The organism is Hoylesella timonensis 4401737 = DSM 22865 = JCM 15640 (assembly GCF_000455445.1).
Taxonomy (GTDB): domain Bacteria; phylum Bacteroidota; class Bacteroidia; order Bacteroidales; family Bacteroidaceae; genus Prevotella; species Prevotella timonensis.
This window is the reverse complement of the sequence record NZ_HG417091.1, coordinates 90,396-187,067: the sequence shown is the minus strand read 5'-3', so window position 1 is coordinate 187,067 and position 96,672 is coordinate 90,396. Positions and strand designations below refer to the sequence as shown.

At 44.3% G+C, this 96,672-nt stretch carries 63 protein-coding genes and 1 pseudogene; 32 read left to right on the top strand and 32 right to left on the bottom strand.

What is annotated here, in order from left to right; genetic code table 11:
* A partial coding sequence (locus tag BN35_RS13910) for a hypothetical protein (protein WP_036909394.1) occupies positions 1-189 on the top strand: 189 nt, incomplete at its 5' end.
* Positions 186-752, top strand: a complete 567-nt coding sequence (locus BN35_RS02815; RefSeq protein ID WP_145992918.1) for a hypothetical protein — start codon at positions 186-188, stop codon at positions 750-752. The genes BN35_RS13910 and BN35_RS02815, both read left to right, overlap by 4 nt.
* Positions 753-970: 218 nt before the next feature.
* Here BN35_RS02815 and BN35_RS02810 read toward each other — a convergent pair whose 3' ends face one another.
* Positions 971-2,026: an IS5 family transposase gene (locus tag BN35_RS02810; RefSeq protein WP_044071162.1), complete on the bottom strand. Its 1,056-nt coding sequence runs from the start codon at positions 2,024-2,026 to the stop codon at positions 971-973.
* Positions 2,027-2,321: 295 nt separating this feature from the next.
* The gene (locus tag BN35_RS02805) at positions 2,322-3,566 is read right to left on the bottom strand and encodes a sugar MFS transporter (RefSeq protein WP_374188028.1); all 1,245 of its coding nucleotides are present in this window, start codon (positions 3,564-3,566) and stop codon (positions 2,322-2,324) included.
* 352 nt (positions 3,567-3,918) lie between these two features.
* Here BN35_RS02805 and BN35_RS02800 point away from each other — a divergent pair, with 352 nt between their 5' ends.
* The 6 genes from BN35_RS02800 to BN35_RS02775 all read left to right on the top strand — a co-directional run bounded on the left by BN35_RS02800 (position 3,919) and on the right by BN35_RS02775 (position 13,166).
* The gene (locus BN35_RS02800; RefSeq protein WP_025072382.1) at positions 3,919-6,339 is read left to right on the top strand and encodes a TonB-dependent receptor; all 2,421 of its coding nucleotides are present in this window, start codon (positions 3,919-3,921) and stop codon (positions 6,337-6,339) included.
* A 64-nt stretch (positions 6,340-6,403) separates the two neighbouring features.
* Positions 6,404-7,849 carry a hypothetical protein gene (locus BN35_RS02795; RefSeq protein WP_025072381.1) on the top strand — a complete coding sequence of 482 codons (1,446 nt, stop codon included), beginning with the start codon at positions 6,404-6,406 and terminating at the stop codon, positions 7,847-7,849.
* A gap of 166 nt (positions 7,850-8,015) precedes the next feature.
* Positions 8,016-9,473, top strand: a complete 1,458-nt coding sequence (locus BN35_RS02790; RefSeq protein WP_028901157.1) for a hypothetical protein — start codon at positions 8,016-8,018, stop codon at positions 9,471-9,473.
* A gap of 57 nt (positions 9,474-9,530) precedes the next feature.
* Positions 9,531-10,916, top strand: a complete 1,386-nt coding sequence (locus BN35_RS02785; RefSeq protein WP_028901156.1) for a hypothetical protein — start codon at positions 9,531-9,533, stop codon at positions 10,914-10,916.
* A 58-nt stretch (positions 10,917-10,974) separates the two neighbouring features.
* The gene (locus BN35_RS02780; protein WP_025072380.1) at positions 10,975-12,081 is read left to right on the top strand and encodes a DUF4876 domain-containing protein; all 1,107 of its coding nucleotides are present in this window, start codon (positions 10,975-10,977) and stop codon (positions 12,079-12,081) included.
* Positions 12,082-12,173: 92 nt separating this feature from the next.
* On the top strand, positions 12,174-13,166 hold the full coding sequence (locus BN35_RS02775; protein ID WP_025072379.1) for a leucine-rich repeat domain-containing protein: 993 nt from the start codon (positions 12,174-12,176) through the stop codon (positions 13,164-13,166).
* A 197-nt stretch (positions 13,167-13,363) separates the two neighbouring features.
* Here BN35_RS02775 and BN35_RS02770 read toward each other — a convergent pair whose 3' ends face one another.
* Positions 13,364-15,145, bottom strand: a complete 1,782-nt coding sequence (locus BN35_RS02770; protein WP_028901155.1) for a MutS-related protein — start codon at positions 15,143-15,145, stop codon at positions 13,364-13,366.
* Between the two features lie 334 nt (positions 15,146-15,479).
* Here BN35_RS02770 and BN35_RS02765 point away from each other — a divergent pair, with 334 nt between their 5' ends.
* The 8 genes from BN35_RS02765 to BN35_RS02730 all read left to right on the top strand — a co-directional run bounded on the left by BN35_RS02765 (position 15,480) and on the right by BN35_RS02730 (position 23,942).
* Positions 15,480-15,743, top strand: a complete 264-nt coding sequence (locus BN35_RS02765) for a hypothetical protein (RefSeq protein WP_025072378.1) — start codon at positions 15,480-15,482, stop codon at positions 15,741-15,743.
* A 415-nt stretch (positions 15,744-16,158) separates the two neighbouring features.
* Positions 16,159-17,094: a transposon Tn4555 protein TnpA gene (gene tnpA, locus BN35_RS02760; RefSeq protein WP_004292844.1), complete on the top strand. Its 936-nt coding sequence runs from the start codon at positions 16,159-16,161 to the stop codon at positions 17,092-17,094.
* Between the two features lie 141 nt (positions 17,095-17,235).
* Positions 17,236-18,354 (top strand): tyrosine-type recombinase/integrase, encoded by a 1,119-nt coding sequence (locus BN35_RS02755; protein WP_004338318.1) that lies wholly within the window; start codon positions 17,236-17,238, stop codon positions 18,352-18,354.
* Positions 18,355-18,601: 247 nt separating this feature from the next.
* Positions 18,602-19,459 carry a transposon Tn4555 protein TnpC gene (gene tnpC, locus BN35_RS02750; RefSeq protein ID WP_004339687.1) on the top strand — a complete coding sequence of 286 codons (858 nt, stop codon included), beginning with the start codon at positions 18,602-18,604 and terminating at the stop codon, positions 19,457-19,459.
* A 199-nt stretch (positions 19,460-19,658) separates the two neighbouring features.
* Positions 19,659-20,033, top strand: coding sequence for an excisionase family DNA-binding protein (locus BN35_RS02745; RefSeq protein WP_004338328.1), 375 nt, complete (start codon positions 19,659-19,661; stop codon positions 20,031-20,033).
* Positions 20,034-20,038: 5 nt separating this feature from the next.
* Entirely contained in the window at positions 20,039-21,136 is a 1,098-nt protein-coding gene (locus BN35_RS02740; protein ID WP_004338330.1) for an AAA family ATPase, read from the top strand.
* Between the two features lie 3 nt (positions 21,137-21,139).
* Positions 21,140-22,255, top strand: a complete 1,116-nt coding sequence (locus BN35_RS02735) for a DUF6371 domain-containing protein (protein WP_004292742.1) — start codon at positions 21,140-21,142, stop codon at positions 22,253-22,255.
* Positions 22,256-22,538: 283 nt separating this feature from the next.
* Positions 22,539-23,942 carry a hypothetical protein gene (locus BN35_RS02730; protein WP_004339684.1) on the top strand — a complete coding sequence of 468 codons (1,404 nt, stop codon included), beginning with the start codon at positions 22,539-22,541 and terminating at the stop codon, positions 23,940-23,942.
* A 92-nt stretch (positions 23,943-24,034) separates the two neighbouring features.
* Here the strand turns inward: BN35_RS02730 and BN35_RS02725 are convergent, their stop codons facing one another.
* Entirely contained in the window at positions 24,035-25,000 is a 966-nt protein-coding gene (locus tag BN35_RS02725; protein ID WP_004339683.1) for a CfxA family broad-spectrum class A beta-lactamase, read from the bottom strand.
* Positions 25,001-25,632: 632 nt separating this feature from the next.
* Between BN35_RS02725 and BN35_RS12985 the strand changes: the two genes are divergently transcribed.
* Positions 25,633-25,845 (top strand): Abi family protein, encoded by a 213-nt coding sequence (locus tag BN35_RS12985; protein ID WP_004292721.1) that lies wholly within the window; start codon positions 25,633-25,635, stop codon positions 25,843-25,845.
* A gap of 408 nt (positions 25,846-26,253) precedes the next feature.
* On the top strand, positions 26,254-26,688 hold the full coding sequence (locus tag BN35_RS02720) for a hypothetical protein (protein ID WP_025072377.1): 435 nt from the start codon (positions 26,254-26,256) through the stop codon (positions 26,686-26,688).
* Between the two features lie 326 nt (positions 26,689-27,014).
* Here the strand turns inward: BN35_RS02720 and BN35_RS02715 are convergent, their stop codons facing one another.
* The 6 genes from BN35_RS02715 to BN35_RS02690 all read right to left on the bottom strand — a co-directional run bounded on the left by BN35_RS02715 (position 27,015) and on the right by BN35_RS02690 (position 38,224).
* Entirely contained in the window at positions 27,015-28,622 is a 1,608-nt protein-coding gene (locus BN35_RS02715) for a hypothetical protein (protein WP_028901153.1), read from the bottom strand.
* A 48-nt stretch (positions 28,623-28,670) separates the two neighbouring features.
* On the bottom strand, positions 28,671-30,023 hold the full coding sequence (locus BN35_RS02710; RefSeq protein ID WP_025072374.1) for a RagB/SusD family nutrient uptake outer membrane protein: 1,353 nt from the start codon (positions 30,021-30,023) through the stop codon (positions 28,671-28,673).
* A 12-nt stretch (positions 30,024-30,035) separates the two neighbouring features.
* Positions 30,036-33,287 (bottom strand): SusC/RagA family TonB-linked outer membrane protein, encoded by a 3,252-nt coding sequence (locus tag BN35_RS02705; RefSeq protein ID WP_028901152.1) that lies wholly within the window; start codon positions 33,285-33,287, stop codon positions 30,036-30,038.
* A gap of 11 nt (positions 33,288-33,298) precedes the next feature.
* Positions 33,299-35,833, bottom strand: a complete 2,535-nt coding sequence (locus BN35_RS02700; RefSeq protein WP_044071150.1) for a zinc-dependent metalloprotease — start codon at positions 35,831-35,833, stop codon at positions 33,299-33,301.
* Positions 35,834-36,080: 247 nt separating this feature from the next.
* Positions 36,081-37,178 carry a porin gene (locus tag BN35_RS02695; protein ID WP_025072373.1) on the bottom strand — a complete coding sequence of 366 codons (1,098 nt, stop codon included), beginning with the start codon at positions 37,176-37,178 and terminating at the stop codon, positions 36,081-36,083.
* A gap of 71 nt (positions 37,179-37,249) precedes the next feature.
* Positions 37,250-38,224 (bottom strand): YitT family protein, encoded by a 975-nt coding sequence (locus tag BN35_RS02690; RefSeq protein WP_025072372.1) that lies wholly within the window; start codon positions 38,222-38,224, stop codon positions 37,250-37,252.
* Between the two features lie 256 nt (positions 38,225-38,480).
* Between BN35_RS02690 and BN35_RS13575 the strand changes: the two genes are divergently transcribed.
* The gene (locus tag BN35_RS13575) at positions 38,481-38,732 is read left to right on the top strand and encodes a hypothetical protein (protein ID WP_145992917.1); all 252 of its coding nucleotides are present in this window, start codon (positions 38,481-38,483) and stop codon (positions 38,730-38,732) included.
* A 78-nt stretch (positions 38,733-38,810) separates the two neighbouring features.
* On the opposite strand, the gene BN35_RS02680 is transcribed toward BN35_RS13575, so the two are convergent.
* Positions 38,811-40,337, bottom strand: a complete 1,527-nt coding sequence (locus BN35_RS02680) for an SLC13 family permease (RefSeq protein ID WP_044071148.1) — start codon at positions 40,335-40,337, stop codon at positions 38,811-38,813.
* Between BN35_RS02680 and BN35_RS02675 the strand changes: the two are divergent.
* Positions 40,254-40,565 (top strand): annotated as a pseudogene (locus tag BN35_RS02675) (DUF234 domain-containing protein); the annotation flags it as partial. The gene BN35_RS02680 and the pseudogene BN35_RS02675 sit on opposite strands and share 84 nt — an antisense overlap.
* 1,492 nt (positions 40,566-42,057) lie before the next feature.
* Positions 42,058-43,512, top strand: coding sequence for a hypothetical protein (locus BN35_RS02670; protein WP_025072369.1), 1,455 nt, complete (start codon positions 42,058-42,060; stop codon positions 43,510-43,512).
* 794 nt (positions 43,513-44,306) lie between these two features.
* Here BN35_RS02670 and BN35_RS02665 read toward each other — a convergent pair.
* Complete coding sequence (locus BN35_RS02665; protein WP_036893344.1) at positions 44,307-45,863, bottom strand: SLC13 family permease; 1,557 nt, start codon at positions 45,861-45,863, stop codon at positions 44,307-44,309.
* 262 nt (positions 45,864-46,125) lie between these two features.
* On the opposite strand from BN35_RS02665, the gene BN35_RS02660 reads away from it, so the two are divergent.
* A complete protein-coding gene (locus tag BN35_RS02660) occupies positions 46,126-46,413 on the top strand; it encodes a hypothetical protein (protein ID WP_025072163.1) in 288 nt (95 codons plus the stop codon).
* A 1,467-nt stretch (positions 46,414-47,880) separates the two neighbouring features.
* On the opposite strand, the gene BN35_RS02655 is transcribed toward BN35_RS02660, so the two are convergent.
* The 6 genes from BN35_RS02655 to BN35_RS02630 form a co-directional block, all read right to left on the bottom strand.
* Entirely contained in the window at positions 47,881-48,543 is a 663-nt protein-coding gene (locus BN35_RS02655; RefSeq protein ID WP_004349712.1) for an ABC transporter ATP-binding protein, read from the bottom strand.
* A 67-nt stretch (positions 48,544-48,610) separates the two neighbouring features.
* Positions 48,611-50,983, bottom strand: coding sequence for an ABC transporter permease (locus tag BN35_RS02650; protein ID WP_025072162.1), 2,373 nt, complete (start codon positions 50,981-50,983; stop codon positions 48,611-48,613).
* 41 nt (positions 50,984-51,024) lie between these two features.
* Entirely contained in the window at positions 51,025-51,732 is a 708-nt protein-coding gene (locus tag BN35_RS02645; RefSeq protein ID WP_025072161.1) for a head GIN domain-containing protein, read from the bottom strand.
* Between the two features lie 26 nt (positions 51,733-51,758).
* Complete coding sequence (locus tag BN35_RS02640) at positions 51,759-54,146, bottom strand: ABC transporter permease (protein ID WP_028901002.1); 2,388 nt, start codon at positions 54,144-54,146, stop codon at positions 51,759-51,761.
* Positions 54,147-54,216: 70 nt separating this feature from the next.
* Positions 54,217-55,470: an efflux RND transporter periplasmic adaptor subunit gene (locus tag BN35_RS02635; protein WP_028901003.1), complete on the bottom strand. Its 1,254-nt coding sequence runs from the start codon at positions 55,468-55,470 to the stop codon at positions 54,217-54,219.
* Positions 55,455-56,780 carry a TolC family protein gene (locus tag BN35_RS02630; RefSeq protein ID WP_028901004.1) on the bottom strand — a complete coding sequence of 442 codons (1,326 nt, stop codon included), beginning with the start codon at positions 56,778-56,780 and terminating at the stop codon, positions 55,455-55,457. The genes BN35_RS02635 and BN35_RS02630 overlap by 16 nt, the downstream gene beginning before the upstream one ends.
* Before the next feature lie 295 nt (positions 56,781-57,075).
* Between BN35_RS02630 and BN35_RS02625 the strand changes: the two genes are divergently transcribed.
* The gene (locus BN35_RS02625; RefSeq protein ID WP_025072160.1) at positions 57,076-58,404 is read left to right on the top strand and encodes a sigma-54-dependent transcriptional regulator; all 1,329 of its coding nucleotides are present in this window, start codon (positions 57,076-57,078) and stop codon (positions 58,402-58,404) included.
* Positions 58,405-58,407: 3 nt separating this feature from the next.
* A complete protein-coding gene (locus tag BN35_RS02620) occupies positions 58,408-59,547 on the top strand; it encodes a sensor histidine kinase (RefSeq protein WP_025072159.1) in 1,140 nt (379 codons plus the stop codon).
* A gap of 682 nt (positions 59,548-60,229) precedes the next feature.
* Here the strand turns inward: BN35_RS02620 and BN35_RS02615 are convergent.
* Positions 60,230-63,196, bottom strand: a complete 2,967-nt coding sequence (locus tag BN35_RS02615) for a PEP/pyruvate-binding domain-containing protein (protein WP_028901005.1) — start codon at positions 63,194-63,196, stop codon at positions 60,230-60,232.
* A gap of 312 nt (positions 63,197-63,508) precedes the next feature.
* Between BN35_RS02615 and gdhA the strand changes: the two genes are divergently transcribed.
* From gdhA to BN35_RS02600, 3 genes are all read left to right on the top strand, one after another.
* The gene (gdhA, locus tag BN35_RS02610; RefSeq protein WP_025072158.1) at positions 63,509-64,846 is read left to right on the top strand and encodes an NADP-specific glutamate dehydrogenase; all 1,338 of its coding nucleotides are present in this window, start codon (positions 63,509-63,511) and stop codon (positions 64,844-64,846) included.
* 76 nt (positions 64,847-64,922) lie between these two features.
* Entirely contained in the window at positions 64,923-65,447 is a 525-nt protein-coding gene (locus tag BN35_RS02605) for a septal ring lytic transglycosylase RlpA family protein (RefSeq protein WP_309546454.1), read from the top strand.
* 77 nt (positions 65,448-65,524) lie between these two features.
* Entirely contained in the window at positions 65,525-66,382 is an 858-nt protein-coding gene (locus BN35_RS02600; RefSeq protein WP_025072156.1) for an enoyl-ACP reductase FabI, read from the top strand.
* Between the two features lie 102 nt (positions 66,383-66,484).
* Here the strand turns inward: BN35_RS02600 and BN35_RS02595 are convergent, their stop codons facing one another.
* From BN35_RS02595 to dxs, 10 genes are all read right to left on the bottom strand, one after another.
* Positions 66,485-67,726 carry a serpin family protein gene (locus BN35_RS02595; protein WP_028901006.1) on the bottom strand — a complete coding sequence of 414 codons (1,242 nt, stop codon included), beginning with the start codon at positions 67,724-67,726 and terminating at the stop codon, positions 66,485-66,487.
* Between the two features lie 82 nt (positions 67,727-67,808).
* A complete protein-coding gene (locus BN35_RS02590) occupies positions 67,809-69,020 on the bottom strand; it encodes a mechanosensitive ion channel family protein (protein WP_028901007.1) in 1,212 nt (403 codons plus the stop codon).
* Between the two features lie 42 nt (positions 69,021-69,062).
* Positions 69,063-70,325, bottom strand: a complete 1,263-nt coding sequence (gene dacB / locus BN35_RS02585) for a D-alanyl-D-alanine carboxypeptidase/D-alanyl-D-alanine endopeptidase (RefSeq protein ID WP_025072153.1) — start codon at positions 70,323-70,325, stop codon at positions 69,063-69,065.
* Positions 70,322-70,765, bottom strand: coding sequence for a PH domain-containing protein (locus BN35_RS02580; RefSeq protein ID WP_025072152.1), 444 nt, complete (start codon positions 70,763-70,765; stop codon positions 70,322-70,324). The genes dacB and BN35_RS02580 overlap by 4 nt, the downstream gene beginning before the upstream one ends.
* A 618-nt stretch (positions 70,766-71,383) precedes the next feature.
* Entirely contained in the window at positions 71,384-78,970 is a 7,587-nt protein-coding gene (gene sov, locus BN35_RS02575) for a T9SS outer membrane translocon Sov/SprA (RefSeq protein ID WP_028901008.1), read from the bottom strand.
* Between the two features lie 42 nt (positions 78,971-79,012).
* Positions 79,013-79,627 (bottom strand): Holliday junction branch migration protein RuvA, encoded by a 615-nt coding sequence (gene ruvA, locus BN35_RS02570; protein WP_028901009.1) that lies wholly within the window; start codon positions 79,625-79,627, stop codon positions 79,013-79,015.
* 359 nt (positions 79,628-79,986) lie between these two features.
* Complete coding sequence (locus BN35_RS02565; protein WP_025072151.1) at positions 79,987-80,949, bottom strand: type I phosphomannose isomerase catalytic subunit; 963 nt, start codon at positions 80,947-80,949, stop codon at positions 79,987-79,989.
* Positions 80,950-80,986: 37 nt separating this feature from the next.
* Positions 80,987-82,444, bottom strand: a complete 1,458-nt coding sequence (locus tag BN35_RS02560; RefSeq protein WP_025072150.1) for a TrkH family potassium uptake protein — start codon at positions 82,442-82,444, stop codon at positions 80,987-80,989.
* Between the two features lie 19 nt (positions 82,445-82,463).
* On the bottom strand, positions 82,464-83,807 hold the full coding sequence (trkA, locus tag BN35_RS02555) for a Trk system potassium transporter TrkA (protein WP_025072149.1): 1,344 nt from the start codon (positions 83,805-83,807) through the stop codon (positions 82,464-82,466).
* A gap of 35 nt (positions 83,808-83,842) precedes the next feature.
* Positions 83,843-85,756, bottom strand: a complete 1,914-nt coding sequence (dxs, locus tag BN35_RS02550) for a 1-deoxy-D-xylulose-5-phosphate synthase (RefSeq protein ID WP_025072148.1) — start codon at positions 85,754-85,756, stop codon at positions 83,843-83,845.
* Positions 85,757-85,868: 112 nt separating this feature from the next.
* Between dxs and BN35_RS02545 the strand changes: the two genes are divergently transcribed.
* Together BN35_RS02545 and BN35_RS02540 are read left to right on the top strand one after the other, a co-directional pair.
* The gene (locus tag BN35_RS02545; RefSeq protein ID WP_025072147.1) at positions 85,869-87,275 is read left to right on the top strand and encodes a C1 family peptidase; all 1,407 of its coding nucleotides are present in this window, start codon (positions 85,869-85,871) and stop codon (positions 87,273-87,275) included.
* Between the two features lie 12 nt (positions 87,276-87,287).
* The gene (locus BN35_RS02540) at positions 87,288-89,750 is read left to right on the top strand and encodes a S9 family peptidase (protein WP_028901010.1); all 2,463 of its coding nucleotides are present in this window, start codon (positions 87,288-87,290) and stop codon (positions 89,748-89,750) included.
* 150 nt (positions 89,751-89,900) lie between these two features.
* Here BN35_RS02540 and BN35_RS02535 read toward each other — a convergent pair whose 3' ends face one another.
* From BN35_RS02535 to BN35_RS02525, 3 genes are all read right to left on the bottom strand, one after another.
* Positions 89,901-90,800 carry a diaminopimelate dehydrogenase gene (locus BN35_RS02535; protein ID WP_025072146.1) on the bottom strand — a complete coding sequence of 300 codons (900 nt, stop codon included), beginning with the start codon at positions 90,798-90,800 and terminating at the stop codon, positions 89,901-89,903.
* 384 nt (positions 90,801-91,184) lie between these two features.
* Positions 91,185-92,180 (bottom strand): DUF4435 domain-containing protein, encoded by a 996-nt coding sequence (locus tag BN35_RS02530; RefSeq protein WP_028901011.1) that lies wholly within the window; start codon positions 92,178-92,180, stop codon positions 91,185-91,187.
* A 31-nt stretch (positions 92,181-92,211) separates the two neighbouring features.
* Positions 92,212-93,033, bottom strand: a complete 822-nt coding sequence (locus tag BN35_RS02525; protein ID WP_025072144.1) for an AAA family ATPase — start codon at positions 93,031-93,033, stop codon at positions 92,212-92,214.
* 1,086 nt (positions 93,034-94,119) lie between these two features.
* Here BN35_RS02525 and BN35_RS02520 point away from each other — a divergent pair.
* The 3 genes from BN35_RS02520 to BN35_RS02510 all read left to right on the top strand — a co-directional run.
* Complete coding sequence (locus tag BN35_RS02520) at positions 94,120-94,815, top strand: response regulator transcription factor (RefSeq protein WP_028901012.1); 696 nt, start codon at positions 94,120-94,122, stop codon at positions 94,813-94,815.
* Positions 94,812-96,230, top strand: coding sequence for a sensor histidine kinase (locus tag BN35_RS02515; RefSeq protein WP_025072143.1), 1,419 nt, complete (start codon positions 94,812-94,814; stop codon positions 96,228-96,230). Before BN35_RS02520 ends, BN35_RS02515 begins: the two co-directional genes overlap by 4 nt.
* The coding region (locus BN35_RS02510; RefSeq protein ID WP_025072142.1) for a GNAT family N-acetyltransferase at positions 96,227-96,672 on the top strand (446 nt) is incomplete at its 3' end. The genes BN35_RS02515 and BN35_RS02510, both read left to right, overlap by 4 nt.

Here is a 96,672-nt window from a genome sequence, read left to right as displayed (position 1 = left end):
ACATTTAAGATCAAATTAGACTTTGAGGAGTTTATCAATAGCAATACGGAAGAAGGACAGAAAATGATAGCGAGGTCCATCATGGAAAGAGTTAGAAATTTAAAATATCCTGCAAAAATAAAGGACTTTGATAAGGAACGTTTTTTAAAAGACTTGACGTTATTCTTTGAACAACAAAGATTAATTTGAAAGCAATAGTGATGTTGAATGATGGTATCATCGTCAGACCTCTTTTCCATATTAGTGTGCAGGCGGACTCCCTACACCGTCTGAGCTGTATCGGGCAACAACAGCTAGCCTATGCTCCCAATGGCAACATCACACAGATACCAGGTGTGGGTAGTATGGCCTATGGCAACACTGCCAAGCCTTATCAGGTAACAGCACTCTCACCCACGGGAGGAGCGGTACCCATCAGAGAGCAACAGGTAAGTTACACTTCTTTTCAACGGCCTAACAGCATTACGGAGAATGAGGTAACGGTCTCGTTTGTGTATGATACCGAGGGCAACCGAGTGAAAATGAACATTGCGAAAGGTTCTACTCCTTTATTGACACGATACTATCTCGACAACTGTTATGAGATAGACGCCCAGCAGAATGTGGAACGATTGTACCTTGCTGGCGATGCTTACAGTGCACCAGCCGTGTATGTCAAAGAAAATGGTAGCGGGAAGATATATTACATCTGCGGTGTTTTTCATGGTTTTAATACAATCCAAACACCAACAAGTTTTGCACTTCGATTTTGAATCTTCAGATTTTACTTGACGGTTAAAAATCACATAAGGCGCTAACTGTCAAATAGATAACAAAACCTTTGCATTATTAGCATATTTACAACACGAGACCTCTGCAAAACCTTACCCCATTCTCTATTATTCTTGTTTTTGATCACTATTGGCTCACCTGCGGTCTATATTTTTGATTTTTAGGCTGTATATGCTCTATTTCATCTCATATTCTCCCTTTATTTGAGAGAATTAGACACAATTATCCCTGGAGTTCGATATAAATTGTAGGCAATAGCCTCCATGATGTGTTGTGCGTGAGTCTTATCTAAACCTACATATCTGGCTATGCCACCATGAAACCATCTATGAATAGATCCAAAGGTACGTTCCACTTTGTACCGTGTCTTGCTGATGGCTACATTAACACGCTGCTCTCTTTCCGTTAGCTTACGTCCCCTTACTCCTTTGTGCATGATACGACTCTTGAGCTTCATACGTTTAAGTACATCCTTGTTTGCTGTAGAATCATAACCCTTGTCGGCATAAACAGGTGTACCTTGCGGAAGATTAGCTTTTTCTAATGGCTTTTCCAAATGTTTGATGTCACTTTCCTTAGCCGGTGTGGTTTCCTCGGCTATCACCAAACCGTTCTCATCTGTAACCGAATGTCGCTTGTAACCGAAGTGTAGCTTCCCCATCTTCTTTACCCAACGTGCTTCACCATCAACATTGGGTTTGACGATCTCTTTAACCATTGCGTTTTCTGCTACATCCCTGCCTGATTCCTCATTGCGATCCTCAACTACTTCGTATTCCTTACGGCCGCGAGGTCGACGAGGACTATCCGTGATACTTGCATCAACGATAGCACCACGCTTAACCAAAACACCAGCCAACTCTAACTGGCGATTTATCTCTTGCAGCACATTATCATAAAGATCGGCTTCAACCAAAATGTTACGGAAACGGCATACAGTTGTACTATCTGGAGCGCAGTCATCCAATCCTAAACCAACAAAGCGACTGAAGGACAGACGGTCATTTACCTGATCTTCGACCTCGCCGTCACTCAAGCCATACCATGTACGAAGAAGCTCGGTCTTGAACAACACAAGGCTGTCATAGCTTGGACGACCAGTGGGACGATTGCCTTTGGTGTAAGCAATTTCAATAAGTCCACGAATGGGATTCCAGTCGATTATCTGATCAATTTGAAAGAAAAAGGTCTGTTTAACCTTACGATGACCAACTATTAGGTCAGCAAAACTCGGAGAAGAAGGACATTGTTTCATACTATAAAGGTACAAAAATATGATGAAATGAGCAAATTTTGAACAATGAGTTTTGCAGAGGTCTCAACACACGAACAAGTTGGTTGAAAAAACGCCCGGCATTTGTGTTAAAAAGACGTTGCGACAGAAGAAATTTCTCTGAAGAACATTCCGTTTGAACTAAAAAAACGAAAAGCAAGCTTGTTAATGAAAGAGCCATGTTATGTGAAGATAAAAACATTGACGCATTCAGTTTCTCGAGAAAACGACACTAAGAAACTCCACTTATTTCAAGACATACTATTCACAGATAAGGCTAATTGGGTTGTTGCTCTGTTGTGATAGAAAGGGTCTTTCTGCATACATACCAAGCAAACAGCAGTACTACCATATAACCTACCCATGGAATAAAAAAAGGTATCACCATATTTGTTGTATCTGCAACATAGCCCATCAACAGGAAGCCACAACCTCCGATAGGGGTCATCATCAATAACGACGATGCACTTTTTGTTAGATTTCCTAAATGGCTCAATGAAAGCGCAAAGATAGTGGGAAACATAATCGCCTCAAACAAATAGTTAGCAATGAGGGCTATCATCGAAACTTTTCCTATATCCATTAACACCAGTGCTACACTGCACACACTCCCCACGGCACAATACAAGAGCATTTTTTGTGGAAGAATGTGACGCATCAACCAACTTCCTAAGAATCGCCCTACCATGAAGAACGCTAAAGCAGCCGTCAAGACAATGGAAGCTTGGTTATCTGACATCCACCCTTGTCCTGTCACAAAGTTGATGAAATAACTGTTGATAGAGATTTCTGCCACTTCGTATGCCAAGAGAGCCAATAACCCGAACACAAACAGAGGATGCTTGCAAAGTTTAACAAAATGATTACCTTGGGCTTGGTCTTCTGCTGTAACCTCATGCTGAATTTCGGGCAAATCAACACGCATAAAAACAACAGCGATACCCAACACCAAAATACCTAAAATGGTATAGGGAATCACCACGTTACCTCCATTAGAAGTACCGTTAAAAAGGAATTGACCTACCGCCAAAGTTGCAAAAAGACTTCCCAATCCATTGAAACTCTGTGACAAGTTGAGCCTACTGGTCGCTGTTTGCGCTGGACCAAGCTCCGTGACGTAAGGATTGGCAGCCGTCTCCAAGAACACCAAACCGCAACCGATGACAAACAACGCACCCAAATAAGCATAAAACTGACCTATCTCTGCACTGGGAATGAACAGCAATGCCCCCACTCCAAACAACAACAATCCAAATACGACACCTCTTCTATAGCCGAACTTATTGATAAACAGACCTGCTGGAATCGCCATTAGGAAGTAGCCTAAATACGTAGTTACCTGTATCCAAGCCGATTGCGTAATGGTAATGTCGAGTGTATTTTGGAAATGCTTGTTCAGCACATCAAGGATAGCACGTGAAAATCCCCACAGAAAAAACAGTGAGGTGATGAGTACAAAGGGTATAAGATAACGCTTATTGGTGAGTTGAGGGTTGTTAGATTTCATCGTTTGTTTATTCATAAATATGCGGTTCTTTCACTTGATGACGGACACTGGGCTGTCATCAACTACATCTTATAACAAAGAGATAGTAAGGCAAAGGTAGTAAAATATGTGTACAACACCCGCATTTTCGCACAATAAAAATAAATAATGGGTACATAGACCACATTCCAAACAAGAGGAACACGACTTAGCCAACAAGCTCACCTGCATCAACTGCTTTCGCTAATATTAGTTATGCCTGCAAAATGAAGCAACAAGAAAATACCTATTTTTGGGTATGTACATTTTTTTTCTGAATCGAGAAGTTGACATATCTTTGCAACTCGAAAGAGTTATTCAGAATAATAATAATTATCAAAATAGTAAAATGTTGAAAAAAGAACAACGAACGCAAAAGATTCTATCGGCTCGAGACTCCCTTTTCAAGGGATGCTTGCTCATGCTGACGATGCTATTTCTGAGCATCTCTGCCACGAAGGCATACAACGACACGAGTGCAAGCACAGACAAAGCTGAGGAAGGTAACGTAACTCTTCAAGTTACAGATGCGCTAACGGGCGAACCCATATTAGGAGCCGTTGTGAAAGATAGCAACGGTAAGACATACGTCACCAACGAGTCGGGAACCTGCATTATGAAGTTAGGCAACACCGATAAGAAGGTGAAAATCACTGTCACATTCGTAGGTTATAAGAGTTACATTTCTTATGTATCAGCACAAACACGCAGACTGAACATCAAACTAAAGGAAGATGCACAGCAATTAAGTGGTGTAACGGTGACATCAAAAAAGAGACACACCGACATCATGCAGCAAGCCAAGACACTGGACCAAAGTATACTCGAAAAAGGCGGTGCCACCTCGTTGGCAAAAATATTGGAAACTATTCCTGGTGTGAGTTCTATCAGTGCTGGTAGTACGGTGGCTAAACCTGTTATTCAAGGTATGCACAGTAGCCGTATTCTGTTGATGAACAATGGTGTGAAATTAGAGAGCCAAAGTTGGGGTAACGATCATGCGCCAGAAATTGACTATACAGGTGCCAGCATGGTAGAGGTTGTAAAGGGTGCCGAATGTATCCGTTACGGTTTTGGTGCCATGGGTGGTGTGGTATTGCTTAACGCTGCGCCCCTACCCTATGGACATAACAAGCCCATCGTGAAAGGGGTTACCAATATTGGCTATGACACCAACGCACGAGGAATAAGCGGTTCGGGAAGCATTGAGGCTGGTTGGAAGAATTTCGGTATGCGTCTGCACGGCAACTATACACGTGGTGGTGACTACCATACGCCCGAATACATCATGAACAACACGGGCTACAACAACATCAGCATGTCTGCCATGGGTGGTTTTGAGAACAAGCGCATCACGGCAACGGTGCTTACAAGTTTGTTCTACCAACGCTCTGGTATCTATTTTGGCAGCCAAATATCCGACTTGGCACAACTACAAGAACGATTCCGCATTGGTCGTCCAACAGAGTCGTCATTGCAACCATTCAGTTATGAAATTGGTATACCCTTCCAGCAATCACAACACTTCACGCTGAAAGGCGAGGTGAAATATCGCATCAACCCAAAGCAATCGCTGGATTTGACTTTGTCGTTCCAAGAAAACTTGCGACAGGAGTATGAGAACCGTATGAAAAAGGAGTGGAGCGTCATCCCGATGCAAGACCTTATATTGAAAACATACAAGGCCGACTTGTCATATCGTGCTTCTTGGAAGCCTCACAAAATGTCTACCTTTGCAGGCTTGGCAAATACATACCAAATCAACTACAACTTCCCAGGCACCAAGAATCCTGCTTTTGTACCAAACTTTGCAGCTCTCACCATGGGTGGCTTCCTGTTGCAAAAGGCGACTTTCTTTGAAAAATTGCAATGCGAATTGGGCCTGCGTTACGACTTTAGAGTGATGAGCGTGAGCGGTTACACGACGTTGAACAAGTACGACTATTACGATGACTTCAAAGTTTACAGCAACTTCACCTCGAGCTTTGCTACTCACTATCAGTTTAACGACAATTGGGATATGCGTGCGAACATCGGTTGGTCGTGGCGTCCACCAGACATCAACGAGCTTTATGCCATTGGACTTCAAGAAGGTTCTTACTGGGTAGTGGGCAATAGAGACCTAAAGAGTGAGCGTGGATGGAAGTCCATCTTAGGGGCAAGGTATCGCAACACATGGGTATCCGTAGAGCCAAGCATGTTCTACCAACACATCAACAGTTATATATACGACCATATCGGCTATGGCGCTAATCGTTTTCATAACAGTCCAAGTGGAAAATACGCCAAGTTTATGTATGATCAGGACGATGTGAGACTGTATGGTGGCGATATAGAAGCTACAGTAAACCCCATTAAAGGACTCAGTATCGTAGCAAAGGGCGAATGGATATTTGCACACAACATTACACGAGACGACTGGTTGCCTTTCATGCCATCAGACAAGTATGGACTGTCAGCCAACTATGAGCATGTCTTCGGTGCAGAGAAAAAGATAAAGGCAACGTTCTCTCTCTCTGGCAACTATGTCACGAAACAGGAACGCTTCGACCCCAACAAGGATTTAGTGGCAGTATCGCCCGACCCTTACTTCTTACTTGGCACCACAGCAGACGTTGCCTTCAAGCTACCCAGCAACAGAGAAATAAAGGTAATGTTGGTAGGCGACAACATTCTCAACACATTATATAAGGAATATACAGACCGATTTAGATATTATGCGCACGAACGTGGCATGAACTACTCTTTGCGCACAATCATTAAATTTTAAGAAAATGAAGTTACAATATAAGACAATAATGCGTTCAACTATTTTAGCTGTAGGATGCTGCTGCATGCTTGCCGCATGTTCTACCAATGATGTTGATGATTTCTTGAAAACAATAGTAAAAGCTCCTCCTGCTTCTATCGAGTACAATGGCAAGGGACACTCACAGATATATGCAGTGAGCGCCGTACTTAGAATGGGGTTCAGGGGTGGTAACATAAAGGTTGGAAACTTTGGTGCCGACAACAGTATAGACAACACTTACGAACAAGACTCGTACAACATGATAAGCGTGAACACGGATAAACCGACAGACTATCCGCTCATGCAACAAATTGAGATAAGCAAGGACGACAATGGACAAATGCAAATTACCAGTCAGCGCGACCATTTTGATGTAGTTGCATCAGATGACGTTTATTACGGACTTGAGCTTACGTATTATGGAGCCAACCACCAACAAATAAATGGTGAGTTCATACAGTTCTATTACAAGAAAAACGGTGCCCCAGACCTCGACAACTCCACGCTGGTACAACACCAACACTTCTTTACCATTGGCAACGAAGTATTGAAACACAGTTACACCATAGACGGTAAAACCATATCCAAGAACAGTAAGCAGGGTTTTTATCCACACACACTGGATGAGAAATCCACCTATTATCCAGAGCTTACTTTTGAAATGGAGGGCGACAAGTTAAAGACCTGTGACATCACCACTACCAATGCACTGCTTGCACCTGAAAGTGGAAACAAATCAGAAATCATGCCGTATGACAGCACTCTGATAGACAAAGCGATAAATATATTCCCTACGCTGAAAAGAAATCAAGCCACATGGACCGAAAATGGCTATAAATTCTTTCAAACACTCACCATGCCACATGCGGCAGCACTTGCCAACAAGTTGTTTACATACCAATACCGAGATACCGACCCATTTGAAAAACAATTGGGATATGAATATCAAGAAGGTAGCGGTGACGGTGGCGTAGTTGACGATGGCACAAATACACTGAGACAAAGACAAGGTGATTTCGTGGAATTGCTGCATCAATGCCGAAAAATAGGTACGGGTCCAAACAATTTGGACAGAATGGGATTCAAGGGTGTGCTGCAGTTTAATCAAGCCAACACCGAGTTTGCGATGCAAATAAGCCTATGTAATATCGTATCACAAATGGATAAATCAAAGAATGCTATTTGGCCCAAATATGGAAATGATAATCCAGATGCTGACTCAAAGACTTGTTCTGAAATTCCTACACTCGGATTGGGAGGAAGTAGAGGACTTTACAATTTTAATGAGATAAAATCAGAATGGAGTAATCACGACATTGACATTCCACTTACATTCCGTGTCATTGCGGACATGAAAGATGGTGACGAGAAGTTCGCGGAAGATTTCAAAAAGTTCTATCCTCACATGGATACCAATGAAATCAAGAATTATTTCTTCAATCCTCAATATTTGCTGTCAAGGAATCGCAAAAATATATTCGTCATGTAGACTTCAGCTAAATGGAAGGCATTTGCGCATCATCATTCCTCACATGGCTGACACGTTCTCCTAACTAAGGAAAATTTACATACACGGCTAAGAGGGGTGAGAGTGTTTAGCAAAGTGCCAATTATACTGGACTTTCTAATCAAGACATTTACATAAAAATAATAAAATGAAAAAATATAGTTTTTGTTTCGTTCTTATATTGATGTTATGTACATCATGTGATGATTTCATCTTTGGTAACATGAACATCAATTACAACGAAAACCCACTTGAATACAAAGAAGTGCCACACAGCGGTGCGGATGCCATGGTTGACAGCTTGAAGAAAAAAGCTCCCTTTGGTGATGCCATGAGTAATCCCGACCAAGATGGCGCATTCAACAACTGGGCTCGTTGCTTAGTCATGTTCAAGGAAGGACACTCACACGGAGATGAAAAATTTCATGGCAATTATGTTTACCCAGCAGCGCCATGGAGACAAGAAGAATTTGTCATAGTAGAAAACAACTCACAAAAGTTTCCTACTGTAAAGGTGGAGTGGGAAAAGAGTATTCAAACTGTTTTTGAAAAGAAGTTAGGCAAACCTACTCCCCAGCAGCCTTACATTCGCCTTATAGGTGGAGATAAAAACCTTTGGGGTATCTGCTTGTACTTCTTGGATAAAGATGGGAAGTTGCTTAACGATGAGATATACAAGCACTCTGATGAGTATCAAATATTCTTTACCATCAGCGACGTGGACGATAAGGGTAACCCATACAAGATTGAAGACTGTAGAGGTACATGGGAAGTTGACAAAAATGGGAAAGATGGCAAAGTAGATGATCATCCTGTCGTATCACCTTATTTCGAAGGAGTAGACAAGGACGGAAGTTTAGGGCACGATATCTTCATGCGTAGACAAAATGCAACCAAGAATTTGTTTGAATATGCCTACCGTGACACATGGCATCAGAATGCCATGGCTGACGGTATGCGCGAGTTTTACAACATTAGGTTGCTGCCACCCCTTGATGCCACCGATGCTAATTCATGCGTTTCCTATGACAAGGACTGCGTAGGACTAAAAGGACATATCAACTTTTACTATGAGGCTAACGAGCCTTCATCTAATTTTAGACCTGAAATAGATGGACGATATGGGTCTGGAGAGAATAAAGACACATGGCCTTTCATGGTTAAAGGTTTTTCTGGTGAGTCTGTAGTATATAGCCGTCCTTCATATATATTGCCCTACTTCTATCTTTCCGTAAGAGTAATGAAATGTCAAAAGGGAAAGAAGGCATATATTCCTAAGGCCACCATTGCCAACAAGGAACTTGACTATGCTGGATATTGGGACTGGATGAAGAGCGAAAAAGCCTGCGCACCATTCTATAATCCTTTCTGGCAATCGAAGAATACAACCCTCGAGGTTCCTGAATGGAAAGAGCTTATACGCTTTAATATACCTATCAAGGTGTATTGCAATAGGTTCGATTCCGATCCGACAAACGTTTCTCCAGCAGAACCATATTATTTCTACTTAGGTAGAGAGATTGGATTAACAGGAAAACAAGCATACGAAGCAAGCCAAAATGTTAAGACGCATGGCTTTGGCGCATTTGGCAACTGGTTCCTCTAATTCATACAATTATCATCAACAACAAAAATTATCAGTACAAATAAACAAAACAAAGATATGAAAAAAATAAATTACACCTTGACATTAGCCTTCATGGCATTGTCATCTCTTTTCACAGCATGTCAGAGAAATGGAGACATGCCAGACAGAACTGATGCTAATTCAACAGTAGATCATCTCATTTTCAAAGAAGTTTTTTACATTGGTTACTGCACTTATAGGGATTTGTCTTCCATGGGCTTCAAAAGCCAATATAGCAGATACGAGGATGCCAACTATCTGGTGATATACAATCCTACCAATCAACCGATATCGCTTGCCAACATGGCACTCGCATATCATGCCGTTGACCCAAGTATCCAATTTTCGTTCCAAAAAGATGGAGCTGGAGATTTTACCAAAAGGTATTATGGTATTGGAGGTATGTCGTACTTCCCCAACGACCCTGTAACAAAAAAACCACATATTATACAGCCTGGTGATAGTGTCATCGTAGTGAAGTATGCGTGTGATCACAAGAAGAAATTCCTTGCCGAGAACGAGATCACTGAAGATGAGGCAAAGAAAGATTACTTTGGCTGGGAGGCTCTGCCCGACTATAGCAAACTTCCAAAGGACAAGACCTTTGAATTGTGCAACCAACATTCACCGAAAAACGGAATGTGCGACCCTAACGACAAATTTGACAACAAGAATATTCCAAACATGCGTGACCTTGTTTTGTGGGATGAACTTCCATTTAAGGGGCCAAGTCAGAGTATGCGTATGGCCTTGGTGAAGCTCCCTGATGGCGATGCATCTAAACCTCATACCAAAGACGAAAATGGATTTTATCCTGACGAATCGCCACGTTCACGCAACAATTGGTATCGACTATATGATTTGTACGGAACCGAGCAGGACCAAATTAATGACGAGACAGATCCGCTGAAGAAAAGAGAATTAGAAAAGAACAGAAAATACCCAACGGCATACTACCACATGATATATAACACAACTGGTATGGGAGGCATCAACGCTATTGAGCTGAATTACAATTGGGTTGTCGACTTCCTTACCATTTGTCCTTCGACAGATAAGAAAATGGACTTGCTGACAGGTCCAAGCTCTGTAACAGTATATGATGCTACAGGACACCCCGTAATGGAAGGAACAGAAGAAAAGAAAGAAAAAGTATGGTGGTACGACAGAGGAACGGCAAGTGTCTGCAAGCGGATATTTGGAATTAATGACTTTTCTAATCCCTCATTCGATCCTTCGCAATTACAAGGTGCGCTGATTCGTCGTAACAATGGAAAGGTATTTGTAGCCGAAATGAGTTCTGCACTGAACTACACGAAAGGTGTACCATCACTGTGCAGACGCGACAACAATGGAAAACCGTTAGACATGACCGCATACTGGAAGGTTAACTCCATCAATGCACGTACCAAGAAGAAGTAAGAGTTGAGACGTACAAGGATAACTAAACAACAATCATTGATATAAAGAAGACAAACAAATGAAGAAGATGATGCTATGCGCATTGGCAACAATTGCGCTTCTAGCAAACTGTACACGTGACGGACAACCAGAAGAAAAGAAAAATACCGCAGAGACAGAAAGCACGGACCTGATTATAAAAGACATTTACTATGCTGGAGACTTCGTGAAGACACCCTACGGCAATAAATCTGAAGAAACGGATGACAAGTTTATTTCCGTCTACAATCCAACCAACCATGACATAAGTCTTGAGAATATGGCCCTGGCACTATGTCAGTACAACGCCGTAGACAAAGTCAATTTTGAAAAGCCTAATTGCGATTATAGGCTGAAAGGGTTTGGGGTTTCCAATATGATTGGCTTCCCCAAAGATAAAAGTGGCATGTCATACACCGTAAAAGCAGGCAAAACTATTGTTATTGCTATGAGAGCCATCAATCATGCGGAAGGATACAAGAAGTATTTGACAGAGAATGGAGAAGATCCAACCAAATACAAAGGTATCGAAAAGCTGATCGACCTTTCCAAAGCCGACTTTGAATGGGGACAGAATGGTAACGAAAACGTTCCACACATGACGTTCCTCTATTGTAAGGAAAACGACAAAGAACAGGAAAAACGAATGAAAGAGGACAAATCGAAAGTCGGAGTATGGGATGAAGACGATGATGAGTATGTACCTTTCGGATTTGAGCGAAACTTCACCATTGCGCTGATACGTTTGGCAGAACCTATCGAGAAGATAAAAGAGAATATGAACAATGCCAAGCTAAATGAAGCGTTGCTAAAAGAAATTGAAGAGCCGACGGCAAAGTATGGACGCTATGTCATGTGGAACGAGAGTGGACATCACTCACATTCACAAATTCTCATGTTCTTACCGAACCAATGGGTCGTAGATGCTGTAAACGTAAGGTTCAAAGGAGCTACTACTGAAAAAAGTTTCCCTATATCGGGTACACTGGACAAAGGTTGGAATGGCGTTTACGAAAAGGCTGATGACAAGATAGACGTTGGTGCAGGCAAGATGATTACTCGACGTTTCAATGGAAAAAGATTATCCGATACAAACAACTCATCGGTTGACTTTGAGGTCAAGAAAGTAGTTGTACCTACGAAATAAGAAGGCATGGGCATTATAAATGCCTGCCTTCTCTTGCTAAACTTCATGAAATAGGTTTTACCTAAATATGTTTAATTTAATGTTTTTATAGTATGAGAAAAATTTACATGTTAACAATGAGCCTGTTCGTTTGCATGGGTGCATTCGCAGGCAACGTAAACGGCACTATTGGTGATAATTTGAAATGGACGTTTACTGATGATGGCACACTTACCATTAGCGGAACTGGAGAGATGGAACACGCAGATGGTAACTCAGGGTATGCGTGGGGAACAGACAACCACACATTAGACCGTACCTTAATCAAAAAGGTAGTTGTGGAAGAGGGGGTAACAAGCCTTGGCGAATACATCTTCTGGGATTGTTCAAGCCTTACGGAAGTAAAATTACCAAATTCACTGACGACACTTAGAAAAGAATGTTTCAAACATTGTACTGCTCTCAAATCCATAATATTACCTGACAACATCTCCATGATTGACGAGAGTGCTTTTGAGGAATGTAATGCTTTGGAAACTGTTACTTTCCCAAAGAGTCTGAAGGAAGTGAGTACTAAAGCATTCTACAACTGCAATCTTAAAAAGGTAGATCTTTCACAAACACAAGTAGAAACAATTGGCATGGGAGCTTTTGCTCACAATGCTCAATGTGAAGAGGTGTACTTGCCAAAGACACTCAAAACCTTCGAAGGTGAAGACGAGGGTGCATTTTCTTCCTGTGGTGTGAAGAAAGCCGTATGTAGTGCAGTAGAGCCTCCCAAGACAATAAGTGGCGTATACGATTTTATAACAGGTGAGAAGAAAACAGATCCTGTTGAATGGGTAGACATTTTCACTGGCTTTGATGAGAATTTCGTATTGGAAGTACCCGCAGGAAGCGAGGATAAATACAGAAGCGCAAACGGCTGGAAAAATGCAGCCAATAACATTGCTACTGGTATCCGTGGTGTTAAGGCGTCTCAGGGAAAGGTTGGTGTGTACGACATCACTGGCAAGAGATACATGAACCATGCTGATGCACAAACAGTCAACACATTGCAACGTGGCGTTTATATCATCAACGGGAAAAAAGTTTTAGTTAAATAACACACTCATTTATCCCCACCCATAGAATGTATTAAAGATGTACATAGGAAAACGTGCATAGAAACATCACCTTCTGTGCACCATAAAACAAAGGTTATTCAATACATACTGGTGGTGGGGATTTTTTATTTTATCAAATTTACCTTAGGTTATACCTCGTGTTACACAAAAACACAAAATAAGAGAGACACACCTCACTACACATCAATTATTGTTTCTAATATTTCCCTTAACAAGAAGGTGGCATTTTGGTTATGCGCCACGCCGGGCGTTACTTTGTACGAGTAAGACACTTTTACGCCCAATGCTATCTCGAAGCAATAATTGTGAAAACGTTCTCCCTCCATTTTCGACAATTCCAAATCGTGTGTGGCAATGACACCCGTCACGGGCAATGCTGACACCGCTTGTAAAAACAGGCGCGAACCATTGAGCTTGTCCGCCGAGTTAGTTCCTTTCAATATCTCATCCAGAATAATCAGCGTTTGCGAATTGTGCTGACACGCCGTAAGAAGTTGTTTCAGACGCAGCAATTCGGCATTGAAATAAGAGATGCCATGCGCTAAGTCGTCGGTGGTACGCATACTACTGAATAGGCTAAATGCTGACACACGCAGCGATGTGGCAAACACAGGCATGCCGTTCATTGCCAAGATGTAGTTGATACCCAACGCTCTAAGGAAAGTACTCTTACCTGCCATGTTGGCTCCCGTAATGATATAATAGTGACGATGCTGCAATGTAAAATCGTTGCGCACCGCCTTTGCGCCCAAGAAAGGGTGGTACAGCCCCACTGCCTCGTACACCATTTCCTCGCTCGCTACCACTTCTGCCCTACCCGCTTGTGGCTCGTTGTAACGAAAAGTCGCCATACTCACCAGTCCATCCATCTCGCTAATGGCATCTATCCACACAGTTACTTGACCTAAATACTGTCGTTGCCACCGCAGGAAACGACGCACCAAGAAGTAATCGCTCAAGAACAACGCATCCATCAGGAAGAGTCCAAGGATGTTGCCACGCCTGTCCAAGCCGTTCAGGATATCATTCAGCTGGTCGAACGACTGTCTTGCGCCTTGCAACACATTGACAATGGCTGCGTTTTGAGGCGTGGTAAAGGCCGTTGTCTCACTCACCTGTCGTATCAACTTTACATAGACCTGCAACTGTGCATGCAACTTGTCGACCACCTTACTAATGACTCTGCAAGCACCCGAACAAACAAAAAACACACCGAAGAAATGCAAGATACCCCACCATAAGGGCAGTTGGGCACTCACCCAGCCTGCCACGGATGCCACGACAGCTGCAAACAGTCCGACTATGAGCAGCCACACCAGTACGAAAGTCCATCGTCTCGCGGCAAAAGTGGGTATCTGCAACGATTTTATCTCTTGCAGTGCCTGCCGTATCAAGGCAGAATCAATTCTTCCGTCAGCGCCTAACGCCATGAATGTGGCTCGCCATGACTCCATGGCTGCCAACTCATCAACAGCATCGGCACGTGCAGACCGATTGGCAACCGATGACAGTTGAACCGCCAGCCAGTCACTACCGCCCGTGGTCACCGTGCGGTTGATGCGCTGAAACAACGAGTCTTTCCCAAACACATCCAGATCGAACGTAAACGGATGGCGTGCATCCACGTACCGTTCTCCTTCATCGAAGCACGAAAAGTCTCTCGAGAGATATTGTAGTTCGTGCGCATATACCTTGCGAAGTGCCTCTTGATAATGAATCGTTCGCTCGTTTTTCACATCATAATAACGCACCAGTGCATACACACCCAACGATACGAAGGACAGTATCAGCAAAACATTCCCCCAATCTATAATGGTGTACCCTACCAAAAAACCTAAGAATACGACAAAGGTAAATATTTCTCCAGCAACAAACCATTTGTTTTTCCTTTTGAGTTGTCTAATGGTAGCCGCCAGTTGTTGTTCCTTTTCGAGATAATATGATTTCAAATTATTCATCACGTGTTAAAATATTTACAGCTAAAAGTGTATTGAGTCTTCTCAACATTCAATCAATGCTGTAAGTTATCAAAAGTAAATATCTCTACAAAGGTAATGCTTTTCAGGAATTAGCAAACGCGCAAATTCGGCTATTAACAATCTTTCATTCCAAATCGGTCATTAGAAATTGACAAGAAGCTTTTCCTAATGAGCGATTTTGGATAAAAAACTACTAACCTCTAAAAAAACTCTTTTCTCAAAGTTTTTACTATCTTTGCCATAACTTATGTTAAGCAATCATATATAATGGTCGTGCATATAGAAAAATAGTAAATATAAAAATAAAGAAACTATGGATTTCATTAAAAACAACAAAGAGTTACAAGAATGGCTTGTAAATTACATCACCGACTCCATTCACGGATTTGAAGCAGAAGATTCTGCAGAGTTCAATAAGTGGGCTAAGAATTTCCAAAAAGAGGAAGCTGAGTTTGTCGTGAATATGGAATTTGTAAATGATTGGGGATATGATGAGCGCAAGGAAATTCCACTGAAAGAAGCGAAAGAGTATGCAAACGCTTTGATGAAGAAGATTTTAGAGAACTGGTATTTGTAATATTACTTAAATAGTCAATAATCTATGAAAAAGTTTTTATTCTTTTTACTTATTTTATCGTATTTATAACCATAGAACAACCAAAACTAATCAGAAATATCCGAGTGTAAATCTTTAATTACCAGCATATTCTAAAATTTAACACTTTTCGGTTGCCATTTGTCGCTTCCCAAATTTCCACATATTTTTGAGACGTATTTCTGACGTGGAGAATTTGCGGGGCTTGTTTTTTGTCACACCGTGCAGACAGTTGACAAGGGTTTACAACCGTTTACGACAAGCGACAATAACCGCCCCGATATGCGGAAACAGTCACACTGTGTAGAAAAGCGACAATGGTTGACTTCCGTTCACATCCGTTTACCATTTCAGAGATATAGGATTGAAGAAATGAACCATTAAACGATAAAACGGTATGAAAGCAACCAGAAAATGCAGTTTTTGCGGCAAGTCCTTTGTAACCCGAAGCGGTATGCAAAGATATTGCAGTGAGGCTTGTCAGGCAGAAGCCAAACGAGCCAGAGTGATGCAGAAGAACAACCTCTTCAAAGTCGCCCAACCCTTGATGGAGATACAGCATCAGGAGTATCTCACCTTTTCCAAAGCAGCCATCCTCATGGGCTGTTCCCGACAGTACATTTACAAACTTGTAGCCATCGGCAAGCTGAAAGCCTCACGCATCAGCAACCGCATGGCATTCATCCGCAGAGCCGACATCGAGCAGATGTTGGAGGGCAATCCCTATCACCGCATCCTGCCCGGCAACACCTCCACACCAAGGAAATCATCTTCATCTTCCTTACCTGCCAAAAGAGAAAAAAGGGAAAAGGAAAGCGAAGAAGTGTTGGACTTCTATTCGGGCGAGGAGGTGATGTCCCTTTTTAAGGTAAAGCAGTCATGGCTTTACACTTCCGCCAAGCGTAACCATATCCCCATCTGCCGTATCGCAGGAAAGAACTATTACAGCAAGAAGCATATTGACGAGTTTTTCGGTGTGGCAGTTGATATTAGCGAAATTACCGACTGGCTACTGACCGAGGAGGTGGAGGAACTGTTCGGCATGAAGCCGACCGCACTCCGTGCCTACACCTATCGCCATAAGATACCCACTAAAAGAGAGTACGGGCGTACCTATTACTCCAAATCACATTTGAACGAACTCCGCAGAACTGACCTTGTGAACGATGAACGCTACTATACCGTTGAGCAGGTGCAGCAAATCTATGGTCTTTCGTCAGCCAACATCTGCCATATCGTCAAGGTGAAGCACATCGAAAAGATAAAGGTGGGTGTGAAAAACCTGCTTTTGCGCTCAGATGTGGAGCGTGTCATGGCTGAAAGGAACAAATAACCGTGAAAAATCGGGATTATCGAAAATTATTTCAAAATGATGTATCGTGGAGGTATTCACGGATATTTCACGTTGTTCCTTTGCCATCGGAAACATGGATACAACTCCAAAATGTATACAACCAATTAAAACATAATTATTATGAGTAAATGCAAAACAGTTACCTTGCGTAAGCGCAAGATTAAGAACGGGACACAGTATTCACTATGCCTTGACTACTATCCCGGCTACCGTGACAATGTCACCATGAGAGTGATTACACGTGAAGCCTTAGGAATTTACATCTTCGCCAAACCTGCAAACCAGCAGGAACGGGACTTCAACGCACGCATGATGAAGAAAGCGGTCATCCTGCGCAACCAGCGCTACGAAGCCATTTTCAATGAAAACAACGGCTTTTTTGACAAGACCAAGATGAAGGGCGATTTCCTTGCCTATTTCAAAGGACTGGCTGACCGCAAGAATATCAAGTGGCAGCACGTATACAAGCATTTCCAGCGGTTCGTGAACGGCAAATGCACCTTTGAGGAGGTGGATGTGGATTTGTGCCGCAAGTTCATGGAATACCTGCTTGATGCACCCCAATCCATCCACACCAACCAAAAGCTGCACATCAACTCCGCAGCAGGCTATTGGTCAACTTTCCGTGCCGTGCTGCACACCGCCTACCGTGACAGGAAGATAAAGGAGAACCCAAACGGCTTCTTAGACCGCATCGAGTGCATTCCCACCATCAGGGAGCATTTGAGCCAAGAGGAACTGATACGGCTTGCCGAAACACCCTGTGAGGAGGAGGTCTTGAAAAAAGCTTTTCTTTTCGCCTGTCTTACGGGACTGAGAAAGAGCGACATCAGACAGCTCACGTGGCAGCAGATACAACCATACACCAACGGCAGGATGTTCGTTACCACCCGTATGCAGAAAACCAAAGAAATAGTGCATAACCCCATCAGTGATGAAGCCTATGGACTGCTGGGAGAACGGGGCGAGGGACTTATCTTTGAGGATTTCAAGGACAAGATGCTGCAAGGACCACTCCAACGGTGGCTCACGGCAGCAGGGATAACCAAGAAAATCACCTTTCACTGTACCCGCCACAGCTTCGGAAGCCTGCACGTGGAAATGGGAACGGACATGGCTGTCATCCAAGCCTATCTCGGACATAAGAACATTACCACCACACAAATCTATTCCAAGATAGCAGCGCAGCAGATGTGTCAGGTGGTGGACAAGATAACCTTGAAGCGCAAGGAGGCATAAATGTCTCACATTGACAGGTATTCAGAGGGGCGGTTATGGCTACAAGGCTATAATCGCCCCTCTATGTTTTTGGCTTGATGCCACCATTTATAAGCCCCTCAGAGTATGAAACAGAGTATGATATGATGACATTTCGTGAAATACATTGAAAAAGACCGTTCTAACCGCAAATAACGGGCAGTAATTGGGAAAAATAGCATTAACTTTGCACAAAATAATACAGGAACATTCAATCTCTCAACGAAATATGGAATCATCAATCAAGGACAAATACATCATCTTGGGCTTTGTCGGCTTCGCCATCGTCCTAATATCTTCCATTGCCACGCTGGTAATAGCGGACAGCTTCAACCAAGACAACTTTGTCAGGTGGATAGTATTCGTATGCTGTAACCTGTTGGGATGGTTGCTCTATCTCTCCTTTCAGACACTTATCTTTGATACATACGAAATCTACAAAATCAAGTTCGGCAAGAAAGAAACGATTGCCGAAGCCATAGAGGTGCAGGAAGAACTGTCACAAAATACACTTGAAGAAGCCACATCTGTGCCTGGACCTACATCAGTCCCTGAGCCTGTACCCGAATCATCCCCGACAAAAGAAGAGACACTTATCCAAACACAACCGATAGAGCTTACTATCGCCCCGGATCTTCACGAAAAGAACCGTGCCAATTACGCAAGCAGAGAGCAACGGGAAAAGGAAGAGCGCATCCGCATGGTCATGGAGTATTGCCATTATTACCTGCCTCGCATTGCCGACCAAGAAACCGTGAACCACATCTGTACTGAGGTGGACAAATGGATGAATCTTAACACTTATACCCCGAAGCCCATACAAAGACCGTTTACCAAAGACATCAACAACATTCCACTCCGTCACTTCGTATGGAATATCTCTGAGCGTTTCCTGTACAAGAGATACTACAATGGGGATAACCGTGCCAAGTTCATCAAAGCCCTTTTCCCGAAATCGTTTGCTGATACAGACTTATCAACCATCAAGAATTTCAAGGTAGAGCCGTTAAAGACGGAAATTCCCATTGATGAACCCGAAAACGGCAAACTTGATTTCCACTATCCCGAGGATTATGTGCGGAATTAGGATAATCACGACACCAACGACAACCATCCGGTAACTCATAACCGCCTGTTTTACATCGTTTCCCGAGTAATTTTACCCGTCATTTATGGCTGGGCTTAATTATTCGGGAATTATTTTGCAATGACGTGTCGTGGAGATATTCACGGATATATCATTTCAGTCCTTTGCGCCAAGTCTTACAAAAGAGACGAGTACGCGAATGGAAAAATCAATTCTTACCTTCAACGACCTCCCCGAGGTTGTCGCTCAGCTTCGAGACGAAGTGATGAGCCTGAAAAGCCTGCTCGCCGAGCAGCGCAGTGTGAACAATGCCAAAACGGTGGACACCCACGTGCCCATGTCTGTGGACGAGGCAGCAGAGTATTTAGGTATCCCTAAGGGTACGCTCTACATGAAACTGTCAGAAGGGACAATCCCTGCCACCAAGCCCGGCAAACGCTATTGCCTTTACCGTGACGAACTGGACAAGTGGCTGGAAACCGCCCGAAAGAATCCCATACCGTTGTCAGACGAGGAACTGAACAAGTCCTTATCCTCTTCCCACCGTCGCAAGCCCAACCCACGTAACTGGTGAATGATATGGAAGAGGATAAGAACTATATCAACCTGATACGTGGCGACCTCACAAAAGCATCCCAAGCGCATAACGGTATGCCCGACAGTGTAGGCATGATGAATATCAAGACGGCAAACCAAACCATTCTTGAAGCATCGTTATTGCCTACGCCCCGTGCGCTGTGGGACAGCTTTTGGTACGAGGGGGAACTCTCCTGCTTGTTTGCCGATTCCAACGTGGGCAAGTCCATCCTTGCCGTGCAGATAGCCGACCGCATCGCCCGAACCGACAATGTGCTGTATCTGGACTTTGAACTGTCCGAAAAGCAGTTCCAGCTCCGCTATACCAACGAGCATGGAGAGCTCTACACCTTTCCCGACAAAATCTATCGGGTGTCTATTGACTGCAACCAGCTTTTGGATGCCAACTTTGAGGAAGCTATCATAGGCGGCATTGAACAGATGGCTGTGCAGACCGACTGCAAGATTTTCATCATTGACAATCTTACCTACCTGTGTTGCGCCATGGAGAAAGGCGATGCCGCAGGACGGCTGATGATTCAGCTGAACAATCTCAAAAAGAGATATGCGCTCTCTATCCTTGTCCTGGCACATACGCCCAAACGCTCTTTGGATTGTCCCATCACATCCAACGACCTTGCCGGAAGCAAACGGCTCTACAATTTCTTTGACAGCGTGTTCACCATTGGAAAAAGTGCCCAAGACGGAGGGCTTCGCTATGTGAAGCAGCTTAAAGTGCGCTATGGCACGTTCTCTCATGATGCGGATAATGTAATCGTTTACGAGATTGACAAGGTGGATGCTTTCTTGCAGTTCGTGTTCAGGGGCTATTCCACGGAAAAGGAACACTTGAAAAAATTGGGCGACAATGAATCAAGCCAAAGGGATTGCCAAATTCTGCAACTCTCCCAATCGGGCAAGTCCGTCAGGGAGATAGCCTCACAGGTGAATTGTGGCAAGTCCACCGTAAACCGTATCATCCAGCGCAGCAAAGAGAGTAAAAACGCAGGTGTCCCAAGTGTCCCACTGTCCCAACCCTTAGAGTGTGGGACAATGGGACAGGATGGGACAGCCGACAATCAACCATCAAAAACGGACTAAGCTATGGGCAATTATTCATTACAGAAGTATAAAGGAACGGCAACACGGCATACCTGCCCCAAATGCGGAGACAGGCATTCTTTCGTCTATTACGTGGACGAAAATAATGTGCCGTTGCATCCATCGGTCGGCAGATGTAACCACGAAAGCGGTTGTGGGTATCACTACACTCCGAAAGAGTATTTTCAAGAGCATCCTGAACACAGAACTACCAATGATTTCTCTTTTGACAGGCAAAGAGCAGAGCAGAAGAAAGTGAAGCAGCAAAGTAAGCCGACAGCCATCGGCTATATTCCCCCTCACTATGTGGAGAAGTCGCAAAGCGAGCGTAGCAATTTCTTCCGTTTCCTCTTCACACTCCTTACTTCCTACTATGGCGACAAGGCGAAAGAGGTGTTGAAGCGGTTGTTGGAGGAATACCGTTTGGGGGCTACCCGTGACGGCTCTGTTATCTTTTGGCAGATAGACAGGACGGGCAAGGTACGCACGGGAAAGGTGATGCAGTACAATCCCGAAGACGGACACCGTATCAAGGGAGGACAGACATCGGCAGTGAACTGGATACACAGCATATTGAAAAAGCAGCGTGTGTTGGCAGAGGATTGGCAACTATCCCAATGCCTTTTCGGGGAACACTTGTTGAAAACGCATCCCGACAAGGTGGTGGTCTTGGTGGAATCCGAGAAGAGTGCCGTTATCGGTTCTGCTATCTTCCCCGATTATGTATGGCTGGCTACGGGTGGTAAGAGTCAGATGAGAGAAGAGAAACTCCGTGTACTGTCAGGGCGAACCGTGCTTCTCTTTCCCGATGCCGATGCTTATGCCGAGTGGAAACAGCGAGCCGAGAGCATGTACTTTTGTAAGGTGGTGGTTTCGGACATCATCGAAAGGAATGCCACCCCGAAACAAAAAGAAGCCCATATCGACATAGCCGATTGGATTATCTTTCAGATACGGGAGGGCAAGGTGATGAGTACAGCCAACCACTTGGTCGAGGCTGAGAGAATCCTCCAGCGGATGATAGAGAAGAATCCCGTCCTGCAAAAACTGATAGACGATTTAGACCTTGTGCTGGTCGGTGCATCTCCAATCGGCAACGATGATGAAAAACCTCCCTGACGGAGGAGAGCGGAAGCCGTAGGCTGGAGTTTGCAGACAATGGCTTGCCATTGATATAGCCCACTATAACTACACGCTCCGCTTACGTAGTTGTGGGCTCTCCCGAGGGGATTAGGGTTTTACCCTAATGACCCACTCAGGGCGTTTCTCCCCTGAGAACCCAGAGCAAAGAGTGACCCTCTCTTTGCAATCTCCGCTTATGGGTTGCACCCCTAAGAACCCCATGCGTTTACGGACAGCGGAAAAGCAAACAATAAAGTACAAACCCAAAAAACAAGTATCTATGGCAACAAAATCAAGCATACATATCAAGCCCTGCAATATCGCATCGAGTGAGGCTCACAACAGGAGGACTGCCGAATACATGCGCCACATCGGAGAGTCCAGAACCTATGTGGTTCCAGAACTCTCCACCGATAATGAGCAGTGGATAAATCCCGACTTCGGCAGTCCGGATTTGCGGATGCATTATGACAATATCAGACAGATGGTAAAGGAAAAGACCGGACGTGCCATGCAGGAAAAGGAGCGTGAACGCAAAGGCAAGAACGGTAAAATAGTCAAGATTGCGGGATGCTCCCCCATACGTGAAGGAGTGCTGCTTGTCAGGTCGGACACCACACTGGCAGACGTGCGTAAATTCGGTGAGGAGTGTCAAAGACGCTGGGGAATCACACCGCTGCAAATCTTCCTGCACAAGGATGAAGGGCATTGGCTGAACGGTCAGCCGGAAGCGGAAGACAGGGAAAGCTTCAAAGTCGGGGACAGATGGTTCAAGCCGAACTATCATGCCCATATCGTTTTCGACTGGATGAACCACGAAACAGGAAAGAGCCGAAAGCTCAATGACGATGACATGATGCAGATGCAGACCCTTGCATCCGACATCCTGCTGATGGAACGCGGGCAGTCAAAGGCTGTCACTGGTAAGGAGCATCTGGAACGGAACGACTTTATCATTGAGAAGCAGAAAGCTGAACTGCAACGCATGGATGCAGCCAAACGGCACAAAGAAGAACAGATAAATCTTGCCGAGCAGGAACTGAAACAGGTGAAATCAGAAATACGCACTGACAAGTTAAAGAAGACAGCCACCACGGCAGCGACAGCCATAACTAGTGGAGTTGCTTCTCTTTTCGGGAGTGGAAAACTGAAAGAACTGGAACGTGCCAACGAAAAACTGCAAGACGAGGTTTCAAAACGGAACACCAATATTGAAAAATTGCAGAGCCAAGTACAGCAGATGCAGAAACAGCATGATACGCAAATCCACAATCTCAGAGAAATGCACAGGCAGGAACTTGACATGAAAGAAAAAGAACTGTCACGGCTCGCCAGAATCATAGACAAGGCTTTCAGGTGGTTTCCGATGTTCAGGGAAATGCTGCGCATGGAAAAGTTTTGTGCCATGCTGGGATTCTCTAAAGAAATGACTGAAAGTCTTATAGTCAAAAAAGAAGCCCTGAAATGTAGCGGTAAAATCTATTCCGAGCAACACAGGCGGAACTTTGATATAAAGGATGATATTTTAAGGGTGGAAAATGACCCTGACGATGAAAGCAGGCTGAACCTGACAATAAACAGGAAGCCGATTGCCGACTGGTTCAGGGAGCAATGGCACAGGCTTAGATATGGAGCAAGAGTGCCGCAACAGGAAGAAAGAAAAAGTAGAGGATTCAAATTATAATAGAAGCAATTTGATTAGTAATCTAAAAGCACTCCGATAACGATTAGAGTGCTTTTAGATTGTTTATCATTAATTATCAAAGCAAGTGCAGTTTAAGATTTTACTGAAGTTTGCATTAATAAAGAATATACTACAGCTGATATATGCGCAACATATTGTGACGCTTGTGATTCATTTCCCTTGAAATCCTTAACAAATACCGCTAAGGTATAACTGATATTATTAGGCAGACATATATAGGCAACATCATTGTGAGCTGCAAGAACACCATTTTCATTAACATAACCTGAACCTGTCTTATGCGCTATAACAACCCCTTCTTTATCAAGAAGTGGAGCTGCTATCCTATCTACACCTGTTTTGCATTCTTTTAACGTATTCTTAATGAAACTTTGTTTCTCATCATCGATAAGACCTTCAGTAAACAAACGATTCATCAACATTGCAGCACCAAGAGGAGATGTATAGTTAGAGTAAGCCTTGTTATGGTCAGCCGACATTTCCTCTTCCGTATAAGCTATCTGAAAACTTGAACGAGGAATGAGTGTGGCTATAAAACTATCTGTTTGAGCGACATTAACCATATCCTTAAACATAAGGTTGCTTGCATTGTTGTCACTCTGAGTAAGAGTATAACGCAGCAAATCTCTCACTGTCAATGATATGACTGGCCCTGAATAATCTTTCAGCATAGGACTCCAAGTCTTTGGGTCAAGTTTATCCCTATTTATATTTACTAAGGTATCAAGTGAAATTCCTTTATTGTCAAAGTCATTACAAAGAGCTAATGCCTGATGAACCTTAAACACACTCATCATAGGATAAACACTCTTATTATTGACCTTAACCGTATCTCTGTTATTAACAATAACCGCCACACCAATTTCGCCAGGACAAGCTGAGACAATTTGAGAAATGCTATCAGTCAAAACATTTGTTAAAGGAGGATTTGCGCTATCTTTTGTCGCTGATTTATGGAACAATGAAAATACCAAGATGAAAATGCAAACTAAAGCTATACTCAAAACTACGATTTGTTTTTTTCTGTTTTTTTCCATGTTTATATTATTTATATTTGTTTGACGAGAATATCTTTATTTGCCGACAAAGGTACATAACTTTACGGAAAAATATGTTTCTAAAATATATAAATCAGGGCAACCGCATCAAAATGTCAATAACCTGATAATCAATACTTGTCGATTTTGTATTAATAGGGATAAGTGGGGTGGATACAAGGATGAGAAGTTTCAACAATTTACAATATCCCCCCTTAAAAATGCATAATTTTGTATTTGTCTGAATAATAGCCTGTTGTCAAAAATCATGTTTCTTAAAAAATATTACCCGCAAGGGAAATTTGAATTATATGGGGCAAAAAATCAATTTTTATGGGGTAGTAGTTTCGATTTGGACCAATGGTTTTTTTAGGAAAATGGACAATAAGGGAGAGGAGGAGGTTGAAAACTACGTTTGTTTCCTAAGCTAACGTTATTTTGATGCGGTTGCCCTGTATATAAATAGACAGCTGTGGGGAAAATGTGGGGAAAAATTAGATAATTAAAAAGGCTAAATGACTGAAAATAATCACTTAGCCTTTTAATCCGTACCCAGACCCGTACTTCGTAATTGCTGCGCCCATCATTCAAGACTGTCAAATCGGGTCTTTCCTGTCAAGCCAATGATGCCTATGCGTATGCCAAACACATGGATTACGGATTTCTCGTTCCGTGAACAAACACTTTATCCGCAACTCTGCTATGTGGTGTATTGGCTTAACTCCATTTCTATGGGCAACACTTTTGTTGCAGATTTCAAGCAGCTTTTATCGAAATACCCATCAGTAAGAACTCGTTTATTAGGCTTTCCTCATAATTGGGAACAAGAGCCTTTGTGGAGATAAAATAATTGCCCTGTTTCTTAAAAAGCACTGGGGCAAACCAGCTCCGTCTTTAATTGTTTCCAATAAATGGATTGTTTCAAGCCCCTATAGAAAGAGAACAAAAATTCCTGTGTGAAAATTAATCTACGACAAGGAGCAAGCAAGGAGCAATATCAAACAAAAATCAATACCTTTGCAGTACATATGAGATAGACCAAAACAAAAGTGGAATATCGGAAACGAATAGCAAGGAAAAGAGAAGAAACGACCCAAGTTGATGTCCTTTTTGAGTTAATAATCAATAAAAGCGTTAAATCTTCACCTTTTAGAATGTGCAATTAAAAATAACAACCATATTTCTGACTTATTATCTATAAAATATTGAGTAATAATCGGTTGTAAATACAACTATTGATTCCTTTTTTGGGAATGGCACAGACAGTAGGTAAAAAACAAGAAAGTACATCAAGCAGCCAAGGCAAGAATATATACGCTTTGCTTTCAAAGATTGATACGTTGCTAACCATAAACAATATGTTGTTAGAGCAAATAGAAATAGATTCTTCCCTAAAAGGGAGATTCAAACTCTATAAAACAGAAAACAATTTCAACTTTTTGGAGTTAGACACGAAAACAGGAAAGATAAAGCAAGTGCAATGGTCTTTGGATGAGAAGAACGAAGGCTCTTCCGTAATTAACAATGTAGATTTATCATGGGGAACGGGTTATGGTTCTGGCAGTTTTGAGTTGTATCCGACAAGTAATATCTTTCAATTCATTCTAATCGATAAAACTAATGGACGTAAATGGCATGTTCAATGGGGACTTGAAAATGCCAATCGTTGGATACGGTACATAGACTAATTTACGAAAGTCCCCTCTCTTCGTTTAATAAATTTAATAAAAACTTTGATTTACAATAACTTAAATGTCTTTTGTACTCTTAGTTTTTCTTTTCCCCTCTTCTAAAGGCGGTCATTAGAAAATGACAAAAATCTTTTTCTAATGACCGATTTGAGTTCATCGTTCTATCCATGGTAGCTACCAAAACAAAACAGGCTATTTTGTGCACCAAAACAATCTGTTTTACAGCACAAAATAGCCTGTTTTCCATTACTGCCTCATGCAATCAGTGTACATCAAAACGAGCTGTACACCAACCGCTGAAGGAGTATTCTATGAAAGTACTATCACTTCACAACCACCTTTTGAACCTGCTTACCTGTTTTCACGATGTAGACACCAGCTGGTAAGCCTTGGCATGTTCTTCCCACATATTGGCCACGAAGATTGTAGACATATGTAGACTCAGAAGAATTTGCAACTATTGACTGAACGCCAGTAACATCCTTCTTATTGTAAGCAGTAACCGTTGTTTGCTTTTCTGCTTTGGTAACAACAGAAACAACATTGTTATTTACAGCCATAGCAACAATAGAATCTGCGGCAGCAGGTTTCAATGTGCCATCTGCCTTGAACCAATAGTTGAGTTGAGCCGTCAAAGAATGCTTATCAGTCTTTTCTGCATACCCTGCCAACAATACTTCTCCATTGTTAACAAGCATATCAAAAATGCCTTGTGCATAATGGTTTACATCACCTTCGTCATAAGCATCGGCTGTCACCCAATTGACACTAAAGTCGGCAGGATGAAGAGAGGCAACGAACAAAGTGCGCGCTCCAACGGCTGGTAGGTCATTGTTGAAAGGATTGCTTCCAGCAGAAACGCCACTGACAAACAACTTGTCGCCCTCCAACGCCATGCGTCCGATTCGATAGTTATCACCCTCGTTATCGGCTTTCGTCGTGAATGCTTTTGTCACAACGTTGCTTTCGCTGATAGACGCCAATACATAAACACGAGGCATGGTACCCTCTGCTATCTCAGTTGTAAAATCCTTGCTTTCATTTGCCGTGTTGAGTGCCAACTTGCCATACCCCACGAAGGCTGCATATACGGTTCCATTGGCAGCCGTGAGACTCACATCCGTGGCATTATAAGTTCCGTCATTGGTCAACACTTCTTTTGCCCCAAAGTCGGCAATCGATGTTGCACTCATCAAGTCTTCAGCTTTCAACGACATGATGCCTACACTATGGTTGTCCACATGCATAAAGCCAAAAGCAAAATTGTAACGACCTTTCCATGCCACGTTGTCTATTATCACATCTCCATCATGACGCAAACCCACATACACCTTACCATTGGATACAGCCAAAGCGGTAGGTTGTACCTGGGCAAGGTTATCGAAATAGGTGTCTGGAGAGACAATGCTATAGTTGGTAGCCGCCTCAATGGTACGTACCACCTTGAGGTTTCCGTCCTTGTCGTATTTGGCTATAAAGGCAGCACGGCGAGTGGGTGTCAACGCACCATCAACCTTCATGCCTTGAACGCTCTGTGAATTGCCATCAACCGACTCAAACGTAACGTCTTCTGCCAAAGTTCCCAGAAGGTAAACATTGCCGTCAGCATCAGTAGCAATGTCGGTAATGAGCGAATTACCTACCAGTCCGACAGCCCACTTCTCATTGCCGTTAGCATCATATTTTGCCAAATAAGCAGGTGTCAGGCCATCAGGGTCTAATGAGGAAGCCCCAAAAGTAACGTCTTGGTTATAAGTACCAGTGACAAACACGCTCCCGTCGGCTGCAACAACGGTGTGAATGCCAGAGAGCTTGGTAGCATCGGTGACAGGAGTAATCGACTTCGACCACGTAGCGGTCGTATTAGACAACTGGGCTTGTGCTGTGAGACTTGCTACAACAGCAACAAACATGAGTAAAAACTTTTTCATACGCTTAAATATTAAAGTGTTCATAATTTATTGAAATGTGTGCGGTGCCTATTTTACAGGCCACACCTCTAATTCTGGATTGGCTGCCACTGCATCGGCAGGGAAACGAAGGGTGTAACGTGCATCATGCTCCTTCAACTGGAAAGTCTCGTCCTTGTAGGTCTTGGTCAGCATGGGTTGGGTGGTTCTACGCAGGTCGTCCCAACGAAATCCCTCAAAAGCAAGTTCCCTAAAACGTTCGTCATAGACTTCAGTAAGAAGTTGCTGCTGATTCATGGCATTCAGATCGTCCACATACTTGGCGCAAACAGCGGGTTTGTACCGCTTTTCCATCAGTGCAGAAAGATACTGGCGAGCCTCGGAAAGCTGTCCCATTTGAGCGGTAGCTTCTGCTGCAATGAGGTATGCCTCTGCCGATCGGAAGGAGCAACGATACTCATTACTACCCCCTTTGAGCAGTAGGTAAGTTTGCGAACCTTTGCGTTCCATATACCGTAACTTACGCTGGTCGCCCTTTTTATAAATACCAATGACACTTTCTGACGGTCTTCCTACCTGTTTATAGTTATTGGTCATCACCTGCTCAAGCGCTACAATCGATTCAACCGACTTGTAGTGGTTGGGCAACACGCCGCCCGAAGCATTGAGATCTTCCAACTCGCCATGCTTTGCCAGCACCTCTTGAGCCGCCTTTAACGCTCCTTGCCAGTCGCCTTTGTACAGACAAACACGCGCCTTGAGTGCTTGTGCCGAGATAACATTGAAGCGGTAGGTCTGACCTTCGTCCCATTTCTCCACGTTGAGGTGCTTGGCTGCCTCGTCAATATCGCTTAGTACCTGCTCATAAACAGCTTTCAGACTGCTACAATGTGGAATGGTTTTTACATCTGCCTGCAACTGCAACGGCACTCCTCGCGTTGTCTCAGGATTTACCTTGGTATAGGGTTGGGCGAACAGGTTAGCCAACAAGAAATGACAATAGGCACGGAGCATATAGCATTCGCCCACTAACTGTTCTATTTCTTTCTTGCTTGCGTTCGTTATCTGACCTTGGTTTTCAATGATATAATTAGCGATATAAATGACATGCCAATAGCGACGCCAGTTAGGAGTAGCTGTAGAAGTGGAAGGAGCGGCATCATTCCACCGCCATATATCAAAATACGAACTGTAATCTTCGGGCGATGTAGCGGTGGGAGACATCGTCAGCTCATCACTTCGAAGGGAGGCAAAGCCACGATCTTCGGGAAATGTGGAATACTCATAGGTAAGCATCTGTCGATATTCCTCACCTGTCTTGGCAATTACTTTACCCGTGGGTGCAATGTCAAGAAAGTTGTCACAGCCTGTCAGCACTGCCAACAAAGCCAAACACAACGTGAATGTATGTAGTTTTCTCATCTTCTTTTCAACTTAAAAATTCATATTCAAACCAAAGATAACGCTTTTTGCCATAGGCTGGGCAAATGGGTTTCCCATGGTCTCGGGGTCAAGATAGTTGGTGTAGTCGGTAGCAACGACAAAGAGGTTGCGCCCTTCTAAAGACAGCGACGCATTGGTAACGCCCACCTTGTTGAGCCATTTCGAGGGCAATTTATAGCCCAAACGAAGGCTTTGCAGACGCATATAACTGCGGTCTTTCACCCAAGTATCGAGCATACTGTAGGTATTGTATTCAGAATATTGAATATGCTCGGGCACTCGCACATCTTTCGTCATCAACTTGGGAAAAGTTGTTTGGTTGTTGTTTGGCGTCCAACGTTGCAGGATGTCACGATTGACATTTAGCCCTCTGTCGTACGTTGTGGGGTTATAAGAGGGTTGTACACGCACCTTCATGCCCAAGTTAAAAATGAAGTTAATGCCCAATTGCCAATCTTTATACTCAAAATGATTGATAAAACCACCAGACACTTTAGGGTCGGTAGTACCCATATAGGTGTATAATGCTCGCTGCTCTGACGCCGAAAGCGTGCTGGCGCCAGCATTATTCAGTTTCAACAGTTCGGCAGCGGTCACCTTATTACCCTCTTTGTTGACAAACAAGGGATATCCATCCTTATCTAAACCCGCTGTCTTGTAGGCAAACAAGGCACCCACAGGATAGCCTTCACGACTGGGATAGGTAGAGTTTTCTGCCACGCTCTCGTTCAAAATCTTATTAGTGTTGAAGCCTAAGTTCAGGTTGGTGGTCCACTTGAAATTCTTGGTGTAAACGTTTCTTGACCCCAAGGCTATCTCCCATCCGCTATTCTCCATGCTCGCCCAGTTGATAGTAGTAGCCGAGAAGCCTGTTTCTTGTGGCAACATACGCATCCCGATGAGGTCACTACTGCGGCGATAATAATAATCTGCCGACAGCGTTATGGCATTGTTCCACAAACCAAGGTCTACTCCAAAGTTCACGTTTTTCGTCTTTTCCCAACGCAAATCAGGATTGGGAGCTGTCTCTGCCTTTATCATTTGTTCACCCTTGCCAGGCAATATCGACGTTTTGTCATAAAAGCCAATGAGATAAGGCGAAGTATTTTTGTCGATGTTTCCTTGGATTCCGTAAGATGCACGCAACGACAAGTTGCTAAGCCATTTAGCCGTTTTGGCGAAACGCTCTTGGTGTACACGCCACAAGCCACTCACTGAATATAACGGAAGATAACGATATTTCTTGGCAACACCGAACACATCGGAGCCATCGAAGCGCACACTGCCTCCCAAAGTGTAACGATAGAACAGCGTGTACGAACCAGTTGCGAACCACGACACATAGGCATTCTCGGCTTGATTCTCACGATGTAGCGGACGACTCTCTGCTGTTGTCTCATTTGGAAATATCACAGGATGCGTGGTAAGCGTACGGGCATCGTAACCGTATGCTGCTGAATAAACAGAAGAAGAGTTGATGTGGCGCACCTCTGTACCAGCCAAAAGCTCAACATCGTGAACCCTATTAAAGCGGTGTGCATACTCTAAAAGAGCCTTCCATGTCCACTGCAAACTATTATAGGAGGTAGTTTTGTGCATTCCTCCTTCTGGAAGATACGAGCGTTTGCCGTCTTTATAAGCATAAGTAGCATTGAAGTGTTCCTTTCTCATCGCAAAACTGTTCTCGCCAGCGTACTTCTCCAATGAGTAGTTGTCATACTGCAAGCCAAATTGTGAGGTGAGTTTCAAGTCGGGTGTGAATTGCAATTCACCGTCAAAGATAGCCATGAGCGATCGGTCGGTACGCTTGTGCGAAGTGTTTTCTCGCTCTTCAAAGATGTTGAAGTCGAGCGATGAGTCTTCTTTTCCCTGCACATTGACATCGTAATGATACTTACCTTCGACAAAAGGCAGGAAGTATGGGTTTGCCAAACGTGAGTAATACACTGGGTTAGTAAATCCATTGGTGTCGGTGAGATAGCTGTTTTGCTTCCGTTGGTTGGCGTAAACAGACGCACCCAACTTTAACATTTTGTTGATGCGGTAATCGGCTTTCAATGTCATGTTAAAGCGTTTGTTGTCAACACCTTTAACATTGCCCTGTTCATCGTAATAACCCACCGATGTATAATAGCCCGAACGGTTGCTCCCACCTGCAATACTTGCATTGTATTCTTGGTTCATGGCATGACGGAAAAGGATGTCATTCCAATCGGTATGGATGTTGCGAAGTGCATTGATCTGCGTTTGTGCCAATGCTGAAAGCGCATTCCTGCCTTCTCTTTTATATACCTCAGTCTCGTTGAGTGTTTTCAGAATGTTCGCCACCTCACCTTTATGTTCACGATAGGTGTAGTCTGAAGCTAACAAGCCTAACTCTAAATCCACCTTTTCGTCAGCATTCAACAGGTTCAGACGGTCGATATTCAACTTCGGACTATAAGTGTATTTTGCAGAAAAGTTAATAACTGGTCTGCCTTCCTTGCCTTTCTTGGTGGTGATGACTATCACTCCATTGGCAGCACGAGCACCATAAATGGCTGTGGCGGCAGCATCTTTCAGCACCGTGATGTTCTCAATGTCTGAGGGATTGATGCCTGCAATGGACGTTTGATACATGTCATCGATGTCGTTGAGGTTCTCCATAGACGGAATATCCGTACCCTCCAAAGGAATACCATCCAATACCCACAGTGGTTCCTGCGTACCATTGATAGACGCGGTACCACGAATACGTATCTTCACTGGTGCGCCTGGAGCACCCGAACTGCTTACGGTAGACAGTCCGGCTATCTGTCCTGCCAAGGCTTGGTCAATGTTCTTCACCGCTCCCACTGCCTTATCGGAAATATCGACCGTCGTTACTGAGGCTGTCAGCTTGCGTCTATCTATGCGCTGGTAACCAGTAACAACTACTTCATTGATAGAATGTGCATCGGGCATCAGCAAGATTTTGTAATGATTAACGCCTGGCTTCAGACTAATAGTTTGCGTAGTATAACCCACATAGCTAACGGATATGGTTTTTGTATCCTTTCCAACAGACAGTTTGAACTTTCCTTCGTAGTCGGTTACCGTACCCGTTGACACCTTACCTACGCCCTTTCCCACCGTTGCACCGATGAGTGGTTCGTCCTTGAGGTCGCCATCAAGCACCACACCAGTAATCACTCGCTCCTGTGCCTGCGTCTGCAAGACACATGCCAACAAGGCGATGAGCATGTATATCGTTTTCTTTTTCATTGTTATTCTTCTTATTTCGTTAATCCCAAAGCTGTTTGTATTCGTAATATCACGTCCTCATAATGAAGACGAGTAGTAGTGTCTGAACGGTGTAACCTGCTCTTCAATAGTTTCATGACACGAATCATCTCGCCTCGTTTCAAACTCAATGCATCGCTGTTACGTGTTACCTGCGTATTCGTCATTTGTATGTTTCTTGACTTACTGCTTAAATAAGTTTCTTCCTGACAGCCCAATCGCTTGTCGGATTGGTCAAGAAAACTGTTTTCGTATAACTTCTTATTAATTTTCACACCCTCTCCTTCGGCTGCTGCAGTAATGAGAGCATCGATAAAACTCTTTTGCAAATTGCGCTCCAAGAGATTGGGCGACTTTGCTGCCAAGGTTGTCTTAAAGATATGTCGATGCAACATATCCATAAATTCTACAGGTGTGAACGCCTTTTTACCATTCTCATATTCGTTTTCATACATTCGCATCAAGCGGTCGTTATTGAGCAAATCCCACAAAATGTAATTCTGCTGGTTCTTCAACATATAGAAAGGTTGCTGCTCCTCTACACCCAACGGAGTCTTACGTTGTAAGTAAGTCAACTTCGAGAGCGGTGTGTCGAACAGCCATTTTGGTTCACTCAACACCTCATCCAACAAGAATTGCAACGCCTGGCGCTGCTTGCTTTTCTCTACAAAGTGGAACGATGTCTGTCCGTCGCCAACGGTAAGGTTCTCCAAGTACATGCCTCCCACATTTGCCATGACATGATATAGGTACAAACTCCACTGATAGATCACCGCCGAATAAAGGTTGGAAGCCTCATCGTAGTCTTGTCCTGGCTTGCCTGTAGTGGTCCAGTTGATGATATTAGGCACAATTCGCTTGAGGTTGGCAATGCCATATCGTGCCGACTTTACAGCATCGTCGCCCAAATCTTCGCTCAAAGCACGTGGGTCAATGGCAGTACGCTGCGGCTGCGCCTCACTATATTTATACAAACGTCCACGATGTTTTCCTAAAAAATCGTTCAACTTCTGCTGTTCGTCTGTGCCTTGTGGATACCAGCGATAGCCCCACTCTATTGCCATGAGGTCGTAAGGTCCGATGTTGGGCGACATCACTTTCACCCCGTCACCCGGTTGGGCAACATAATTGAAACGCGCATAATCCATAATTGACGATGAGGTGCCTCCCATTCGCTGAGTGAAACTTACAGACCGAAGCGAATCGGTGGGATAGGCATTCGAGGCTATCATGTTGTGTCGTAAACCCAAAGAATGCCCCACTTCATGACAGGCTACGAAGCGTACGGCATCGCCTATCAACTCTTCGGGCAATTGCATACGGCGCGCTTGGGGGTTCTGTGCCCCCGTTTGTACCTTGATCCACTCACTGATGAGTGATTGTACGTTATGCCACCAAACGATATCTGCTTCCAATATCTCGCCTGTACGAGGGTCAATGACCGATGGACCCATGGCATTGGCTTTGGTAGATGCGGCATAAGTCAACACCGAGTAGCCCATGTCATCACCCACTTGCGCCAAACTATCGGTATAATCGAATACCTGAATGGCATTCTTAAAACCAGCCCGCTCAAATGCCTTATTCCAATCTGTCATACCTTTTTTAATATATGGACGCAAATGTTTGGGGACGGCTTGATCGATATAAAACACGATAGGTTGAACTGGTTCTACCAATTCGCCACGCAGATAGGCGGCAGTATCCGATGGAACGAGACGCCAACGAGTGATATAGTTTTTGGGTTCTACCTTGTTTTGATAGTCGTTGTATTGGATGTTTGAGGAGGTGAAATATCCCACACGGGCATCCTCCTCGCGACCTTGCATAGGATATTTTGGCAAGAGAGAGAGCGAGGAACTCACCACTACCGTCACGTTTACCTTGCTATTCCCCTCATGAACGGTCGTTGTTAGCTCAGAAGTGGCTGTGACATTGTTCTTAAACGCCTTGATATCAATAATTCGCGACAAGTTTGCAATAGGACTTGTGCCTAAGTTAATGTTGTTGAACACATCATTTAGGAAATTCTCCTTGCCGTTGTACAGGTCATTGACCTTCACTATTACGGTAGAAGAGTCGCTCGCCATGCCTTCTATCTTCAAGTTAGCAAGTATGGGATCGATGTAATTATCCTTCACCGAACCAGCCATTGCCGCAGATGAAGGCACTTCGGGCGTGATGCGTTGTTGCCGAACAATGAGCTTTTTCTGTCGTTTGTCCCATTCAAAACGCACCGTCTGATTTTCATAATTGATACCCTTGTTCACACCCGACTCGTTGAGTTCGGATGGAACTCTTTGCAAACGGTTCACTACAAGGAACTCACGACCCATCAATTTGGTAGGAATTTCGTAATAAATCGTATCCCCTTTCTTGATAACATTGAACACACCGTGCATCTCTACCGAGTCACGTCCCGTGAGACGCTTGTAGGCAGAGATGGGCTTCTCTGTTTTTTTCTTCTTTTTGGAGAATGGCCAAATTTGACAGGCTGCACGCATTTCCATGGAAGTGGATGAAAACATGAAACCTGCACATATTATTATGAATAAGGATTTACCTTTATGACGAAAACATCTCTTTAGCATTGATCTGATTATTTTTGAACAAAATGAGTTGAGAAACAGTTATCCTATCTGCAAACTGCATATTTACAGTTTTTCGATTTATCTCATACATCCTGTTTGCAAAATTAAACTTTTTCTTCTAAAATGCCAAGATTTTAACATATAAAGAGCTATTTTCCTTATTTCTCTTGTGAAAGATTTACAGTTACTTAATCACATTCACTCGCCAAGTAATACCAAGGTCAAGAATGGAATGTTTGTCTTGGAGGTAACCAGCAGGATTGGTATTCTTACCAAAGCAGTAACTATAGTTGGCATGTAGACGCACATTCTTATTTTTTAGTGGATAGTACTCCAATCCTGCACCTACACGTGTGATTTCGGTTCCTTCATATAACACCAGATCTGCGCGAGGTTTGGATTGCTCGACTGTCTTTTGATTGGGTTCTGTCAAGGGAGTTGATGCCTCGGGATTAGTGTCTACGCCTGCATGATTCACGTCATAACTTGCCTTAGCCCAGAGGTTAACCTGTGGTGTAGGCTGGTAATCGACACGAGCGGTCATGGAGCAATCCTTGAAAAGGAACGTCTGCCCCTTGGTGGCACGGTTCATGTAATCCACTCCTATTTGCAGATTGTCAGCCACATCGAAACGATTACCAAAAGAAAGGTAGTTAATAAATTTTCCTGGCACATACTCCATCAAGTTGACAGACCAATCGGTGTGCAAGATACCATGGCTTCCATACCATATCAGGTTGTAGGCATACATCTCTGAAGATATGCCACTATTTCGCTTATATACTTTCCGGAACGGGCTTTCCACCATTTGCAAGAAGAATTGGTCTTTTTTATTCGTGGTTTGATAGCCCAACCACAGTCCCCACTCGTAGCATGGAAAGTTGTAACAGAATTCAAAGAGTTGAAAACAATCAATAGGAGCAGGGTCGAACTCCCACGGTCCACATAGCACAGCCCACTTACCACCAGAGAGTGTCCAATTTTGGTTAGCGTGATAAGTAAGGAAGAGCCAGTCGGTAGCGTCAAAGAATGTATAATCTTTGTTAATGCCATTCAGGCGTTGTCGATACTTAAAAGAAAACTTCGGTGAGATATTTCCATTGATAATAAGGTTGAAAATGTTCCCCTTAAAGCCTGTTTTATCATTGACTTTCACACCGTCAATCGATTCACGTTGGTAGTCTGCTCGTGCTTCAACAGACAGATTTACAGGCTGGGACTCTTGTGCATAGAGCCCCATGCCATAGAATGTCAGCAAAAGCAGATATATCTTTAATTTCATAGTAAGTACAAATTAGACTTCATGTTTACAGTGCAACCATCGTGCTCCGTTTCTGAAAAGGCATGACAGTATCAATAATTTCCCGTACGTAGCAGTCCTTTCTTATTCCAAAGACCATATACTTCACTCACGGTATCAGAGGTAATAAATGTTTTGAGTCTTTCCTTACTCATGAAATCAATCAAAGTAGAGAATTCTTCTTTTGTCAAAACGATTTCCAACTGTATCTGTTTCTCATTAGAATAGCCACCTATCACCTCATGTATGGTCACACCACGACGAATGGTATGAACAACAAAATCCAGAATCTTCTGGTAATCTTTGGAGATGATATACACACGAGTCTTAGAATTGATATCCGACATAAAATGATTAAGTATCAAACCATTGAGCCATGTTCCAATCAAACCAATAATCACTAAACTAACAGGATTAATTGCAAAAGCAGTACAACAGATTGCACCACCTGCTAACATTACGGCAGTACCAAGCTTAACATGGAGATACTTATTGAAAATCTTCGCAAGAATATCCAACCCACCTGTAGAAGCATTGATACTGAACAAGATACTTTGTGAAGCACTCAGGATGAGAACGAAGCAGAGAAGGTCAAACCAAGGATTCGCAATGGCTTGTCCAGCAACGTAAGTGGTGAAGAGTGATTCGTGCATAGGAACGATAGAAGCGAGGAAATCTATCATCGGTCCCAATATCAACGCTGTATAGACGGTCTTGGCACCAAACTCATTGCCGATGAGCAAGAACGAGAGGACAAGCAATATTGCATTGATAACAAATATCATCGTTCCCACAGACACAAAAGGCAGCAATTTAGCGAGCACCAAGGACAAGCCAGTAATAGAACCTATAATGAGTTTACTGGGTATCAAGAAAAAGTACACACCCATGGCTGCCACAAACATTCCCACCGTCATAATGACTAATTCCACCCAAAATTGACGGGTACAGATAATCTGTTTGATTTGATTCGGCGCGTTTTGTAACTTTTCAACGAAAGTCATTTCGCTTTCCTGCTTGTTATTCATATTATCTAAATTTTAAGGTTATCAAGTTAACTATCGAGAACTCATGGTGTTCACGCTTCTTTCTGTGTTTCTCAGCTGCCACCTCTTCGTGTTATAGGTAGCAACAATTATTAAAGCTTTGCAAATTTAATTGATTTTTATGAATACACAAGTTTTTAGATAATTTTTTTACTTGAATGCGAAAAGTTAGCACAGTCTTGTACCTTCAAAATAGAAAAATGGAACAAAACTTTGAAGAGTACACCTAATACTGCTTATGGATATAAGACATACATCTTTCATCGTTTACCTGCCTAATTTTCGCATCAAGGTTACGGTTGCCTTTAGGAATGTCACTGCCTTTGGCCAGCTTGTCCGCTTGATACGACTTAGTATTAGGTTTCTGTTCGTTAGGCCACAAGTTCGCTATTGCTTCTTCTCTCCCAAGGGTTGCCCCTTGAAACTTGCAAGTCGCTATCGGGTTCGTTGGCAACTACGCCCCGAGTGGACTTTCACCACAGATGTATGACATGCCCGTCATACACAAAAAGACCGTATCCCTGTCACATGCCAGAATACGGTCTTTTTTTCGGTGGCTATAGCCCACTTATCCCACAACCATACTCACTAAGTACAGCGCGACGGGGATGGTGACGATGGCGATGCCGATGAAGTCGATATACACACCCGACTTTATCATCTTTGTGATGGGGATGTAGCCGCTGGCATAAACGATGGCGTTGGGTGGCGTAGAGACGGGGAGCATGAAGCCCAACGAGGCAGAGAGGGCCACACCTACTGCCACCGGCACTGGGCTGAACCCTGCCGAGAGGGCTGTTCCGATGGCAAGCGGGCCAATCATGTTGGTCGCGGCGGTGTGCGAGGTTAGCTCTGACAGAAGCAGTGACATCACGCAGAATACGGCCACGAACAGCAGTTCAGACGGCTTGCCACCCATCATGGCGATAATCTGGTCGCCAATCCAGCTCGACAGTCCGGTTGAATACATCATGCCTCCCATGGCCAGTCCGCCACCGAAGAGCAGCAATGTGCCCCATTCCACGCCCGCCACAGCATCCTTCCAGTCGAGCGTCATCTTGTTCTTCTTCAGGTCCACGGGCAGGAAGAACAGCAGCAGCGCACCCACCATTGCCGCAATGGCCTCTGGGAAGAGCCTGTTGTATCTGTTCAGCACGTCACTCTGGGTGCCGAGAACGATGCTCAGCACGCCTGGCGTTATCCAGAGAATGACGGCCACGCCGAAGGCAATCATCGTGTTCTTCTGCGCACGGGTCCATTTTCCCAGTGCCTTTACCTTGCCGTTGATGAACTCGGTGGCACCCGCGATGTGCTTCACGTCACTTGGGAACATGCGGGAAAGCACGATGTAGGCAATCGCAAAATAGGCCACCATGGCCACGAATCCCCATACCATCCACTGGAAGAACGATACATGCAGGTCGCACATCTCGTTGAGAAATCCCAGCATGATGATGTTCGGCGGCGTTCCAATTGGCGTGAGCACGCCACCAATGGAGCAGGCATAGGCCGTCATGAGCATGAGCCCTGTGGCGTATTTGTACGAGCTGAGATTGATAATCTTGCCTCGTGCGGCCATCATTTCGCGGATAGCCTCGAGCAGTCCCAGCGCAATGGGGAACATCATGGCAGCTGTTGCCGTGTTGCTGATCCAGCCCGAGCAGAGCATGCACGCCAGTCCGATGGCCAGAAAGATGCGCCGCGGGTTGTCGCCCACCCATTTCATCGACATGATGCCATAGGCGATACGCTTGTCCACGCCGTTCACCATCATGGCCTTGGCTATCATGAAGCCTCCCATAAAGAGGAAGATCATTGGGTTGGCAAAGGCGGCGAAGGCCTCTTTCATCTTCACCACATCGAACACCACGCAGAGGGTGGGGCCTATAAGGGAAGTCACAGGGATGGGTACCGGCTCGGTAATCCACCACAGTGCCACCAGCGTCATGATGGCCAATAGCTTGTGGCCCTCGGGTGTGAGGCCAGAGATGGGGGTAATCCACACGAGAATGGCGCATATCGGACCGAAGATGGCAGCAATGATTACGAACAGATAGAGCTCGACCTTGTAGCTGAATCGCTCGACAAGAAGCACATCCTCGTGGCAGAATGTAAATGGCGAGAACGCGACGAGGCACAGAGCATATATGAGCAATTAACAAGCCGTGCCAGCCGCTTACCATTCGTCAAGAAGGGGCAAAAAGTACACCCGATATTGTTCCTCAAAACAAAAACCAAGGCTGATGTTCCATGCTATTATCCCAAAGACATCATAGCGTCTATGCTTCAAGAGGATGCCTCCAAAGACAAAGTCTCATATTAACATTCTTTAGTCGGTAACTTTTTGCAAGTTATGGAAAAACTATTCGCCACAAAATAGAGATGTGAGTTTCATAAAATATTGTGTACAATATCTTATAAGAGGTGTTGGGAATACTCGATAGTTGTCTGTTAAAGAAACTAAAATGAAATTTGGAACTTTCATGGATATTAGTTATCTTTGTATTGTTATTTAGAGGATTTTAGTTGTGCCGATTGAGTCTCTTTCAAAAGATCTTCATCCAGACTATTCTCCTACAATGATCTTTGATTTAATTAACGGCAGATTTCTTCTTCATGTGCTATAAAGCTAAATAGCGCTACGGGGCAAAAATGTGTTACCAACGATGCGTTTGTGTTACCAATGTGTTACCACTTGATATTTCACAAATTGACCATACTTTTTATAAAAGTTTCGTATATCACTGAAAACGAACTTGTTGTAGCGTTTTTGGTGGTGGCATATAAGGCTTAACTCCATGCAAATCGCGACCCCAAACGGATCACTTTCGCCCCCATGCGGATCACAGAGTACTAAAAAAGAGGATTTCGACTATGAAGTCCTCTTTTCCATTTATACACAAGCCACTTGTTAGCTGATGGCGCATTTAGAGGAACTAAATGTAATAAGACATTACGGGATTTAAAAAGATTCATCCGACATTTGGAGTGATAATCCTTATTTAACACGAGAAGCAAGATTATTCCTGACGAGGTCACCTCCTCTGTCCTATTGCATCAATTAAAATGGATCATTGTTCATCCATGCAGTTTTGTTCTCATCAACAGATGTCCTGGATGAATCCTGAGACAACAAATACTGATATTTTTTCTTACAATCATCTCTCTATATTTCGCGTATTTAAAAATAAGAATCCTTCGGTTTGAAATTCGAGAAATTTGAGATAATTCGTAGTGGGTTGACGTTCAGGGTTTTAACAAACATGATTTTACTATACGTTTTTTGTTGTCTACGATTAGATATCAAACGCCACTGCGATTAAACTCTAATCACGATGCGACAAAGGTTCGGTCGCGCAATCGATAAGCTCAAATCGCGGTGCCACAAGGCTGTAACCGCATCGGCCTTGTGTTTTTGATATTCTTCGGTCTTGTAATTATCCGAAAAAACATGGCGCATTTCTGCCCAGATGCGACGAAAGGAAATGACAGGAAATGGTAATAATATTTTATAAAGTGAAGAATGAAGAATGAAGAATGAAGAATGAAGGATGAAGAGGGAAGAGTGAAGAGAGAAGAATGAAGAGGGAAGAGGGAAGTGTATGCACTGCATGACTGTCGTATCACTCGATCCGATTTTTGACGATTCAAAGTTACCGATTACAAAAGTATGTTTTGAGTGTTATAAAAAATAAAAAAAGCACTATTACGTTGATACTTTTGTATTTTTGCACTCAGTTATCTTGAACAGCAGAATTTGAAACACTGAAAATCCATAATCTGTCTATATGTAAAATCTTTAAATTTGGATTATTATGAATAAGAAGTTTTGGTTAATAGCACTCATCGTAGCTTGCACTGTTGTATTTGGCAGTTGCGATAAGTCTGAGGAATTGAGTGTTGAGCAACGTAAGTTGGATATGAATCTATTCAACCAAACCTATACTGTCAATGATGAGGGGTGCTGTGTGCTAAAAGGGAGAAAGCCAATAGCAGCAGAAGAAATACAGAGTAAGGTCAAGGGCTATGGTTGGGAGAGTATTGCCACTTATGAGGTACAGGAAAACGGAAAGTTGAGCAAGGAGGAATTTTGGAAAGACAGAGTTGGTGGCAGCCCTACACACTTTTGGTTTGAGACATCACAGCAAGCTTTTAGTTATTTTTATAGTGATGACTTGCCTGCCTTTTGTTTCAGTCGTGTATCATGGAGTTATGACGTGAGTAATGGCTTCATACTGTTTGGCAACAACAATCTGACAACAGAAAACAGATACATGCAGATTCTTAAACTTGACGAGTCGAATGGCAAGACTTTAATGTATACCATGCAAAAAATAGGAACGAGAAGTGAAGGCAGCAATGGTTCCAAGTCTGTTTATGGCATGATTGTATATAAGCGCATGACAGAAACAGATTTGGAAATGATGAAGAAAAGTTACACATATGATTTGGATATAGACCGTTCTGTACCTGAAAACTGCAAGTTCAAGATTAAGGCATACTATACAGAAGACAATAAAGACAACACAGACCCTGTGTTTCAGACTTTCCGCCTTATAACATTTGAACTTACCGATGAATATGGTTTCAACTCTTCGGATAACGCCTTTTACAATTACTACGATTCAATTACTTGGACGAGTGATTGTCGTGATATGCCAGATAGCTTTGGCATCATGGAACGCAAGACAAACAGTTTGAAGACCTCCTATTGGTGGAGTACATACTTCTTCACACCTCATGACAATACTACCGTATATGCCAATGGCTATAAAGATGGTCATATTGTCTATCAAGCTCATAAGAGGCTCTATTTAGTAAATGATGGATTCTTTGGTTACGATTGGGATATTGTAAGGTATAATCCAAAGAACCCCGAGCTAACAGAATATTGCTTGCTTGACAAGAACCGTGAGTTCATCATCACTCCACCTACAGCCTACAAAGAAGACATTGCAAATCCGTATGCAGAGTTACGTATTGTACTGAAAGGAGCAAAAGACAAAAACGACAAGGAATATATGTTAGGCGTGCTTGAACGTGAAAGAGAAGGTCTGTTGAAGATTATGGACCAGTACTATGAAGCACACAGTACTATAAAAGAAACAGAAAAGGCTTCGCTGTGTAAAACGTTTAAGGCACTACCCGAAGATGCTGATATTAAGGCATATTGGCGTACAAAACATTCACGCATGGTACTGATACTTAAAACTGACGAAGAAGACCCTATAAACAGTGAATACTATGTGCATGCGGAACCAATTAAATGACAAATAAGTTTAATGTGGATAACGCAATTAAATGTAGTTTATATAAATCGGGTAGGAGGTAAATGTTATTCATAAAAGGCATTTACCTCCTACTTTCACATTTACCGACCTCCCACACCACCGTACGTGCCGTTCGGCATACGGCGGTTTCGTACTTTTACACCTCACGGTGTGTGGCAAGTTGTTTTCAGCTATCCCTTTGAGTAACGTCACTTCTATCCTATTGTCGGATTCCGTCCTATCGTCTTGGATAGAGAGCTCCTTTCGGACATCTGACGAAAAGGTTCGCAGGGTAGCATTCATTTACTATTGCACTGTACGATTCGGTCCTTCCCTGTAGGCACACGTGCCTTGGGTACTATGAACTCTGCTGACTTCTCACGGCAAGCTTTACTCCGCTTCTTTCGTAAAAACAACTATTTGAAACGTCAGTGAGACCTCCTCGGATAAGAACATTATCTTTCCATCTTATACCTACTTCATTTTTTCGCAAAGCTCAAGGAAACTCCACCAACCATTCCGAATAGCTATGGGACTTTGATTTGTCTGGCAATCTTATCCATGGTCATATGCCTTATATGAAGTTTCTGTTCGTTAGGCCAGATGTTTGCCGCCGGCTTCCTTCAGATTTCACCTCACGATGAACACCCTTGCCTTTGGCTATGTAATTCCCGCTATTAGGGCTTACTCGGGACTTCCACCCGTTAGATAATGCTCATGCCGAGCGTACCAAAAAGACCGTATCCTGTCGTGTGACTGGGATACGGTCTTTGTTTTAGGTGCCTGTAGCCCACTTATCCCACAACCATACTCACTAAGTATAGCGCGACGGGGATGGTAACGATGGCGATGCCGATGAAGTCGATATACACACCCGACTTAATCATCTTTGTGATGGGGATGTAGCCGCTGGCATAAACGATGGCATTGGGTGGCGTCGAGACGGGGAGCATGAAGCCCAACGAAGCAGAGAGGGCCACGCCTACTGCCACCGGCACTGGGCTGAACCCCGCCGAGAGGGCTGTTCCGATGGCAAGCGGGCCAATCATGTTGGTCGCGGCGGTGTGCGAGGTTAGCTCTGACAGAAGCAGTGACATCACGCAGAATACGGCCACGAACAGCAGTTCAGAAGGTTTACCGCCCATCATGGCGATAATCTGGTCGCCAATCCAGCCCGACAGTCCAGTGGAATACATCATGCCTCCCATGGCCAGTCCGCCGCCGAAGAGCAGCAACGTGCCCCATTCCACGCCTGCCACAGCATCCTTCCAGTCGAGCGTCATCTTGTTCTTCTTCAAGTCTACGGGCAGGAAGAACAGCAGCAGCGCACCCACCATTGCCGCAATGGCCTCCGGGAAGAGCCTGTTGTATTTGTTCAGCATGTCGCTCTGGGTGCCGAGAACGATGCTCAGCACGCCTGGTGTTATCCAGAGGATGACGGCCACGCCGAAAGCAATCATCGTGTTCTTCTGCGCACGGGTCCATTTTCCCAGTGCCTTTACCTTGCCGTTGATGAACTCGGTGGCACCCGCGATGTGCTTCACGTCACTTGGGAACATGCGGGAAAGCACGATGTAGGCAATCGCAAAATAGGCCACCATAGCCACGAATCCCCATACCATCCACTGGAAGAACGATACATGCAGGTTGCACATCTCGTTGAGAAATCCCAGCATGATGATGTTCGGCGGCGTTCCAATTGGCGTGAGCACGCCACCAATGGAGCAGGCGTAGGCCGTCATGAGCATGAGCCCTGTGGCGTATTTGTACGAGCTGAGATTGATAATCTTGCCTTGCGCGGCCATCATTTCGCGGATAGCCTCGAGCAGTCCCAGCGCAATGGGGAACATCATGGCAGCTGTTGCCGTGTTGCTGATCCAGCCCGAGCAGAGCATGCACGCCAGTCCGATGGCCAGAAAGATGCGCCGCGGGTTGTCGCCCACCCATTTCATCGACATAATGCCATAGGCGATACGCTTGTCCACACCGTTCACCATCATGGCCTTGGCTATCATGAAGCCTCCCATAAAGAGGAAGATCATTGGGTTGGCAAAGGCGGCGAAGGCCTCTTTCATCTTCACCACATCGAACACCACGCAGAGGGTGGGGCCTATAAGGGAAGTCACAGGGATGGGTACCGGCTCGGTAATCCACCACAGTGCCACCAGCGTCATGATGGCCAATAGCTTGTGACCCTCGGGCGTGAGGCCAGAGATGGGGGTAATCCACACGAGGATGGCGCATATCGGGCCGAAGATGGCACCGATGATCCTACGTTTGCGATCGAATGATGAGTCCTGGTTTGACTTTTCTTGTTCCAGAGGCTCTGTTTTCTTGTTCGTGTCGTTCATATCAGTAAATTAAGTGTTTAAGTTATTGGTATTAATAGTTCCAAAAATAAGAAATATATTCTAATCAATCGTCAAATTGGTGATTTTTCTTTTAATTTATCGTTTTTTTTATCAAAAAATCGTTGATATATCTTTAAAATGCTTATATTTGCGTTGTGACTTTTCTGTCAAGAAGAGTTTAAGATACTGTTCTCCCGATGTGGGATGTAAAGTTTGTAGGTAGTGCTTTTCGAGGATTATCCATCTTAAAACCTTATATTTTATGAAAATGGTGTATATTATTATCATCGCAGTGGTGGTCAGCTTGGCAATTGCCTATCTGACCTATCGTAAAAACCACAATATGGCATTTGATGAGACGCGTCTGAAGGATGCCATCAGTCGTGTTTTCAGCGAGTCTGGCGAGTCTACTATGAAGCGGTCCGATTTCCTCTTGCGCCTGAAACAGATTCTTGGCTGCACGCACAAGCAGGCGCTCTATATGTATGGAGTGGCTCGAACCAAAGGTCTTATCGTGGTCGAGAACAAGCAGGTCAGCAAGGCTCTATAGCCAGCTGTACAGAGCCGCAGTGGCTATTCCATACGATATCTTTTGAGGTGTAGGGTGTGGCAGATGCCGTTGTGGTGTTCTCCTGATGACCAGTCACCAGCCAGCCCCTAAAGAAAATATCGTTGAGGGGTGCTGCCTACACCAGCTTGGCCAGCGATGAATATTTCAGGATGGCGCTCGATTGGCTCAGCAGCCTATAGAACTCGCGGGCCGAGTTCTTGACGTGTGCCTATTTCAGCGGGTTGATGCATCCGTCCATCACGTTTCCGCCCATTTCCAGAGGGATGCCCACCAGGTTGTCCTCGTTATAGATATTGACCTTTGCCGCACCGCTACCAGGCGGCATGAGGTGTCAACCGTTGGGCTACATGACCAATTGCGTTTATTTTGTCAACGATGTGACGGAACTTATCTGAATCCATAAAAGCGACTAATTGGGAGAAAACGTATTTGAGCTTGTTCACATGCAGTCATCCATTTTGATTGCAAAGATATAAAATCAATTCGTCGCGCCCTGAAAATCTCTGTGACCAACTATATGTCAATTATTCAAAGTACACTTAGCGATTTTTAGTAGACTGCAATAATCTTCCACCCGTTAGATAATGCTCATGCCGAGCGTACATAAAAAAAGGACTACCGCTGTAGTCCAATCTTTGTTAACCTTAAATCTAATACCATGAAAAACACGATGCAAAGATAGAGGTTATCTCCTTATATTGCAAGCAACTAAGGTCGTTTGGTAAAAAACAGCATGCTTTTCTTGATGTATATCAAAGTACATACCCAAGATTTATTGCACATCGTTGCAGATAGCAAGAAGCAATTTGCCTGCCCTCATGGCTCATAAAAATACACAGCTTTCCCCTTAAAGAAAGATATTCATACAACCAAAAGCAACCAAAAAGCAACATTTGTCAAATTGTTGGTACGCTGCATGGAACGGTCATAAATGCTGAATTTTCTTTACAAAGTGCCTCTCATAACTCGCGTGTAAATCACCAACCTCAAAGTTGGTCGCAAATACGCGAGAAATGAGCGATGTTTGTAATTTATTGGCATTGAAGATGTTACGCCTTAAACAACTCTTTTCTTTCCTATCTTTACCATTTTTTTGCGATTAACCCATTGAGATGAGCCTGCTATTTGCATGCTTCAATGCTGCTGAAGCATGTGAATAACGCCCCTAATACATGTTTCCAAGTGCGTAAAGTCAATGTTTCAGCTTGAAAAGACGTTTATTTTGTGAAAATCAGCGCATTTTTGCATGTCGTTTGCCTATTGATTTTTTCTATTTTGAAGATTTTCAATGGTCGTTTTTTGGTAAAATAATAAGACAAAAACAACGGTTTCATTGACCACGGATGATATGGATGCTTGCCGAAAAAGTCATAGGGGCAAAGCGTAAGCACGTTCAGCCAAAGCAGCCCGCCGAGCCACCTGACTTGCTTACGCTTTGCTCCTGAATCAACCAACGATCTGTCCGTCGAACAGTCGCACGATGCGATGGGCAATGGAGGCGTCATGCTCGTTGTGAGTAACCATGACGATGGTGGTTCCCTCGCGATTGAGTTCGGTGAGTAGGCCCATCACCTCGGCACCGTTTTTCGAGTCGAGATTACCTGTCGGCTCATCGGCGAGAATCAGTTTCGGCCCAAACACCACGGCCCTGGCGATGGCCACACGCTGCTGCTGACCACCCGAGAGCTGGTGGGGGAAGTGCTTGGCGCGATGACTGATGCCCATGCGTTTCATGATGTCCTTCACTTTCTGCTTGCGCTCGGCCTTCGACATCCCAAGGTATGTCAGGGGCAGCTCGATGTTCTCTTCCACGTTGAGCTCGTCGATAAGGTTGAAGCTCTGGAACACGAACCCTATCTCTCCCTTGCGCACGTCGGTGCGATCTTTCTCTTTCAGCGCCGACACTTCCTTGTCGCCTAACCAGTACTTGCCGCCCGTGGGATTGTCGAGCAGCCCGAGGATGTTGAGCAAGGTTGACTTGCCGCAGCCCGAAGGCCCCATGATGGCAACAAACTCCTTGTCTTCTACTTGGAACGACACATTGTTGAGCGCAATGGTCTCCACTTCTTCCGTACGGAACGATTTGCTTAAATTTTCTACTTTGATCATTTTCTTAAAATATTATGGTTTTTATATGTTTTATGGTTTGTAATCCGGTCAATCGGATGTTCCTTTCTTACTCTTGTTTCAGATACTCCACCGGGTTGCTGTTGGCCACGCGCCAGCAGTTGATTGCCACAACGGCAACAATGATGAGCAGCACGAGGACGCTTGTCACGAGGAACGGCCACACCGTCAACGCGATGCGGTTGTCATAGAGCTGCAGCCACTGTGCGGCTACCCAGTAGGCACCGACAGCCCCAATCAGCACGGCAGGAATGGCGGTACGAAGGATGTTCAATTGGAAAATGCGCATCACATCGCCCACGCACGCCCCGTTCACCTTGCGGATGGCGATTTCCTTATGACGACGGTTCACCTCGTCGCTGACATAACCAATGAGTCCCATCAGCGCGATGAAAAGCACCACGATGCCAACCGTCATCACACCGTTGCGGAAGTTGCGGGTTGCAACATACTGCATGTTCTTGAGGTTCTCCACGCTCTCGACCATGACTGTTTTGCCCGGGAAGAACCGCTGAAGCCGCGTCTGGATGTCGGTCAGCTTCTCTGCGCTGAAATCGTCAAGCTGAATCAACAGGTAATTGTTCATCCAGTTGGCCGCACGTCCGTAGAAAATCACAGAGGGTCTGTCCCTCCCATTGTTCTCGGCACTGCCGAGATGAATGTCACGATAAACGCCAACGATGGTCAGTAAATCTTTGTTTTCGTTGCCGCTATGCTCACTGATAATCACCTTCCGACCCACCACGTCGTCCCATCCGCGCAGTTTCTTCATCATAGAGGCGAAGTCTTGACTCACCATTACTTGCTTGAGGCTGTCGCTGCCCGATGCGAAGACACGACCTGCGACAACAGGAATCTGCAGCATATCAAAGTAATGGTCGGCGACGGTGTAGAGATCGGCGATATTGAATAGCTGTGATTCTTCCCCAGGAACAGTTACGTTGTTACCACTCATACCATAGAAAGGAAACGTATTGCAGGCCGACACCTGACGCACGCCGCTCATACGGCCTACCTCGTCGTATGCCGTCTGCCGTTCATCGGGCTGCAGCGCGGTGATGTCAACAGTCGCGAGACCGGCACACTGATAGCCTAAGTCAAAGTCAACCGTATGCCTATACTGCATGCTGACAATGAAAAGCAGACCTAAAAGGAAACTCACCATGGCAAACTCAAGCCCTAAAAGCGCCACCTTCCAGCGACGTCGGGCCTCGACATAGCCATGAAATGCAATGGTCACGGGCATGCGGTTGTAAAGCCATCCGGGTACGATACCACCCACGAAGAGCACCATCAACGCAATTAAAAGCAAAATCCACGCACCACGATTGAATACCAACACAGAGAGCGGAGCCGACAACAACTGTTCGATTGTGCCATGGCAAGCCCACAACAGAGCTGCTCCTAACATGAGGGCAAGTACGAGATGCAGGCACACTTCGCTGAAGGTGATGCTGTAGACGGCTCCACGTCCGGCACCATAGCATTTTCTTACCGCCATCTCACGGGCACGGCTGACCAAATTGCCCACCACAATTAGCACGTAGTTGAGTATCGAGGCCGAAAGCAGAATGATGGCTAAGAGCGACAGAATCCAGAACATTTGGCGTATATTGTCCGCCTCCGTGTAATAGCAAGATATGGGGGTGACCTTGTAAGTGAGCCACGTGCCCGACTGTTGCAGCTCCTGGACGGGATAATGCGTCTGTATCATGCGGTGTATAAGGGGCGTCAACGAATCGGGAGAGACACCTTTCCTGAGACGTACGAAACTGATGTAACGGTCGTTACCGACCAGGTTATCCTGACCGTCGAAGCTAAAATTCTTCTGCGTCTTCATTGAACCGATCACATCATAGGTGTGGAACGTTGAATTGTGAGGATAATCCTCGTAGACGCCCACGATGGTTAGCTTCAGGCCCGGCATTTCCTTCGACTCGATGTGCCGACCCACAACGTTGCCGCCCAAGCGTTTTGCCGTCGAGCGATTCACTACGCAACAGAACGGTTCCGTGAGTGCCCGATCGGCATCACCCTCAAGGATGCGGGCCGGAAACATGCGGAAGAAGCAGCTGTCGGCAAAGTAGACATCGGCGCGGACACGTACTTTGTCATCAGTTTCCACCTCTCCATCGGTCACGATTGGATTGGTGCGCGTAGCCAGTTCCACCTGTGGAATGGTTCGTTTCATCATCGGTGCCACGCCGCCCGACGTATTAAAGCCCTCCGTGAACTCCTGTGCTTTCATCTTGAAGCCCTCGGTCACACGGCAGATACGGTCGTAATCGGGATAACTCTGGTCGAAAGTCTGTTCATAATAAATCTCGGCAATGATGACCGCACTGACACTCAATCCGAGTGCCAAACAGAGAATCTTGGCCACATTGTGCTGCCTGGGGCGGAAGAGATTGCGCCAAGCCATGCGGCAAGACTGTTGGATAAGATGTAACATAATATAGATGATTAATGTAATATGCGAATATCCGAAGACCCTGATTTATCCAATTGTCGCTGGATGGGGTTGCCCTTGATGCGGATGTCGCTTGAGCCAGAGGCTTTGGCACTGACGGAACGGGTGGCGAAGCAATAGACATCCGACGAGCCGGAGCATGTGGCCGACACGTCTTTCGCCTTGAGATCGTAGGCTCTCACATCGGAAGAACCGGAACAGGTATATACGGCTTTCGACACTTTGCCAGCCAGACGAGCATCAGAAGAACCCTGCAAGCGGACTTCCAAGCTGTTGGCCGCCAGCCGATCGACCTTGATATCACTCGAACCGCGTGCCTCCAACCGCACTGCCGTGGTATTGAGCGACCGAATGAGCACATCACATGCGCCAGAAACTTTGACCGACTGCAAGTTGGGTGACTGCACATAAACCGTGAGGTGATAATTGCCTGAATGAATGCCGGGGTTAGGTTTTTGCTTGATGGTTAGCACTTGACTGCGCACTTCCATCTGCAACTTCGGCAACATGCGGGGTGAGCCTACCGCCTTTACACGGTAGCTTTGATTGCTACTCTGCACAAACTCTACATCGATGGCTCCGGAGACTTCGATTGCCGAGAAACCTCTCAGCGGGTAAGTTCTGCTTTCGTCATTGGCTACTTCGTATGAGTTGGCTTGTACAACGATACATGATGACAGCAAGACAAGGACAGCTGTCATGCAAAAAAAGATTTTCTTTTTCATATTTATTCTTGTTTAATGTTATTTACGGGGTTTTCGTTGCTGGCCATGTAGCTCTGAATGGCCACTGCACAGAACGAGATAAGCAGCACGAGGATGCCAGCAACGATGATCCACGGCCACCACACGATACGGTAACTGTATTGGCTAATCCATTCGCTGATAGTATACCAGATGACGGGCACGCTGATAATGAAAGCGACGCCCACGTATTGTAGGAAGGTACGGATGAGGTCACGGCGGATTCGGTTGCTCGTGGAGCCGAACACCTTGCGGATGGCAATCTCCTTGCTGCGCTGCTGAATGAAGTAGGTGGACATGGCGACAAGTCCCAACAGCGAGATGACGACGGCGATGAAAGCAAAGAGGGCGATGATCTTTGAAAGTCTCAACTCCGACTCAAACACCGATTCAATGCTCTTGTCAACGAACGGATGTGCCTGGTTTAGCTCCTCATGGAACACCTCTTTATATATGCGCTGTATCTCCTTGTAGGTTTTAGCGGGATTTCCCTCAAACAGAATCGTAACGTTCCATGGATTCTCCACCTTGTCCTTGATGCAGAGCAACAGCGGATTTACTTTGGTCTCCGTGATGTTACGCAGTCGGAAATCGTTGAGAATGCCGCCAAACGCCGCATCATCTGGGAAAAGAAAGAATTTTGTTTGTTTGTAAAAATCACTCATGTGACTGTCCGTGGGCTTCATCTTCAAATCACCCACTGCCTGGTCATTGAGATAAATTACAGGCCGATGTCCCACATGGTTGGCATGTTTTAGCGACAGCCCATACACCTTCAGATAGTTGGGGTCGCCGATGAGCATTTGGAAAGAATAGACCTTGTCCTTTCCCGTCACCGTGTTGTTGTTGCCGCCGTCCTGCGGGGTACCATCAGAACAGGACACTAATTTCACTCCCGAAACCTGCTTTACCTTGTTGAGGAACACTGGGAAGTCGGTGCTGCTGAAAGCATCTCCTTGATAGAGGCAAATCAGGTTCTTCGTGTTGAAACCCAATGGCGCATTCACAAGGTGCAGCATTTGCAGCGACATGATGGTGGCACAGGCGAGCATCACGATGGTGATGATGTTCTGAACCACGATGAACACCCTGCCCAGCACCATCTTCGTGCGGTGCCGGAAGGTTCCCCTCACCACCTCGATAGGCTTGGCTTTCGACAAGACATAGGCGGGGATGATGCCCGAGATGAAGCCGACGAGCAGCGTGAAGGCAAGCAACAGGCCGATGACGGCAGGCGTTGCGAGCACGCGCATGTCCATGGTGGTGCTGAGCAAGCGACCAGTCATTGGGGCGAACGCCAGCGCAAGCGACACTGCTACCAGCAGGGAGATGAAACAGAGCGTTGAGCTTTCTATCATCAGCCGCAGGATGATGTGCTTGCGTTTTGCGCCGAAGAGACGTCGTGCCGCCATCTCCCGAGCACGATAGCCCGATTGCGCCACCGTGAGGTTGATGTAGTTCATGATGGCAAAGAGCAGCACCACCAAGCCTACAATGAAAAGCAGGTTGACCAGTCGGCTGTTTCCGGTGCGCAAGTTGTCGTTGTAGTTGTCGTAACCAGAGAAATATATTTTGTTCAGCGGCACCAAGAACGGTCTGCAATAGAAGGGCACCTTGTCGAAATCAGGCCAGAACGAGTGAATGAATTTGCCGAACTCTTTCTCTCGCCCCATCATCTTTGCACCCTTTCTCACTTGCAGGAAGATGCTTGCACCCGAAAAATTCACTGCCTTGGGGAAAGACTCGTCCATATTCGCCGTGTTGTGATACCGTTCCCAGGAGAAGTCGATGATCATTTCCACGTTCTTGTTGATGAGCGTATTGTCGAAATCCTCCACCACGCCGGTGACATGGTACCGAATGCTGTCGTTCCATGTAATCTCGCGACCGAGCACTTCCTCCGTGCCAAACCATTTGTTGGCAAACCGCTTGGTAACGACCACGTTGTTCCGGTCGTTCAGACAGGTCTGCCTGTCGCCCTGCAGCAGCTTGAAATCGAACATGGAGAAGAAGGTAGAATCGGTCTCCAACACCGTTGCCTTGTAGAACTCATCTCCCTTTTGCAGCCGCATGTCTGAGACGACAAAGCCGCAGGTGTTTTCTATTTCCGGATAATTCTTGCGAAAACGACTCAGTATGGCATGGTGGAATCCAAGTCCCTTATCATGGTCTTCATAGAAGTCGATCCCCATCGCGTAGATGCGGTCGCCCTTGCTGTGCTGACGGTCGACACTCTTCTCCTGCCATGTATAAACCCCGATGAGCAGCACGAACATGAGCGAGATGCTCAGTCCGAACACGTTGATGGCAGCGTACACCTTGTTCCTCGAGAGGAAGGTGAAATAGGATTTGAGATTGAATAGTTGCTTCATGACTTATTTGCTTGTTATTTCGATGCCAATATGAGTTGCTTATTGCTCCTGCACCAATTCATTTTACTTGTTATTCCAAAACCAAAATTTCGTTGTCTTTGTAGCTTTCGTAGCCGCTTACGATGACTCGCTCGCCGGGCTGAAGACCTTCCAGCACCTCGTAATACTGCGGATTCTGTCGTCCGATGCGGATGTTTCGACGATAGGCTTTCTTGCCATCCTTGTCGAGTACGAAGATCCATTGCCCGCCCGTCACGCTGTAGAAAGTTCCCTTGGGGATGAGCACCGCCCGCTTCGACTCGCCCAACTGCAGGTCGACATAATAGGTCTGACCCGTTCGGATGTTGGTCGGACGCTTGCCGCTGAACACGAAATCTATCTTGAACCTGCCATCTTTCACCTCGGGGTACACCTTGCGCACGGTGAGAGAATAATGCTTGCCGTTCTGTTCGAAGGTTGCCGTGAGCCCTTGGTGCACCCGATCGATGTAATGTTCGTCAACCTGCGCCTCCACTTTATAATCGCTGAGGTCGTTGATGACACCAATCTTCTGTCCCGGAGAGATGCTCTGCCCTAATTCGATGTTGAGCTGTCCCACCTCGCCGTCGATTTGCGAACGCACGTTGAGATGCTCCTTGCGCTGTCGTACCAATTCCACATTGCGCCTCATCGACGAGAGATTGTCGTTCATCTGGTTCATCTGCGCGCGACGGAGCTGCGCGTCTTTCTTGAGTCGTTGCGCAATCAGCTCATTTTTTTTCACGGCCAGCTCGTAGTCTTCCTTTGCTTTGAGATATTCCTCGCGGCTATTAAGCTGTTCCTGCTGCAATGCTGTCTGATGGTTGTAGGTTCGCTTCTTGGCCTGTACGTCCATTGACAGTTGCGCCGCTTCGTTCTGATTGTTGAGTCGGTCCTGTTCCATCGTAATCTGCGTGTTGCGAAGCATGTTCTGCTTCTCCGCCAGTTCACTCTCGGCATTGAGGATTTCAAGGTCGAGATTGCTGTTGTTCAGCTTCACAATGACATCGCCCTTCCTGACATGGGAGCCTTCCTCCGCCACTCTCTCCATGACTACGCCGCCTTCTTCCGGCGAGATCTGCACCACATGGATGGGCACCACATTGCCGTCTACGCTCACATAGTCGTCAAACTGCGCTTGCTTCACATCGCCAATGCTCAGCCCCCGACTGTCGACTTTCAGTGTCGATGAGAAATTTCCCAGAGCCAACCACAGCAGCGCAGCCACCACAATAACGCCTCCCCCTATCCAAGTCCAATACTTTCGGGGTATCCAAAACTTCTTTTGTTTTATTTCAATGTCCATGTTCGTATTCCTTTATAATAGTTGACCAATCGTTGTTTCATCTCAAGCATCAACCGCATTTGCAGCAGTTTGATGCGGCTGTCGAGCAAGGTTTGCGCCGCTGTATGCAGGTCGAAAGTCGAGAGCATGCCCTCCTCGTACTTGCGCGACGCCAGATGCCAGGCTATGGAGTCGGCCGCTGTCTTCCGTTCCATCTTCATGAGCTCGCGCGAATAGCCGTCACGATCGAGCACTGCCTGCGCAATGTCATCGTGCAGTTTGCGGCGCGCGTCTTCCAAATCGAGCTTGCTTGCCTCCCAATCGGCTCTCGCCCTGCGTGCGGCACACCAGCGCGAAGGCATGAAAAGGGGGATGGAGAGGGAAAGATAGACATATTCGCCCATGTTGTTGTTGAACTGTTTGCCGAAGTTGTCGGTCTTACTGCTGCCCTGCGAGAGATTGCGGTAATAGTTGGTGTTGATTCCTCCGCCCAATGCTAGGACGGGCAGCAGCTGTCCGCGTTGTATAAGATAATGGTAGCGGGCGTTCTTGACATTGAACGCTGCCGTCTTCACTTCCGGTGATTCAGCTTGGAAAGCGGCATAAAGGCTTCCAGCATCGTCGGCAGCAGACAGGCTCGCGGTCAACAGAGTGTCGAGGGCAAGCGAATCGCCTACGGGGAAATTCATCTCCGCTTTCAAGGCCATCAACGCCAAACTGGCCGCATTCTGCTGGTGCAGCAGGTTGTAATCGTCCTCTGCCACTTGGCTTTCCATCTGCGCCACGTCGGGTCGCGACTTCTCCCCAAGGTCGAACATCGCGCGGGTCTTGCGAAGCAAAGCCTGACTGTCGGCCAATTTGCGCCGTGCCAAGCCAATGCTCTGCTGGCTGTACACCGCCTCCACGAATTTCGCCATCACGGCTATGGCCTTGTCGTCGGCTGTCTTTTGCAGGGCCGTCATACTTTTGGCACGCGCCAGTCGAGCTTGCTGAAAGGCATTCCAGGTACGGCCACCGTCAAACAATGGCACCTCCGCCCCAATGCTGTAATAATTGTTGAAGGTGGTGATGGTGTTGTAGGTGTTGGTCTCTGGGTTGATGTTACGGCCCCAGGCATACTGCGCCGTGGTCTGTGCCGACACTGTGGGCAGAAGGTCGAGTCTCGCCGTGCGCTCGTCAACCTTGCTCTGTCGCACCTCCAATCGCTGTTTGCGCACTCCGTTGTTGTGCTCCACCGCATACTGAATGCAGCGGTTCATGGTCCATGACTCTTGCGCCAATAGCGGAAGAGCGGCCAGATCTAATAATATTATCGTAATTGCTGTTCTCATACGCTTAAACAGTTGCCAATGCCGTGCCAGAAATATAACCTCCTATCTATCTGCACGTTGCGCAAAAAGCACGTTTACAAGCCTGTCCAACAATTAGACACTGCTGCCCAATTATTTGACAGTGAGACCCACAATCCACTCGATGTCCTCTCATGCGGCGCATCGGTTTTTATGATATGTTTTTTTGACAATGGCTTGATACTAAGGAGAAAAAAGAATATCTTTGCAAAAACAACAACCTTTTCGCCACCTCCGTGAAAGGATGTGCAACTGGCAGACAGACATTAGACAATAGATGAAACAAGGTAGCATACTGATAGTTGATGACAACCGCAACATCCTCACCACAGTGAAGATGCTGATAGAAAATGTATTCGAGCATGTCGCGGCAATAGCCAAACCAGAGAATATCCCTACCCGCCTACGCGAGGACAGACCCGACGTGGTGCTGCTCGACATGAATTTCCGCAGCGGCATCAACAATGGCAACGAGGGCCTCTTCTGGCTGCGCGAGATAAAGAAACTGAGTCCACGCACGCAGGTGGTGCTGTTCACGGCATACGCCGACATTGAATTGGCGGTGACGGGCATCAAGGAGGGTGCTACCGACTTTGTGGTAAAACCTTTCGACAATGCCAAACTCATCGACACGCTCACCAATGCCTACCGGAAAACCAAGAAAAACATCCGCAACGCCACCATCCATGAGGGAGAAATGTACTGGGGCATGTCGCCTGCGATGCAAGATCTGCGCCTGATGGTAGAGAAAGTAGCAGCCACCGATGCCAACATCCTCATCACAGGCGAGAACGGAACTGGCAAGGAAGTGCTTGCCAAAGAGATTCACCGCCTGTCGAAACGACACGGACACCGGATGATGCCCATCGACATGGGAGCTATCACGGAGACGCTTTTTGAAAGCGAACTCTTCGGACACACGAAAGGTGCTTTCACGGATGCCAAAACAGACAAGCCAGGAAAGTTTGAACTGGCGGAGGGAGGCACGTTGTTTCTCGATGAGATAGGCAACCTGAGTTATGCGTTGCAGGCAAAGCTGCTCACGGCTTTGCAGCGCAGGAGCATCGTGCGTGTGGGAGGCAGCGAGCAAATTCCCATCGACGTGCGACTGATTTGCGCCACCAACCGAGACCTGTCTGCAATGGTGGCCAACGGCGAGTTTCGTGAAGACCTGCTCTACCGCGTCAACACCATTCACCTGCATCTGCCGCCTTTGCGCGAGCGCAGGGAAGACATCACGGCCTTGGCCGGCATCTTCCTCAAACGCTATGCGGCGATGTACAACAAGCCGGAGACAAAATTCTCGGCTGGCGCCATGACCAAACTCGAAGAGCAACCTTGGTACGGTAACATTCGCGAACTGCAACATGCCATGGAGAAAGCGGTTATCCTGTGCAGCGGCACTACTATTGCCGAGGACGACATAGAGAGCGGTCCCGCCCGACAGGAGAAACCCATTGAGGACGTGCGCACGCTCGACGAGATGGAACGAAGACTCATCGAGAAAACCATCTGCGAATGCGACGGCAACCTCTCACAGGTGGCGTTCAGGCTAGGCATCTCCCGACAGACTTTATACAACAAAATCAAACGTTACGGACTATAGGCTATGAACGTGATTGTCATCATACTCTGCCTGGCACTGCTTGCCGCTGTCGTTGCCTATCTGCAACTGTGGCGGAGGTATCGACGCGACCTTGGCAAGGTGACATTCATGTTCAACGCCATAGACATCGGCGACTATACTTTCCAGTTTCCTATCAACAAGAAATACGGCAGCGAGCTTTTGCTCAACGAGTCGCTCAACCGCGTGAAGGAAATCCTACAACACGCCCGGGATGAACAGATAGAACGGGAAAAATACTTCGAGCTCATACTCGATTCGGTGGATACGGGCATCTTGGTAGTCGACGTGGAGCGGGGCATCGTACTCCGCAGCAACCGGGCCGCACTCAACCTGCTGCAGGTGGAGACCATCACCCACATCAATCAGATCAAGGAGAAGATGGCGGGATTCTCTCTGCGCGAGACCCACACTACTCTCAAGAGTCGTCGGGTGCGCATCATCGGCTTCAGCGACATCAAAGGCGAGCTGGCCAACCAGGAGATAGACAGCTGGGTGAAACTCATCCGCGTGCTTACCCATGAAATCATGAACACCGTCACACCAATCATATCCCTGAGCGACACCCTACTCCAAAACTCACAGGGCGAGCAACGGCAAGGGTTAGAGGTCATCAGCAGAACCAGCAAGGAACTTATGCGCTTTGTAGAGAATTACCGCAAGTTCACGCATGTGCCTACGCCCACGCCCACCCTGTTCTATGTAAGACCGTTCCTCGAACGCATGGTGAACCTCATTCGCCCGATGTTAAAGTCTGGCGTGAACGTTAGCTACGAGGTAGAACCCGGCGACTTGCTGGTGTATGCTGACGAGAGCCTCGTCAGCAGGGTGGTCAATAACCTACTGAAAAACGCTTCCGAGGCAATTGGAGAAGAGGGGCAAATCACACTGCGCGCATACGCCAACGCGCAGGAATCCGTCATCATCGACATCACCGACAACGGAGCGATGATTCCCGATGACGTGGCAAGCCACATCTTCGTACCCTTCTTCACCACCAAGCCGCAGGGAAGCGGCATTGGCCTGTCCATTTCCCGACAGGTCATGCAGGCCTGCAATGGCTCCATCGACCTCATCACCGACAAGACCGACGGGCTGACTACCTTCCGACTGACATTTTATTAACCCAACTCAAGTCTCGTATTTAGATATTAGGCAGTCATGTCGTAGGTTCCAAATGCTGCCAACCTTTTACCGGTCTCATTCATCCGTATGACCAAATCTTCAGATTCCGCACTGAATTTTCTTTACAAAGTGCCTCTCAAAACTCGCATGTAAATCACCAACGTCAAAGTTGGTTGCAAATATGCGAGAAATGAGCAATGTTTGTAATTTATTGGTGTTAAAGATGTTACGTTCGAGACAACTCTTTATACTTCTATTTTTACCAATATTTGGCGACTAACCCATTGAGATAAGCCTGCAATTTGCATGCTTTAATGCTGCTGAAGCATGTGAATAACACCTCTAATACATGTTTACAAGACCGTTAAATCAATGTTTTAGCTTGAAAAGGCATTTATTTTGTTAAAATCAGCCCATTTTTGCAGTTCGTTTGCCTATTGATTTTTTCTATTTTGAAGATTTTAGATGACCGTTTTTTGGTAAAATAACAAGACAAAAGCAACGTATACCGTGACCAAAAATGACATGGCTTAAAAGACGTAGCTCTGTCATTGAAGAGGGATTGTTGTACAATAAATGATGCAAAAGATCAAAAATTATTTTTGCAACAAAACACCTTTCTTCAATGAAAGAGCTGTGATGAACATAGGGATTCATTCCCCACAAGCCGCCAAGCTGTTCTCTATGTTTCAGAAAGCAGTACCAATCCCTCTTGCTTCTGACCGTCCATCAAAATGCGCAATGGGGCATCAAACCGAACATGGCGAACATAAGTAGTTTCTTCGACAGCTGGCATGGCATCCAAAACATCTTGCCTGAACAAGCCACTGCCACCCACCTCATCAATCGTAAAATAGCCCACACCGAAACTGGTGAGGTTTTGAAAGAAGTGCGTCCCTTGACTCGGGTCGATACGGTAGTTGTTTAATGTCGTCTCAACAATGACCTTTGCACCGCTAATTTGTGGCCACTTTACTGGAATGCCCAACCAAGGATCGCTCGAACCCCAGCGTCCCGGACCTATCAACACATAACCTTGACCACGAGACAAGAACTGCTCATTGAGCTTTTCTATCTCCCCTACAATCGCAGGATTATTCTTCGCTGTGAAAGAAGCGTTGGTTTTTACATAAACAACATCACAAACATCGTCCATGATGCCATGCCCTAACGAGTTGTGCGAACGCAACAGACACCGTTCATCGGCGATAGCGACAATATCCTCATCGAGCATTTGCTTGGAATCGACAATGGGACGAATTTGCAATAAGTAAAACTCCCCTGTCCTATCGGCATTGATATCACAGGCGAACTCTATCTCTACGGGGCACCGCATGCTTTCCGCACCATAGTTCATCGCCATTTGCATGATGGGTGCCAAAGGGAACACATCGTGTTGCAGCACATTGCAGAAAGATATCACTTTGCGCCCTCCGTCGTACAGTCCATCTCTCATTATCTGATTGTGTGGGTCGTAAGTAGACGCGATGTATTGCAGTGAGCCATCTGTCTCGGCAGACTTGACACCCAACTTGAGGATGTTGAAACCGTCGTCTACCTGGAAATCCTGTCCCACGTGAGCCGTATCGAGGGCATAGAATTGCGTTTGTGTCTCGCGCAACGCCTTGTCCAGTTCACTGGTCTGCAAGACATGACGAGGATGATAAGGGGACACACGCAAAGTTTGACCGCCATCTACGATGTATTTACCCAACCCCAATGCCAACGAGGCAATGCCTTCTTCCGCCTTTTCGTTGCCAATGGGATAATAATTCAGCGAGCGCAGCACCCCACTAATCTTGGGATAATTGTGCGTACCATACTGCTTACCCACCACTTCTTGCAAGATAACCGCCATTTTTTCTTGATCGATAAGGTTGCGGGTAGCCGTCATGTAAGCCTTGGAATCATGATAGAACACCGATGCATACACGCCCTTGATGGCACAGGCCAACATTTGGAGCATCACTTGCTTGTCATCAATCGAGGGAATCATGTAAGTAGAATAGATTCCGGCAAAGGGTTGATAATGCGAGTCTTCTAACAACGAGCTGGAACGAATGGCTATCGGACTCTTGGTGGCATCGAAAAACGTGATAAAGTCGTCGCGCAGACGCTCTGGCAACTTGGCTTTCAAGAAGCTGTGCAGTATCTCTTCGTCTGTGGCATCGCTCAAGGCAACGTCATAAAGATTGTTCTCGTCCATGAATTGGTCGAACAAATCCGTACAAAGCACCAGCGTTTTCGGGATTTGTACCTTCACTCCCTCGTACTGATTAAAGTCGGGGTGCATCTTGATGATATGGTCTAAGAAAGCAAGTCCGCGCCCTTTTCCGCCTAACGAACCTTCGCCAATACGCGCAAAGTGGGCATATTGGTCGAATTTCAATCGGTCGAACACCGCTACCACGCCTATGTTTTTCATCTTGCGATATTGCACAATGGCATCGAAGATAATTTGCCGATGCGCTTGCAAGTCTTGCAACTTGTCCCAAGTGATGTTTTTAAGAAACTCGGAGATGGGAAATATTGAGCGTGCGCTAAGCCAACGACTCATGTGATTGCGCGAGACATGGAAGCGAAACGAATCATCTGGTATCTTGAAAATATTGTCTTGCAGCTCCTTGAGCGAATGCACACGCATGATTTCTTGACGGGTATGAGGGTCTCTAAAGATGAAATCGCCAAAGCCCATGTGCTCTTCGAAGATATGACGGAGGTCTATTCCCATCATCTTCGAGTTCTTGTCGACAAAGCGGAAGCCCTCTCTTTCGGTCTTTTCCCGATTGCTTGACTCCGAACTTTCCACCACTAAAGGCAGATAAGGGTTGCGCTTGCGAATCTCACGCAACAGTTTTAAGCCCGCTTCAGGGTCTTTCACTCCGCCTTTAGGATAACGGGCATCGCTAATAACGCCTAATATATTGTCCGCAAAACGATTGTAATAATCCATCGCCTCTTCATAAGTTCGCGCCAAAACTACCTTTGGACGACCACGCATGCGCAACGTAGCAGCATGTCGATTCAATGCCTCAAAGGACAAATGCTTGTTCTGCACCAATATGTAACTGTACAGATTCGGCAATATAGAACTGTAAAAACGAATGCTGTCCTCCACCAACAATATCATTTGCACGCCCCCTTCGGTGATATCGTGTTCCAAGTTCATCTTGTCTTCCATCAGCTTGATGATGGACATAATGAGATTTGTGTTGCCCAACCAACAAAAGACATAATCGAAAATGCTCAGGTCTTCGTTCTCCATCCTACGGGTAATGCCGTGCGAAAAAGGCGTGAGAACAATGCAATGAATATCAGGAAAGGCGTCTTTAATGTTGTGCGCCACGGTAAAAGCGTCATTGTCAGCGGTTCCTGGCATACATATCACCAAGTCTATCGGTGTGGACTGAAGTATGCGGGTAGCCTCTTCCGTGGTGCTTACCTGTGTAAAGGTGGGCGGATAGCGTAAACCCAACTCCATATACTCGTTGAAAATTTTCTCCTCTACTCTGCCGTCATCTTCCAACATGAAAGCATCATAGGGGTTGGCAACGATTAAGACATTATAAATACGTCTCATCATGAGGTTGACAAAAGTCACATCCTTCAATAAAAAATTACGCCATTGAGAAGGCACAGAATCGTTCATAAATGTTTTTTCAAGAAGTAAGAACTAACCAAATAAAAGAGGTTTCCAAAATAAAGGTCCGTCTTTGATTGGTGGATATCGACACGACAAATGTAGAAAAAACAAAGTATATTCACAAATATCCAACGAACTTTCATCTTTCCCTCATAATGATATATAATAAGGTGTAAGTTCATGAGTTTTCACATTTATAAACATTGAAATTAGAATTTATCCTTTTATATTTGGTGGTTATTTATAAAAAAACTATATTTGCCACGTCTTGGATAATATCCGTGACAAGTATAACCAACTAATTAAATAAATTCTACTATGGAAATTGACAAAATCATGCAAGACCTGGAGAAAAAACATCCAGGCGAATCCGAGTATTTACAAGCTGTCAAAGAGGTGCTTATATCCGTAAAGGACGTGTACAACGAGCATCCTGAATTTGAAAAAGCAAAAATTATAGAGCGCATTGTTGAGCCAGAGCGCATCATTATGTTCCGTGTGCCATGGGTAGACGACCAAGGAGAAGTACATGTTAACATTGGTTACCGCGTACAATTCAACGGCGCCATTGGCCCGTACAAAGGCGGATTGCGTTTCCACCCATCTGTGAACTTATCTATTATGAAGTTCTTGGGCTTTGAACAAACCTTCAAAAACGCATTGACTACATTGCCTATGGGTGGTGCCAAAGGTGGTTCCGACTTCTCTATTCGTGGAAGAAGCGATGCAGAAGTAATGAGATTCTGCCAATCTTTCATGTCTGAACTTTACAAATATATCGGCCCGAGCACTGACGTTCCTGCTGGTGATATTGGTGTTGGCGGACGTGAAATTGGTTATTTGTTTGGCCAGTACAAGAAGTTAGTAGGTCGCTGGGAAGGCGTTCTTACAGGTAAAGGCTTACAATATGGTGGTTCACGCATTCGTCCAGAGGCAACAGGATTTGGCGCATTGTACTTTGTGAACCAAATGTTGCAGACACGCAATATTGACATCAAGGGCAAGACAGTAGCTATCAGTGGCTTCGGAAATGTTGCATGGGGTGCTGCTCTCAAAGCTACAGAATTGGGCGGAAAGGTGATTACCATTAGTGGTCCTGACGGTTATATCTACGATCCAAATGGTATCAGTGGCGAAAAGATTGCCTATATGCTCGAATTACGTGCCAGCGGCAATGACATTTGCAAACCTTATGCAGATAAATTCAAAGGCTCTGAATTCCATGAAGGCAAGAAACCTTGGGAGCAGAAAGCCGATATTTACTTGACCTGTGCTACTCAAAACGAACTGAACGGTGAAGATGCAGATAAGATCTTAGCTCACAAACCTCTCTGTGTAGCAGAAGTAAGTAACATGGGATGTACCGCTGAGGCTGTTGACAAGTTCGTTGCAGCACAACAACTCTTTGCTCCGGGTAAAGCTGTCAATGCTGGTGGTGTTGCTACCTCTGGTTTGGAGATGACTCAAAACTCTATCCGACTCACTTGGAGCGAGGCAGAAGTAGACGAGAAGTTGCACTACATCATGCACTCTATCCACGAACAGTGCGTGAAGTATGGCACAGAGTCTAATGGATATATCAATTATGTCAAGGGAGCTAACGTTGCTGGATTCATGAAAGTGGCACAAGCAATGTTGGAACAAGGCGTAGTATAAACTAAAATACATCATAGTGATATTTCACAAAAAAAGTATTTTATTGTTAAACATAATGGTAAGCTTTACCTTTCTGATGGCTCAAACCCAGAAAGGTAAAGCTACTTTTTATTCTAAGCGATCCACAGGAGCACGTACAGCCAGCGGGGAAAGAGTTCACCATGATAGCATGACGTGCGCCCATCGCACCTATCCGTTTGGAACATTATTAAGAGTTACAAATCCACGTAACAAGAAAGACGTCATCGTCAAAGTAACGGATCGTGGTCCGTTCGTAAGAGGAAGAATCATTGATTTATCGTACGGAGCAGCAAAAGAACTTGATATTATAGGACAAGGTGTTGCGATGGTTACTGTACAACGTATAGATTCAGCAGATATCATCAGAGTTCCTTACCGTTCCAAAGATACAAGAGAACTCCCAGAATTGGAGTTTGGCATCTCCAGTGATAAGGATAGCTTTATTGATGCATGGACCCGACAACAGTCTATCAATGCAAGTAAAACAAAATTACAGCTGACAAAACAGCGAAAGCAATCTGCCATAGAAGACAAAAAGAAGCAGAAGCAACCGTCTAACACGAAGACAAAAAAGAAATAATGACCAGCTTTCACGGCAATAGAACATCTTTTTCAATTATTTTCTGTACCTTTGTCGCATTCTTTTAATTAGAAAATATGAGCAACAACTTATTATCAGGAAAGAGAGGTATCGTATTTGGTGCCCTCAACGAACAGTCAATTGCGTGGAAAGTGGCTGAGAGAGCCGTGGAAGAAGGTGCGAAGATTACGCTTTCAAACACGCCTGTGGCAGTTAGAATGGGTACGGTAAGTGCGTTATCTGAAAAACTTCATTGCGAAGTGATACCCGCAGATGCCACCAATGTAGAAGACTTGGAGAATGTGTTCAAGCAGTCCGTGGAGATTTTAGGAGGTAAAATAGATTTTGTATTGCACTCTATTGGTATGTCACCCAACGTTCGTAAGCATCGTACTTATGATGATTTGGATTATAAGATGCTGGATACGACATTAGATGTATCAGCCGTTTCATTCCATAAAATGATACAGTGCGCCAAGAAACTTGATGCCATTAATGAATATGGGTCTATTGTTGCGCTCAGTTATGTAGCCGCACAACGTACTTTCTATGGCTACAATGACATGGCAGATGCCAAGGCTTTGTTGGAAAGTATCGCACGTAGCTTTGGCTATATCTACGGACGAGAGAAACATGTACGCATCAACACCATCTCACAATCGCCTACCCTCACCACTGCTGGACAGGGCATAAAAGGCATGGATAAGCTCTTCGACTTTGCTAACCGCATGTCTCCGCTGGGCAATGCCTCTGCCGATGAATGCGCCAACTATTGCATCGTGATGTTCTCTGACCTCACTAAGAAGGTCACCATGCAGAACCTTTATCACGATGGTGGTTTCTCTAACGTGGGTATGAGTCTGCGCGCCATGGCCACTTACGAGAAAGGATTGGATGAATATAAAGACGAACATGGAAAAATTATCTACGGATAAACACATGATAACCATCAACAGCAAGGGCGACGCTACCAATGTAACGTCGCCCCTTTTTATTTCTTTCACTAAAAAAGCAATCTACCAACTGTCCAAAACCGTTTACTTGCCTTGATAAGTACCCATAAAGAAGATGGTACCCGTACTATGTTCAACAATGGCATACATGAAAGGACGGTTGGCATGGAATAGAATGGGTTTAGAAGGTGCTACAGCTGTAGGCGCTGTCTCTATCACCGTGACGGCTGCTGCCTTTGAGCCTTCCTCATCAACCTCAATCTTTGCCTTCTGCAAAACCATGGAAACAAAAGAACTTACGGCTGACATCTTGGTGAGATTGGCTTTTGATGGGTCAAACATTGCGTTCATCCCTAACAGCTTCAACACATCATTCAGTTCACGTGTGTATGCAGATGTAAAGCGTGGAAGCTTCAAATCAACCTCACTGCTATACGTGTTTTTCAAATTATCCTTCCACTTTTTGGCATCCATGGTCTGCAACAAGCTCGACAAATCCTTTCCCTCACGAGGTAAAAGCACCACCATTTCGTACGATCCATTGCCGTAAGGAAGCACCACGGTCTGATAGTTGTCGTTCTCAGCAGCCAAGAATCGCTCCTTCTGATGCATCATCTTCACCGACAACTTTTTACCATCCGCCTGCGTAAACGATTCTTGCTGTGTACGTTTTTTATCAAACTGCCTATACCAAATACCTTTGAAGTAAAGAGCGTTGAGCAGATAAGAGACTCCATCTGGATTTATCCGTTCGAGTATCTTAGGCACCATACCCTGCGTATGATCACTCGCCCACTGGTTAATAAACGATAATGTGGCAGGCGAACTGAAATCTTGATTGGTTACAAGCGCTTGATATTGTTTTTCAACCACATTTTTGAAGTCTGGCTGCAGCGGCTTGTTTTTATTCGCAACCACTGCATTAGCCATCGAAACCTTGGTAGACTTGTCCAATTTTGGCGATTCTATCATGAGCTGATGGCAAAGAGAATTGATGTCATCCACCTTGCCTGAACGGAACTCAAGACCCTCCAAGATTTCTTTCTGCGTATCTCCTACCGCTCCATTAGCCAGCATGCCGAGCGCATAGGTCACGCTCAGCGGCGAGACAAACACGTCTTCCTGCTCGCCTTTCGACACCTCTTTAAAAAACTTCCAAGCAAACTCATTGCTGTTTTCTACTTGCGCTTGCTGCGCTGCTGTTAGTTTCACCGTTCCCGGATTATACTTAATGTTTGGTGCAACAGGTTCATCTTCACTACACGATGTCAGCATGCCAATTGACAAACAACATACACCGATTAAAGGAAAAAAATGTTTCATCATATCTATTTTGTTTTAGTTATCTACTGATAGAATGTCGAAAACATTGAAATCTTGCACCGATTTGCCATTTATTTTTATTTTTTTATCCCAACAGCTGCTTGACTTGAGGCATTACAGAAGAACGTTCGTAGATGTGCAAGCCAAACTCTGATGCCATGGTGTACGCCCATTCCATGATCTCTGCCAAGTTATGTTCATAGACAATCCATTCCTTGTTGCTGAGGAAGAAATAAAACTCGATGGGCAAACCTGTGTTCGTAGCCTCTAATTGGCGTACCATGCAAGTGAGTTCCTTGTTCACTTCGGGCGACTTTCTGAGCCAATTATCCATGTATTTGCGATACAAGCCCAAGTTTGTAAGGTCACCTTTCATTTCCTGCGTCGTCAGAAATCCCTTCTCCTGACACATATCCTTCAGCTCCTGCGATGCTGGTTTGATGGACAGGAAGTCGAAATAAACCAGTCGCTTCACACGTCTTCCACCACTTTCCTGCATACCTTTCCAGTTTTGGAACGACCCATCAACCAACGTCTTTGGCGACACCGTCACAATGGTATTATCAAAATTCTGCACCTTTACTGTGGTGAGCGTCATCTCCATCACCTCACCATCCACGGTTGTCGACGGCACTGTAATCCAGTCTCCACGCCGAATCATGTCGTTACTGGTAAGACGGATGCCTGCCACCAACCCCTCGATGGTGTCCTTGAACACCAACATCAGCACGGCAGAGGTAGCTCCCAGTCCGGCAAACAGCTTCATAGGACTCTTGTCTATCACCAAGGCAACCACCACGATGACGCCGATGAAGATAGCAACAATCTTCAGTACGCCACAAAACGACTGCAAATATTGCTGTCTACTCGAACTTTCGGCTGTCTCAAGATGACGAAAAGAATTGATAATGGCAATCGCCAATTGCACCGAAGCTACAGTGATATAGATGCTGGTAAGCCGGTTGAGCATCTCTTGAACAAACGGTGCCTCATAGAACACCAACGGCAAGAGTTTGTAAATGACTATCGCAGGAACGATAGCGCAAACCTTGAGCAGCACATCGCGGTTGAGCAGCACGTCATCCCATGTGGCTTTAGTCCGAGCCGTAAGCCTGTTGATGATTGGAATCAACAGTTTCTTGGCAACAATATAACTGAGCCAAGAAAAGAAAATGGCTGCCAACGACATCGATACATACCGCACTACGGGCACTGCCACACCTGTAATTCCACACATCTGAATCAATTTCTCAACGACAATGCGTACTTGCTCCATTGTTTCTGTTATATCCCACATGATTTTATTGTTTATTCATTAATAATTATTGTTAGTTCTCTCTTAAGGCAAACACAAGGCTTGACACACTTTGTCCTGAAACCTACGGGCATTCTTTCCGTGCATCACCCCCTGATTGATAATGGCAAAGCACAACAAATGCCCATTCGGAGCCTGACAATAACCTGCCAAACTACTCACTCCTGTCACCGTTCCTGTCTTTGCCCACACCTTGCCACGGGTATCCGCATCCCTCATTCGGTCGCTCAACGTCCCATCTACTCCTGCCACAGGAAGTGTTGGTAGTAAGTGATTATAAATACGAGGCTGGCGATGCGCATATTTCAAGAACTCTATTAACAATTCTGCGCTCAGGTAATTGTATAACGAAAGTCCGCTACCATCGGCAATTTTGTAAGTCGAAGGATTTAAGCCCACCTTTTTTATCAACCGTTTGACGACATTGCTTGCATCTTTCGCTGTCCTTCTTTGTTGGCGTTCTCCCCCTGGCAACTGATAGAACAAAGCCTCCGCACATAGGTTGTCGCTCTTTTTCACCATAGGCAGTAACACCTGATCGATGGTATGTGTTCGCAAGCAAAGACGTTGCGCATTCGCAGGACATGCGCCTGTAGTACTAAAAGCTTCCACTTGTATGCCTGACTCTCGCAACCTACGTTCAAGCTCTGCCATGAAATGGTCTTTACGGCGATACAGTAGGGGCGACAACACGGGGTTGTCATCATCCCAACACCATCCCTCGCCCAACAAGTTAAGGTCCTTCATGCCCTTGTCTGCATACAGTGTACCCCGAATAGTGTCAATACCAAGTTCCTGCACGCAGGTTGCAAAGGCTTGCATATCCTCTTTATCGAACAAAGGGTCAAAGCCTCCAACACAATAGATATCACCTTTCAGCGTTCGATTTTCAATGTTTCCTGTATAATAAAGCTCGGTTTTAAGCTCATAATCACCCCCCAACTGGTCCAACGCTGCAATGGCTGTTATCAGTTTCATGGTACTGGCAGGTCGCAAATGTTGCCGCTCGTGGTACTTGTAAAGCACACTGTCGGCTGTTAGGTCATATACCGCTAAACCTAATTGCGAGGTCTCAAGCAACTTGCTCTGCAGCAATTGCTCCAACCTTGTCTGCACTTTCTGCTGCCAAGCAATGGTTGGCGCAACAATAGATGCCGTATCCGCTGGCACTGACATTAGTGTCAACGAATCTGGGGCTGATATCTGATGTGTTATTTCTGTTTGTGCTGGAGCAGGCTGCCATAAGCCCAAGACTGCCAAACACAGTAAATTCTTAATTATCTTCATGAATGTTTATGTGCAAAAGACGCATCTTCTGCTTGCTGTCGCTTCATCAATTCTTCCATAAAAGCCTGCTCTTGTTGTGGCTGAACGGCAATCAACCTATCTGCACCATACTTAATGAGCAGGTAATGCGAAAGTCCGAAATTGTTTCGCATAGGTACACATTTCACAACATCGCATAAAGCAATTTGTTGTTTTGTCGAAAAGCGGCCTCTATTGATGAGCAAAAATTCCATTTCTTCATCCCTATCAAAGGGTTTGATACGTATAAAGGTGTAGGTGGTATGTAATATACGCTCTATCATTCCAACAATAACAATGACGACAAAGAGTCCCAATAAGGCCTGCTTTATCCAAAACAAATAAATGACCAACAGGGAAAACAGCACTAATCCACACAGGGAACCCAAAGTTAATCGATGATGAAATGTGCGTTGCGACATATCTTGTTACAGTTTTATAATTCTCATCTTGCTACTACCTGCTGTGCTCAATAGCTATGATACAAGGTTGAATCAACGAAGCCAAGCAGAATAAATGGAGAGTTATTTGTTGCAAATTTACAAAATTATTTATGGTTGAGTGCTTCTTGCCGGTACTTTATGATACTTTCACAAACATAGATTTTTATTCATGGTACGGATTTTTAATCAAATCATGAAGAAAAACGCCATTGAACGACAACGATAATTGTCAAAAAAAATGGCTGTTTTTTAACACTTCTGAATTCCTCATTCCAGCAAAAAATAGACGTTTGTAAACTCGAAAAACAACGATAATTGGTGTGTGAAACATGGGTTTTAGTGAAAACTCAATGGGTTAAGCCCGCTATCTACAACGAATAAGCGGCTTATTTGCACGCTTTAAGGGTGCAATCTCCATGGGTTAACAGCCAAAATAATGCGAAAGAAGGGCATTAAAACGAGGGGAAATTCACAAAACAAACTGATTTACAGAAAATTACCAACATTCGTCATTTCTCGCGTATTTACGCACGAACACACTTGTCCTCGTAAATAAGCGAGCTATGGAAGAGTGTTTGTCAAGAAAATTCACATTTTTTATCGGGTCAGGCTGAACTTCAAACTGATGCCAAAATCGTGCGTCGTGGTGGGATAACTATTGCTCGAAAGCAGCGGATTGTTGACTTGCTGATCATAATACATCGTCATCGTCATGAGCTTAGACAAATTATAATCGGCAGAGAACTGGAACTTAAAAGCTGTATTTCCGCCCGTTGCCATACTTGTCATGGTGGCAATATCACGACTAATACTTGCCTGTCGGCGATAACTACAATCCAATCGAAGGTTCAGTCCTCGGTTCGAAGTTGTGTTGTTACTTGTAGACGTAGTGGTTTGTGCCTGCTGTTGCTTGTTTCGGTTGCGGCTCATCCTGCGATTTCTGCCACTATCAAAAAGATGAAGGTCATTGATTCGATAAGCCAATCCCAAGACCCAGTCACGACTGATGGCTTCGTTAATTTGCACACTGGTTGTACTCAGACTTAACACTCTCGTAGAACGATATTCCAACTTGGCGGTAAGGTTATTGTGAAGTGTTACGTCCACACCGAGTAATGGAGAGAAAGCTTCGTTGATACTCACCATCGAAATGTTGTATATGCTGCTGGGAATAGGAACTGCTGTTGTGGGGTCAGTGATAAATCCCAATCCATTCATGTATTCTTGGAAGGTACTAAAACTACTAAAAGAGCCAATGGCGAAGACGCTTTTATAAGCATGATTCAACGTAACACTTTTGAACACATCTTGAAACCATGGCAACTTGCCCAGTCCACTATAGCGGATGGTCCAGTTAGGGAGCAACCGTGTAATCGCTGGGAAAAGGTCTAAAGAATGTCCACCCATACTGGTGTAGGTATTTAAGAAAGCAGGAACCATCACATCAGAGCCATACTTGTTCACCCCACCATTAGCAGCATTGTATGTTTCTCCAGCCAAGGAAGTTCCACGAGGATAGGTAGCGCCCTGATATTGTGCCTCCACACGATGACGGAAGCCCTCTAACGACTGGCAGAAATCAACAAACGATTGGCTAAAGAAACCGTTATTTGCGTTGCCCATTCCTTCGAATGCGCTGCGAAGTGAGATGGTGGTCATGGTAAAGTTGCCACTGAGAACGGTAGGATTTCCTTCGTACATGTATTGTACACTCTTTCCCATGGTCTTGGTTCTGCTGGCATGAAGGTCTATTTTGAAGTTGCGCACTGGCTCTAACGTCATTCGTAATTGCAAATCTTCAGTACGATTAGAAGTGGCGGGTGTCGCTATCGAGTCGGACATCAGCAGCCAATGGTAGTCTCGAGCTCGCTCTATATACCCATCGTCTACGAAACCAAAGGCAAAATCAAGACCGGGTGAAAGCGCACCGGGGGTACGGTTTTGTCCAAAGGCATCGCCAACAATGGGCATAAAGCCAGGTAACGCCAACGCATAGTCGTTGCGATAACTCAACCCCACGCTACGCACCATCATCATCAGGCGTGCCACCGATTGAGCCGCCTTATACCAACCTTTATTTTCAAGTGGCTCTTTTGCTGCCACAGTTATCTTTAGATGAAGTGCAGAGTCTACCTTATTCTTGATACGAATTGTATTATTGTCGATTTTTTGATAACGAAGAGGGTAAGATTTTCCATTTTCCGCCTTTGCCGACACTATCAGGCGTTTGGTTTGCTTACCATGTTTCACGGTAATAAAGGTATCGGGCAACAGCACGATTTCTTGTTGAAAGCCTTTTTGGTTCTTTGGCAAGGCACGCTTCTGGGCTTCAGCTTGGGCATCTTGTACAGTAGCTTTCTGTGTGGTAGATTGTTTTTTATCTTGCTTCACCATTCGCGAGTTCCTTCCTCTTGTCTGACGACGCTGCGGCTCTTTATTAAATCTATCATTCGTTTTCTTAAGGAATGGAATATGATTATACAACCGCTGAAGGTCGAAATTACCATTCAGGTTCATGTTCCGATTGGTGGTCACCGTGTTTCCTAACGATGTGCCATCTTCCAACATTGTGCCTCGCACCCATGTATAGTTAGCGGCATAGTTGGCATCTGCTCGCACCCAATCGAAAATAGGGATGAGATTGAGTGGCAACTGATAAGACAAAGAGAATCGTTGCTGATAGTCTAAGGGAGTCCCAAGATTGCGAATGCTGGTGCGAACCGAATCTTTCCATGCCGAATATCTATCTGGAAAGAGGTCTTTGTTCACAGGAGTATAGGGCTCTTCTATCTCTGCATGCGTTGCACTCTGAAAGTTCATGTGTATATTCTTCGTAAGATCCCAACGTAGCGTAAAGTCTCTGTTCCACATAAACTGCTGATTAAAGGTCAATGGGAGTTGTGAACCGCCCAAATCTTGCATGTCACGTTCTTGCAATTCATAATAGTTACGAGACATATCTGTGTTGAATGCTACACTTTGTGGTAGCCAATTCAATCCGAAACGCTTCAAGATATCGTACCATTTGCTACGACTTTTAATAAATTTGAATGGCTCTAAAGGTTTGTACACAGGAGACCAATTATAAGAAAGGCTACCCATCCAGTTGTCTTCTTTCTCGTAAACGGTAGTCTTCCCCGTACTATATCGGTGAGCATGACTATACGAGAACGAGAAATTGGCAGGGTCATAGGGCATCGGGTGACGCTTGGTTTGGATGCCAACTCGCACATTTGACAGTGAAAAGTTGGTGTTGGTGGTTTTCGTCACAGCAATGCTTTGTATAGAATCGCGTTCCTGCTGACTTCCCATGGCATCTAAAGCGTCTTGCAAGCGCATGTCCGTATCGAGTGGATTATACTTTGGACTTACCTGTTCTTCCTGTCTACTATAATACAAAGGCGCACTCACCTTTGCCTTGTCAGGAAAGAACTTGCCCAATTCAAGGTTGGCTGTGACGCTGTAGTTTTGGTAATCGTCCTTAGAACGTTGGTCAACTCCCTCTTCCAAACCGCCAAATCCTTCACTCATATAACGTCCCTGCACATTGAAAGTACCAAAGTCAGACAACTGCACATTTAAGTTTCCTTGCGCCGCCCAGCCTCCTTCGTTGTTGTATTCCAATAGGCGGAGTTCGTTCACCCATACCTCACCCGACTTTACCTCGCCCGACTTGTTGCGTACACCAATCATCATCGTCTTTACTTCACCAAGTGTTGGATTACCCATTACGCTAACCTTGTTATTCGGACGCTCTGCATCATAAGAGGTAAATACTCGATTGTATGATGCTTGTCCTTGCGACTTCGCCTTGTTTCTTTCTTTCTTTACTTCCGTAAATACCGTAAGTGGAATATCTAACATATTTTCCTCGGGCCAAACTTTTCGCACCGAAGCAAGCGAATAACGGTCGTACACACCAGGTTCTGTTAATCGCAACGGGATTTCATACTCATAGTAATTGCTTTTGTAATCGTTCCCCAATCGCACGAAGACAGCCAACTGATTGTCTTGCAGATTGGTGGTGTTTTGCTCCATGGCATTGGCATGCACAAACATTTGCATACGCTTGTACTGCCGCAAATCGACAGACGTGTTTTTATAGACCGCCTTCGACTCGCCAGTTGCCAAGTGATGAACGACCAAGTCTAATGCCTGCTCGTTCGCTTCTACTAACTGCCGCTGGGTTGGATCTTGTGCGCGAACGATGCCTGGAGGCAACACGTAGTTGACAGGTGATTTGTCATTGTTCTCCTCTATGTTGACCGAGCTCACCGACATCGTACCCGTTTGGGCAGAAGAGGGGTCGAGTTGCTGCTGATAGATACGCCAATCGCCACGCACAAGGTCAAGACTACCAAAGCGAAGTACGATGGGCTTTTCAAATCCTGTTAAGAACATACGCATGAAGCGGATGCTGGTAAAGTCGGAGATGGAGCCAAATCGGCGTTCAAAGTCACGAATGGGAATGCGAAATTGATACCAAGTCACCTTTTCATTCTTCTTGTTACGCAAAGGCGCTGCTGCTTCTCGTTTGTCTACTATGTGATTTTGTCCCACCACCAAGTCCTCTGGACGAATAGAAATGTGGTACTGAAAGTACTTCTCATATTCGTTCAAAGTATAATCTTGGTTGATGTCTTCCACATCAGGCATACTTTTATAAGAGGTGTCGTAACGCTCACTGCGATTTTCTGTATCGGGCGAATTGCCTTGCGGATTGTTGATATATTTGTAACGACGCAGAATAGAGGCTTGCATCTCATCATAATCACGCCCACGGAAATAATGATAATCATCATTTGCCACATCTTTCAAAATGGCTTCAAACACAGCAGGGTTTACTTTTCCTTGTATTTGACGTAAGAAATCTTGATAAGCGGCAAAGTTTTTCTCTTCCTCATTGGTCAGTCCATTGAAACCTAAATCCTGCAAAGCCCTTGCTCCTTTGCTCGTTGCAAAGGCATAAGTAACGCTGGGTTGTGTGGGTACTTTACCCCATTGCGTTGTCGTAAAGGCTTGACTTCCGTCGACGGGGAGTCCGCTCTCATAAAACTTCTTGCCATCGTGCAATATATCTTCGCTCACCTCTCCGAGATTGATATAAAAGTCTCCACCATACTGATGAGCCGTTCCGTCTCTTCTGGTATAGATAAAGGGGTCGAGCATCCAAAATTCTATGTACTCAATGTTGGACGCTTCGAAGTCGCTATAATCTAATTTACGCATCATTCCTCCCCATTTCTCTTGCGGATGGTTCAAGAAGCCATCGGCAGTAAGATCTGGATTGAAATTATAGGGTCCTCGTTCGGCAGGATAATACGCCAAGTTCAGGATAGGGATTGTTGCGGTAGCGCCACTATAACTGCTTTGATCTCGATTGGGATACAACTCACGCACATACACCTCGCGCACATAATGGTTTGACAACTGTTCCAAATCACTTTTGATATGACTGGGCGTCAGTGAACTGCTACGACGCGTAAACAGAGGGTCTATGGTGTACCATGCCAGCAACGAACGGTTGAATCCGCTACGCAAAGTGGTCTTGTCGCTATGCTCTGGGAACATGGAAGGCACGCTCGACATGACCCACGAGGTTGGTGTAGAAACATCTATCTTTGTAGTTGTATTCTCAAAATCGTCCGAGTATGAGGCATTGTCTTGTGTACCATGGCTCTGCCCTGCGATGAGTTGTGCAAATTCGGCATTGAATGAAATGTGCGAAGGTTGCGTAAGATGCAAGAAGGGTATTTTATCTAACAGACTTGTGAGCCACTGACTTTCTTTTTTCCAATTGAGGTTAACCCCCCAAAGAGTATTGTTGAGCGGTTCTGCTCCCATATTTACCTTGTTCGTCAGTGCTTGTTCAGACAAATGTTGTACAGTACCACTCAACTGAAAGTCTTTGCTAAAATCGTATTCCCAGTTAAGTCCGAACATCGTTTTGCGTTCCTGTGCAAAGTCTGTATTACTCTCTAAAGAAACATTGACATTTGTCCCCGCATCCAAAATACTTTTGTTCAAGATGGTGACCTCACCTGCTGCGTAGTCTACAGAATAGTCAGCATTCTCTGTAAGTCGCACTCCTCCTGCCGTTACCACGACCGAACCTTGAGGAACATTGTATGCCCCTAAAGAGATAACATTAGCGGCTGAACCTCGATACTGCCCCATGAGTACGTATTTATTCTTCTCGGCAATTTGTTTGGCTACTGTCTTTGTCGAATCATACAGTTCGGTAAAAGCATATTTCTCTGGATGCTGAACGCCCTTGTCTCTAAGATAATTGAGGATAAAACTCCCAAAAGGTTCCACCTTTGGAAAGAACACACGCCCATCACTCACGGTATATCCTTCTACATAGTCAAAATAACCGTTGCTGTGCACCTTGTTGTTATTGTCCAAACGGTCAGCACCTAACAGTCTTATGATAGGCTGATTTTTCACTTGTGCTTCTGGGATGTATGTAAGATAAACGCCTGCCGTATCGCTTTGATACTTCACGTCTAATCTAAATTTCTCACGTTCGATAGAATTACCTAATTCATAGACGTTTTTCATCATCAAGTCCCAGTTGCCCTGCTGTGGGTTATTGCTGGTATTTTTTAATGACTTTACGAACAATGCGGCATTGACATCGGTCACATCACTGGCAAATTCGCCCACCTGAAACGTTGTTCCTCCATACGTATATTCGTACGCCACTGCTAATACCTGATCGGTTTGCAGACCAGTTTTCAACGACACATAGCCCAAGGCTGTATTCACTTTGTATTCCGAAGGATTGAGTAAACGAGCCCGTTCCAGCTTTTCATAGTCCACGCCTCCTACCAATCCAGCAGATGTTAATACCGAGTTAGCTTGGTCGATGTTACGCACAATGCCATAAGTGTTTACAATGGTAGAATATACGCTGTTTGCCTGATTAGATGGAACCTTCTGCATGGTGGTATTCCATAAAGGATTTGACACCTTTTCATTCTCACCCAAATCAGTGAAGGCTATAATATTACGAGTGTTCGTCGTCACCCCCGAGTTGTTGGTTACCCATATCTCCATGCGGTTAATCTTTACCCCAGAGGTGATGTTGGGTAACGATTTCATATTTTCATCATACTGCTTGCGGAAATATTGTGACAAAAAGAAATGCCTGTTCTCTTCATAATTCGCCACATTGATTTCGAAAGGCGTAAACTGTTTGCCGCCTTTTGAAGATACAGTCTTGTCAGATGATTTCTTTTGTGATGCCACCATCTGCAACTTTAGCTTACCAAATTGCATATCGGTACGAAGTCCGAACAATGAACTGGCACCCTTAATGAGCGACGAGTTAGAGGGAAACGACACGTTACCTGCTTCTACCAGTTTGATGATTTCATCCTCCTTGCCGTCGTACTTCAACTTCATGTTCTGCGCATCAAAGTCGAATGTAGCGTCAGTGTTGTAGTTCAAGTTCATATTCACCTTATCTCCAACCCTACCGTTGACGTTCAGATTGATTTTTTCATCAAAGTTCATCGTGGTCATCTTTCGGTTTCGGATAGGCAAAGAGGGGTTGTCAATCTTTTTTATCGTTCCACCAAACTTTAGCTCTGCCGTACCTTGTGTCTTGATACGCACTCCTCCAGGTCCAAAAATCTTCTCGGCTGGTCCTAAATCAAAGTGCATATCGGTGAAGTCGAACTTCTCTTTTCCTTTTTTCTCGAAAACTTCTGCGTTCTTTGTCCTAAAGTACTGCTTAAAGAGTTGTTGCTCACTCCACTTGCGATATTCTTGAGGTGTCATCATAATAGGAGCATTCACCCAAGAGTTACCTATCTTAGATCCAAAGATATACCTATTCAGCGTGTCATTATAAACCACATCTTCGTTCAGATTTCTGGGACGCTTTAAGTCTAAAGGACTTTCCTCTAAGTCGTCGAATATGACAGGAGTGGTGCGCTGTATTTTCCATCTTGGATGTAAAAGAGAGTCGGGTATATGGGTTTCATCCTCGATTTCGGGCTGCACCTTTACCTGAACGGTATCCTTCTTGTTACGTTTTTGGGGCTTTTGAGGAGACTGTTGTTGCATACGCTGTACACCTCTACCTTGCCAATAAGGTAAAGTAAAGGCATATCCCGCCATACTCATGACGAGTAACACCAGCAGCAAACTATAAATACGTCTTCTCAACTCCATGCTTCCGCTGCGTCCTCAGCTTGACGATTTGCCGAACTTGTTTTATTTAATGCGACTCAGTGCCAATTTTACAACTTGTTCTACAGGCATCGAATCACTCTCCTTTAGAATAGATTCTACTACCTTCGCACTCGGTGCGGGCGAGAAGCCTAACATTGTGAGCGCACTTACAGCCTCATCACGAATACCACTATGCACCATATTCTGCGGCTGATCGCTCACGTGTAGCTCGGTAGCGATGCCACTACTTACAATCTTATCCTTCAAATCTACAATGATGCGTTGTGCTGTCTTTAATCCTATACCCTTGACAGACTTCAACATTCGCTCATCTCCATTGGCTATCACGTTGCACAATTCGGCAGGAGAAATGGCGGAGAGTATCATCCGAGCCGTGTTAGCCCCTACACCCGAAACGGTTATCAACATGCGATACAAATCACGTTCTTGCTTGGAATAAAAGCCATAGAATGTAAAATTGTCATCTCTTCCACCTGTTACGAGTGATTCATGGACATACAACTTCACTTCTTTCTTGCCTTGAATGGCACTGTAAGTGTTCAATGAAATATTTAAGCTATAACCAATGCCAGCCGCCTCGAGTACAGCTTGGGCAGGAGTTAATTCTGTTAATTCACCCCGAATATATTCTATCATACCTTATTTATTTGTGTATATACATGAAAGATAACGCTATCCATGGCAAGATATTGCTCCTATGGGCAGAAAGTACAAAAGGAAAAGGTGAAAATACGTTGCGCAAAAATTCAATGATTTCAGCGTTTTTTATTAGTATCGCAACATCTTATCATACAATATATTAACAGCTACCCTCAAAAACAGTCGACAAACTTAAAGCTCATAATCTATGTTTTAAGCATCTATTCTATACTCCAATCATCCACAGTAGGTACATAAAGAAAGGCAGTTACGCCTCCAACCCAAAAAAAGACCTATATCCTTGGTAAATATAGGATGTAGGTCTTGTACATTATCGTTATAAGAATGTCTGAAAATTATACGTAAGTTTCCAAAAATTTCACCGTTCCATTTACTTTTAATTCATTGGTAGTAGCTGGAATCAGAATCGTTTCACCAGCCCGTAATGATGTTTCATTACCTTCATTGTCGACAATGGTGCCTTCTCCTTTTACGCCTATAAGGATTACAAAACTATCCAATTCGCTATAATCCAGTGTCATGGGCTCGTCTAAGTCGTACACTGCGGTATGAAAGTAAGGACAGTGGACAAGGCTCACACCTTGATTTTTTTGTGATGTATAGACTGTTCGATAGTCGTTTAACACCTCGTAATTTATGCATTCAGCAGCCAAGTCTGTGTGCAACTCTCGATAGTTCCCGTTCTTGTCTTTGCGCTTAAAGTCGTAAATACGATAGGTTACATCTGAGGTTTGCTGAATCTCTGCCAAGAAGCATCCCTTGCCAATGCTGTGAATCCGTCCTGCTGGCAAAAAGAAGCAATCGCCTTCTTTTACCGAGTAGTCGGCTATTGCATCAAGGATGGTATCATTTTCTACCATTTCTTTATACTCGGCAGGTGTTATCTTCTTTTTTAAGCCACTGCGCAAATGTGCATATTTGTCTGAATCCATGATATACCACATTTCTGTCTTACCACGTGATTTACCTTGTTTCTTTGCAATTTCATCAGTAGGGTGAACTTGTATGGACAAATCCTGACGAGCATCAATAAACTTAATGAGGAGTGGAAATTCATTGCCAAATTGCTCATAGTTAGATTCTCCTATGAGTTTGCCTTTCAATTCTTCTACAACTTCATTTAAGGCACGCCCTGCATATTCTCCTTCACTAACGATGGTTTGGTGATCTTTAACGCCAGAAATTTCCCAACTCTCACCCACATTTTCTAATTGACTATCTAAATGCTTAAACGGAATAATCTTGTTACCGCCCCATATTGTTTGTTTAAGGAACGCATTGAATTTTAATGGTTTCATAAGTTAGATGTTTTACTAAATCTATTGTAATGATATGTTAATTCTTTTTCCAAAATGCAGGTGTTAAAATCACTAACACACTAAAAATTTCCAAACGTCCGACGAGCATCATGAGGGCACAAATCCATTTGATATAATTTGGAAGAATGTTCCAACTCATGGTTGGTCCTATTTCCAGTCCCAAGGTAGGACCTACGTTACCTAAGCAACTCAGGATGATAGTGATAGAATTGGTACTGTCGATATGGGCTACCATCAGTGCGAATGATGCCAATACGCAAAGTATGAGGTACATCGTAACGAAAGCTAAGAGTGTTCCCCGTTTTTGATAGGGAATATTTGTTTTGTCAATCTTGAGTGGTAAAACCGCATTGGGATGAAGTATTTGTCTAAATTCGTTGCGAATAGTTTTCATCAACATCACACCCCTAATACATTTAACACCTCCACTGGTAGACCCCGAGCAAGCACCCATAAACATGCAGATTGCAAGGATAACCCAAGTAACATGTGGCCATTGCCCCGCATCGTCATTGAATAATCCTGTGGTAGTGATAAAAGAAATGACTTGAAAGATGCCCGATCGGAATGCAGGCTCAACGTCGTAACCACGCCTAAAGATGAGCTCAAGCATGATGAAAAGGCTAAAGATACTAATCAGAGAAATGTAAAACTTGAATTCTGAGTTTCTAAACAGATCTCTTATCCTTAATTTAGCAACAGATACATATAAGAGTGTGAAGTTGACACCCGACAAGAAACAAAAGAGTGTACACATATATTCTATTGCTGGCGAGTGAAAGAACTCGGTACTACTGTTGTGAGTTGAAAAACCACCTGTCGCTGTCGAGGTCATAGAGTAATTAAGGGCATCGAACCAGTTCATGCCAAAAAACATGTAACTGCCCATACAGGCTACTGTTAAGACAAGGTAGACGGACAATATCCACTTGGCACTGGTGGAGAGTTTTGGGGCTAACTTTGACTTTATTGGTCCCGTTGCTTCGGCAGCAAACACCTTGACAGAGCCTCCCACCATGGATGGTAACAAGGCTACAGTAAAGAATACAATGCCCAATCCACCAATCCATTGAGTGATAGAACGCCAAAAAAGGAGGGCATGTGGTAGAGCCTCTACATTATCAAGAATGGTTGCACCCGTTGTAGTGAAACCAGACATATTTTCAAAATACGCATCTGTAAAATTCGGTATATAGCCACTGAAGGTAAATGGAAGTGTACCGAAGAGGCTAAAAACAATCCATGACAAGGTTACCACAAGATAGGCGTCACGCCGAGACAATGAGTTGTTGGATGCACGACCTAAGTATTTCAGTATGAAGGCAACGAAAAGCGTAATAATGACAGAGATGATAAAAGCCATAGCATCATCTTCTCCATAACTAAATGCCATAACGAAACAGACAAATAGGATAAAGGCTTCTATGAAAAGAAGCGAGCCTATGACCTTGTAAACAGAACGAAGATTGATCATTTTCTATGACTTTGAAATGCTATATAAAAAACTTTTCAATGGTTTTCATATTTACATTGTGACAAAACATTACGACAATATCACCTGCTAAAATTTGGGTGTGACCCGAAACCAGCATACCTTCATCGTTTCTCACCAAACCTCCAATCGTTGTACCCTTGGGTAATCCTAAATCTTTGACTGGCTTTTTAGTCACTCTTGACTTCTCTTTAGCCACAAACTCGGCTACATCGGCGTTCGCAGTGGTCAGAAATCTCATATTCATCACATTGTCATCGAGCATAATTTGATAGATGTGACTTGCCGCAATTGCCTTTTTGTTAATGATCGTACCAATATCTAAGCTCTCTGCCATGTTGACATAGTCTACGTTTTCCACCATAGCAACCGTTTTTCTCACACCCAGTCGCTTAGCTGTAAGACAAGCCAAGATGTTGGTTTCGGCATTGTCTGTCAACGCCACAAAAGCTTGTGTGTTCGTAATCCCCTCTTCTTGTAATAGCTGAATGTCTCTTCCGTCACCGTTAATGATTAGCGCTTTATCATTATCCATGAGGTTATTGAGTTGTTCACAACGTTCTTCACTGATTTCCAATACCTTGGTATCCATATATTCTGGCATCGTATTCACTGCACGAACGGCTGTCGAACCTCCTCCCATCATCATGACGTTTTTCACATCTGCATATAGTTCTTTCCCTACAATCTTACGAATATAAGGAATATATTGTGGTGTGGTCATGAAATATACAAGGTCGTAAAGCTTCAGCTCGTCATTACCTCCAGGAATGATAGTATCATTTAACCGTTTAATGGCTACCACGTGGTAGGGATCATCAGGTCCGCAGAGATTCTTGAGAGGGTTGTTTAATATCTCGCAGGTCTCTCTTAATTTAATGGCAAGCATCACCAACGCACCATGATGTACATCCCATCGCTGACGTACCCATGACATCTTAAGCCCATTGATGATGTCAATGGCTGCCAATTTCTCTGGATAAATAAGGGAACTTACTCCCAAATCTGCAAAAAAAGCTTGTAGCTCTGGATCCGTATACTCACTATTATTGATCATCGCTACTGTCTTTTTCGCACCTAACGCCTTGGCTAAGACACAAGAGGTGATATTGAGACTCTGATCGGGAGTCACAGAAATAAATAAATCAGCGTGATCTGCTCCAGCCGCACGCAAAGCTTTAATACTGCTGGGCGATGCTTGCATGGCGAGCAAGTCAAAGTCGGACCCTATTTGCGCCAACCTATCTTCAGCCTCATCAAGCAAGGTAATATCCTCATGATTGCGAGATAGCATTTTTGCAAGATGGGTGCCGATAGCGTATGCACCACTGATAATGATTTTCATATTGATAAACTCCTTAAGAAATAAATTATAAAAGCCTAAGAAGGCATTGTCTCTGCCGATAGTAGATCTTGAATGGTGTGTTGGATATGCGCTGTATCAATGCCCGTCAGTGTTTTGAGTTCATCTACGCTTCCATGTTCAACAAACTGGTCAGGGATGCCCATTCGCTTTACCTGAATATCATATCCGTGGTCATTGAACCATTCCAATACCGCTGAACCGAAGCCACCCATGCGGATTCCGTCTTCTATCGTGATGATTTTTTGGAAGTGTTTGCCCACCTCCTCTAATAAAGTTTCGTCTAAAGGTTTTACAAACCGCATGTCATAGTGGGCGATAGAATAAAGCGAACCAAGAGACTCGAGTACTTTTTCCACATCGTTTCCCACCGGCCCTATCGATAGAATCGCCAAATCTTTTCCGCTCCTCAATCTTCTGCCAGTACCTACTTTGATTTCTTCTAATGGACATTTCCAATCGGTATGTACACCTCTTCCACGAGGATAGCGTATCACAAACGTTCCTTTGTTGGGCAGTTGGGCAGTATACATCAGCCGTCTCAGCTCTCTCTCATCCATAGGTGCAGCAATCGTTAGGTGAGGAATGGGTCGCAATGCCGCCATATCAAACACGCCATGATGCGTTGCACCATCTTCACCTACAAGTCCTGCGCGATCTAAACATAGCACAACAGGTAAGTTTAAGATTGCCAAATCGTGTATGATGTTATCGTAGGCACGCTGTGAAAACGAACTGTAGATATTGCAAAATGGCATCATCCCCTCTTTAGCTAATCCTCCCGAAAAGGTTACGGCATGACCTTCGGCTATTCCAACATCGAAGGCACGGTCGGGCATCACGTCAATCAGTTTGTTCATAGAACATCCTGTGGGCATCGCTGGCGTAATACCAACAATCTTTGGGTTCAGCTTTGCCAATTCTACTAACGTGTCTCCAAAGACGTCTTGATATTTAGGAGCTTGGTTATCGTTATCTTGTTGTATCCTTTGCCCTGTTTCAATGTTGAACTTTCCGGGCGCATGAAATTCTATTTGCGACAGCTCTGCAGGCTTATATCCTTTCCCTTTTGTGGTATGAAGGTGTAATAATTTAGGACCCTTCATTTCTTTTAACTGTTGAAGGATACGTACAATCTCTTTGATGTTGTGTCCGTCAAAAGGACCAAAGTAGCGTATGTTCATGCCTTCAAACACGTTCTGTTGGTGGCTGATGGCAGATTTAATAGCATTGTTGAGCCTTAAGATTCCTTTTTTACGTTTGTCATCAAGGTATCCTCGTTGGTGTAACCATTGCGAAGCCTTAAACCTAAGCTTGTTATAGGTTGCATTTGTGTCGAGTGTGAGCAAGTATTTTTCCATGCCACCCACTGCGTGATCAATGCTCATATCGTTGTCATTGAGCACAATCAGTAAATCATTGGGGGTGGACGAAACATTGTTAAGTCCTTCAAATGCGAGTCCTCCACTCATTGCACCATCGCCAATAATGGCTACAATCTTTTTATTGTCCTCATGGTTTTGTTTGGCTGCCACAGCCATTCCTAAGGCAGCAGATATGGAGTTGGATGCATGACCACAGGTAAAGGTGTCATATTCGCTTTCAAGGGGCGTAGGAAAAGGCCGCAAACCACGCAACTTCCGATTGGTGTTGAAAGCCTTTCTTCGGCCTGTTAATATCTTATGGCCATAGGCTTGGTGACCTACGTCCCAAACAAGTTTATCCTTTGGAGTGTCAAAGACATAATGCAAAGCTACCGTTAGCTCCACTGCTCCTAAAGAAGAAGCAAAATGTCCAGGGTTGACAGATACCTCTTGAATGATGTCTTGACGTAGTTCGTCACAGATTTGGGGAAGCTGGTCAATACTAAGTTTGCGTAAGTCTTCTGGATAATCAATCTGATTTAGAAGTCCAAATTTATCTTTGTTCATCAATAAGTTCTCAACAATATCCATGCAAAGATAATAAATTTCTATGAACCACGTGGACTTTCATTTGTTTTTTGTATCTTTGAATCCCGAAACCGAAAACATGAAACCTGTTATGAATCAAAAAAAAATCTTATTGGCTACTGCTCTTTTGTGTTCGAGCATAGCTATGTATGCCCAAAGGGCAGGTGGTATCTCGGCTGATATGTTACAAAAAATAGAGCGTATGCAGCCTTCAACGCAGTCTTCCAAAGGCATCTTCAATGCTTTGGCGTCTAACAACATCGATAATCTGGCACAGAATTATGCCAATAGTGGAGCTATAGACGACTATTTTAGTATAGAAACGCCAAAGCAAAGCATTCATGATCAAAAGAGTAGCGGACGCTGTTGGATGTTTTCTGGCTTTAATGTGTTGCGAGCTAACTTTGCCAAACAGCACAATGATACAATAACTGTAGAATTTTCTCACGCTTATTTATTCTTCTATGACCAGTTGGAAAAGGCAAATCTTATGCTCCAAGGAGTGATTGACAATGCCTCTAAGCCCTTGGAGGACACTCGGATGCAGTTCTTTTTCAAGAATCCTATCAATGACGGAGGCACCTTTTGTGGAGTGGCTGACTTAGCCGAAAAGTATGGACTGGTGCCAATGAGCGTGATGCCTGAGACATATTCGAGCAACAACACTCGACTCATGGCACGTATGGTAGCATCGAAATTGCGTGAATATGGATTGGAGTTGCGAAGCATGGTGCATGCTGGAAAGAACAAACGCACGATAGAAGCTCGTAAAACAGAAATGCTTTCCACCATTTATAACATTTTGTCAATGACGATAGGCAAACCTGTTGAGCAGTTTACTTATGCCTTTAAGAACAAAGAAGGGAAGACTGTAACTCCACTAAAAACTTATACTCCTCGTGAATTTTATAACGCTACGGTAGGTCATCCACTGAATGGAACCTTCATCATGCTGATGAACGATCCTCGTAGACCTTATCATCAAACCTACGAAGTAGAGTATGATCGACACACCTACGATGGACATAACTGGAAATATCTAAATCTCCCCATGAACGAGATTGCAGAGTTGGCAATCGCCAGCTTAAAAGATGGACATAAAATGTATAGCTCTTACGACGTTGGGAAACAGTTCGATCGCAAGCGAGGTTATCTTGACGTAGACAATTATGACTATAGCAGTTTGTTTGGAACCACGTTTAACATGTCAAAGGCTGACCGCATTGCCACCTTTGAAAGTGGCTCTACCCACGCCATGACACTAACGGCAGTAGACCTTGACGCAAAGGGTATGCCCCTAAAGTGGAAAGTAGAGAATAGCTGGGGTGCCAGTGCAGGACACCAAGGTTGTCTAATTATGACGAACAAATGGTTCAACGAATACATGTTTAGATTGGTAGTACACAAAAAATATGTACCTGCTAAACTGTTAAAGGAATATGAGCAAAAGCCCATCATGGTGATGCCAGAAGATCCTTTGTTTGAAGTTGATCAATAAATTACACGAAAAATGAAAAATATAGGTATCAAATTTTTCCTCTTCTTATCAGCTGTCTTATGGACAGCTGATTTTTCTTTCGGTGCTGATGTGCCCATCCAAAAAGTTCGGTATGCTGGTCCATTTGTTGTTCAAGCACCTTATAGATTGGACAGTGTCGATGTTTGCCAGCACCCTTACGATACGTTATCAATTTTAGAAACCCCAGTTAATCTCCATCAAGTGTTTCGAGGGCGGTTCTTATCGTCTCCTCTCTTGCCAAAAACCGACGCTGCTTGTGCTCTTCATCTATTGGGCTTTCAAATTCAATCCGACGGATTTGCGCATGCGACGCTCCATGTAGGTGGACTTACACATTATCAATTATATGTAGACGGGCAATTGAACAAGGATGGCAAACTGACACTTGAACCCAAAACTCACGATGTTGTTATTAAATACCTCTCAACCAAGGGACAATTGGACACGCTTCAACTTCAAATAGATTCACCGCAGAGCGAATTACTGCACATTGATCCAACTCATCAACTCTTCACGTTAAGTCATCTTACCGACCGCAAGTTTGTCACTGGCGTAGAACTTTCGGCTACGGGAGAATATTTAATTACTGCTTATCGTGATGTCGTGAAAGGCGGAAAAACAACTTATACTTGGAAAGTTACAAATCTCAAGTCAGGTGCAGTTGTTGCATCTACCCATCATGCTATCCACTGGATGCCGCGTTCTATGCAGTATTATTGGACACGTGAAGGCAGCCAAGGTCGCGAATTGGTCGTTACCGATGTCAATGGAGGTCAAGAAAATGTCTTAGCAACAAATCTTCCAACGGGCAATTTTGTCATGTCCCCCACAGAAGATTATCTTATATTGCTGAAACAAAACAAAGGACCAAAGGAAGATAAAGCTATTTATGAGATTCTTGAACCCGAGGATCGACAGCCAGGTTGGCGTGACAGGGTAAGCTTGTTGAAATATGATTTTGCAACAGGTCTTTGCCAACCGCTCACTTTTGGATATCGCAACGTTAGCTTGTTGGACATCTCTGCCGAAGGAACTCACTTGCTGTTCATGACCAACCGTACTCGTCTCACCCAGCGACCCACAACCTTGTACAACATTTACAGTATGGACTTGCGTACTTTGAGTGTAGAGCAATTGGTGAAGGATGACGGCTTCGTAGCGGATGCTGCTTACGCTCCGTCTGGAAAAGAAATCGTAGTAATGGCATCGCCCGAAGCATTTCACGGTATTGGGGCGAATGTTCCTCAAGGGAAAATACCCAGTATGTACGATTATCAACTATATCTTTTGAATATTGCAAATAGAAAAGTGACGCCATTAACCAAGGATTTTAAGCCTGGTGTAAGTAAGTTTAGATGGAATAAATACGATGGTCAGTTATATTTTACTGCCATGGATCGTGACTATGTTCACTTGTTTCGGTGCGATATGCGTACCCATAAAATTCAAAAGATGGCTCAACCCGAAGAGGTTGTCAAACAAATTGCTTTTGCAAGTCAAGCGCCAACCATGGTTTATAGCGGTGAGAGTGCCTCGAATGCCGACCGAGTTTATACGATAAATCTACGTCGCATTCAACCAAAACTTGTGGAAGACACCAATAAAGAAACATTGGCAAACGTTCAATTAGGTGCTTGCAAGACTTGGAATTTTGTTAATTCGCGTGGAGATACAATTTGTGGAAGGTATTATTTGCCGCCAAATTTTGATGCTACTCAGCAATATCCGCTCATCGTCAACTACTATGGAGGGTGCTCGCCCACCAGTCGTAACTTTGAAACACGCTACCCACAACATGCCTATGCCGCACTGGGCTATGTGGTATATGTATTGCAGCCCAGTGGTGCAGTAGGGTTTGGGCAGGAGTTCTCGTCACGACATGTCAATACAGCTGGCAAAGGTGTGGCAGAAGATATTATCGAAGGAACGAAGAAATTTGTAGCAGAACATGCTTTTATCAATGCAAAGAAAATAGGATGCATTGGTGCTTCGTATGGAGGATTCATGACTCAATACCTGCAAACTCAAACCGATATTTTTGCTGCTGCCATTTCACATGCTGGCATTAGCGACCATACCAGCTATTGGGGTGAAGGATATTGGGGATATAGTTATAGCGAAGTGTCCATGGCCAACAGCTATCCATGGAGCAATCCCGAATTGTACGTGAACCAAAGCCCGCTATTCCATGCGGATAAAATCCACACACCATTATTGTTTTTGCATGGCAGTGCCGACACCAACGTACCCATTGGCGAAAGCATACAGATGTTTACAGCCTTGAAACTCTTGGGTAGACCAACAGCTTTTGTGGTAGTTGACGGTGAGAACCACCATATACTCGACTATCATAAGCGACAAAAATGGCAAAACACTATTTTTGCTTGGTTTGCCAAGTGGCTTAAAAACGACAGTACATGGTGGGATGCACTGTATCCTAAGAAAGCACTTTAAGCGACAAAGGGAAACAAGTAAAAATTGTTTTGCATAGAAACAAGGTCATGGTATCGGGCTGTCAACAGCATTGCCCTTCTACCATGACCTTGTTGATGAGTGAACTTTTCGTTCACAAAGTTGTCCAAAATTGGATTGCCTAAATAGTACTTAGACCAGTGCCTTTATTAAATCTTCTCGTTCACCTGCCAACAAATCTATTACAGGTATCTCTACCATGGTATAACAACCGGGTTGTTGGTGCATGCTGGCACGTGCCACATTAACCAAAACTTGTGCGGTCAAGGCTGGATTGTTAATGCTCATGGTAAACTCCATGCGTTGGTTTTGTGTCTTGCCACTCACTCCCTTGCGCACTAAGTGTACACCGTGTCCCATATCTTTTACGGCATCTACCGAGTCAACTGCCATTACATGCGTTTCATCGTGTGCAAAATAAGGGTCGGCTTTTATCTCTTTGGTTACCTCATCGAGTGTAGCACCTTCTTCCAACTCTACGTACACCATACGTCTGTGAATACCTTCGCCCAAAGGAATTGTCATGGAGAGGGCGTTCTTCACACCTTTCTTGCTTCTTGCACACACGCTGTGTCCCATTGACATGCCTGGTCCAAAGTTAGTATAGCTCAACCCTTTGGGTGCAAGGCTTTGCATCAACGTGCGAACAACCGAGTCAGAACCCGGATCCCAGCCTGCACTAATGATGCTTACAGCGTGATGTTCTTTACAGAGAGGCATTAGTGCGCTGCGATAGTCTACAATATCTGTATGAATATCAAAGCTGTCAACGGTATTGATGCCCAAGGGCAATATCTTTTCTGCATATTCTTTACAACTGCGTGAAGGCGTTGCCAAAATGGCAACATCTACACCTTCGAGTTCTTTAATATCCTGTACAACTTTGTAAGGTGCCAATTCGGCTGGCTTGTTTTCTGCGCCTTGTCTGCGTACAATTCCTATTAACTCAAAGTCTTCAGCGGCTTCAACGGCTTCAACCGTAAATTTTCCAATATTGCCATAACCAACTATGGCTGCTCTAATCTTCTTCATTTTGTTTATTTATTGTTTGGTTTGAAAACAGGAATCGTTTACAATGGATACAACAATTTTATTTTGCGCCATGAATCCTATCCCTATTTAATTCCTTAATCTGGATACAAAAGTATATAGATTTACGTAGATACACACGTATGTAATTTAGTTTTTAACTCTTTTTTACGAGCTTCTTTATGTAGAGCAATGCTCTGTTAAAAATATAACACAGGATTAATCCGCTTATCTACATGCTTTAATCAGAATAGGGATTATAATAAAGGAAACGAAAGCATGCGACGAACAAATAAAGACTCTTAGACGAAGAAAATAACAAGATAAACTTCCTCACCTCAGTGTCAAGACACAAGGCGGAAAGAAAGGTACCCCCCTCGTATCAAGTCATGATTTGATATATTTTTGTATATCTTGGCAGATGCGCTGAAAAGGTTCAGACTCACTGTAAGCCGTATTCTTCTTCAACATGGAAGAAATGTTCTCCACAGAGTTACGATAACTTGTCAGCTCATTGCGTTGTTGAGTTCCGTGTTTGCTCTGTTGCACAATCTCTCGCTCACGCTCTTGTGTTAATTGCACGCACACTTTATTTAACATGGGCACCACGACCTTGTCGAACAAATGATGTCCTTGTATATACAGATAAGTAGTTTCTGGAGTGACCCCCAACCGGCGCAAATCGGCTTTCACTTTGAGATAGCTTTCCTTGGCATCAGGATATTCTTTATGAAATCTGGCGATGCGTTTTCCCACCTTCTGACGAACATTGGAAATATTATGCTCAGCATTCGCTATCGTAAAATGCCCTGGCATGATGATGCGAAGAAAGTCGGTAATGGTAAATTTGTTGTAATCGGGAGTGCGATAAAACCAAATACTCCATATAAAAAGAGGATAAATAGCACGCGAATAATCTTCTAAATATCGCTGCATATCAAAAATATGATGGTCGTTCAGTGTTACCATTACACATGTATCAAAGAGCGATGGCGCATAACATTGCAGGTTCTCAATAGCGTAAGTATAGGTGTGGAAAATGTATGGATTGGAAAGTATTTCCTTTGAAGTTTGGGTGGCTCCCTGTATCAGATAATCATAATCGGCATCCACACATGCAATCATATCACGACCTACTTTATCTGTAAGCAGATTCATCAACACAGCCTTCTTTCCACGTTCTAAGTGTTGAAGACGAGAAGGTAACATGATTTGAAAATAACATTTGTCATCTTCAAACTCTCTCAATACCGTGCGCCAAAAATAAATATCATCGTAACTCTCCACATACGCCACTATGCGCCGTTTAGCATTCAATGATCTGAGTTGATTGGCAGCCCCAATATAGGCAGATGAAATATTATCTTTTAGTCGTTTTCCCATTTCAAACCTAGATTCAAGGTGATTTCAAGTGCTATCGGTTCACATCTGTAATGTCACTTACCTCAGTAACATGCTCCATCCAGCCATTCATAATCACCGCTGGCGAATGAGTCGTCAGAATGAGTTGTACATTTGGATTTAATTGTAATATCAAATCGATGAGCTGCTCTTGCCAGTCAATGTGCAAACTTACCTCTGGCTCATCCATAAAGAGTACGTAAGGTTGATGGTCTTGAATTAAGACCGTGAGCAAGATGGCAAGAATTTGCTTCTCTCCACTGGAGAGTTGGTAAGGCACCAGCGTTTCACCAAGTTGGGAAAAGCGAATTTCATTTTGTGTTCGAATGATAGTTTTACCCGTATCGGCAAATAATTTATCCATCATATCTTGAAACAACACCTTGGCTGAAGAGAGTTGTTGGGCAGTAGCAGCAGCGTCAGGTCCACCTTTCTGCAACACATCTATCATCCTATTTCCTACATTGACTTGATAATCGAGATACTTACGCTGCAACTGAAACAATTGCCAATCCAATTCTGTTGCCAATCGCTTATCTACTTTGGCAACGGTATCGGAGCTCATCAAAGGTCTATCGAAAGAGCGTATAATATCATATCGCACTCGATCTGCATCGTTAGGAGACACCGTAATTTTGACACTTGGTGGCAATTCTGAAATCACGTTATTACCTTCCAACAGTCCTTTGATCACTTTATTGAGAATGGTACTCTTACCCACCCCATTGATACCACTAAGCACATTCACCTGCCTATCAAGATTCCACACGATATGCCGTCTACCACTCCACAGAGAGTCTATCTCAATTCGTTTAATATAATCTGCGTATTTCATCTATCCAATGTTTTATCTGTCAAGCATGGCAACACTCGCGCAATGCCAAGGCTACCACCCATGCTACCTGTTGATTGGACAAATATACAGAATTATCGGTAATGTGCCAAGCGCTATCTAAATTAAAAATAAAAATAAAACATCCAAGGATGAATACTGATTGAAAAAAAATACATGAAAGGAACTGTTGAAAAAAATAGAATAGAATGAACACGCTCTTTTATTTGAAAAAAAATGGTTGTCCCTGAGTGACCTTTTAATGAAAGAGCTGTGGCTTTTTATCATTATTATCTATGGCAAAGACATTCGCTATCTTTGTCCTATAATTTTACCAAAAAACGGTCATCTAAAATCTGCGAAATAGAAAAAATTAATAGGCAAGCGACATGCAAAAATGGGCTGATTTTAACAAAATAGACGCCTTTTCAAGTTGAAATATTGAATTAACGGTCTTGGAAACATACATTAGAGGTGTTATTCACATGCTTCAGCGGCATTAAAGCATGCAAATTGCAGCATTATCTCAATGCTTTAGTCGCCATTAAATGGTAAAAATAGGAAAGAAAAGAAGCGCATTAATCGTAATACATTAAATAACAACGAATTATAAAACTTTCTCATAACTTGCGTATTTGCGACCAACTTTGGTGTTGGTGATTTATACGCGAGTTATGAGAGGCTCTTTGTAAAGAAAATTCAGTATTTATTATCCTCCAAAACAGCGTACCAAGAATTTTACATTTGCTGTATTTTAGATGCTTTTTTGTTGTAAAAAAGCCGCTCTTTTGATGAAAGAGCTGAGTATAATCAAAATAACATCATCTATATATTTGATTTTCTCATAGCTTTTTCTTAATTTTGTGTGAAGCATACAATGAAACGAAATAAAGAGTGAGTTCCTCATTGCTTAGCGTTCGACAAGGCAGGTTACTACCGCATGGGAAAAGTAATAGCTTCAGAAGAATGTGATTTGAATAAAAAGCTAACACATCTTGTTCAAGGTAACAGAATTGTAATATTTCTGAAACATCTATGAAGAGTTGATGTGCTAACTTTGTCAACTGAATACATTTATTGTTATCAAATATGGAAGAAAATAATTATCGCATTCTCGTCGTAGACGATGAACAAGACTTATGTGAGATTCTGAAGTTCAATCTCGAAACTGAAGGTTATGCTGTTGACACTGCCAATTCGGCAGAGGAAGCCATGAATATGGAGCTAACATCGTACAATTTGCTGTTGTTGGATGTCATGATGGGAACGATGTCTGGCTTTGCCATGGCAAAGAAACTTAAAGAGGAGTCAGCAACAGCCCATATTCCAATTATTTTCTTGACAGCCAGAGACACAGAGAATGATACGGTGACTGGATTTAATTTAGGAGCAGATGACTATATCAGCAAGCCTTTCTCTATTCGGGAAGTCTTGGTACGGATTCGTGCGGTCATCAGAAGAACTGCCGAAACGGAGGACCATGAACAACCAAAGGTGCTCAAATATCAAGGTTTGGAGATGAATTTGGACAAAAAAACGGTTTCTATTGATGACAAGGATGTTCCTTTTACTAAAACAGAGTTTGAGTTATTGCATCTCTTACTCTCAGAAAAAGGACACGTCTTTTCACGTCAAGAACTTATTGATCGCATCTGGCCGAAGGATGTGTTGGTACTCGACCGAACTGTAGATGTTAATATCACACGCTTAAGAAAAAAGATTGGGCGGTTTTCAAAATGTATCGTCACACGTTTAGGATTTGGCTATTATTTTGACGCACTATGAGAAAAATATCCGTAGGGACACGCCTATACGCCAGTGTTATGGCGATTTTTTTGCTGTTTGCCATTGCATTTATTGTTTTTCAACAAGTCCGTGAAAAACAATATAAAATAGAACTGCTGAACGAGAAACTGCAAAACTATAATAAGCAGTTAGCTGATGCCATGAAGTATATGGGCAAGACCGACGAGACGACATTGGACTCCTATGTGAAGACACACAGTTTACCTAACCTCCGAGTAACTATTATAGACAACGAAGGGCATGTTACGTTTGATAACTTAGAAAAGAATTACAACCGTTTTACAAGTCACGCCAATCGTCCAGAGGTCATAGAAGCCAAAAAGAAAGGGTCAGGCTCAAGTGTAGAAAGAAATAGTAAGACGTTAAAGCAGGAGTTTTTTTATTCGGCAACTTACTTCAACGATAGCAAAATCACGATTCGCAGTGCCTTACCGTATAATAATGATTTGGCAAAATCGCTCCAAACAGATCAGCATTTCATTTGGTTTGCGTTGACAACTATTATTATATTGACACTGGTATTATGGCGTTTCTTGAGTAGATTAGGTGCCAACATTACAAAACTCAAGCTTTTTGCCAGTAGAGCCGACCATAATGAAAGCTTGGAAACAGAAGATTTGATTGCTTTTCCTGACGACGAATTGGGAGAGATTGCCGAAAGAATTATCAAAATCTATAAACGTCTTCAGAGTACACGACAAGAACAAGATAAGCTAAAACGACAGCTTACTCAAAATATTGCGCACGAATTGAAAACTCCCGTAGCAAGCATTCAAGGCTATTTGGAAACTATCTTAGACAATCCTCATATCGATGAGAAGACGAAGAAGCAATTTTTGAAACACAGTTATGCCCAGAGTCAGCGACTAACCTCTCTCCTACAAGATATCTCTACGTTAAATCGGATGGATGATGCCCCTGAAATAAAAGAAAATGTAGAAGTGAATATCTCTCAAATGGTAGAAGATATAAGTAAAGAGACTGCGCTACAATTAGAAAAGCACCACATGAGCTTTATCATCAATCTTCCTGAAAACATCATTGTGCAGGGGAATAAAAGCCTGCTATATAGTGTCTTTAGAAATCTGACAGATAACGCTATCGCCTATGCAGGCTATGGCACCACGATTACATTGGATGCCGTAGAAAAAAATAAAGAATGGAGTTTTGCGTTTTATGATAATGGCATTGGAGTCGCAAATGAACATTTGTCTCGCATTTTTGAACGCTTTTATCGAGTAGATAAAGGGAGAAGCCGAAAATTAGGCGGCACAGGTTTAGGACTCGCTATAGTAAAGAATGCGGTGATGATTCATGGAGGAACGATTCAAGCTAAAAACCTACCCACAGGAGGTCTGCGATTTGATTTTAACATAAAAAAGAATAACGAATGAAAATAACACAAGCCACCAAAGAACAAGCAAGAGAAATTGCAAAACTCATTATGCTTGCCATGAACTATGAGTGTTGTCAAAACTTAGCAGGTCCCAATCACACACTGAACGAGTTTGAAGACTTGATGACCGAATTGGTGAGCATGGACGAAAGCCAATACAGTTATAAGAACACCTTCGTAGCATTGAATGATAACAGCGAGGTAGCAGGTATTTGTGTGAGTTACCACGGTGCCGACCTGAAGAAACTGAGAAAGGTATTCATAGAAAAAGCACTTCAAAAATTTAACATCGACTATCGAGATATGAAAGACGAGGCACAACCAGACGAACTATATATCGATAGTATTGCTATTCTTCCGCAATACCGCCGCAAGGGCATTGCCAAAGAACTGATCATGCAAGCCTTAAATAAGGCGAAAGAAATGAAGATAGATAAAAT

Coding starts and splice junctions, on each gene's coding strand:
- BN35_RS02730 (WP_004339684.1), top strand. CDS start 22,539: ATGGCAACAAAATCAAGCATACATATCAAGCCCTGCAATATCGCATCG.
- BN35_RS02770 (WP_028901155.1), bottom strand. CDS start 15,145: ATGAATAATTTGAAATCATATTATCTCGAAAAGGAACAACAACTGGCG.
- dxs (WP_025072148.1), bottom strand. CDS start 85,756: ATGAACAAAGATAAATTTGGACTTCTAAATCAGATTGATTATCCAGAA.
- BN35_RS02670 (WP_025072369.1), top strand. CDS start 42,058: ATGAATAAGAAGTTTTGGTTAATAGCACTCATCGTAGCTTGCACTGTT.
- tnpA (WP_004292844.1), top strand. CDS start 16,159: ATGAAAGCAACCAGAAAATGCAGTTTTTGCGGCAAGTCCTTTGTAACC.
- BN35_RS02545 (WP_025072147.1), top strand. CDS start 85,869: ATGAATCAAAAAAAAATCTTATTGGCTACTGCTCTTTTGTGTTCGAGC.
- BN35_RS02795 (WP_025072381.1), top strand. CDS start 6,404: ATGCTTGCCGCATGTTCTACCAATGATGTTGATGATTTCTTGAAAACA.
- BN35_RS02560 (WP_025072150.1), bottom strand. CDS start 82,444: ATGATCAATCTTCGTTCTGTTTACAAGGTCATAGGCTCGCTTCTTTTC.
- BN35_RS02605 (WP_309546454.1), top strand. CDS start 64,923: ATGGCTCAAACCCAGAAAGGTAAAGCTACTTTTTATTCTAAGCGATCC.
- BN35_RS02520 (WP_028901012.1), top strand. CDS start 94,120: ATGGAAGAAAATAATTATCGCATTCTCGTCGTAGACGATGAACAAGAC.
- BN35_RS02665 (WP_036893344.1), bottom strand. CDS start 45,863: ATGAACGACACGAACAAGAAAACAGAGCCTCTGGAACAAGAAAAGTCA.
- BN35_RS02800 (WP_025072382.1), top strand. CDS start 3,919: ATGTTGAAAAAAGAACAACGAACGCAAAAGATTCTATCGGCTCGAGAC.
- BN35_RS02715 (WP_028901153.1), bottom strand. CDS start 28,622: ATGAAAAAGTTTTTACTCATGTTTGTTGCTGTTGTAGCAAGTCTCACA.
- BN35_RS02645 (WP_025072161.1), bottom strand. CDS start 51,732: ATGACAGCTGTCCTTGTCTTGCTGTCATCATGTATCGTTGTACAAGCC.
- BN35_RS02740 (WP_004338330.1), top strand. CDS start 20,039: ATGGAAGAGGATAAGAACTATATCAACCTGATACGTGGCGACCTCACA.
- BN35_RS02595 (WP_028901006.1), bottom strand. CDS start 67,726: ATGATGAAACATTTTTTTCCTTTAATCGGTGTATGTTGTTTGTCAATT.
- sov (WP_028901008.1), bottom strand. CDS start 78,970: ATGGAGTTGAGAAGACGTATTTATAGTTTGCTGCTGGTGTTACTCGTC.
- BN35_RS02775 (WP_025072379.1), top strand. CDS start 12,174: ATGAGAAAAATTTACATGTTAACAATGAGCCTGTTCGTTTGCATGGGT.
- BN35_RS13575 (WP_145992917.1), top strand. CDS start 38,481: ATGGATATAAGACATACATCTTTCATCGTTTACCTGCCTAATTTTCGC.
- BN35_RS02755 (WP_004338318.1), top strand. CDS start 17,236: ATGAGTAAATGCAAAACAGTTACCTTGCGTAAGCGCAAGATTAAGAAC.
- trkA (WP_025072149.1), bottom strand. CDS start 83,807: ATGAAAATCATTATCAGTGGTGCATACGCTATCGGCACCCATCTTGCA.
- BN35_RS02780 (WP_025072380.1), top strand. CDS start 10,975: ATGAAGAAGATGATGCTATGCGCATTGGCAACAATTGCGCTTCTAGCA.
- BN35_RS02580 (WP_025072152.1), bottom strand. CDS start 70,765: ATGTCGCAACGCACATTTCATCATCGATTAACTTTGGGTTCCCTGTGT.
- BN35_RS02700 (WP_044071150.1), bottom strand. CDS start 35,833: ATGTTTTCATCCACTTCCATGGAAATGCGTGCAGCCTGTCAAATTTGG.
- BN35_RS02695 (WP_025072373.1), bottom strand. CDS start 37,178: ATGAAATTAAAGATATATCTGCTTTTGCTGACATTCTATGGCATGGGG.
- BN35_RS02765 (WP_025072378.1), top strand. CDS start 15,480: ATGGATTTCATTAAAAACAACAAAGAGTTACAAGAATGGCTTGTAAAT.
- BN35_RS02630 (WP_028901004.1), bottom strand. CDS start 56,780: ATGAGAACAGCAATTACGATAATATTATTAGATCTGGCCGCTCTTCCG.
- BN35_RS02565 (WP_025072151.1), bottom strand. CDS start 80,949: ATGAAACCATTAAAATTCAATGCGTTCCTTAAACAAACAATATGGGGC.
- ruvA (WP_028901009.1), bottom strand. CDS start 79,627: ATGATAGAATATATTCGGGGTGAATTAACAGAATTAACTCCTGCCCAA.
- BN35_RS02625 (WP_025072160.1), top strand. CDS start 57,076: ATGAAACAAGGTAGCATACTGATAGTTGATGACAACCGCAACATCCTC.
- BN35_RS02535 (WP_025072146.1), bottom strand. CDS start 90,800: ATGAAGAAGATTAGAGCAGCCATAGTTGGTTATGGCAATATTGGAAAA.
- BN35_RS02785 (WP_028901156.1), top strand. CDS start 9,531: ATGAAAAAAATAAATTACACCTTGACATTAGCCTTCATGGCATTGTCA.
- BN35_RS02600 (WP_025072156.1), top strand. CDS start 65,525: ATGAGCAACAACTTATTATCAGGAAAGAGAGGTATCGTATTTGGTGCC.
- BN35_RS02710 (WP_025072374.1), bottom strand. CDS start 30,023: ATGAGAAAACTACATACATTCACGTTGTGTTTGGCTTTGTTGGCAGTG.
- BN35_RS02615 (WP_028901005.1), bottom strand. CDS start 63,196: ATGAACGATTCTGTGCCTTCTCAATGGCGTAATTTTTTATTGAAGGAT.
- BN35_RS02705 (WP_028901152.1), bottom strand. CDS start 33,287: ATGAAAAAGAAAACGATATACATGCTCATCGCCTTGTTGGCATGTGTC.
- BN35_RS02650 (WP_025072162.1), bottom strand. CDS start 50,983: ATGGCTTGGCGCAATCTCTTCCGCCCCAGGCAGCACAATGTGGCCAAG.
- BN35_RS02660 (WP_025072163.1), top strand. CDS start 46,126: ATGAAAATGGTGTATATTATTATCATCGCAGTGGTGGTCAGCTTGGCA.
- BN35_RS02805 (WP_374188028.1), bottom strand. CDS start 3,566: ATGAATAAACAAACGATGAAATCTAACAACCCTCAACTCACCAATAAG.
- BN35_RS02745 (WP_004338328.1), top strand. CDS start 19,659: ATGGAAAAATCAATTCTTACCTTCAACGACCTCCCCGAGGTTGTCGCT.
- BN35_RS02540 (WP_028901010.1), top strand. CDS start 87,288: ATGAAAAATATAGGTATCAAATTTTTCCTCTTCTTATCAGCTGTCTTA.
- BN35_RS02620 (WP_025072159.1), top strand. CDS start 58,408: ATGAACGTGATTGTCATCATACTCTGCCTGGCACTGCTTGCCGCTGTC.
- gdhA (WP_025072158.1), top strand. CDS start 63,509: ATGGAAATTGACAAAATCATGCAAGACCTGGAGAAAAAACATCCAGGC.
- BN35_RS02810 (WP_044071162.1), bottom strand. CDS start 2,026: ATGAAACAATGTCCTTCTTCTCCGAGTTTTGCTGACCTAATAGTTGGT.
- BN35_RS02690 (WP_025072372.1), bottom strand. CDS start 38,224: ATGAATAACAAGCAGGAAAGCGAAATGACTTTCGTTGAAAAGTTACAA.
- BN35_RS12985 (WP_004292721.1), top strand. CDS start 25,633: ATGCGTATGCCAAACACATGGATTACGGATTTCTCGTTCCGTGAACAA.
- tnpC (WP_004339687.1), top strand. CDS start 18,602: ATGGAATCATCAATCAAGGACAAATACATCATCTTGGGCTTTGTCGGC.
- BN35_RS02530 (WP_028901011.1), bottom strand. CDS start 92,180: ATGGGAAAACGACTAAAAGATAATATTTCATCTGCCTATATTGGGGCT.
- BN35_RS02515 (WP_025072143.1), top strand. CDS start 94,812: ATGAGAAAAATATCCGTAGGGACACGCCTATACGCCAGTGTTATGGCG.
- BN35_RS02720 (WP_025072377.1), top strand. CDS start 26,254: ATGGCACAGACAGTAGGTAAAAAACAAGAAAGTACATCAAGCAGCCAA.
- BN35_RS02725 (WP_004339683.1), bottom strand. CDS start 25,000: ATGGAAAAAAACAGAAAAAAACAAATCGTAGTTTTGAGTATAGCTTTA.
- BN35_RS02525 (WP_025072144.1), bottom strand. CDS start 93,033: ATGAAATACGCAGATTATATTAAACGAATTGAGATAGACTCTCTGTGG.
- BN35_RS02655 (WP_004349712.1), bottom strand. CDS start 48,543: ATGATCAAAGTAGAAAATTTAAGCAAATCGTTCCGTACGGAAGAAGTG.
- dacB (WP_025072153.1), bottom strand. CDS start 70,325: ATGAAGATAATTAAGAATTTACTGTGTTTGGCAGTCTTGGGCTTATGG.
- BN35_RS02590 (WP_028901007.1), bottom strand. CDS start 69,020: ATGTGGGATATAACAGAAACAATGGAGCAAGTACGCATTGTCGTTGAG.
- BN35_RS02735 (WP_004292742.1), top strand. CDS start 21,140: ATGGGCAATTATTCATTACAGAAGTATAAAGGAACGGCAACACGGCAT.
- BN35_RS02790 (WP_028901157.1), top strand. CDS start 8,016: ATGAAAAAATATAGTTTTTGTTTCGTTCTTATATTGATGTTATGTACA.
- BN35_RS02640 (WP_028901002.1), bottom strand. CDS start 54,146: ATGAAGCAACTATTCAATCTCAAATCCTATTTCACCTTCCTCTCGAGG.
- BN35_RS02635 (WP_028901003.1), bottom strand. CDS start 55,470: ATGGACATTGAAATAAAACAAAAGAAGTTTTGGATACCCCGAAAGTAT.